Origin of the sequence: Klebsiella sp. Q2, from assembly GCF_009900705.1 — a bacterium.
GTDB lineage: Bacteria > Pseudomonadota > Gammaproteobacteria > Enterobacterales > Enterobacteriaceae > Klebsiella > Klebsiella quasipneumoniae.
Map to the genome: position 1 here is coordinate 109547 of NZ_JAAABE010000002.1, position 112712 is coordinate 222258.

A 112712-nucleotide genomic window follows, 5' to 3' on the forward strand; every position below is an offset into this window, starting at 1 on the left:
TGCCGCTTCCCCAGCGCGCCGAACAGAACATGACGCAGGATACAGCCTGGCAGACGACGCAGACGGCAGTCGGTCCATTGATAATCACGCCGATCACCACGGACCTGAAAGCGACCTGGACGCTGCAGTGGATATTCACGCTCGCGCAGGCCGAGAGGTTTAAGTCGTGGCTTCGCTCGCCGACGTACTGCGACCGCGGGCGTAACTGGTTCCAGATGCCGATCGACCTGGGTGATACGCAGGGAGTTCAGCAGCAGACGCTGCATTTCGTCGATATGCCGGTGCAGACCAGCAAAAACGGCAACATTGTCACCTGGACCGCAACGGTTATCAGCAACGGGCTCGAGGACATTACCGAGGACTACGACGACTGGATTGTTGAGGCGCAGCCGGGCTACGGCTATTGGCTGGATTACCTGATCACCGAAGTGATGCCGAGGGCTGACTGATGCCAACATTACGAGAATGGAAAGAGCGGCGGCCGGCAAGCGATATCAAACAGACGGTGGAGTTTTATCATCCGGCTTTCGGCTATTACCGGGTGGTCAATAACCTGTTTCGCCCGGCGACGTTTGGCGGAAACTCATTCGAGCCTGCGCGGTTCAGCGTGACCGAGCCGGCGCAGGACGGAACGGCGGTCATATCCATGACGATCACTTTTGTCGCCGCGACGGAACATGTCCGGCAGACACTGAAAAGCTGGCGCGGGGCCGCGCGCATGAAGCCGATTAAGTGCCTGTATCAGCAGTGGAACGCGATCGGCGATGCATCATCCCTGAAAGACTGGACGCTTTACGTGAACGACATTTCCGCCGATGCCAGCAACGTCACCGTGACCGCTGGCAAGACTAACCCGCTGACGCTGGCCAACTCCATCATTTACACCACGAAAGACTATCCCGGGCTAATCACCGTATGACACAGAGCGACTTTATCGGGCTTGTTAACGGCAAGCCCTGGGCTAACCGCGCCTGCAGTTTTGAGCAGATGGACTGCTGGGGCCTGGTGGTTCTCTATTACCGGAATGTGCTCGGCCTGGAGCTACATCACATCGCTGGCTACGAATCGGGCGCAGAGTTCATCACCTGCTACGAACAGGAGCGCACCCACTGGCGGCGTGTGCCGGTGGCCGCCACCGGATGCATCGCCGTTTTTTACCGCGGCGAAGTGCCGGCGCATATCGGTGTGATGATCAGCCCGGTTAAGTGCCTGCATGCCCGCGGCGAATTCGGTTTCGTGCGCTGCGACAGCCCGCTGGCATTACTGAAGGTTTACAGCAAAGTGGAGTACATGGTGCATGGTGCGATATGAGTTACAGAGGCTGCCCGGAGCGCCGCTGCAGCGGGGGACGGTAGATGCAGGCACCACACTGGTGAGCCTGCTGGATTCTCTTCAGCTGCACCGTGATGTTGTCGTGAAACTGAATGGCCGCGCGCTGCCGGACGATTACGATATCAGCCGGCCACTGCGATCTGGTGACGTCGTGGCTGTTTTCGACCAGCCAGAGGGCGGGGTAGGCAAACTCATCACCACGATATTGCGTCCGGTCACGAAAATCCTCTCCGGCGCGCTGAAGGTGTTCGGCCTGTCAAATAAGCCCAGCGCCTCAGTATCGGTGGCGACAGGCGAATCCCCCAACAACGACTTAACCGGCCAGACGAACCGCGCGCGACTCTACAAGGGGCGCCCGAATATTTACGGCCAGTGCCGCGTCTTTCCTGACCTGATTCAGGAAGCACTGTTCGAGTTCGTCGACAACAACAAACAGCTTACTGAATGGTTTGAGGTCGGTTACGGCCGGTACACCATATCGTCGATCCGATACTCGGAATCGAATCTCGGCAGCCTAGCGGGAGCAAGTTCTGCGATTTATAACCCGGGAGACGTGATCGGCACGATTGAAGTCGGGTATCAGTTCGATGACGTCGATAACGAGACTGTGCCAGGCCTGAATGAAAGCCAGGACTTCCCGGCCCAGACAGCGACCACGACGGCGCCGACATCGGTGGCGATCGAGAGTAATCAGCTCAAAGCCATTGTGCTGTCGAACGATGATAACTTTGCATATTTCGCCGCACTGGCGGTGCCACACCCCGTGTCATTCGTCATTAATGCTACCTGGAACGACGGCGGCACAAGCGTCACACGCAACGTCACCGGCGCCGGGAACATCATCTCCTCTGAGAGCTTTATCGGAGACGACACGCTGTCGTACACGACGTTCTATATCGGCGAGCTTTCGGGAGAAATTACGTCTCTGCCGGGCAATGCGGTTATCAACGCGACGCTGTTCACGCTGAATGACCAGACCCCTCTGGTTATCGGACCGTCAGTGTCGCCGATCGTCTCCACTCAGGTCTGGGTGCATGTGCTGGTTCAGCTCGGCGCGACGGCCGGCACAACGCAATACCGGATCAAGTTCTGGCAGGTCGATGACGATAACAATCAGGTACCGGGGACATCCGAGCAGCACGATTATTTCTTCGATAACGACTTCCAGGTGACGACCCGGTATTTCCGCACAACGCATAAGTTCGTTCCGGCAGCCGGGGCAGGGCGCTATGCGGTGACCATCGAGCGCCTCGACAACAGCAATGACGCTAACGTCGTGACGCTGATGGCGATCCATGCGGTTAACGTGCGCGAAAACGTTGTCTATCCGGAAGACACGATTGCCCGCATCACGATTAAGGGGTCGAATGACAGCAACAGCAACCGTGAGCAGAAGTACAATATGCTGGCGCAGCGGCATACCATCAGCTACGACCGGACAACCGGCGCAGTTGATTACACGCTGCGGCCGAGTCGTTCTTTTGCTGACGCTATCCTGCATGAGTGGGTTGTCGTAGGTCAGCAGGACGTGGCCAGTATTGACGTCGCAGCTCTGTATGCCATTGCCGATTCTCTGCCGGATGCCCAGCTTGGGTATTTCGATTACACCTTCTCGGATGAGAAACAGCCTCTCGGTGAGCGAATAGCGACGATCGCCAATGTGGCCCGCGTTGACGGCAATAACATCGGCGATGTGCTGACATTCTGGCGTGATGAGAAAGTGACAAATCCGGATGCGGTTTTTGCGCGCTCAAACATGTTCTGGGACGAGTACAAGGTCGCCTGGCAAATGTCTCTCCCTGGTGGTTACGATGGCGTGGCGCTGGACTACGTCGACCCGCTGACGAACAAGAAGGCGTACATCTATCTGCAGATCGACAGCAGCGGCATCACTGAGGTTGAGGATGCCACTGTTAACGCGATGCAGATCAGCCTGGACGGCTGCCGAAACGCCACCCAGGCAACCGATCGGGCCTGGCTTGAGGCGAGAAAAATTCTCTACTCACGCCTGACTATGACGGTGAAAGTGCTGGAGTCGACGCAGGTGGTGCGCGGTACGGTGGTTCAGTGTCCGGACATGTATGACAACGCGCAGCAGACTGGATACATCACCGGGCGTTCCGGGGATGTGTTCTCGACGTCAGAGCGTCTCGACTTCTCACTCGGTGATATGTGGGTGGTGATGACCGACAGTCTCGGGAATTACCGCGGGCGCTGGCGGGCCTATCCGGTAAGCGGCAAGCCAAAAGCATTTCAGGCTGCAGCCGATACCTTCGATTTGAACATTTATGACCGCAATACGGTGCAAAACCCCAGCCGGTATTTCATCGCTACCGACTCGGAACTGAACTCCACAATCTGGCGCGTCGATAGCGCAAAACCAAACGGTGACGATACTCAAACCCTCTCACTCACTGAGTATTCAGACTCGATTTATCCGTAACACACAGCAGTAATTACCAACCTTCGCGCACACCATCAGATTAGCTCTGAGGGCTTCGTGCGCCTTGTATAGGGCGACATGCACAATGGCAGAAGTACCGTTACCAACTCCCACAGATAACGCTGTTCCGAGCACGGATATCCGGGACGCAGTTTATGCTGGCGCCATGCTGGATAAGGTTGTCACCAGTACCGACCTGACATACACCGATCGCCTGGGGGGCGAGCACTACACCGTAGACGGAATGAAGGCGGAAGGGGATAAAGTTGTCGAAGAGACGCGGAAGAACCTGATCCCTCTCAGCCGTCAGTATATGACCCTCGCGGAAGCTCAGTCCGATATCGCGAATATACCGTCAGGTTCAGCCACCTATGTACGTAGCACTGACGGTAGCTCTCTTGCAGATGAGTACATCAATAATGCGGGTACGTTACAGCCTACCGGGCGAAAAATGCCGTCTTACGATTCCATAAAGAATCTTATAGGGTTAAACGAAAACACAAGATTTATCTTTCCGGAAGACGGAGAGTATGAATTCGGCATCCCATTTGATGTGCTTTTGGAGGACGCAGAGCACAATATCATTTACACGTTAAATGGTAATAAGGTTAAATTTTATGGTGATGCTGAGTTCGATTCAGTTGAAACAGGTGTCATAACCGTAAATGGTGTGCCAGTTGACATAAGCGGAATCCTATCACCAGATGAAAAAGATAACCTTGTGACATTTAGTGATATGACTAAATTTAGCTCCGATGATGATAATGGTGAATTTGAGTTCGGGTTTGGTTTTGACGTTATCCTTGAGGACATGAATGGTAACCTGATTTATGGCATAAAGGGAACAGAAGTAAGATGGTTTACATCGGCGCGATTCCCGGCTGTTAAATGTGATTCCTTAATGGTGGCAGGTGTTAACGTTGACCCTAATGGCATTCCGACGGCTAGTGAAAGAGTTGCTCTTAATGCGTATTCAGAGTCAACGGTAATAAAAGACCCTGATGAGTTTGCATTTAATCCGAAAGTTGTTTTAGTGGACTCCGAAAACAACATTTTAATTGACTACGAAGAATATAATCAGAAAAAGCCTTTATGGGATGAAGCATATACCAAGTCTCAGGAAATAGTGCCGCAAAAGACTAACCCATTGTGTCCATGGTCTGAGCCTGATTCTAATGGGAAGTATCAGGTATCTGTCATGGATATTTCCACTAACCAGCAGATACAGGTAACGAGCGGGACGAGCAATGAAACCAACCCTCGCCCTGACGTTCTGGATCGTATCGTGTGGCAATCAGACCGTGCCGATCCTCCCCCGGGCGGCCTGTTTTACGCACAGCTACCAGACTTTACTCCGCATGCTTATATTGCGCGCAAAAAAATCGTTGGGTGGGGTCACAGTTTCATCAATAACGGTGCGTTTCTCAACCGGTTACGTGCGCTTACGGGACTTCCAACGTACAACTTTGGCCTAAGCGGACAGACAAGCGATGCGATTGCGGCTCGTCAGGGTGGTGTTCCGGCTCATTACGCCCCCGTCGGTGGATCGATACCGGCAAGTGGCGCAGTGACACTTACCCCAGCTGTCCCTGGGCCATGCCGCTCACTGGCTGCGCCAGTTGCTTTAAAGTGCAATCTTGCGGGAGTTGACGGGACTTTTACCTGGGATGGAACGAGTGCTGTTTTCACCCGTGAAACAGCAGGAGAGGCTGTTCCTGTATCGGTGCAAGTGCCTTTATTTGTGTACCCGATAACAACCGTTAATGTCAGTGGCAGTATCGCATCAGGAACCCAGTTTGACTTGCATGATGAGTGTATAAATATTTTCTGGATTGGGCGTAATAACTTAAGCGAAACAGATTTAATTATGCAAAATCTTGTTTCAATGGTTGAGTATGTTAAGCCTATTGGTGAGAAGATAGCTATTCTTGCGGAGTTTAACTCATCAAGTGAGCCAACTGGTTCTACCGGCTACAATCAAATGATGGAATTGAATAGCCGTTATCAGGATAAATACCCTGATTTATATTGCGGTATAAATGGTGTTGATGTACGACAAAATTTCATTAATAACGCTAACCCTAATTCTCCGGATGATATGTCAGATGTGGAAGCTGGATTAACACCACGATCACTGCGATATGACAACCTTCATCCTTCACAACAAATAACTGGCAATGGTGGCTCTCTGACGCCAGAGTTTGCGCTCGACTATGGTGCAAACGTAAATGCTAATTTCGTTAAACAATTTCTTATTAATAAAGGTTGGTTATAATGGCCGCACGCATCGAGCAATATACAAACGTAGTAATTGATACTGGTGTAAAAAACTACCGTGATGTTTCTATCAATACAGGCACAAAGGCGTTGTTTGATGTTTCAAGCGCATGGGCCGGAGGAGCTAAAAATATCTCCGCGGGTGCACAGATTAAGAGCCTTAGCTATGAGGACTCAGTTGCTTCATTTACGAAAGCCCACAATTACGCTAACGGCGGAATGGTTTTTACTGGCGTTAACGGCGATATGTTTACCCTCCCGGACGCTATAGCACCGCAGCCGTCAGATACTCACTGGCTCGTAACGGTATGGATGAAGATGTCCAACCGCGGAGCTGGTACAGCAGCTAGCGGCAATAACCAAACGCTGAGCTTCTCCACTACTGCGCTGAACGATGCGACTCAGGCAATGCTGGCGCTGGTATGTACTCCTGCATCGGGCGCGGCTCCGACGTCTATCTCTGTCTTTGCCCGCGGTAAAAACTACAGCGGCCTGGCCTCTGCGCTGGCGTCCATTTATGACAACGCGCTTCACCAGGTTGCTTTTGAGCTGCAGTTGAGTAGCGATGGCACCCAACAGCAGCTGAAGGTTTATGTTGATGGCGTGGCAGTATATACGTCGGGCTATGCGGCTGTGGCCACAACCGTACCGGCGGCGCCAACGCAAAAATATATCGGCACCTCTGCATCGTTCCCGCTTGCCTGGGCTGGTAATTTCTATCGCGCCCGCAAAGATGACCCGACGGCGACCACGCAGACCGTTGCACAAATTCTCGCGGCAGACTCTTCTTCGATCGGTTCCCGCTTCTCATAAGTCGATTCCTGTTGAGGTGATTGATAGGGATTACCAGCATTGATCTGCTGGCCCATAAAAACTACTGTATATAAAAACAGTATTTATCGGAGGGCAGATCATGCTTCAAAAACAGCCGATCTATGAGGCTACAGGCATAAGTCAGTATGCGATGTTCGTCAATACTCAGCGAGGAGTTGCCGTAGTTGAGCGCTCCTCAGTGCCTTTAGCTACAGCCGTTTTGCTCATCTCCTATTTTGGGGTGCAGCAATTTGCCAGATTTTTGGGAGGATCACTCATTACGGAAGATGGTGATGCGATCGAAGGGGACGCGCTCTCTGATGTCGAGTTGATAGGTGTGGTAACGCATATCATCAGTAAGCCTGGCTTTGATGATTGCCCGGTGATGTGATGTTTGCTCTGGTTGATGTGAACAGCTTCTATGCGAGCTGCGAAACCATTTTCAGGCCTGACCTTCAAGGTCGGCCGGTTGTCGTGTTGTCGAATAATGACGGATGCATCATTGCGAGATCTACCGAAGCCAAGAAGCTTGGAATCAAGATGGGAGACCCGTATTTCAAGTGCAAAGACTACTTTCGGCAGCAGGGCGTCGTCTGCTTCAGCTCCAATTACGAGCTCTATGCTGACATGAGTAACCGGGTCATGACGACACTTGAAGAAATGTGTCCCCGCGTAGAAATTTACAGTATCGATGAAGCCTTTTGCGACCTCACTGGTGTGCGAAATTGTCGTGTACTGGAAGAATTCGGACGAGAGTTGAAAGATACCGTTTACCGCAACACCAGACTTCCTGTCGGTGTGGGGATCGCCCAAACAAAGACATTGGCAAAGCTCGCCAATCATGCGGCGAAGACATGGAAAGCCACTGGTGGGGTTGTCGACCTGTCGAATGTTGAACGTCAGCGTAAATTGATGGCTTTGCTTCCGGTGGATGAGGTCTGGGGTGTAGGGCGCCGTATCAGTAAAAAACTGGAGGCTATGGGGATAAAAACTGTGCTGCAGTTGGCGGATACCGATATCCGTTTTATCCGGAAGCATTTTAATGTGGTTCTGGAGCGAACCGTGCGGGAGCTACGCGGGGAACCCTGTCTAGGTCTGGAGGAGTTCGCGCCGGTAAAGCAGGAGATTGTCTGTAGTCGCAGCTTTGGGCAGCGGATTTCCACCTACGAAGAGATGCGCCAGGCGATATGTCTTTACGCATCCAGAGCAGCGGAGAAACTCCGTGGTGAACATCAGTACTGCCGCTTTATCTCTGCGTTCGTCAAAACCAGCCCCTTTGCTCTGAATGAACCCTATTACGGGAACAGCACATCGGTAAAGCTGCTAACACCTACCCAGGACAGCCGGGACATCATCACCGCGGCGACGAAATGTCTCGATGCAATCTGGCGAGTCGGGCATCGCTACCAGAAAGCAGGAGTAATGCTGGGAGATTTCTACAGCCAGGGCGTAGCGCAGCTCAACCTCTTCGACGACAACGCGCCACGGAAGAACAGTGAAAAGCTCATGGAAGTTCTCGATCATCTCAATGCGAAAGACGGACGGGGAACTCTGTATTTTGCAGGGCAGGGAATCCAGATCGCCTGGCAGATGAAGCGGGAAATGCTATCGCCTAGATACACGACAAGGTATACGGACCTTCTTAAGGTGCGATAGAATTGCTCGAATGCAACGACGTGCATATATGTGCGAATTAACCACATTACTTTGTGCATTTTATCAAGTTTGTATCTTGATTTTTTGATACTATTAAATTCAATTTTATTATGACTTTTATAACGGTGGAGCTTAGATGGCAGGATATCTTGATAGCATTGCTCATCCTTGGACAATTCACGACATTCAGAGGGCAATAATGTCTGATTTCACAACAGCACAAAAATCGATTGATCATACCGATGGCGGAAAACTGTGGAGGAGTATTAAAGAACTTGATGATGCGATTTGGGTATTCACTAAAAGCACTTCTGACTTATTAGACAAAATTAATGAATTTGGTGAAAAAAGTAAGAGTGTAGAGTTCTGGCATCGTTCAAATGAAAACAATTCAGAAGAATATGTTCGTGAAGTGAAACGGTATCTATATTATTGCACTTCTTCTTTAATGACTGTTGTTGATATCGCTAGATCTCTCAATAAGAAATGGCCACTGGAAGCCATTGTTGAACATCGTAATAAATTTTTTTCTACGCCAGGGTTGCACGATTTTTTACAGAAATTACGTAACTTTAGTTCTCATTGGCGTATGGCTCAGGCCAATTGGGTAATTAAAAGTGATTTTCAAAGCAAAACAATGGTTGCCAGGTTTGTAGTGAGCAAAGAGGAGTTACTTGAATGGGGTGACTGGGGGGTTAAAGCTAAAAAATTCATAGAGGATGAAGGGGATTTTATTGATTTATATAAAGTATTTTCCGAATACAAGAAGCAGGTTCTGCAGTACTATGAATGGCAGAAAGGGGCTTTAATTGATGTTTATTCTCCTATATTGCAACCATTCTTTAATTACAAAAAAATGCATGATGGGTTACATCAGAAAATGATGTGGAATATGATTATGTCAAGTATTCCTGCTGGGTTGAATCCTTATCAATATTTACCTAGATATCTTTCAAATTCTCAGGTTGAGTATATTTTGTCTTTTGAGAACCATAGTGAGCAACAGGTTGATGCTTTAATAAAAATTTTAGGCATGGAAGATTTTTGTGATTCTCATCTCAAGGCTAAGGTTATGAAAGCTTTCAATGTATCACAAAAAAATATTGATTAGCATTCGAAATAATTATTTGGTTGGTTATGATTTAGTTAACTAAACACGGGATCTAATAAAATAAATGATGATGTGGTGAGGTAACTGAGGTATGCGATTTATCTTTTTATTATGAATAGTTAAATTTGATTAACTCCACTCCCTGATTCTTAACATTACCCACGGCGCGTGTCACGGCGTGCGAGATAAACTTGTCGGCGTGCACAGCCCCGTCGACTACTATCTCTTCAGCTTCCTTCCCGCCTATATCCTGGCGCATCCATTCGCGCGCCGCCTCCGGTGACAAAACCAGTGGCCGGCGGTCGTGAATGTCGACCAGTCCCTGATCGGCCGCAGCGGTCACTATCAAAAACCCTTCGGCTTCGTCTCCGCGCTCGAAAGGGACACTGCCGATAGCCGCCATGAAGATTGGCTGGCCATCGGCGCGATGAATAAAGTAGGATTGCTTCTTGTCTCCTTCGCGCTTCCATTCAAACCATCCATCGGCAAAGCAGATCGCTCGCCCGTGCTGCCACAGGGGTTTAAACATTCTGCTGCTGGCTGCGGTCTCAACCCGGGCATTAATCAGCGGTGGTTTATCCCACCACCCTGGTGCGTAACCCCAGTGAACTGGATCGAGGTGCAGCAGTTCGTCGCGTTCGCTCAGGAGCAAAACCTTTGTCCCTGGCGCCACGTTGTACCGGCCAATTGGTTCTGGGTCATAAGCAATGTCGCGCTCGGCTTCTTCAGCCAAATAAGCCAGGTACTCTTCACGGGTTTGGGCTTGTGCAAAACGTCCACACATAGAAACCTCCAGTCAGTAAGACTAAAAGTATAGACGTCGCAGGTGAGCGCTCAACGAATGGGTGATCTTATGGAAGGGCGTTATCATGAAAGAGTGGTGCGCACCGTAACTACAACAAGTATGTCCGCGGTTATGGTGCGATACCTTGCGGATTGAGTAAACGGCCAGTCTTCATTTCTGGATAGCTACTCGCAAAAATAGAAAGAGGATCATTTAAGGGCGACCATTCTGAACAATGTGTACTTATATGTGTCCTTTTTTGAATGATCGCCTATTATCATAACCATTAACCATCTGTATTTATTGATTAAATACTTAAGGCTAAAATACTTTCTTATATGGCTTAACAGAGACCTGGCGGTAGACGCCAGCTGCAATGTACGGATCGTCATTGGCCCAGGCCTGAGCCGCTTCCAGCGATTCAAACTCAGCGATTACCGTTGAGCCGCTGAATCCGGCTGCGCCCGGTTCGTTGCTGTCAACGGCCGGCATTGGTCCGGCGGTAAGCAACCGACCTTCATCATGTAAAAGTTGTAGACGCGCAAGATGCGCGGGGCGAACCGAGAGCCGCTTTTCCAGAGAATCGGCGATATCTTCAGCGTAGATAACGTAAAGCACGGCAAAGCTCCTTATCAATAAACAGGCGAATTACGTTAAGTTAAACGACGATGGACTGCAATGCAAAGATGCGCCCCGGCGCCGAATGCCCTGCCGACGCGGCTTTTTTCCGCAAATGGTGGCAAAAATTGACTCAGGTTAAGACGGCTTATTGAATATGATTGCTATTTGCATTTAAAATCGGAGCATCATTTTTCAACAGAAACGACTATGAGCGCAATGACCCTTGATTTACCTCGCCGCTTCCCGTGGCCAACGCTGCTGTCCGTGGCTATCCACGGTGCCGTTGTGGCGGGGTTGCTTTATACCTCGGTACATCAGGTTATTGAACAGCCTTCCCCGACGCAGCCGATAGAGATCACCATGGTGGCGCCGGCCGATCTTGAGCCGCCCCCGGCGGCGCAACCCGTCGTGCAGCCCGTTGTTGAACCCGAACCAGAGCCGGAACCTGAGGTGGTCCCTGAGCCGCCGAAAGAGGCGCCGGTGGTGATCCATAAACCAGAACCTAAGCCGAAGCCCAAACCTAAACCGAAGCCCAAGCCGGAGAAAAAGGTTGAGCAGCCTAAGCGGGACGTCAAGCCGGCAGCGGAGCCGCGTCCGGCTTCACCGTTTGAAAACAACAATACGACGCCAGCGCGCACCGCGCCGAGCACCTCCACCGCAGCGGCCAAACCCACCGTCACTGCCCCGAGCGGCCCGCGGGCCATCAGCCGTGTCCAGCCGACCTATCCGGCGCGCGCTCAGGCGCTGCGCATTGAAGGGACGGTGCGGGTGAAGTTTGACGTTACGCCAGATGGCCGAATTGATAATTTGCAGATCCTCTCCGCCCAGCCGGCGAATATGTTCGAGCGCGAGGTGAAAAGCGCGATGCGCAGATGGCGTTACGAGCAGGCAAGACCGGGAACCGGCGTGACGATGACCATTAAATTCCGCCTCAACGGCGTCGAGATTAACTGATAATGCAGGGCGGCGGACCGGTGAGGTCCGCCGTAAACCTTGTCTAACGCGTTTTTTCCATCAGGACATCGTCCAGCGCCTGCTGGACTGTCACCAGGTGCTGGCCACCGAACAATATCGCCCGGTTCAGCAGGGTATAAAGCTGGTAAATCGGCTGACGCTCGAGAAAACCAGCCGGTAGCGGCGAGACGGACTGATAGCCGTCATAGATCTGCGGGGGTTGTTCCGGGTGCATCGGCAGTATTGCTAAATCACACTCGCGGTCGCCCCAGTAGCAGGCCGGGTCGAAGATGTAGGGGCCATCCGGCCCTAAGGCGCAGTTGCCGGACCACAGGTCCCCGTGCAGCAGCGAAGGTTGCGGCTGATGGTTGGCCAGCCGCTGCTGTACCACATCGACTAAGGTATCGATATCGCCAAAGTGCAACCCTTTCTCCGCCGCCAGCTCCAGCTGCCAGCCGATACGCTGCTCGGCAAAAAACACCGACCAGCGACGCTGCCAGGCGTTGGGCTGCGGCGTGGTGGAAAGATCGTTATCAAAATCCAGACCGAACTGCGGCTGATCGCTCCACCGATGCAGGTGGGCTAACTGCTGGCCAAGCAGGAAAGCGTTATGCGCATCCAGCGGACGGGGAGGGAGGTATTCCATGACCACGAAGCTGTAGTCGCGATCGCTGCCGACGGCAAAGACCTGCGGTACGCGAACGGTTTTGCTTCGCGACAGCAGCTCCAGCTGATCGGCCTCGGCGGTGAAGATAGGCAGGAGTTCCCGTTCGTCGCATTTCACGAAGTAATCTTTGCCGCCGAAGCGCAAATGCCAGGCGGAATGGATCTCTCCGCCGGGCAGCTCGGTTTTCAGTTCGATTTCAGCGTCTTCGGTATGCCAATCGCGTAAAAGAGTACTGATTGCTTGCCACATGCTGTCTCTCCCCATGTTTTCCACCATATCATAAGGTTAGCGCATTACTACCGGGTAAACCTGGAACTGACGCACAACTGACGCTTTCCGTTGCGCTAAACGCATTTATTGAGCTTTTAACCACTCGGCGAATGTGCTGACGGCGATTTCTGCCGGACGGCCAAGGGCCGATTCCGCCAGGCCGGCGCTGAGAGCTTTCACTTCCTCGGCTGTTTGGGCGCTCAGCAGGCCAAAGGTATTGGTGCCCAGCTCATGGGGCGTGCCCTCTTCATCATTGAGCGTTAGTACAAACCCGGCACGGGTAAAATGGTTGCTGACCTCATTGATCTCCGTTAGCACCTGCTCATGGAAGGTTACGCTGACGACCCAGGCGGTAATTTCATTGCTCATCTCGACACCCCGTTGTTATGTATGGCCTTTCCAGCATAGACCATCCTGCAAATCTCGCGGCTCCCCTCCGCCGGCGCGGAGGGGCAGGGGAAATCAACGTCCGCAGAGATAATCGTAGATTTTTTGCGTATTGGCCTGCGAACAGAGGCGGGTACCCTGGTTGATGGTCGCGGCACTACCGGCGGCGACGCCAAAGCGTACCATGTCTTCGAGGCTGGCGTTTTCCGCCAGACGCAAGGTCATGGCGCCCACCATGCTGTCGCCGGCGCCGACGGTGCTCTGGCTTTTCATTGGCGGCGGCACCACCTGAACGCTGCCGCTGGCGTCAACCCCTAACGCCCCCTGCGGACCGAGGGAGACCACCACCCGGCGCACTTTACCGGACTGGATCAACGACTGAGCGGCAAGGCGGACGTCATCAGGCTGGCTCAGATCGCGCTGCACGAGGGCGCTGAGCTCTTTCTGGTTTGGCTTCACTAATTCAATATTGCCGACGTCCAGCGCGGCGGCCAGCGCATCGCCGGAGCTGTCGATAATGCAACGCAGGCCTTGCTGTTGCGCATTTTTAACCAGCTGCATCAGATTTTCGACGCTGATACCTGGCGGCAGGCTGCCGCTGATCACCAGCAGTGAGCCGGGGTCGATGGTCAGGACTTTTTCTTCCAGGCGGCGGAATTCATCGTCTGTCAGCGCGGCGCCGGGCATCACAAAGCGATACTGTTCGCCGCTGGCGGCCACGTGAACGTGCAGGTTCTGTCGCGTCCAGTCGCGGGTTTCGACGGTCTCGATCGGCACCTGCTCATCGGCCAGCAGGGCGGCAAGGTGCTCGCCGGTGGCGCCGCCAATCGGGAAAATGGCGGTGGCTTTGCCGCCGAGAAAGGTCACGGCGCGGGCGACGTTGATCCCGCCGCCGCCGGGTTCAAATACCGGCGCGCTGCAGCGGAGTTTCCCTTCCGGGTAGATCTGCGGGGTCTGGGTGGCGCTATCCAGCGAGGGGGCCAGCGTGAGCGTATAAATTTTGGTCATTCCTTCTCCTCCTTAATACGGCGACTGTGCTTTATTTAAGCATGGCACGATGATTCAGGGAGGGAAAGTGCTGTCCCTGAGAGATTTGCAAAGAAGCCTGTATTTTCATTATGAAATAAAGATTGTTTCCGGAGCTGTCTTATTCAAAAAACGAAAGAGTAAGTGATTGCTATGTTATTCGTGCTTTTTTATAATTTGCTACCTTTCTTAGGACCTGCACTCCGCGATCCTCGCGAAAGTTTCCGGGACCCACAGGTCTCTTTTATGTTGTACGGACGCTAAATTCAATGAGCCGGCATGGTTAGGCCTGTTCATCATTTGTACTGTCCTAAAAAAATGTATTTTAGAGAGTTATAATGAAGCTTTTAAAGACAGTACCCGCAGCGGTCATGCTGGCGGGGGGGCTTTTTGCGTCTGTTGGCGCAATGGCCGATGATTCTGTATTTACCGTCATGGATGACCCTTCCGCTGCCAAAAAACCGTTCGAAGGGGTGGTCAACGCAGGTTACCTGGCGCAGTCCGGCAACACCAAGAACTCCTCAATGACGGCTGATTCCACCCTGACCTGGTATGGCAACACCACCGCCTGGTCCCTGTGGGGCAACGCCAGCAACACCTCGTCCAACGATGAGCGCTCCTCAGAGAAATATGCAGTCGGTGGTCGTAGTCGCTATAACCTGACCGATATGAACTACGTCTTTGGGCAGGGCAGTTGGCTAACCGACCGTTATAACGGCTATCAGCAGCGCGATGTCCTGACGGCGGGCTATGGTCGTCAAATCCTCAACGGACCGGTGCACAGCCTGCGGTTTGAATTTGGTCCTGGCGTCCGCTATGACGAATACACCGACGGGGATACCGACACTCAACCGCTGGGCTACGCCTCCGGAACCTGGGCCTGGCAGATGACCGATAACGCCAAATTTACCCAAGGGGTATCGGTATTTGGCGCCGAGGACACCACGGTCAACTCAGAGAGTGCGTTAAACGTGGCGATTAACGCCCACTTTGCGTTGAAAGTGGCGTACAACGTCACCTGGAACTCGGAGCCGCCGGCGTCTGCGCCGGAGCATACCGATCGCCGGACCTCGCTCTCCCTCGGGTATAAAATGTAATATTTTCAGGCCGGGTTTCCCGGCCTGATCGTTTTAGATTTAGCAATAAGTGACATTATTTTTTCTGGCAATTCGTTTTAGTTTTTATAAAAAGAAACTGGCCTCCATTTTTTCTCCATTATTCTCCATTTGCTGACAAATATTCATTCTATTTGACACGAAAAGCTAAATATTCGACGGACAAATATGTGATCTGGATCTATACTAACAGCCACTGACCGAATGGAGACATTGTTCGGTCCGTCTTCCGTAATAAGAGAATAAACATCATGAAAAAAAGCCAATTTACCATCGCAGCCCTGGCGCTGTGCGTGCTTTCCTTTGGCGCATCGGCCGCCACGCCAGTTCCGCCGTCGGGTAACCAGGACCATACGCAGGTAGGTATCGCCAAAGCTACCGACGTTGAGGCCGGATCGAATATTGCCCCCGGTTCCCGTAGCACCGGACAATCCATGAGCGATGCCTTTAATGTGCATACGCTGGTGGCAGGCGAGTGGTCTTAATATCGCAGGCTACTGCTTCACGGGCAGTCTATTAAGCCGGGTAAAGTGGTACCGGTTTAACGACCCGCGCTAAACATCACGCAGGCAATATCAACGCGTCTCTTTTAGTTTGTCCGCATAATATCGTCCGGCTTCGCTGGTGATTATTATCGCCCCTTCCTGGCGGATATTCTGCTTTTATCCGCGCCGCTCTTGTTTTCTCCGCATTCCGCCATCATTTATGCTATTGCGGCTTTAATCACGTACCAATGATGTGTAAACTACTCCCCGGTGTTATCAGCAGGCGGCAGCAGGCGGGAACGATCGCTCCGGTCGTGCTCCTCTTTTCGCAGAGTGAAGCGGGAACTGCGCCTTAACCTGGTGATAATTATGATTATATTGTTTTGTATGTGCTCTTTCGTGTGGGGCACCACTGCAAATAAGGACATAAAATGCCTGTAATTACGCTTCCTGATGGCAGCCAACGCCATTTTGATCACGCCGTCAGCCCGATGGACGTCGCGCTGGATATCGGCCCAGGCCTGGCGAAAGCCACCATCGCCGGGCGGGTAAACGGTGAACTGGTAGACGCCTGCGACCCGATCGAAACCGATTCCACCCTCTCTATTATCACGGCTAAAGATGAAGAAGGGCTGGAGATCATTCGTCACTCCTGCGCGCACCTGTTAGGCCATGCTATCAAACAGCTGTGGCCCAACACCAAAATGGCTATCGGTCCGGTTGTTGATAATGGCTTCTACTATGACGTAGACCTCGACCACACCCTGACTCAGGAAGATATCGACGCGCTCGAAAAACGTATGCATGAGCTCGCCGAGAAAAACTACGATGTCATCAAGAAGAAAGTGAGCTGGCACGAAGCGCGTGAAACCTTCGTGAAGCGCGGCGAAAGCTATAAAGTTTCTATTCTTGACGAAAACATTGCTCATGATGACAAGCCTGGCCTGTATCATCATGAAGAATATATCGATATGTGCCGCGGTCCGCACGTGCCGAACATGCGCTTCTGCCATCACTTCAAGCTGATGAAAACCGCCGGTGCCTACTGGCGCGGCGACAGCAACAACAAGATGCTGCAGCGTATCTACGGTACCGCGTGGGCCGATAAAAAAGCGCTGAATGCTTATCTGCAGCGTCTGGAAGAAGCCGCGAAGCGCGACCACCGTAAAATCGGTAAGCAGCTCGACCTGTATCACATGCAGGAAGAAGCGCCGGGCATGGTCTTCTGGCACAACGACGGCTGGACTATCTTCCGTGAACTGGAAACCTTTGTCCGTTCGAAACTGAAAGAGTATCAGTACCAGGAAGTCAAAGGGCCGTTCATGATGGACCGCGTGCTGTGGGAAAAAACCGGCCACTGGGACAACTACAAAGATGCGATGTTCACCACCTCTTCTGAGAACCGTGAATACTGCATTAAGCCGATGAACTGTCCGGGCCACGTGCAGATCTTCAACCAGGGGCTGAAATCCTACCGTGACCTGCCGCTGCGTATGGCGGAGTTCGGTAGCTGCCACCGCAACGAGCCGTCAGGTGCCCTGCACGGTCTGATGCGCGTTCGTGGCTTTACCCAGGATGATGCGCATATCTTCTGTACTGAAGATCAGGTTCGCGATGAAGTGAACGCCTGTATTCGTATGGTCTACGATATGTACAGCACCTTTGGCTTCGAGAAGATCGTTGTCAAACTGTCGACTCGCCCGGAAAAACGTATCGGCAGCGACGAGACCTGGGATCGCGCGGAAGCGGATCTGGCGGTGGCGCTGGAAGAAAATAATATCCCATTTGAATATCAACTGGGTGAAGGGGCGTTCTACGGCCCGAAAATTGAATTTACCCTGTATGACTGCCTCGATCGTGCATGGCAGTGCGGTACGGTACAGCTGGACTTCTCTCTGCCGCAGCGTTTAAGCGCCTCCTATGTGGGCGAAAACAACGAGCGTCAGGTGCCGGTCATGATCCACCGTGCGATTCTCGGTTCTCTGGAGCGCTTCATTGGCATCCTGACCGAAGAGTTCGCTGGCTTCTTCCCAACCTGGATTGCGCCAGTGCAGGTGGTGGTCATGAATATCACCGATTCTCAGGCTGAATACGTTAACGAATTGACGCGTAAACTACAAAATGCGGGCATTCGTGTAAAAGCAGACTTGAGAAATGAGAAGATTGGCTTTAAAATCCGCGAGCACACTTTACGTCGTGTCCCGTATATGTTGGTCTGTGGCGACAAAGAAGTCGAAGCCGGCAAAGTGGCCGTGCGCACCCGTCGCGGGAAAGACCTCGGCAGCATGGACGTAAATGAAGTGATCGAGAAGCTGCAACAAGAGATTCGCAGCCGCAGTCTTCAACAACTGGAGGAATAAGGTATTAAAGGCGGAAAACGAGTTCAAACGGCACGTCCGAATCGTATCAATGGCGAGATTCGCGCCCAGGAAGTTCGCTTAACAGGTCTGGAAGGTGAGCAGCTGGGTATTGTGAGTCTGAGAGAAGCTATCGAAAAGGCTGAAGAGGCTGGAGTAGATTTAGTTGAAATCAGCCCTAACGCCGAGCCGCCAGTTTGTCGTATCATGGACTACGGCAAGTTCCTTTATGAAAAGAGTAAGTCTTCTAAGGAACAGAAGAAGAAGCAGAAAGTTATCCAGGTTAAGGAAATTAAATTCCGCCCTGGTACTGATGAAGGTGACTATCAGGTAAAACTCCGCAGCCTGATTCGCTTTCTCGAAGATGGCGATAAGGCCAAGATCACGCTGCGTTTCCGCGGTCGTGAGATGGCCCACCAGCAGATCGGTATGGAAGTGCTTAACCGCGTGAAAGACGATCTGGTTGAACTGGCAGTAGTCGAATCCTTCCCAACGAAGATCGAAGGCCGCCAGATGATCATGGTGCTCGCTCCTAAGAAGAAACAGTAAGGCCATCAAGAAACATTTCCGGTGGGCTTCGGCTCACTGGTTTTGTTCGCCTTTGTTTCGTTTATTAACAATGCGAAGTGGAAGTTATTAAAATGCCAAAAATTAAGACCGTACGCGGTGCTGCTAAGCGCTTCAAAAAAACCGGTAAAGGTGGTTTTAAGCACAAGCACGCTAACCTGCGTCACATTCTGACTAAAAAAGCTACCAAGCGTAAACGTCACCTGCGTCCGAAAGCCATGGTTTCCAAAGGCGATCTGGGCCTGGTTATCGCGTGCCTGCCGTACGCATAAGTCGTTAACGTTTAACTTTTTTAACTTAGAATAGATACAGGAGAGCACACATGGCTCGCGTAAAACGTGGTGTAATTGCACGTGCACGTCACAAGAAAATTTTGAAACAAGCTAAAGGCTACTACGGTGCGCGTTCTCGCGTATACCGCGTTGCCTTCCAGGCTGTTATCAAAGCTGGTCAGTACGCTTACCGTGACCGTCGTCAACGTAAACGTCAGTTCCGTCAACTGTGGATTGCACGTATCAACGCAGCAGCACGTCAGAACGGTATTTCTTACAGCAAATTCATCAATGGCCTGAAAAAAGCCTCTGTTGAAATCGACCGTAAGATCCTGGCTGACATCGCCGTATTCGACAAAGTAGCGTTCACCGCTCTGGTCGAAAAAGCGAAAGCAGCTCTGGCATAAGCCAGTTGAAAGAGGGAGCTTGTCTCCCTCTTTTCGTTTCAACACCATCAATACATTGACTTTTATCGGCGCAGGCTTTTCAATACAGGTCTGACGTTTCTTACCAGACAAGGTAATGCAAGCATGAATGCTGCTATTTTCCGCTTCTTTTTTTACTTTAGCACCTGAACTCAGGAGGCTAGCGCGTGAAAGAAGAAACGGAAAACAGCGCCAGAAAGCCTCCCCTGTGGAGGCTTTTTTCGTATATGGATTCGGAATATTAATTTCACTATAACCGGTGTCTGCACCGACATAATGAGGAAAACCATGTCACATCTCGCAGAGCTGGTTGCCAGTGCCAAGGCAGCCATTAACGAGGCATCAGATGTTGCTGCGCTGGACAACGTCCGCGTGGAATACCTGGGTAAGAAAGGGCATCTGACCCTGCAAATGACCACCCTGCGTGAGTTGCCGCCGGAAGAGCGTCCGGCAGCCGGTGCGGTCATCAACGAAGCGAAAGAGCAGGTACAGCAGGCGCTGAATGCGCGCAAAGCCGAACTGGAAGGGGCGGCGCTGAATGCTCGTCTGGCTGCAGAGACCATCGACGTCTCGCTGCCGGGTCGCCGCATTGAAAATGGCGGCTTGCATCCGGTCACCCGCACCATCGACCGTATTGAAAGTTTCTTCGGTGAGCTCGGCTTTACCGTGGCGACGGGCCCGGAAATCGAAGACGATTACCACAACTTCGATGCGCTGAATATCCCGGGTCACCATCCGGCGCGCGCTGACCACGACACTTTCTGGTTCGATGCCACTCGCCTGCTGCGCACCCAGACCTCCGGCGTGCAGATCCGCACCATGGAAAACCAGCAGCCGCCGATCCGTATTATCGCGCCGGGACGTGTCTATCGTAACGACTACGATCAGACCCACACCCCGATGTTCCACCAGATGGAAGGTCTGATCGTTGATAAAAACATCAGCTTCACCAACCTGAAAGGAACCCTGCACGATTTCCTGAACAACTTCTTTGAAGAAGATCTGCAGGTACGCTTCCGTCCGTCTTACTTCCCCTTCACCGAACCGTCCGCGGAAGTCGACGTGATGGGTAAAAACGGCAAATGGCTGGAAGTGCTGGGCTGCGGGATGGTGCACCCGAACGTGCTGCGCAACGTGGGTATCGATCCGGAAGTGTATTCCGGCTTCGCCTTTGGCATGGGCATGGAGCGTCTGACCATGCTGCGCTATGGCGTCACCGATCTGCGCGCGTTCTTCGAAAACGATCTGCGTTTCCTCAAACAGTTTAAATAAGGGCAGGACAGAACAATGAAATTCAGTGAACTGTGGTTACGCGAGTGGGTTAACCCGGCGATCGACAGCGAAGCGCTTTCCGATCAGATCACCATGGCGGGCCTTGAAGTGGACGGCGTTGAGCCGGTTGCCGGCAGCTTCAACGGCGTCGTTGTTGGTGAAGTCGTGGAGTGCGGTCAGCACCCGAACGCTGACAAACTGCGCGTCACTAAAGTCAACGTCGGCGGCGAACGCCTACTGGACATCGTCTGCGGCGCGCCAAACTGCCGTCAGGGGCTGAAAGTCGCCGTGGCGACCATCGGCGCCGTGCTGCCGGGCGATTTTAAAATCAAGGCTGCGAAGCTGCGCGGCGAACCGTCAGAGGGGATGCTGTGCTCCTTCTCCGAGCTGGGCATTTCCGACGATCATAGCGGAATTATCGAGCTGCCGGCGGATGCGCCGATCGGTACCGATATTCGCGAATACCTTAAGCTAGACGATAACACCATCGAGATCAGCGTCACCCCGAACCGCGCCGACTGCCTGGGCATCATCGGCGTCGCGCGCGACGTGGCCGTGCTGAACAAGGCGCCGCTGAACGCGCCGGAAATCACCCCGGTTGCCGCCACCATTGACGATGTGCTGCCGATTCAGGTTGACGCCCCGCAGGCGTGCCCGCGCTATCTGGGCCGCGTGGTGAAAGGCATCAACGTCAAAGCGCCGACGCCGCTGTGGATGAAAGAGAAACTGCGCCGCTGCGGGATCCGCTCCATCGACGCGGTGGTTGACGTGACCAACTATGTGCTGCTTGAGCTGGGCCAGCCGATGCACGCCTTTGACCGCGACCGTATCGAAGGCGGGATCGTGGTGCGCATGGCGAAAGAGGGCGAAACCCTGGCCCTGCTTGATGGCTCCGAAGCGAAGCTCGACAGCGATACCCTGGTCATTGCTGACCACAACAAAGCGCTGGCAATGGGCGGGATCTTCGGCGGGGAGCACTCCGGCGTTAACGACGAAACCCAGAACGTGCTGCTGGAGTGTGCCTTCTTCAGCCCGCTGTCTATCACCGGCCGCGCGCGCCGTCACGGCCTGCACACCGATGCCTCTCATCGCTATGAGCGCGGCGTCGATCCGGCCCTGCAGTATAAAGCGCTGGAGCGCGCCACGCGTCTGCTGATCGACCTCTGCGGCGGCGAAGCCGGCCCGGTGATCGACGTGACCAACGAAGAGACTCTGCCAAAACGCGCCACCATCACTCTGCGTCGTAGCAAACTGGATCGCCTGATTGGCCACCATATCGACGACGCGCAGGTCACCGACATTCTGCAGCGCCTCGGCTGCGAAGTGACGGTGGGCGAAGGCGAATGGCAGGCGGTGGCCCCGAGCTGGCGTTTCGACATGGAGATCGAAGAGGATCTGATCGAGGAAGTGGCTCGCGTTTATGGCTACAACAACATTCCTGATGAGCCGGTGCAGGCGGGTCTGATCATGGGTACCCACCGTGAAGCCGACCTGTCGCTGAAGCGCGTGAAAACGCTGCTGAATGACAAAGGCTATCAGGAAGTGATCACCTACAGCTTCGTCGACCCGAAAGTCCAGCAGCTGATCCACGCCGGTGAAGAGGCGCTGATCCTGCCAAGCCCGATCTCCAGCGAAATGTCGGCGATGCGCCTGTCGCTGTGGACTGGCCTGCTGGGGACCGTGGTCTACAACCAGAACCGTCAGCAGAGCCGGGTACGCATCTTTGAGAGTGGTCTGCGCTTTGTGCCGGACACCAATGCGCCGCTGGGCATTCGTCAGGATGTGATGCTGGCCGGGGCCATCTGCGGCAACCGCTACGAAGAGCACTGGACACTGGCGAAAGAGACGGTCGATTTCTATGATCTGAAAGGCGATCTGGAAGCCGTTCTGGATTTAACCGGAAAATTAGCGGATATCGAATTCCGTGCTGAAGCGACCACCGCGCTGCATCCGGGGCAATCCGCAGCGATTTATCTTAAAGGTGAACGCATTGGTTTCATTGGGGTTGTTCATCCTGAGCTGGAACGTAAACTGGATCTGAACGGTCGCACTCTGGTGTTTGAACTGGAGTGGAACAAGCTCGCAGACCGCGTGGTGCCTCAGGCGCGCGATATTTCCCGCTTCCCGGCGAACCGTCGCGACATCGCGGTGCTGGTCGCGGAAAACGTGGCTGCCGCCGATGTTTTAGCCGAATGTAAGAAAGTTGGCGTAAATCAGGTAGTTGGCGTAAACTTATTTGACGTGTACCGTGGTAAAGGTGTGGCGGAAGGGTATAAGAGCCTTGCGATTAGCCTGATCCTGCAGGATACCAACCGTACACTCGAAGAAGAGGAGATTGCCGCTACCGTTGCCAGATGTGTAGAGGCATTAAAAGAGCGATTCCAGGCATCATTGAGGGATTGAACCTATGGCGCTTACAAAAGCTGAAATGTCAGAATATCTGTTTGATAAGCTTGGGCTTAGCAAGCGGGATGCCAAAGAACTGGTCGAGTTGTTTTTCGAAGAGATCCGTCGTGCTCTGGAAAACGGAGAACAGGTCAAACTCTCCGGGTTCGGCAACTTCGATTTGCGGGATAAAAACCAACGCCCGGGACGTAACCCGAAGACGGGGGAGGATATTCCCATTACAGCCCGGCGCGTGGTGACCTTCAGACCCGGTCAGAAGCTGAAAAGCCGTGTCGAAAACGCGTCGCCTAAAGACAAATAATCTGAACTAATTAAAAAGGCCGCATTGCGGCCTTTTTCTTTTCTGTCGACTCTTACGCTTTAACGGCAGTGAGCATGATCTCCACCAGGATTTCTGGTCGCGCCATCTCCGCCTGCACGGCCGCTCGCGCCGGGCTATGGCCGTCCGGCATCCACTCCACCCACGCCTCATTGAACGCAGCAAAGTCACGTTCGATATTTTTCAGCCAGATCTGCGCGGAGAGAATGTGCCGCTTATCGCTCCCGGCCTCCGCCAGCAGGGCGTCGATCTTCTCCAGCACTTCGCGGGTCTGCAAGGTGATCTCCTCCTCGTTGCTTTTCGGCGTCTGTCCGGAGAGGAACAGCAGATTGCCATACTCAACGCTGGCGGAAAGACGAGGTTGTGGATGATTGCGAATAATTGTCATGCGGTTTGTTTCCATGTGAGACCTTCTAAAGAAATGTCTGGCATCTGATTGTCGATTAACGCGCCCAGCACCACCGCGCTGCCGGCGGCGAGGGTAAAGCCGAGGCTTCCCTGGCCGAGGTTCATCCACAGGTTGGGGTAGCCGGCGCGCCCCAGCATCGGCGGGCCTGCTGGTGTTGAGGGGCGCATGCCGGTCCAGACTTCGGCCTCGTCCAGCCCCTCCAGTTCAGGAAAGCTGCGGGCGACAATGTTCTTCAGCGCCTGGATGCGGCTTTCGCGCAGTTCGTCGCCGTCGTAGCCGATGTCCACCATCGCTGCGATGCGCAACTGCTGGCCAAGGCGGGCATAGACAATTTTGTGCCCATAGTCGGTAACGCTGATGTCCGGCGCAATGCCCGTCTGTTGGGGATAGGGAAGGGTCAGGCTATACCCCTTCAGGGCGCAGAGCGGCACGCGAACGCCCAGATGTCCCAGCAGCGGGCCGCTGCCGTTTCCGGCGGCGACGACATACTCATCGCCGGTGATGCTCCCGCGGCTGGTCTCCAGGGCGCTGACGCGTCCGCCGCGCTTAGTGAGCTGCAGCACCTCACAGTGGGTCAGCAGGCTGAAGCGGCTGCTGGCGGTGAGCTTGTCGAGCAGCGCAAGGCAAAACTGATGGCAATCCGCCGTTTCATCCCCCGGCGAATAAATGCCGCCCTGTAGCGAAGGGCTGATATGTTTTAGCGCCGGCTCCAGCCGCAGGCAGGCTTCAGCATTCAGCACCTGCTGATATTGAGGATCTATCCCTCTTGCCGCTTTAGTAAAATCGTATTCCCGGCGATGGATAATTAATTTTCCGCTGCGTCGCCAGTGAAAATCGGCAAGCCTATCCTCTTCCCGCCACGACTGCATAACCTGCCGGCTGAGCAGCGACAGACGCAATATATGGTCGCCGTTTATTTTATTGGTCTGGCTATTACAGGCGCGCAGGAACTGCAGCAGCCAGCGCCACTGCTGAAAAGAGATATTGAGACGCATATTGAGCGGCGAATCGGCTTTACCCATCCATTTCATCCCCTGCAGGGGAACGCCGCTGTCGGCAAGGGGGGCGACGTAGCGGTAACTTAATTGTCCGCCGTTGGCAAAACTGGTGGCGCTGGCCGGTTCGCCATTGCGCTCCAGTAATTGCACCTGATGGCCGCGCTTAATCAGTTCCCAGGCCGTGGCCAGACCGACCACGCCGCCGCCGATAATGACAATGCGTTTGTTCATAACCCGATATATCCACCGCTGATCAATTTATCGGGTTATGTCAAAGCATTTACCCCAGCGGCGCAATTGACTTTTTATGGTCAGGGTATAACCGCAGGTTAATCTCCTTGAGCTGCTGGCGCAGGCGCTGGCAGAGAAAATCGACGAACTTTTGCGCCATCGGGCTCAGGGAAACGTCGGCCCGCCGTAACAGGCAGAGGTTAATCGCGATCGGCGGCGTAATGGGATGGATCATCTCGGGAGAAAGGTTGTGCTGGGCGGAAAAGATATCGGTAATGCTGCAGCCCATGCCGCGCTTCACGAACTCGGTGGCCATATAGTAGGTCTGGACGTTTAGCCGGGTAGTGGAAAAGTCGCGACGGGTGGCGATGGCGGCGGAGAGCGAGTGCGGCCCCGGCGAGATCCACCGCTGCTGGTCGATCTCGCTGATGTCCACCGCACCCTGACGATAATGACGGTCGATATACACCAGCGGCACTTCGGCAATCAGGGTGGTAAGGATCTCTCCCTGCTGCACCGGCTGCAGCGTCAGCGCTAAATCTATCTCGCGTAAATCCAGTTTTCTAACCAGCGTCTCGGTGTGTTCTGTGGTGAGCGTCATTACCAGGTTGCTGTTTTGTTGATAAAAATCGGTCACCAGCTCCGGTACCAGGCTTAACCCCAGGCTTGGCAGGCAGCCTAAGGTGATTTTGGCACGCGGATCGCGGGCCAGGTTATCGGCCAGCAGGCGCAGGTTATCGAGGTCCTGATAAATAGTCTGCGCTTTTTCGAAAAGTGTGATCGCCTCGCTGGTCGGCAGCAGCTTGCCGCGCACCCGCTGAAAGAGGGTAAAGCCCAGCTTCAGCTCGGCGCTTTTTAACGCTTTGCTGGCCGCTGGCTGGGAGATATTGAGCGATTCCGCTGCCCGCGACAGAGAGCCGCAGGTCATGACGGCATAGAAGATTTCCAGATGACGCAGTTTCATGAACAGTTAACTCAGGGTTATAGCCTACCGATAAAAAGTCATTTTCTACTAACACTAAGTTAACATAAATTTAATCACCAATCAGCGCATTGGTTACATATTGTGCTGCTGGCCCCGCCTGATGGCGGAATAAAACGCTCTCAGAATCGTTTCCTTTGTACCCCACCAGACCCTCAGGCCGCGGCCAATAATGAAAAAGAGGGAGGATATTTTCTGAGCAGGCCCCAATACACCACCTGACCTTTACGGTCGGATTGATTGGCATCAAGGAGTGTTATGAGTGACTCAACGCTCGCAGGCAATACGCCTGTCAGACGAAATATCACGCGAAAAAACGTTATTACCGGTCTGTTATTGCTGCTGTTCGTGTTGATTGCGCTGTGGTGCCACGGTCGACCGGGCAGCGAGCTTGGCCTGCTGGGATTTACGCCGCTGGTGGCGTTAGCGATATTATCGCTGATCGGCGTCGATATTGTGCTGGCGGTCATCTCCTCGATTATTATCGCCATGATCATGACCTCAACCGGTCTGCCGGAAATGGGCGTGATGTTGGCGAAATCCACCGGGTCATTTATTGCCACCGTCGGGCTTATCATTATGCTCGGCGCCGGCGTGGGGGAGGTAGCCACCCGCACCGGCGCGGCGGTTGAGCTGGTGAAATTCGTGGTCCACCGTATTGGGCTGTCGAGCCAGACGCGGGTCAAGTTCGGCATTGTGGTGTCATCGATTTTAATTTGCGGTTCGCTGGGCACCATGGCCGGTGGCAACGCGATTATTGTCGCAGTGATTATCCCCGTAGCGGCGGCGGTACGCTTAACGCCGCCGACGGTGGCCGCGCTGATGATGACCGCCGGTTCCGTTGGACTCTTTACCGGGCCTTTCACCCCCAGCACCGTGACGATCCTCAGCCTTGGCGGACTGAGCTATCCGGATTATCTGCTGTATGTCGGCCTGCCGATGAGCGCCGTCACCCTGTTAGCCGGCTGGATCATGGCGGGACGGATCCAGAAGATGACCGAAGGCAAACTGTGCTATGAGGTCGATCTCTCGGAAAAGCCGCAAGAGGAACTTAACGCCGCGCAGCAGCGCCGGCGTAAATTAAGCGCGCTGGCTTTCGCCGCGACCATCATCGTGATGGCGGTAGTTGGAGTGGTGATTAAAGCCGGCTTTAGCTTTGCAATTATCGTCATGCTGCTGGTGGCGCTGATGACCGGGCTGGTGGGCGGCCTGCGGCCGACGCAGATCCTGCAGGCCCTCTATCACGGCTGCGGTCGTCTGGTGTGGATGTTTATTCTCTACTGGCTGTACAACCCGATCCTTGAGCTGATGGATGGCCTGCACGCCTATCAGGGGCTGCTGGAGTATACCCAGCCGTTGCTGGAGGGGATCTCCCCGGCCTGGCTGTGCTTTAGCATCTTCGCGTTCAATATTATCGGCCATGTGCCTGGCGCGGCGGTGGCCCAGATGACCTTTACTCATAAAATCTTTGGCCCAATGCTGATGGCCGCCGGCGTGCCGCCGCAGGGGACCACCGCGGTGCTGCTGGCCTCGTCTCAGGTGGACTGGTTCGGGCCGTTCCCCTCATCGGACATGTTCGGCCAGATGGGGCTGGCGCAGTCTACTCATCTGAAATACATGCTCTATAACGGCTGGGCAATCGTGGTGGCGAACATCATTCTCTTCGCGCTGCTGTTTCAGATCCTGGTGTAAAGCGGGATGGTCGACGCGGGGGAGCCTCCTCCGCGTCGACGTTTGGCTGTGAGGTTTTCCTTTTCTCACCGCGACAGCCACCGTAAAATCAGCCTCTTGTTCCCAGTGCGTAATGGAATCTATGCTGACTCTCGCCCATCTCCAACAGCGCCGCAGCCGGCGTTGGCTCTTTGGTTTAACGCTGTTGCTGCTGGTCACCCTGCTGATCAGTCTGTGCGCGGGGGATCAATGGATCCCGCCCGGTGAGTGGTTCAGCGCCAAGGGGCATCTGTTTATCTGGCAGATCCGCCTGCCGCGGACCCTGGCGGTGCTGCTGGTGGGGGCGGCGCTGGCGCTCTCCGGGGCGATAATGCAGGCGCTGTTTGAAAATCCGCTGGCGGAACCGGGTCTGCTGGGCGTCTCCAACGGCGCGGGCGTCGGGCTGATTGCCGCCGTCCTGTTGGGCAAAGGCCTGTTACCAGGCTGGGCGCTTGGGCTGTGCGCGATCCTTGGCGCGCTGCTGATCACCTTTATTCTGCTGCGTTTCGCCCGCCGCCATCTTTCCACCAGCCGTCTGCTGCTGGCGGGGGTGGCGCTGGGCATCATCTGCAGCGCCCTGATGACCTGGGCGGTGTACTTCTCCACCTCTTTTGACCTGCGGCAGCTGATGTACTGGATGATGGGCGGGTTTGGCGGCGTCGACTGGCAGCAGCTGTGGCTGATGATAGCCCTCCTGCCGGTGCTCTGCTGGGTCTGTCTGCAGTCACAACCCCTGAATTTACTGGCGCTGGGCGAAGTCTCCGCCCGTCAGCTCGGGCTGCCGCTGTGGCTGTGGCGCAAGCTGCTGGTGGTGGCGACCGGCTGGATGGTCGGCGTGAGCGTGGCGCTGGCGGGGGCGATTGGCTTTATCGGCCTGGTGATCCCGCACATTCTGCGGCTGTGCGGCTTGAGCGATCACCGGGTGTTGCTCCCGGCCTGCATGCTGGCGGGGGCAAGCGCTTTGCTGGGGGCGGATATTATCGCCCGGCTGGCGCTTTCCGCCGCTGAGCTGCCGATTGGCGTGGTGACGGCGACGCTGGGCGCGCCGGTCTTTATCTGGTTGCTGCTGCGCTCGCGGTGACGGGGATAGCGCGACGCCGTCTGCAGGGACGGCGCCGGCTCGGGCTTACCAGCCTTTGATCGCGTCGCCTTTGTAGACTTCCTTCGCTTTTTCCGCGACTTCACTGGTCTGGAAGGCGGCTTTCAGTTCCTGAATTTTCTTGCTGTCCTTGTTATCCTCGCGGGCGACGATCGCATTCACGTAAGGGGAATCCGGTCCCTCCATGAACAGGCCGTCGCGGGCGGCAGACAGGCCGGCCTGGGCGGAGAAGTTGGTGTTAATGATTGACAGGCTGACGTTCGGGTCATCCAGAGTACGAGTCAGCTGCGGGGTATCCACCTCCACAATTTTCAGCTGTTTTGGGTTGTCGATGATATCCAGCGTGGTGGGTAAATAGCCGACGCCCGGTTTCAGCTTGAGCAGTCCCTGCGCCTGCAGCAGCAGCAGGCTGCGGCCCAGGGTGGTGGTTTCATTAGAGATGGTCACTGTCGCCCCCTCAGGGAGCTCGCTGATATTTTTGATACGATGTGAATAGGCGGCGATAGGGAAGACAAAGGTTTTACCCACCACCGCGAATTTATAGCCGCGCTCCTTCGACTGCGCCTCAAGGTAAGGCAGGGTCTGGAAGGCGTTGGCATCCACATCTTTGTTGTTCAGCGCTTCGTTAGGCAGCACGTAATCATTGAAGGAGACCACTTCGACGTCGAGGTGATATTTATCCTTCGCTACCTGCTCCACTACTTTCCAGATGGCTTCGTCCGGCCCGGTATTGATAGCGACTTTCACTTTATTATCTTCATCCGGAGAGCAGGCGCTCAGCAGGGCGACAGAGGCGGCGATTAACGCCAGGCTAAACAACTTCTTCATCAATAAAACTCTCTTAAATTAACAAGTAACAAAACCATATTACATTCATGGAACACTGTACACGGAAATGGTTGCCTGCCCAATTGAGAGGATTTCATGTTGCCGACGGGCAGCGAAGCGCTGTTACATCATGCGACAACTCGCGGGGATTGGCAGTAGAATGGCGGGCGCTGAATCCGCTACAGTAGATAGGGATCACCTTCACCGGAAACCGGTTTATCCATTGAGGACAGGCTATGCAACATGACATTCTGAATACCGAAGTGACGACCATTGATGGCGAGAAAACCACCCTGGCATCCTTTGCCGGCAAGGTACTGCTGATCGTCAATGTGGCCTCCAAATGCGGCCTGACGCCGCAGTACGAGCAACTGGAGGACCTGCAAAAGCAGTTTGCCGGCGAGGGCTTCAGCGTCCTGGGCTTCCCCTGCAACCAGTTCCTCGGCCAGGAGCCGGGCAGTGAAGAAGAGATTAAGACCTTCTGCAGCACCACCTACGGCGTCACCTTCCCGCTGTTCAGCAAGATTGACGTCAACGGCGAACATCGCGCGCCGCTCTATCAAAAGCTGGTTGCCGCCGCGCCGAAGGCGGTGGCCCCGGAAGGCAGCGGTTTTTATGAGCGAATGGCCAGCAAGGGCCGGGCGCCGCTGTACGTGGACGACATTCTGTGGAATTTCGAAAAATTCCTCGTCGATCGCCAGGGCAACGTCATTCAGCGCTTCTCTCCGGACATGACGCCGGACGATCCGCAGCTGGTGGCGGCGATTAAAGGAGCGCTGGCGAAATAATGTCGTTTCTGATGCAGCTACAGGATGTAGAAGCGGCGGGGCGTTTGGCCCCGTTTTCTGCGGCCTTTCGCGCCGGGGAGATCGTCCACCTGGTGGGGCCTAACGGCGCAGGGAAGAGCACGCTGCTGGCCCGCATGGCGGGACTGTCCGACGGCCCCGGTACGATTCATTTTAACGGACGACGGCTTGACGAGTGGCCGGCGACGGAGCTGGCGCGCCGTCGCGGATATCTGTGTCAACACCAGACCCCGCCGTTCGCCATGCCGGTGTGGCACTACCTGGCGCTGCATATGCAGCAGCAGGGTGATAGCGCCCGTCTGAGCGATATCGCGGCCCGGCTTGGTCTGGACAATAAGCTGGGCCGTCCGGTCAATCAGCTGTCGGGCGGCGAGTGGCAGCGCGTGCGGCTGGCGGCAGTGATCCTGCAGATCGATCCCTTAAGCAATCCCATGGGTCAACTGCTGCTGCTGGATGAGCCGATGAACAGTCTGGATGTGGCCCAGCAGGCGGCGCTGGATCGGCTGTTACGCGAGCTAAGCACGGCGGGAATTGCGGTGGTGATGAGCAGTCACGATCTCAACCACACTTTGCGCCATGCCGGACAGAGCTGGCTGCTCTGCCAGGGGGAAGCCATCGCCTGCGGGGAGACCGCCGAGGTGCTGAATGAGGAAAATTTAACCGCCGCCTATGCGATCCCGTTCCAGCGCGTGGAGGTGGCCGGTCATATTATGCTCATCGCGTCACAGTAGCACGCAGTTATCTTGTCACTATATTGATAAACAAGCTAAATTATTGCGATAAAGAGACTAGGGACAGAGGGATCATCTGAAATGCGCTTCTGGTTCATGTTGGCGGCGGCGTTAATTTTAGCCGGCTGCAGCAGCCATCGGGCACCGCCGCCGAATCCTCGGCTGGCTGACTCCATTACGGTGGTGGCGAATCTGAACGAGCAGCTGCGCAGCTGGCGCGGCGCACCGTATCGCTACGGCGGCATGACGCCGCGCGGCGTCGACTGCTCCGGCTTTGTGGTGCGCACGTTTCGCGATAAATTTGCCCTCCAGCTGCCGCGCGAAACCCGCGAGCAGGCGGAAATCGGTACCCGGATTGATAAGCGCGATCTGCTGCCTGGCGATCTGGTGTTCTTCAAAACCGGCTCAGGCGAAAGCGGCCTGCACGTCGGCATCTACGATACCGATAACCAGTTTATACATGCCTCCACCAGTCAGGGCGTCACCCGTTCCTCGCTGGATAACGTCTACTGGAACAAAAAGTTCTGGCAGGCGCGGCGTATCTGACGTCATTCAGCGGCCTGAGGGAAGCGAGCGCTTCCCTTTTTTATGCCGATAACCCTGCACTCCGCCCGTGTTAATCCGCTGTTCCAGGCACTACACTGGAGAGAGGAGGAACCATGACCCTTTCTTTTACCACCCACTGGCGGGATGAACTGCCGGACTTTTGCACTTCCCTGTCACCAACGCCGCTGGATAACGCCCGACTCATCTGGCGCAACGCCCCGCTGGCGCAACAGCTGGGCGTCCCTGACGCGCTGTTTGCGCCTGAAAGCGGGGCCGGCGTCTGGGGCGGGGAAGCGCTGCTCCCGGGCATGTCCCCGCTGGCGCAGGTATACAGCGGCCATCAGTTTGGCGCCTGGGCCGGCCAGCTGGGCGACGGCCGCGGGATCCTGCTCGGCGAGCAGCAGCTGGCGGATGGCCGTCGTTACGACTGGCATCTGAAAGGCGCCGGCCTGACCCCCTATTCGCGGATGGGAGACGGCCGCGCCGTGCTGCGCTCGACGATCCGGGAGAGTCTGGCGTCAGAGGCGATGCACGCCCTGGGGATCCCGACGACGCGCGCCCTGGCGATGGTGACCAGCGATACGCCGGTCTACCGCGAGCGCGTGGAGCCTGGCGCGATGCTGATGCGCGTGGCCGAGAGCCATGTCCGCTTTGGCCATTTCGAACATTTTTACTATCGTCGCGAGCCGCAGAAGGTCCAGCAGCTGGCCGACTATGTCATTCGCCACCACTGGCCGCAACTGCAGGATGAGGCGGACAAGTACCTGTTATGGTTCCGTGACGTTGTCACGCGTACCGCGCAGACCATCGCCAGCTGGCAAACCGTGGGCTTTGCCCATGGGGTGATGAATACCGACAACATGTCGATTCTCGGTTTGACCATCGACTACGGCCCGTATGGCTTCCTTGACGATTTTCAGCCGGACTTCATCTGCAACCACTCCGACTATCAGGGGCGCTACAGTTTTGAAAACCAGCCGGCGGTGGGGCTGTGGAATCTGCAGCGTCTGGCCCAGTCGCTGTCGCCGTTTATCAGCGCCGAAGCGCTGAATGCGACGCTGGATGAGTATCAGCACGCCTTGCTGACCGCCTATGGCCAGCGGATGCGCGACAAGCTTGGCCTGTTCAGCCAGCAGAAAGGGGATAACGACCTGCTCGACGGTCTGTTTGCCCTGATGATCCGCGAAAGAAGCGACTATACCCGAACGTTCCGCCTGCTGAGCCACAGCGAACAGCTCAGCGCCGCCTCGCCGCTGCGCGACGAGTTTATCGACCGTGCAGCTTTCGACAGCTGGTTCGCCGGATATCGCGCGCGGCTGCGTGATGAACAGGTGGGGGATGCCCAGCGCCAGCAGCGGATGCAGGGGGTCAACCCGGCGCTGGTATTACGTAACTGGCTGGCGCAGCGGGCGATCGAGCAGGCTGAGGCTGGCGATATGGGGGAGCTGGAGCGTCTGCATGCCGCGCTGGCCGATCCCTTCACCGATCGCGAGGACGACTACGTCCGCCGGCCGCCGGACTGGGGGAAACGTCTGGAAGTCAGCTGCTCGAGCTAACTCGCCTCGCCCCGCGCACCGCGGGGCGACTATTTGGTCAGGATCAACTTCCCGGCGTGGGTCTGGCGCAGCAGATAGCGCTGGCCGCCATGCTCAATGACTACCCGTCCTTCGCTGCCTAACAGAACCCGACTGCTGATCTGTCTGTCCGTCGCCACGGGATAGGGGGCATTGTCTTTTGGTTTTTCAGCTGTGGCAGTGTTATCCATACGCGTCATAGCTCTCAAAATAAAAATCAAAGCAACAATGATAATCATTATCAATAATGTTGTTTTTGACGGCAAGCGTTATTTATCGTGTTACCGAATTTGGTAGGGAATGTCAGAAGGGGTTCGCCCACCGCATGCGCGGCGGGCGGAGCGGTCACAGACGGGTGGCCGTGGCGGCCGCCAGCTCACTCAATAAACGTTCGCTGTCTTCCCAGCTCAGGCAGGGATCGGTGATCGACTGGCCCCAGGCCAGCGGCTGGCCGGGAACCACTTTCTGGGTCCCTTCCTGCAGGAAGCTCTCCGCCATAATGCCGGCGATGGCGGTAGAGCCCGCGCGAATTTGCTGACAGATATCGGCGCACACCTCCAGCTGACGGCGATGCTGCTTCTGGCAGTTGCCATGGCTGAAGTCGACCACCAGCTGCTCCGGCAGATCGAATTCCCGCAGCGCCTCGCCGGCGGCGGCGATGTCCTCGGCGTGATAGTTCGGCCGTTTGCCGCCGCGCATAATGATATGCCCGAACGGGTTGCCGCTGGTCTGGTAAATCGTCATCTGCCCCTGCTTGTCCGGGGAGAGGAACATATGGCTGGCGCGGGAGGCGCGGATGGCGTCCACGGCGATGCGCGTATTGCCGTCGGTGCCGTTTTTAAACCCGACCGGGCAGGAGAGCGCCGAAGCCATTTCACGGTGGATCTGACTTTCAGTGGTGCGCGCCCCGATGGCTCCCCAGCTGATGAGATCGGCGATAAACTGACCGGTCACCATATCGAGAAACTCGGTGGCCGTCGGCACCCCCAGCTCATTGACCTGCAGCAGCAGGCGCCGTGCCAGCTCAATCCCGTGGTTGACCCGGTAGCTGCCGTTGAGATCCGGATCGGAGATTAAGCCTTTCCAGCCCACCACAGTACGGGGTTTTTCAAAGTAGGTGCGCATCACGATCTCCAGCTGCGGCTGGTAGCGCTCGCGCATGGTCTGCAGGCGGCGGGCATACTCCATCGCCGCGTCGGTGTCGTGAATGGAGCAGGGGCCGATAATCACCAGCAGGCGGCGGTCTTCGCCGTTGAGGATTTTTTCAATTCGGCGACGGGAGGCCGAGACGTGGGCGGCCACGTCGGCCGTAACGGGATGGCGCTGGGCCAGCTCCGCGGGCGTTACCAGGCTTTCAATGCGCGCGGTACGCAATTCGTCTGTTTTATTCATTGGGGTCTCAAAAATCTGTTTCTTCGCCAGCGAAAATGCCGGGAAGTGATGCGCATCACGATAAACCAATCCCTGCTTATTGCAAGAGCAGGGCATGATCCTGTATAGGCCACGGGTGATAGCATAAACAAATTTTTAATAATGTACTAGTGTATTAGTACATCCTGCGATTCAGCCCCATGATGTCCATGATTTTTGTCGCTATTTCCTCAACGGAATAGTTGGTGCTGTTCAGGCAGGGGATTTTATTCTTGCGATACAGCGCCTCCACTTCGGTCACTTCCATCCGACACTGGCGCAGCGAGGCGTAGCGGCTGTTCTCCCGGCGCTCCTCGCGGATCGCCGCCAGACGTTCCGGATTGATGGTCAGGCCGAACATCTTATGCTGCAGGGGTTTCAGCGAGGCCGGCAGAACCAGATTGTCCATATCGTCGGCGATAAACGGATAGTTGGCGGCGCGAATGCCGTACTGCATGGCGAGGTACAGACTGGTGGGCGTCTTGCCGCAGCGCGACACGCCGAGGAGGATCACCTGCGCCTGGTCAAGGTTGCGCAGCGAGATGCCATCGTCATGGGCGAGGGTGTAATCGATGGCGGCGATACGCGCATCGTATTTGATCAGGTTCCCGGGGTTCAGGCCGTGGGTGCGGTGCGCCACCGGGGTCGGGTCGAGGTTGAGCTCCTGCTGCAGCGGGGCCACCAGCGCCTGAACGATATCCTGACAAAAGCCCTCGCTTTGCAGAATGATATCGCGGATCTCCGGAATGACGATGGAATAGAACACCAGCGGGCGGATGCCCGTTTGCTGATAAATCGCGTCAATCTGCTCTTTCACCGCCCGCGCACGGCTGATATTTTCCACAAACGGCAGGGTCACGCTGCTGATGGCGACCGGGAATTGCGACATGACGGCATGTCCCAGCACCTCCGCCGTAATGGCGGTACCGTCAGAAATATAAAATACGTGGCGATCTACAGCACTTTCCATTTTGACCATCCGGTATAATGAGTTTAATTGCCTGAAAGCGGATATTAAATTTAAGCATATCCCTGTTTGATTTGTCTCTTGTTAAAATTGAAACACTATTTTTGTTTTTTATGAAAAGGGTGGTTCATTTTCTTTTTTTTGCCGTTATTTCCAGCGTTTCTCGTCATAATTCCTAAAAATCATCAAGTTATCTATATCAGAGGAACAGTCCGAAAAAAGAAAAAATAATTTGCTTGAACGATTCACCGTTTTTTTCAGCACCATAAATATGTCAGGATAATCTTGCAGTCGATCGTGAAATTTTTTTCACTGGTATTAAATCACAAAAGGATTGTCTCGATGTCCAACAATGGCTCGTCACCGCTGGTGCTTTGGTATAACCAACTCGGCATGAATGATGTAGACAGAGTTGGGGGCAAAAATGCCTCCCTTGGTGAAATGATTACGAATCTGTCCGGTATGGGTGTTTCCGTACCTAACGGGTTTGCCACCACCGCTGATGCTTTCAACCAGTTCCTGGACCAAAGCGGTGTTAACCAGCGCATCTATGCGCTGCTGGATGAAACCGACATTGACGACGTTTCCGCATTAGCGAAAGCGGGCGCGCAGATCCGACAGTGGATCATCGATACCCCCTTCCAGAGCGAACTGGAAAACGCGATTCGCGATGCTTATGACCTGCTGTCCGCCGATGACGCCGAGGCCTCATTCGCCGTGCGCTCTTCCGCCACCGCGGAAGATATGCCGGACGCCTCCTTCGCCGGGCAGCAAGAGACATTCCTCAACGTGCAGGGCTTTGACGCCGTGCTCGTTGCCGTGAAGCACGTATTTGCTTCACTGTTTAACGATCGCGCGATCTCCTATCGCGTGCATCAGGGTTACGATCATCGCGGCGTGGCGCTCTCCGCCGGGGTGCAGAGGATGGTCCGCTCCGATCTGGCCTCCTCCGGCGTCATGTTCTCCATCGATACCGAATCCGGCTTTGACCAGGTGGTGTTTATCACCTCGGCGTGGGGTCTGGGCGAGATGGTGGTGCAGGGCGCGGTGAACCCGGACGAATTCTACGTCCACAAACCGACGCTGGCCGCTGGCCGCCCGGCGATCGTGCGCCGCACCATGGGCTCGAAAAAGATCCGCATGGTTTACGCGCCGACCCAGGAGCACGGCAAGCAGGTGCGTATCGAAGATGTGCCGCAGGCGCAGCGCGATATCTTCTCGTTAACCAACGAGGAGGTGCAGGAGCTGGCGAAGCAGGCGGTGCAGATCGAGAAGCACTACGGCCGTCCGATGGATATCGAGTGGGCGAAAGATGGCCACACCGGTAAGCTGTTTATCGTCCAGGCGCGTCCGGAAACCGTGCGTTCCCGCGGCCAGGTGATGGAGCGTTATACCCTCCACGCTCAGGGGCAGATCATCGCCGAAGGGCGCGCCATCGGCCATCGCATTGGCGCCGGTCCGGTGAAGGTGATCCACGATATCAGCGAGATGAACCGCATTGAGCCGGGCGACGTGCTGGTTACCGATATGACCGACCCGGACTGGGAACCGATCATGAAGAAAGCCTCGGCGATCGTCACCAACCGCGGCGGCCGTACCTGCCACGCGGCGATCATCGCCCGTGAGCTGGGTATTCCGGCGGTGGTCGGCTGCGGCGATGCCACCGATCGCATTCAGGAAAACCAGAACGTGACCGTCTCCTGCGCCGAAGGCGATACCGGCTATGTCTACGCCGAGCTGCTCGACTTCAGCGTCAAGAGCTCCAGCGTCGGCGACATGCCGGATCTGCCGCTGAAGGTGATGATGAACGTTGGCAACCCAGATCGCGCCTTCGACTTCGCCTGCCTGCCGAACGAAGGCGTGGGTCTGGCGCGGCTGGAGTTTATCATCAACCGCATGATTGGCGTGCACCCGCGCGCGCTGCTGGAGTTTGACGACCAGGAGCCGGGCCTGCAGAACGAAATCCGCGAGCTGATGAAAGGCTACGATTCGCCGAGAGAGTTCTACGTTGGCCGCCTGACCGAAGGGATCGCCACCCTCGGTGCCGCTTTCTATCCGAAACGGGTGATCGTGCGTCTGTCGGACTTCAAGTCGAACGAATACGCCAACCTGGTAGGCGGCGAGCGCTATGAGCCGGAAGAAGAGAACCCGATGCTCGGCTTCCGCGGTGCCGGACGCTACGTTTCCGAAAGCTTCCGCGACTGCTTCGCGCTGGAATGTGAAGCCATGAAGCGCGTGCGTAACGACATGGGGCTGACCAACGTTGAAGTGATGGTGCCGTTCGTCCGTACCGTTGCCCAGGCGAAAGCGGTGGTCGAAGAGCTGGAGCGTCAGGGGCTGAAGCGCGGCGAGAACGGGCTGAAGATCATCATGATGTGCGAGATCCCGTCGAACGCATTGCTGGCGGAGCAGTTCCTCGAATACTTCGACGGCTTCTCCATCGGTTCGAACGACATGACCCAGCTGGCGCTCGGTCTGGACCGCGACTCCGGCGTGGTCTCTGAGCTGTTTGATGAACGCAACGACGCGGTGAAAGCCCTGCTGTCGATGGCGATCCGCGCCGCGAAGCAGCAGGGTAAATACGTCGGCATCTGCGGCCAGGGGCCGTCTGACCATGAAGATTTTGCCGCCTGGCTGATGGAGGAGGGGATCGATAGCCTGTCCCTCAACCCGGACACCGTGGTGCAAACCTGGTTAGGTCTGGCGGAACTGAATAAATAAGTTCGCCCTGACAACACCGATCCCCGGCAGCGATGCCGGGGATTTTTTTTGCCTGTGTCAGAGCGCCAGGCGACGTGAGCGCAGGACAAAAAAAAGCCCATCGTGGGAGATGGGCAAAGACTACACACAGCAATTCGTTGTTTCACTCAGGGGATTTCCATGCTTATAAATCAAGGTGTTGATTTATAACCGTGAGCTAATAGTAGGCAGCGGGGCCTTTGCCGTCGATCAGATTCCTCTCAATAGTTAAATTGTTGTGAAGGTCCGGAAGGTGAAACGCGGGTGAGGGGCTTACAAGTCTGGCGTTGAGCCGGCGATCAATAAATTTTGCTTAACAATTGTGCAGGCGGGGAAACAGGCGGGTCTCCCCGCCTGACAATGCCTTACTTGCGCCCGGCCTCCAGCTCGCTGAGCTCTTCGAGCACGACGTCGGGATCTTTCGGCGGCGGCGGCACTTCGTGCACCCAGGCGTCATACAGGCGCCAGGAGACGGCCAGCAGCACCGGACCGATAAACAGACCGATCATGCCGAAGGCGATCAGGCCGCCAATGACGCCGGTAAGAATGAGGATCATCGGCAGGTCGGCGCCCATGCGGATAAGCACCGGGCGGATAACGTTGTCCATGGTGCCGACCACGCAGCTCCACACCAGCAGCACGGTGCCCCAGGTGGTGTCCCCGCTCCAGTAAAGCCAGATAATCGACGGCACCAGAACCAGCAAAGGCCCGAGCTGGACCAGACAGGTAAAGATCATCACCACGGTCAGCAGAGCGGCGTAGGGCACGCCGGAGATGGCAAGGCCGATACCGCCCAGCACCGCCTGAGTGAGGGCTGTCACCACCACGCCCAGCGCCACGGCGCGCACGGCCTGGCCGGCCAGCAGCACGGCGGCGTCACCGCGTTTAGCCGCCAGGCGCGTGGCGAAATAGCGGAAACCGTAGGCCACCTGCTCACCGCGCCAGTAGAGCAACGCGCTGAACAGCAGCATCAAACCGCAGTAGACCAGAAGCTTGCCGATGTGCGCCGCCTGACCGACAAACCAGCTGGTAGTGGTGCCAATATAGGGGCGAACCTTGGCCATAATCGCCGAGCCGCCCATATCCAGCAGGCCATGCCAGGCGGAGTAGAGCTTATCGCCCACCAGCGGCACGCTGTTGAGCCAGGCGAAATCCGGCAGCGTCACATTTCCGCTGCTGATGAGTTTGATCAGCGGAACGCTGTTATCCACCAGGCTGTTGACCAGCAGAGCGATAGGAATAACGAATAGCAAAAACAGCAGCAGGGTCATCGCCAGCACCGCCAGCATCCGTTTGCCGAACAGCACACGCTGCAGACGCAGCAGCACCGGCCAGGTGGCGATCACCACGGTGCCGGCCCAGGCGAAGGACAGAATAAACGGCTGCACAACCCACAGGCAGGATATGATAATCAGGGCCAGGAACAGCACCGACAGCAGTATTTGCGGTATGTCCCGAGGCTGATGGGGGTTAATCATAGATAAATTTTACCTTTCCAGTCGCGCCAAAAAGCTGGCGCCGCGTAAATCCATGTACTGATAATAATATCAATAATTTTGCCGGGCTGATTTTGCACAGAAAACACGTGGGCGCATATGAAAAAAATGTGATAAAAAGTTGAATGCGCTACGCAAACGTTTAGTTAGCACCAACACAATATTTTCAAACACAACATAGTCAGGCAGGGTCAAGTGTGATGATCCCACAAATTTCTCAGGCGCCAGGGGTAGTTCAGCTGGTGCTGAATTTTTTGCAGGTACTGGAGCAACAGGGTTTTACCGGCGATACCGCCACCAGCTATGCCGACAGGCTGACGATGGCCACCGACAACAGCGTCTATCAGCTGCTGCCGGATGCGGTCCTTTTTCCACGTTCCACGGCAGACGTCGCGCTACTGGCGCGCGTCGCCGCCGAACCACGCTTTAAATCGCTGATCTTCACCCCGCGCGGCGGCGGCACCGGCACTAACGGCCAGGCGCTGAACGGCGGAATTATCGTCGATATGTCCCGCTATATGAACCGCATTATCGAAATCAACCCCGAAGAGGGTTGGGTGCGCGTTGAAGCCGGAGTCATCAAAGATCAGCTGAATCAGTTTCTCAAGCCCTATGGCTATTTCTTTTCCCCGGAGCTCTCCACCAGCAACCGCGCTACCCTGGGCGGGATGATTAACACCGACGCGTCCGGACAGGGATCGCTGGTGTACGGTAAGACGTCGGATCACGTGCTTGGGCTGCGGGCGGTGCTGATGGGCGGTGATATCCTCGATACCCAGGCGGTGCCGGTGGCGCTGGCGGAGACGCTGGGCAATACGCCCTCGACGATCGGCCGGATCTACAACACGGTCTACCAGCGCTGCAAGGCGCAGCGCGAGCTGATCATGGATAAGTTTCCCAAACTCAACCGCTTCCTCACCGGATACGATCTGCGCCACGTCTTTAACGATGAGATGAGCGAGTTCGACCTGACCCGAATTTTAACCGGTTCGGAAGGGACGCTGGCGTTTATCACCGAAGCGCGGCTGGATATTACCCGCCTGCCGAAGGTGCGCCGGCTGGTCAACGTCAAATATGACTCCTTTGACTCTGCGCTGCGTAATGCACCCTTTATGGTGGAAGCCAAGGCCCTGTCGGTGGAGACCGTCGACTCTAAGGTCCTCAATCTGGCGCGCGAGGATATCGTCTGGCACTCGGTGAACGAACTGATCACCGACGTACCGGATAAAGAGATGCTCGGGCTGAATATCGTCGAATTCGCCGGGGATGACGCGGCGCTGATTGACCAGCAGGTCACCACCCTGTGCCAGCGGCTGGACGAGCTGATGGCCCGCAGCGAGGCGGGAGTCATCGGCTGGCAGGTTTGTCACGATCTTGATGGCGTGGAGCGCATCTATGCCATGCGCAAGAAGGCGGTAGGCCTGTTGGGTAATGCTAAAGGTGCCGCCAAGCCGATCCCCTTTGCCGAGGATACCTGTGTCCCGCCCGAACACCTGGCGGATTATATCGTCGAGTTCCGCGCGCTGCTCGACAGCCACGGCCTGAGCTACGGCATGTTTGGCCACGTCGACGCCGGGGTGCTGCATGTGCGCCCGGCGCTGGACATGTGCGATCCGCAGCAGGAGGTGCTGATGAAGCAGATCTCCGACGATGTGGTGGCGCTGACGGCGAAGTATGGCGGCCTGCTGTGGGGGGAACATGGCAAAGGTTTCCGCGCAGAGTACAGCCCGGCCTTCTTTGGCGAGGCGCTGTACGGCGAACTTAGGAAGATCAAAGCGGTCTTCGATCCCGATAACCGCCTGAACCCAGGGAAAATCTGTCCTCCGGAAGGAGTCGACGCGCCGATGATGAAAGTCGACGCGGTGAAGCGTGGCACCTGGGATCGGCAGATCCCCATCGCGGTGCGCAGCAGTTGGCGCGGGGCGATGGAGTGTAATGGCAACGGGTTGTGCTTCAACTTTGACGTAAAAAGTCCGATGTGTCCGTCGATGAAAGTCAGCAACCAGCGCATCCACTCGCCGAAAGGGCGGGCGACGCTGGTCCGCGAATGGCTGCGCCTGCTGGCGGATCGCGGCGTCGATCCCAATCAGCTGGAGAAGGCGCTGCCGGAGCAGGGCGTTAGCCTGCGCTCGCTGGTGGCGCGCACCCGTAACAGCTGGCATGCGCGCAAAGGGGAATATGACTTCTCGCACGAGGTCAAAGAGGCGATGTCCGGCTGTCTGGCCTGCAAAGCCTGTTCGACCCAGTGCCCGATCAAAATCGATGTCCCGGAGTTCCGCTCGCGCTTCCTGCAGCTGTATCACAGCCGCTATCTGCGTCCGGTGCGGGATCATCTGGTGGCGTCGGTGGAGTCCTATGCGCCGCTGATGGCCCAGGCGCCGAAGACCTTTAACTTCTTCATTAACCAGCCGTGGCTGAAAAAGCTGTCGGAGAAGCATATCGGGATGGTCGATCTGCCGCTGCTCTCGGCGCCGTCGCTGAAGCAGCAGATGGCCGGCCACCGCTCCGCCAATATGACCCTTGAGCAGCTCGAAGCGCTGAGCGACGAGCAGAAGGCGAAGATGGTGCTGGTGGTGCAGGATCCCTTCACCAGCTATTACGACGCTCAGGTGGTGGCTGACTTTATCCGTCTGGTCGAGGCCTTAGGCTATCAGCCGGTGCTCCTGCCGTTCTCGCCGAACGGCAAGGCGCAGCATATTAAAGGATTCCTGACCCGCTTCGCGCGCACCGCGCAGAAAACGGCAGACTTCCTTAACCGCGTGGCGCAGCTGGGGATGCCGCTGGTCGGCGTCGATCCGGCGCTGGTGCTTTGCTACCGCGATGAATATAAGCAAACGCTCGGCGACAAGCGCGGCGATTTCCAGGTCATGCTGGTGCATGAGTGGTTGCCGAAGGCCCTGCCGACCGACGCCCGTCCCGATCTCGGCGGCGAGCCCTGGTACCTGTTCGGTCATTGTACGGAAGTGACCGCGCTGCCGGCGGCGACAAAGCAGTGGGCAGAGATTTTTGCCCACTTCGGCGCGAAGCTGGAAAACGTCAGCGTTGGGTGCTGCGGGATGGCAGGCACCTATGGTCATGAAGTGAAAAACCATGCCAACTCGCTGGCCATTTACGCGCTCTCCTGGCAGCAGGCGATGCAGCGGCTGCCGCGTAACCGCTGTCTGGTGACGGGCTACTCCTGCCGCAGCCAGGTGAAGCGCATTGAAGGCAGCGGCGTTCGCCACCCGCTGCAGGCGTTACTGGAGATAATCGGATGATTTGGAAACGTCAGACCACGCTGGAGCAGCTTAACCGGCTCGGTGAGGGAAACATGGTAGGGCTGTTGGATATTCGCTTTGAGACGTTTACCGACGATACGCTGGAGGCCACCATGCCGGTGGATGGCCGCACCCAGCAGCCGTTTGGTCTGCTGCACGGCGGGGCGTCGGTGGTGCTGGCGGAGACGCTGGGGTCGGTGGCGGGTTATCTGTGCAGCGAAGGCGAACAGAAGGTGGTGGGGCTGGAGGTTAACGCCAACCACATCCGTTCAGCGCGTGGGGGCCGGGTGCGGGGCGTGTGCAAAGCGCTGCACGTCGGGACTCGCCATCAGGTCTGGCAAATTGAAATCTTCGACGAACAGTCGCGATTGTGCTGTTCATCGCGGCTAACCACCGCGGTAATATAAACCGTAAGGGGGAGGCGAATAGCCTCCCTTTTTTCAAGGTAATAAGCGGCAAAGGGCCTGGCAGCGCGAGAGATGGCGTGAGAACACTACCGCGCAGCGGCAAGAAATTATCTAATAAATAGATTATTACCGATCCAATCTCGTTATATATGCTACTCTTTTCAATACGAAATGCATAAAGGTAACAAGAGGACGGTTAACCATGGGTATTCTTTCCTGGATCATTTTTGGACTTATTGCCGGTATTTTAGCCAAGTGGATTATGCCGGGGAAAGACGGCGGCGGGTTTATTGTAACCATTATTCTGGGGATCATCGGCGCCGTGGTCGGCGGCTGGATCAGTACCTTCTTTGGTTTTGGCAAAGTCGACGGGTTTAATTTCGGCAGCTTCGTGGTGGCGGTAATCGGTGCGCTGGTTGTGCTGTTTATCTACCGTAAAGTGCGCAGCTAATTCTCTGCATTCTGTTTTATTCAAGTTAACAAAAGCTGCCGCGATAAGCGGCAGCTTTTTTATTATCGCAGGACTCAGGCAGCGTGCCCACGCCAGGGCTACTGCCCGTCGGCATCCTCCGCAACCGGCACCACCTCCACGTGAACTTCGTAGTGCTTCGCCTGACCAGTTGGGATCAGGGCGGTTAGTTTGTTAATGGTTTCCGCCGGCGTATCGGTCGCGACCGTTGCTGAAAACAGCACCGGCTTGCGCGGCGGAAACGGTGGCGGGAACGGCGGCAGGGGACCATGACCCATCTCCAGCGGAGGACGGCCGCCGTTGTCGACAGCGGGCGTCGGAGCGTCGGTTTTATCAGCCGCAAAAGCGCTGGCGGCGGCCACGGCAGCAATAGAGAACAGCGCAAAGAGAGCTTTTTTCATCTGGTTTTCCTCGATAAGCAAGTGCATAAAGAGTAGAGGGCGGCGGCAGGCGGGACAATGCCGTGCGGCGCGAATCCTCTGAATCTCCTTTATTCCTCGCGAATGTGAAGGTCAGATGAGAGCGGGTGTCATTGTGTTCGGGAGCCTCTTAATTCAGCAGCACGCTCATAATCAGCAGCACGGCCATGCACATCGACATAATACTGATATCAACAATCATTCTTTACGACAAAAGCTCCAGCAAACGGGTACGGCGGCCAGGTCACAGCACGTATTATAGTGGTTAAAGATTGTACCCTGCATGCATTCCCTGGACAAACGATTATTAGCCTGGCGTTGCCTGAACTGCCGCGCCTGACCATGGCGTCATGATGATACCCCGAACCGCACCTTGCGCTTAGCGGAGCAACATGAGGATAGCTCATGTTGCAATGAATTTAAGTCGCTTTCCCTCCATCACCGACTCTGGCAAAAATAGACCCATTAACGAATCAACAACATTTACCGGTTGAAGCGCGCCAGGTCTGACTCTGCGTCGCCAGTGGAGAGTACTCCGCTTATTCCGCTTTATGCCCGACACCAGGATGGACAATCGCCATGAATAACGAATTTACCTATACGATTAAGCGCAGCCGGTTTGATGAAAATTATAACCCTGCGGAAAATACGCGTATTACCACCAATTTTGCCAATTTGGCGAGAGGGGAGAGCCGTCAGGACAATCTGCGCAATACGTTAATCATGATGAATAACCGGTTTAATACCCTGGCGCACTGGGATAATCCCTACAACGATCGCTATGCGGTGGAACTGGATATTATTTCTGTCGAGATGAATATTGCTGATGCCGCCAGTTTTCCGGTGATAGAGATCCTGCAAACGCATATTGTCGATAAAAAAACCGGTGAGCGCCATGCCGGTATCGTCGGCAATAACTTCTCTTCCTGGGTACGGGATTATGATTTTAGCGTGCTGCTGCTGGAGCATAATAAAGACCAGAGCCGCTTCAGCGTGCCCGAAAACTTTGGCGAGCTGCACGGCAATATCTTTAAGGATTTCGTGCAATCCAGCGCCTATAAGACCAGTTTCAGCAAGGCGCCGGTGATTTGTCTGAGCGTATCCAGCAAAGATGTTTATCGTCGCACCGGTAACGAACATCCGGTTCTCGGCATTGAATATGCCCAGGAAGGCGTCTCGCTGACCGAGCGCTATTTCAGCAAAATGGGGCTGCAGGTGCGCTATTTTATGCCGAAACACAGCGTCGCGCCGTTGGCCTTCTATTTTTCCGGCGATCTGCTCAGCGATTACACCAGCCTGGAGCTGATCGCGACCATCAGCACGATGGAGACGTTTCAAAAAATATATCGTCCGGAGATTTACAACGCGAATTCCGCGGCGGGGCAATACTATCAGCCCAATCTCAATCACCTGGATCATTCCGTCACCAAAATTGTGTATGACCGGGAAGAGCGCAGCCTGTTGGCGATAGAGCAGGGTAAATTTACACAACAACATTTTATCGACCCGCACAAGACGTTGCTTGAGCAATGGTCTGCTAACTTCGCGCGTTGCTAAACCAATATAAAAGGCTACTTATTATGAAAACATGGCTTCCGACCTCCACCGCTGGCAGTTTACCGAAACCTTCCTGGCTGGCGCAGCCAGAGACCCTGTGGTCGCCCTGGAAACTGTCCAGCGAAGAATTACTGGCCGGCAAGCGCGACGCCCTGCGTTTGTCCCTCGACGACCAGCTGCGGGCCGGGATCGATATTGTCAGCGACGGCGAGCAAACGCGGCAGCACTTTGTCACCACCTTTATTGAACACCTCAGCGGCGTTGATTTTGCCAAACGCGAGATCGTGAAAATTCGTAACCGCTATGAGGCCAGTGTTCCAACCGTGGTGGGCGCCGTAGAGCGCCAGAAACCGGTCTTCGTTGAGGACGCGCGCTATCTGCGTCAGCTCACCAGTCAGCCGATTAAATGGGCGCTGCCGGGCCCAATGACCATGATCGATACGCTGTATGACAATCACTATAAAAGTCGGGAAAAGCTGGCCTGGGAGTTCGCCAAAATCCTCAATCAGGAAGCGAAAGAGTTAGAGGCCGCCGGGGTCGATATTATTCAGTTCGATGAGCCGGCCTTCAACGTCTTCTTCGATGAGGTGAACGACTGGGGGATCGCCGCGCTGGAACGAGCCACTGAAGGGCTGAAGTGCGAGACGGCGGTGCATATCTGCTACGGCTACGGCATCAAGGCCAATACCGACTGGAAAAAAACGCTGGGCTCAGAGTGGCGTCAGTATGAGGAGGCCTTCCCGCAGCTGCAGAAATCGTCCCTCGATATTATCTCTCTCGAGTGCCACAACTCGCGGGTGCCGATGGATCTGCTGGAGTTGATCCGCGGTAAAAAGGTGATGGTCGGGGCGATCGATGTCGCCAGCCATGCGATTGAAACTCCGGAAGAGGTGGCTGCTACCCTGCGCAAGGCGCTGGCGTTCGTCGATGCCGACAAGCTCTACCCCTCCACCAACTGCGGTATGGCGCCGCTGCCGCGCCAGGTCGCGACCGGCAAACTGCACGCCTTAAGCGCCGGTGCCGAGATCGTTCGCCGCGAGCTGGCGGTAAAATAAGGCGGACTGGCTTTCGTGCGCTTCTCCCGGTTAACCTCCTGAGCGGGCCGTTACCCGCTCAGCGTCAGGTTGCCGCCAGCGGGCGGCAGATCGCCCGCAGGGCCACGGCACTGCACAACGGAAACAGCGCCAGCAGAAGCCAGGGATAGACCGCCTGCGGCGAGGGGGTGAGCGCCTGGTCAAGCAAATGGCCGAGCAGAAAATTCCCGGCTAACACCGCGCACCCACCCGCAGTGGCAAGCGCCCCGTAGTGGGCGCCCAGCGTCGACTCCTCGGCAAACAGCGGGATGAGATCCTTGGCTGAGGGCACCAGCAGTATCTGGCCGAGGGTGAGCAGCGTGACAAAGCAGGCCGACGGCAATAATCGCAGCCAGCCGGCGGCGGGCGGCGAGGCGGCGAATAACGCCACGCTGACGAAGGAAGCCGACAGTAGCAGAAAGCCCACCGGCAGGATGCGCACGGCGCCAATACGTCGTGCGAAGCGGGCGAGAGGAAGCTGCAGGGTGATAATCAACAGCGAGGCCAGCATAAAAAGCGGCGCCAGATCCTGCTCACGGCCGCCTGCGCGTTGGATCTCCACCGGCAGGGCGAGGTACAGCTGGTTGTAGCTCAACAGCCATGAACTGTAGGCGAGAATAAACGCGACAAAGCGCGGCTGGCGCAAAGGGGTCCACCACGGAACCCGGCTGCGCGTTTGTGTCCGCTGCCCGTCGGTGGGCAGACAGAAAAAGAGCACCAGCAGCGCCAGAAGAAATAGCCCCGCACCGGCGAGGGCGATATGCCGAAAGCCGATCCCGCTCAGTAACCCTCCGGCCACCGGGCCGATAACCGCCCCCAGCTCACCGCACACCGCAAACAGCGCAAACCACTCGGCGCGGCTGCGTTTTCCGTTGGCCTGGCTGTGGGTACCGGTCCGCGCCAGCAGGGCCTCGATCGACGGGGAGAACAGCGCCCCGCCGACGCCCGTCAGGCAGGCGCCGAGGATAATCGGCTCCAGCGTTGTGCCGCACGCCAGCAGCAGATAGCCGGCGACGCGAACCACGCAGCCGGCGAGGATGATCGCCTTAGCGCCGTAGCGGTCGGCCAGCGTCCCGCCGATGATAAACATACCCTGCTGAGAGAAGGTGCGCAGCCCGAGGATCAGGCCGATAAGCCCGCCGGAAAGCAGCATCTCGTCGCGCAGGAAGAGGGCAAGGAAAGGGACGACCGCATAAAAGCCAATATTAAAAACGAACTGGCTTCCCAGTAAAACGGGAGGCCAGAGGGTCGCGGCAGGGCGCAGGGGGAAGAGAGGCATACTCGCCCAACCTAAACGATGAAATGAATGTGCTTTTTACCGTGGTACGGGGAGATCTCGATTTTGGTTTTCACCCGGAAAACGTCCCACAGCAGCGCTTCGGACAAAATCTCCTCCGGCGTCCCGTTGGCGAGGATCTGCCCCTGCTGCATCACGATCAGCGAATCGCAGAACATCGCGGCATGGTTAAGATCGTGAATGGCCACAATGCTGGTCACCGGCAGCTCGCTGATCAACTGCATCAGCTGCATCTGATGGTGAATATCCAGATGGTTGGTAGGTTCATCCAGCAGGATCTCACTCGGGTTCTGCGCCAGCGCGCGGGCGATATGCACCCGCTGCCGCTCGCCGCCGGAGAGGCTCAGCCACCCCTGGTCGCTTTTCTCCAGCATCGCCACCCGCTGCAGCGCGGCGGTGACCGCCTCGTCATCCTGAGCGCTCCAGTTGGAGAACGGCGAGTGGTGCGGAATACGTCCCAGCCGCACGACGTCGCGCACCCGCATATTGGCCTCGGTCATGCCGTGTTGCTCGACGAACGCCACCCGGCGGGCGAGCTGCTTTTTCGCCATCCGGGCGATGTCGTGGCCGTCGAGGGTGACGCGACCCGCATCCGGGCGGCGCAGGCCCGCCAGAACCCGCAGCAGCGAGGATTTGCCGCAGCCGTTGGGGCCCAGCAGACCCACCGTTTCGCCGCGCGACACCCGCAGCGAGACATTATTGACGATGACCTTTTTGCCTGCCTTCCAGGTGATATTTTCAGCGCAAATACTCATCACTTATTCCTTGAGCGGTAGATAATCACGGCAAAGAAAGGCACCCCAACCAGGGCGGTCACCACTCCGACCGGCAGACTCTGCGGGGCAATCAGCAGGCGCGAGGCAATGTCCGCCAGCACCATCAGGATCGCCCCCGCCAGCGCGCTGGCGATCAGCAACGTCCGGTGCAGCGGGCCAAAGAAGAAGCGCATCACGTGCGGCACCACCAGGCCGACAAAGCCGATCGAGCCGGCCATGCTGACGATGGTGGCAGTGATCACCGCCGCGGTGGTGAAGAGGATCAGGCGCACGCGCGGCACGGCAATGCCCAGCGAAGCGGCGGCATCGTCGCCGAAGGTGAACGCGTCCAGTGCCCGGGCATACCACAGGCAGACCGCCAGGCCCGCGAGGACCACCACCAGAACCAGCTGGAATTCGGGCCAGCGGACGCCGCTGAAGCTGCCCAGCAGCCAGAACATCACATCGCGCGCCTGCTGCGCGCTGGCGGAGGTGCTGATGGTGTAGGCCGTGAGGGCGTTAAATAACTGCGAGGCGGCGACGCCCGCCAGAATGGTGCGCTCATTGCCGCCGCGCGCGCCGTTGGTCAGAAAGGCAACAAAGGCGAAGGCGGCGAAGGCTCCGGCAAACGCCCCGACGGAGAGGGAGATCGCCCCGGCGCCAAGGCCCAGCACCACAATCGATACCGCGCCGGTGGAGGCCCCGGCGGAGACGCCGAGGACGTAAGGTTCCGCGAGGGCGTTCTTGAGCAGGCTTTGCAGCACGGCGCCGCAGATAGCGAGGCCGGCGCCGCAGCAGGCGGCGACCAGCGCGCGGCTGAGGCGGAAATCCCAGATAACGCTCTCGGAGATACGATTGAGAGGCACCGCGGTTAAGCCGGTTTTATTGCTGATAGCGTAAAAGACGTTCTGCAGCGGGATGGGCAGTTCGCCGACGCTGACGCCCACCGCAATCACCAGCGCCAGCACGCACACGGCGACGACACACCAGCCGGTGAGCAGCATGCTGCGGCGCGTCTGCAGTACGGCGGCGCTCATCAGTTAAGCCCCATTTTTCTCAGCTGTTCGCCCACCTGCTCCGCGCCGTAAAGGGTGCGGATGGTCGGATTCATCGCCTGGCCGTCCATCACCACGATATGGCCTTTTTTCACCGCCTCCAGCTGGCTGACGGCGGGATCGCTTTTGAGGAATTTAATCTTCTCCTCGGCCTTATCCAGCGCCCAGCGGTTACGATCCAGGCTCGAGACCACGATCACATCCGGGTTGGCGGCAATGATGCTCTCCCAGCTCACCGTGGGCCACTCGGTCTCGGAGGTTATCGCATTATGACCGCCCAGCACGTTGGCGATAAAGCCGGAGGCGCTGTTTTTACCGCCGACATAGGCATCGGCCGATGGCGAGGCGCTGGAGAACCAGAAGACGAAGGAGAGATCTTTTTTGCTTTTACCGAACTCCTGACGCAGGTCGGCTTCACGTTTTTTGAAATCGGCGATCAGCGCCTGGCCACGATCTTCGACGTTGAAAATGCGGGCGAAATCGCTAATTTCCTGATACAGCCAGGTCATGTCCCACAGCTTCTGCCGGCTGCCGTACATATCGCCGGTAGCCTTTTTGGTGGCGCACATCCCCGGCGACACGTAGCTGTTCACGCCAACGGTGGCAAGATCTTCACGCCTGGCGACTTTGCTTTCCGGCCCCAGCAGCAGCGGCAACTGGGCGGGAACGAAATCGGGATTTTGCGCCAGCACGGATTCCAGACTCGGGATTTCCACCGTCAGGGTTTTAATCTTCGCGTTTTGCTCAGCCAGCTGCGGTAATACCGTAGTCGGCCAGAAGGCGCTGGCCACCACCTGCTTTTGCAGCCCAAGCAGCAGCAGGATTTCGACCGTATTTTGCCCCAGCGCGACCACGCGCTCCGGCGGCCGGGTAAAGGTCTCCTGATAGCCACAGTTTTCAATCGTCAGGGGGTAGGTTGTTGCCAGCCCGGAACTGACGGCGGTGAACATCAAGCCTAACGCGCAGAGGACCTTCTTCATTAAACGCTATCCTTGTAAACAGGCGAGTAAATGACCAGTAAATGGGAGTAATGCAAATGAAACTCATTATTGGGGCGGGGTTTTATACAATGCCGTATTTACAGTGTCAATGAGTGACTATTTCAGCAGGGAAGGGATTACCCGCGAGGCGGGTGGGTCAGCGCGCCAGAGGGCCGCGAATATACGTCTGCAACCCCTCGGCGAGGAAATTAAATACCCGCTTACAGGCGGGGCTATGGCGCAGGTCCTCATGCATCACCAGCCAGGTATCGAGATACAGAGAAAAGTCGGCCGCCAGCACTCGCTGCAGGGGAATAATGCCGTCGGCGAGGGGCGCCTGGCAGATGCCGATCCCTGCCCCGGCGCGGATCAGGTTCAGCTGGGCGAGGTCGCTATCGGTGCGCATTGCGAAGGCCTCGCGCTGAAAACGGGGATAGCGCGCAAGAGCCCGGCGAACGAGGGGCGTGGCGCTGTCGAAACCAATCAGCGCGTGGCCGTCAAGCTCCTCAGGCGTAGCGGGCCGACCCTGGCGGGTCAGATAGGCATCGGTAGCATGCAGCCCAAGCTCGATCCTGCCGAGACGCCGCGCGATAAGCTGCTCCTGCTGCGGAGCGACCATCCGCACCGCGATATCCGCCTCCCGGTGAAGCAGATCCTGAAATCGATTGGAGAGCATCAGTTCGATGACGATACTCGGGCACGCTTGCCTGAGCCGGGCAATCAGCGGCGGCAGCACCTCGGCGCCGACCACCTCGCTGGCGGCCACCCGCACCACGCCACGCAGATCGGTGCTGTCGCGACTAAAGTTAGCCGCCGTGCGTTCCAGCGCCCGGGCGGTGTTGGCCATTGTCTCGGCGTGCGCCTGCAGCGCCAGCGCCGCGTCGGTCGCCAGCAGGCCGGTTTGCGAGCGGGTAAATAAGGCCTGGCCGAGGGCGGCCTCCAGGCCGGCGATATGGCGACCCGCCGTCGGCTGAGTGATGTTCAGGGTGCGCGATGCGCCCGATAAAGAGCCTTCCTGCAGGACGGCGAGAAAGGTTCGGTACCACTCCCAGGGAATAGAGGTATTCATACAAAAATGTATAGCCGCTCGATGATGGTATGCAATTTCATTTGATATGAGCCGCAGGTAGGCTGTCAAGCATCCATTAGCGAACGGGGAAAGACGATGAACAGCAGCGGCAAAGTCCTGATTTTGGGAGCAAGCGGGGGCATAGGCGGGGAAGTGGCGCGTCGGCTGGCGGCGGACAACTGGCAGGTTCGGGCGCTGAAGCGCGGCGCCCAGCTTCGTGCGCCCGAAGAGGGCATGCAGTGGATTGCCGGGGACGCGCTGGATGCCGGGCAGGTGGCGGCGGCGGCTGCCGGTTGCGACGTGATCGTCCATGCGGTCAATCCGCCGGGCTACCGGCACTGGCGGCAGCAGGTACTACCTATGCTGCGCAACACCCTGCAGGCCGCCGCCCAGCAGCGGGCGTTAGTTGTCCTGCCCGGCACGGTTTACAACTATGGATCGGATGCCTTTCCGCTGATTGCTGAAGCGGCCGCGCAACGGCCGGTGACCCGCAAAGGCGCCATTCGGGTGGAAATGGAGCAGGCGCTGGAGGATTACGTACAGCGCGGCGGCAGGGCGTTGATTGTCCGGGCGGGCGATTATTTTGGTCCGCGCGCCGGAAATAACTGGTTTTCCCAGGGGCTGGTCAAGCCAGGTCAGCTTCCCCGGACTATCAGCCTACCAGGGGCGATCGGCGTGGGGCATCAGTGGGCATGGCTGCCCGACGTTGCCGCCACCATCGCCGCGCTGCTGGCCCGCAGGCATGAGCTTGAGCCGTTTGCCCGCTTTCATATGCAGGGTCACTGGGACCCGGACGGCAGCGAAATGAGCCAGGCGATCCAGCGGGTGGTCGCCCTCTATGGCGGCAGGGTGGTAGTGAAGTCATTTCCCTGGTGGCTGGTGAAGCTGGCGGCGCCCTTCAACGCCACCCTGCGCGAAATGGTCGAGATGCACTATCTCTGGCGTCTACCGGTACGCCTGCGCAACGATAAGCTGGTGGCTTTTTTAGGCGCGGAGCCGCATACCCCGCTCGATCGCGCCGTACATCTGACGCTGCAAGGCCTGGGCTGTCTGCCCGCCGGCGCGATTAACCATGAGGCGCGTGAGGCATAACGCGGCGAGAGAGGTGAGCAGGGTGGGGCGTTATTGTGACCAAATCATAATAACGTCACTCGTTGTCAAACGATAGCGATCGCATTAAGCTAAATGGATGACGAAAAATACCCCCACCCCAGCAAGCCGTGGCCCCGTTGACCACAGCGTTCGGGACCAGATTCTTGACGCGGCCATGGCGCACTTCAGTCGCTATGGCTATGAAAAGACCACGGTCACCGATCTCGCCAAAGCAATAGGCTTTTCCAAAGCCTATATCTACAAGTTTTTTGACTCCAAGCAGGCGATTGGCGAGGCAATCTGCGCCAGCCGGCTGGAGAAGATCATGGTGGCCGTCAGCGAGGCCATCGCCGATGCACCCTCCGCCAGCGAGAAGCTGCGCCGCCTGTTCCGGGCGCTGACCGAGGCCGGCAGTGAACTGTTTTTCGAGGATCGCAAACTGTACGATATCGCCGCCGTCGCGGCGCGCGATAAATGGCCCTCAACGGAGCAGTATGCCGGTCATCTGCAGCAGCTGATTGGTCAAATCCTGGTCGAAGGCCGCCAGGCGGGTGAGTTCGAGCGCAAAACCCCGCTGGATGAGGCGACCCTGGCGGTCTATATGGTGATGTGTCCTTTCATCAACCCGGTGCAGCTGCAATACAATCTCGACACCGCGCCCACCGCGGCGGTGCTGCTTGCCTCCCTGATCCTGAGAAGTCTCTCCCCCTGATTTGTGACCATTGACTTTATTGGTCACTAGTCTGAGAATGCAGTCACCAACCGGTCTTTTCATTAAGGTGACCCATGCTCAGGCCCAACGCCGTCCATCTTGCCGTCTGCCTCCTGCCGCTGGCCCTCGCGGGCTGCGGCGAACCTGCCGATCATGACGATCCCCGCACCCGGCCGCCGCTGGTGAGGGTGGCGACCGTCGAGCGCGCGGAGGCCAGCTCGCGGGCCTTTACCGGCGTGGTGGTCGCTCGTACCCAAAGCGATCTCGGCTTCCGGGTATCGGGAAAAATCCTTGCCCGGCTGGTTGAGACCGGGCAGAGCGTCCGGCGCGGTCAACTGCTGCTGCGCCTGGATCCGGCTGATCTAACCTTGCAGGCGCAGTCCCAACAGCGGGCGGTCGACGCCGCGCGGGCGCGAGCCAAAAAAGCGGCCAACGATCTGGCCCGCTATCGCGGCCTGGTGGCCAGCGGCGCCGTCTCGGCGGCGGAGTTCGACCAGATCAACGCGACGGCAGAGGCGGCGAGAGCCGATCTCAGCGCGGCCCAGGCGCAGGCAAACGTGGCGCAAAACGCCACCGACTATGCCGGACTGCTGGCGGATGCCGACGGCGTGGTGGTGGAAACGCTCGCCGAGCCGGGACAGGTGGTCAGCGCCGGGCAGGTGGTGATCCGCCTGGCGCGGGCAGGGCAGCGCGAAGCGCGGGTGCAGCTTCCGGAGACGCTGCGCCCAGCGGTCGGCAGCGAGGCGCTGGCGACACGCTATGGCAGCGAATCTCAGCCGGTCACCGCGACCCTGCGGCTGCTTTCGGACGCGGCTGACGCCGCCACCCGCACCTTTGAAGCGCGCTATGTGCTGAACGGCGCGCTGGCGAATGCGCCGCTGGGGTCAACCGTGACCCTGCGTATCAGCAGCGACCAGGGGCCAGGCGAGGTGCTGGAGGTGCCCCTGGCGTCGGTCTACGATCCGGGCAACGGCCCTGGCGTCTGGCGCATTGCATCGCGCCCGGCCACCGTCTCCTGGCAACCGGTGACGGTGATCGGCCTGAATGATGAAACGGCGCGGGTGACCGGCCCGCTGAAGCCCGGGGAGCCCATCGTCGCCCTGGGCGCCCATCTTCTGCACCAGGGCGAGACGGTGCGGCTGGCGGAACGACGCGAGCATGATGCCGACGGGAGTCAGCCATGAGCGGCGGGCGTTTTAATCTCTCCGCGCTGGCCGTCCGCGAGCGGTCGGTAACCCTGTTTTTAATTATCCTTATCTCGGTCGCCGGGCTGGTGGCCTTCTTCGGGCTCGGGCGGGCGGAAGATCCGCCCTTCACGGTCAAGCAAATGACGGTCATCACCGTCTGGCCGGGCGCCACCGCGCAGGAGATGCAGGATCAGGTCGCCGAGCCGCTGGAAAAACGGCTCCAGGAGCTGAAGTGGTACGATCGCACCGAGACCTATACCCGTCCCGGGATGGCGTTAATCACCTTATCGCTGCAGGATCAGACGCCGCCTTCCGAGGTGCCGGAGCAGTTTTATCAGGCGCGCAAAAAGCTCGGGGATGAGGCGAAAAACCTGCCTGCCGGCGTCTCCGGCCCGATGATGAATGACGAATTCGCCGATGTCACCTTTGCCCTCTTTGCCCTGAAAGCGCGGGGAGAGCCGCCGCGGCAGCTGGTGCGTGACGCCGAAGCCCTGCGTCAGCAGCTGCTGCATGTACCTGGGGTAAAAAAAGTGAATATTCTCGGCGAACAGGCGGAGCGCATTTATCTCTCCTTTTCTCATGACCGTCTCGCCACCCTGGGGCTCTCGCCGGAGGCGATTTTTGCCGCGCTGAACAATCAGAATGTGCTGACCGCCGCCGGGGCCATTGAGACCCGTGGCGGGCAGATCTTTATCCGCCTCGACGGGGCGTTCGACCGCCTGCAGCAGATCCGCGACACGCCGATTATTGCCGGGGGCAGAACGCTGAAACTCGCCGATGTCGCCACGGTTGAGCGGGGGTATGAAGATCCTGCTACCTTCCTGATCCGCAATCAGGGCGAACCGGCGCTGCTGCTGGGGGTGGTGATGCGCGAGGGCTGGAATGGTCTGGCGCTGGGGAAAGCGCTGGACGCCGAAACGGACAGCATCAATCAGAGCCTGCCGCTCGGCATGTCGTTGGCCAAAGTGACCGATCAGTCGGTGAATATCAGCGCGGCGGTCGATGAGTTCATGATCAAATTTTTTGTCGCTCTGTTGGTGGTGATGGCGGTGTGCTTTGTCAGCATGGGCTGGCGCGTGGGGGTGGTGGTCGCGGCGGCGGTGCCGCTCACCCTGGCCGTGGTGTTCGTGGTGATGGCCGCCACCGGTAAAAACTTTGACCGCATCACCCTCGGCTCGCTGATCCTCGCCCTGGGGCTGCTGGTGGATGATGCCATTATCGCCATTGAAATGATGGTGGTCAAAATGGAGGAGGGGTATGACCGCCTCAAAGCCTCCGCCTATGCCTGGAGCCACACCGCGGCGCCCATGCTGGCCGGCACCCTGGTGACGGCCGTGGGTTTTATGCCTAACGGGTTTGCGCAATCCACCGCCGGGGAGTATGCCAGCAACGTGTTCTGGATCGTCGGTATCGCGCTGATTGCCTCCTGGATCGTGGCGGTGATTTTTACCCCCTGGCTGGGCGTACACCTGTTACCGGAGAGGAAGTCCGCGGCGGCAGGCCACGCCGCGCTGTATGACACCCCGCGCTATCAGCGCTTCCGCCGGCTGCTGACCCGGGTTATCGCCGGCAAATGGCGCGTGGCCGCCGGGGTGGTGGTGCTGTTTATGGTGGCGTTACTGGGAATGAGCGTGGTGAAAAAGCAGTTTTTCCCCACCTCCGACCGCCCGGAAGTGCTGGTTGAGGTGCAGATGCCTTACGGGTCGTCGATTATCCAGACCAGCGCCGCGACGGCGAAAATTGAGCGCTGGCTGCAGCAGCAGCCGGAGGCGAAGATTGTCACCAGCTATATCGGCCAGGGCGCGCCGCGCTTTTACCTGGCGATGGCTCCGGAATTGCCCGATCCCTCATTTGCCAAGCTGGTGGTATTGACCGACGGTCCGGCCTCGCGCGAGGCGCTTAAGCTGCGGCTGCGGGAGGCGGTGGCCAATGGCCTTGCGCCGCAGGCGCGGGTGCGCGTCACGCAGTTGGTCTTTGGCCCTTATTCGCCTTATCCAGTCGCCTGGCGGGTGATGGGGCCCGATCCGCACACCCTGCGCGACATCGCCGATCGGGTGAAAGCGGTGCTGCAGGCCAGTCCGCTGATGCGCACCGTCAATAGCGACTGGGGATCGCGGGTACCGGTGATGCATTTCAGCCTCAATCAGGACCGGCTGCAGGCGAGTGGGCTCAGCTCCCAGGCCGTCGCCCAGCAGCTGCAGTTCCTGCTGTCAGGGATCCCCATTACCACCGTCCGGGAGGATATTCGCGCGGTGCAGGTCATCGGCCGCGCGGCGGGCGATATCCGTCTGGACCCGGCGAAAATCGCCGACTTCACTCTCGTAGGCAGCGGCGGGCAGCGGGTTCCTTTGTCGCAGATCGGTGAAGTCGACGTCAGGATGGAAGAACCCCTGCTCCGTCGTCGCGACCGCACGCCGACCATTACCGTCCGGGGAGATGTCGCGGATAACCTGCAGCCGCCGGATGTCTCCAGCGCGCTGATGAAGCCGCTGCAGCCCATTATCGACTCCCTGCCGCCTGGGTATCGCATCGAGACGGCGGGGTCGATCGAGGAGTCAGGCAAAGCCACCCGGGCAATGGTGCCGTTATTTCCGATCATGATCGCCCTCACGCTGCTGATCATTATCCTGCAGGTACGTTCCCTGTCGGCGATGGTCATGGTTTTCCTGACCGCGCCGCTGGGGCTGATTGGCGTGGTGCCGACGCTGCTGCTGTTCAATCAGCCGTTTGGCATCAATGCCCTTGTGGGCCTGATCGCCCTGTCAGGGATCCTGATGCGAAATACGCTGATCCTGATTGGTCAAATCCACCATAACCAGCAGGCGGGGCTCGATCCGTTCCACGCGGTGGTGGAGGCGACGGTGCAGCGAGCCCGTCCGGTTCTGCTGACCGCGCTGGCGGCGATCCTGGCGTTCATTCCGCTGACGCATTCGGTTTTCTGGGGGACGCTCGCCTATACGCTGATTGGCGGGACGCTGGGGGGAACCATCATGACCCTTATCTTCCTGCCGGCCATGTATGCGATCTGGTTCCGCATCCGCCCTGAGCGACCGGCTGACGCAGCGCAACGTCCGGCGCTGGATCCTCAGGGGTAATTCCCCCTTGCCGGACCGGGCCAGGACACGCGGTCAGGCCCGGCCCCGGGCTGCGTCAGGCAGATAAGGATACCGGGACCGCACGGCTGCGCTGTTGATCTTTTTCCAGCCGGTCGAGGCAATCGAGGCTAATGGCAGAGGGCGAGGTGGCGCCGGTGAGGGTCATGGTGACCTTCATATCCTCGGCAAATAAGCGCAGCAGATGCGCCACGCCCGCTTCGCCCGCGGCGGCGAGGGCATAAATATAGGCCCGACCAAGCAGGACTCCCTTCGCGCCGAGGGCCAGCAGGCGAATAACGTCCACGCCGGAGCGCACTCCGGAGTCGGCAAGGACCGTCAGATCGTCGCCGACCGCATCCGCCACCCGCGGCAGCGCCCGGGCGGTGGGGATGGCGCCATCGAGCTGTCTGCCGCCGTGATTGGAGACCACAATGCCATCGGCGCCCAGCCGCACGGCATTGCGCGCATCGTCGGCATCGAGGATCCCTTTAATGATCAGCTTTCCTGGCCAGCTGTCGCGGATCCACTCCAGATCGTGCCAGGCGATGGACGGGTCGAAGTTGTTGCTGATGAACCCCATATAGTCATCCATGGTCATTTTGTGGCCGGTATAGGCTTCGATGTTACCGAACGACAGGGGTCTGCCCGCCAGGCCGACGTTCATTGCCCAGCGCGGGTGGGTGCAGGCCTGAAGATACTGTCGCAAGGTGGCGTGCGGCCCGGACATTCCTGAACGGTTATCGCGATACCGTGAGCCGGGGATCGGCATATCGACAGTGAATACCAGGGTTTTCATGCCGGCAGCCCAGGCGCGTTCCAGGGCATTACGCATATAGCCGCGATCTTTCAGTACGTACAGCTGGGACCAGAGCGCGCCGCTGGCGTGGCTCGCCACCTCCTCAATGGAGCAGACCGACACGGTGGACAGAGTGTAAGGGATCCCGGCGCGGGAGGCGGCGCGGGCCGCCTGGACTTCGCCGCGGCGGGCGTACATTCCAGTGGCCCCGACCGGCCCCAGCGCCACGGGCATCGCCCATGGGGCATCAAGGATGGTGGTGGCCAGCGTCGGCTCACCCGCTCCGCACAGCACGCGCTGGCGAAGGGCTACCGAGGCGAGCTCGGCGGCATTAGCGTTCATGGTATTTTCTGCCACCGCGCCACCGTCAATATAGTCAAAAAGGAAACGTGGCAGACGGCGACGAGCGGCTTCGCGATAATCGCTGGGGGCTGAAACAATCATGATTATATCCTTATGTCTTTTAACCTAAGTGGATGTTCTGCAGGCAAAAAAACTATAGGCTTCTAAAAGGCGGTGGGGAAATGAAATATTAGCATCCAAGCCATTCCCTAATGGAATAAACTGGATTTGTCGCTTAAATGGTTATTTCTTTTTTTTGCCTTGGGCACGCGCGTTATTTTTATTTATTTCCGCAAAGCGTGAATTCGGGCCAAATAAAAGACCCGATGTGGTGCTACAGCGTTTTGCGCTATCGCCATAGCAAGGAAGCGTGGTCAGCTCGGCGCCTGCGTTTTCCGGGAGGTGTAAAGAAGGTGATTTTGAAATTGAGCAGATGCTATCTTTTGCTAGCCTTTCTGAGGAGGACAGACGGAGCGACACCATGAAAGATAAAGATGAACAAACGGCATTGATTGGCATGGCTATCGGCGCGGCGGTCATTAGCTTAGTGGCGACCCAAAAGCAGATTAATCAGGGGAGTATCGTGGATGAGCTGGTGCGGCTGGGCAGACAGAAGGGGGATGGGGTGGAGGATGAAGTTTTTGTCCAGGCCGCCCGCCTGGTGAGAAAAGGAACTTAGCCAACCGATAGCCTTCCTGGCTACCCGCTTTATCGCGGTTTATCTCCCCCCGATCGCGGCCACGTCCCCCGCCAGGCCGCGACCCCCCTGCCGAAAGCGTTGCGCCTTGACGCTTTCTGCTTACGCTTTCTCATTCCGCAGGCCAGCGCCTGTTCAGCGCGCATGGCTGCTTAGTGACGCCGTCACTTTTTTGGTTTCTACGACAAGGTTAATCAGGAAGGTGGTCTGCTGCTATCGCATAAATCGGTATTTTCGATACATCTTTGCCATTGCGTGCGGTGATAGAACGATATCAGAATTAAATATTATAAATCATATGATTAGGTCCAACTTGCGCACCCTGATAATCCCCGGGCAAGGGTCTATGCTTATAAAAAGCGCTAATTGGGGCAATACCCCTGCTGGAGAAGGGTTGAAGTGATAATCATTATCACTAACATGGCGGTATGCCTTGATGGCGCCAACCTGGAGGTCTATCGATGGAAGTACAAGCAGGAACCTTTAATCCCGCCGATTTCAGCTGGCAGGGACTGACCATGACGCCGGCCGCTGCCGCGCATATTCGCGATCTGATGCGCAAGCAACCGGATAAAAAGGGGCTACGGCTGGGTATTAAAACCAGCGGCTGCGCCGGTTTTGGCTATGTGCTCGAAATGATTGCCGAGCCGGCGCCCGACGAACTGCTCTTTGAATCTGAAGGGGCGAAGCTGTACGCGCCGCTGCAGGCGATGCCGTTCATTGACGGTACGGAGCTGGATTACGTCCGGGAAGGATTAAATGAAATCTTTAAATTTCATAACCCGAAAGCGCAGCACGAATGCGGCTGCGGCGAAAGTTTTGGGGTGCAGGCGGAGTAACTATGTCGCGTAATACTGAAGCAACAGACGATGTCAAAACCTGGACCGGCGGCCCGCTCAATTATAAAGAGGGCTTTTTCACTCGCCTGCAGACCGATGAGCTGGCCAAAGGCATTAATGAAGAAGTGGTTCGCGCCATCTCCGCCCGCCGCAATGAGCCGCAGTGGATGCTGGAGTTCCGGCTCAATGCCTACCGGGCGTGGCTGGAGATGGAAGAGCCGCACTGGCTGAAGGCGCATTACGATAAGCTGAATTATCAGGATTACAGCTACTATTCCGCCCCCTCCTGCGGCAACTGCGATGAGACCTGCGCCTCCGAGCCCGGCGCGGTGCAGCAGACCGGGGCCAACACCTTCCTGACCAGCGAGGTGGAAGAAGCCTTTAACCAGCTGGGCGTACCGGTGCGCGAAGGGCGCGAGGTGGCGGTGGACGCGATATTCGACTCGGTGTCGGTGGCGACCACCTACCGTGAAAAGCTGGCGGAGCAGGGGATCATCTTCTGCTCTTTCGGCGAGGCGATCCACGATCATCCGGAACTGGTGAAAAAGTATCTGGGTACCGTGGTGCCGGGCAATGACAACTTCTTTGCCGCGCTGAACGCCGCGGTGGCTTCGGATGGCACCTTTATCTATGTGCCGAAGGGCGTCCGCTGTCCGATGGAGCTATCGACCTATTTCCGCATCAACGCCGAAAAGACCGGCCAGTTTGAACGTACCATTCTGGTGGCCGATGAAGGCAGCTACGTCAGCTACATCGAGGGCTGCTCGGCGCCAGTGCGCGACAGCTATCAACTGCACGCCGCGGTGGTGGAGGTCATCATCCATAAAGACGCGGAAGTGAAATACTCCACGGTGCAGAACTGGTTCCCGGGGGACAACAACACCGGAGGGATCCTCAACTTTGTCACCAAGCGCGCTCTGTGCGAAGGGGAGAACAGCAAAATGTCATGGACCCAGTCGGAAACCGGCTCGGCCATCACCTGGAAATACCCCAGCTGCATCCTGCGCGGCGATAACTCGATCGGCGAATTCTTTTCGGTGGCGCTGACCAGCGGCCATCAGCAGGCGGACACCGGCACGAAAATGATCCATATCGGCAAGAACACCCGCTCGACCATCATCTCGAAAGGGATCTCCGCCGGACACAGCCAGAATAGCTATCGCGGGCTGGTCAAAATCATGCCGACCGCCACGAATGCCCGCAACTATACCCAGTGCGATTCAATGCTGATCGGCCCGGACTGTGGGGCGCATACCTTCCCCTATGTCGAATGTCGCAACAACAGCGCTCAGCTGGAACACGAAGCGACCACCTCGCGGATCGGTGAGGACCAGCTGTTCTACTGCCTGCAGCGCGGGATCAGCGAAGACGATGCCATCTCGATGATCGTCAACGGCTTCTGTAAAGACGTCTTCTCCGAACTGCCGCTGGAGTTCGCCGTAGAGGCGCAAAAATTGCTGGCCATTAGCCTTGAGCATAGCGTCGGCTGATAATTAAGGAAAAAAGATGTTAAGTATTCAAGATTTACATGTCGCCGTCGAAGATAAAGCGATCCTGCGCGGGCTGAACCTTGAGGTGCGTCCGGGGGAGGTCCACGCCATTATGGGGCCAAACGGCTCGGGGAAAAGTACGCTTTCGGCCACTCTGGCCGGGCGCGAAGATTACGAGGTCACCGGCGGCAGCGTCGAATTTAAGGGCAAAAACCTGCTGGAGCTCGCCCCGGAAGATCGCGCCGGGGAAGGCATCTTTATGGCCTTCCAGTATCCGGTGGAGATCCCCGGCGTCAGCAACCAGTTCTTCCTGCAGACTGCGCTGAATGCCGTACGGAGCTATCGCGGCCAGGAGCCGCTGGATCGCTTCGATTTCCAGGACCTGATGGAAGAGAAAATTAAGCTGCTGCAGATGCCGGAAGATCTGCTGACCCGTTCGGTGAACGTGGGTTTCTCCGGCGGCGAGAAAAAGCGCAACGACATTCTGCAGATGGCGGTGCTTGAGCCGGAGCTGTGCATTCTCGATGAATCGGATTCCGGGCTGGACATCGATGCTCTGAAAATCGTCTCCCAGGGCGTGAACGCGCTGCGCGACGGCAAACGCGCCTTCATCATCGTCACCCACTATCAGCGCATCCTTGACTATATCAAGCCGGACTATGTCCATGTGCTCTATCAGGGGCGGATTGTGAAGTCGGGGGATTTCACCCTCGTCAAACAGCTGGAGGAGCAGGGCTATGGCTGGCTTACCGAACAGCAGTAACGCGCTGCAGCAGTGGCACCATCTGTTTGAAGCGCAGGGCGACCAGCGTACGCCGGAGGCCAGCCAGCATCTGCAGCAGCTGTTGCGCCTGGGGCTGCCGACGCGCAAGCAGGAGGACTGGAAATACACCCCGCTGGACGCGCTACTTAACGGCCGCTTCGTCGCCGAGGAGGGGGCGTCGCTCAGCGCCGAACAGCGTGACGCGCTGGCGCTGCCGCTGGACGCCTGGCGTCTGGTGTTTATCGACGGCCGCTATCATCCTGAGCTGAGCGACGATCTCGCCGCCAGCGGCGTGGAGGTTAGCGTTGATAACCAGCGCCAGCATCTGCCGGATGCCCTGCAGCCGGAAGTGTTTCTCCATCTGACCGAAAGCCTGGCGCAGTCGGTGACCCGCCTTCGCGTGCCGCGCAACCGTCGCCTGGATAAGCCGCTGCTGCTGATGCATATCACCCGCGGCCTGGCCGGCGATGCGCTGAATACCGCCCACTATCGTCACCATCTGACGCTGGAGAGCGGGGCGGAGGCGACGATTGTCGAGCATTACCTCAGTTTCGATGAGCAACCGCACTTCACCGGCGGGCGGCTGACCATGACGGTGGCGGACAACGCACGCCTGCAGCACATCAAGCTGGCGTTCGAGAACGCGCATAGCTACCACTTCGCCCATAACGACCTGCAGCTGGGCCGCGACGCCTCGGCCTTCAGCAGCAGTTTCCTGCTCGGCGGCCAGGTGCTGCGTCACCACACCAGCACGCGTCTGGGCGGCGAAAATAGCGACCTGCGCCTTAATTCGCTGGCGATGCCGGTAAAAAATGAGGTCTGCGACAGCCGCACCTGGCTGGATCACCAGGTGGGGTACTGCACCAGCCGCCAGCTGCACAAAACCATCGTCAGCGATAAGGGCCGGGCGGTGTTTAACGGGCTGATCAACGTCGCGCCGCACGCGCTGAAAACCGACGGGCAGATGACCAACAACAATCTGCTGCTCGGGCGGCTGGCGGAAGTCGACACCAAACCGCAGCTGGAGATTTACGCCGATGACGTGAAATGCAGCCACGGGGCGACGGTCGGGCGCATAGACGAAGAACAGCTGTTCTATCTGCGCTCGCGCGGAATTGAACATCAGGCGGCGCAGCAGATGATCCTCTACGCCTTCGCCGCCGAGCTTACCGAAGCTATCCGCAGCGACGCGCTCAGAGAGCAGGTGCTGGCGCGAATTGGAGAGCGTTTGCCGGGAGGCACAGCATGACATTTTCAGTAGAACGGGTTCGCGCCGATTTTCCGGTGCTGAGCCGGGAGGTCAACGGCCAGCCGCTGGTCTATCTTGACAGCGCCGCCAGCGCCCAGAAACCGGAGGCGGTGATCGGCGCCGAAGCGGAATTCTATCGTCACGGCTACGCGGCGGTGCATCGTGGGATCCATACCCTCAGCGCGGAAGCCACCGCGCGGATGGAAGCGGTGCGCCAGCAGGCGGCCACTTTCCTTAACGCCGGATCGGCGGAGGAGCTGGTATTCGTGCGCGGCACCACCGAGGGCATCAACCTGGTGGCCAACAGCTGGGGAAATGCCAACGTCGGCGCTGGGGATAACATCATCATCAGCGAGATGGAGCACCACGCCAACATCGTACCGTGGCAGATGCTCTGCGCCAGGGTGGGGGCTGAGCTGCGGGTGATTCCCCTCAACCCGGACGGCACCCTGCAGCTGGACGTGGTTCCCGGGCTGTTTGACCAGCGTACCCGCTTGCTGGCGATCACCGAAGTCTCCAACGTGCTGGGCACCGAAAACCCGCTGTCGGCGCTGATTGCCCTTGCGCATCAGCATGGCGCGAAAGTACTGGTGGACGGTGCTCAGGCGGTGATGCACCACCCGGTGGACGTTCAGGCGCTGGGTTGTGATTTTTATGTCTTCTCCGCCCACAAATTGTATGGTCCGACCGGGATCGGCGTGCTCTACGCCCGGGCCGAGCTGCTGCAGACCATGGCGCCTTGGGAAGGGGGCGGGTCGATGATCGCCACCGTCAGCCTGACGGAGGGCACCACCTGGAACCAGGCGCCGTGGCGCTTTGAGGCCGGCACGCCGAATACCGGCGGGATCATTGGCCTCGGCGCCGCGCTGAGCTACGTCAGCCAACTGGGACTGACGCAGATCGCCGAATACGAGCAGACGCTCATGCGCTACGCGCTGGAGGCCCTGCGCGCGGTGCCGGACCTGATCCTCTACGGTCCGGCGCAGCGCAAAGGGGTGATTGCCTTTAACCTCGGCCAGCATCACGCCTATGACGTCGGCAGCTTCCTCGATAACTACGGGATCGCCGTGCGGACCGGGCACCACTGCGCCATGCCGTTGATGGCCCGCTATCAGGTACCGGCCATGTGTCGGGCGTCGCTGGCCATGTACAATACCACGGAAGAGGTGGACCGCCTGGTGGCCGGCCTCCAGCGGATCCACAAACTATTAGGGTAAAGGACGTGACGATGACGGCATTACCGGACAAAGATAAACTGTTGCGCAATTTTAGCCGTTGCGCCAACTGGGAAGAGAAGTATCTTTATATCATTGAGCTGGGCCAGCGGCTGGCGCCGCTGAGCGACGCGGAGCACAGCCCGCAGAATATTATTCAGGGCTGTCAAAGCCAGGTATGGATCGTGATGGCGCAGGATCCTTCCGGCGTTGTCACCCTGCGCGGCGACAGCGATGCGGCGATTGTCAAAGGGCTGATTGCGGTGGTGTTTATCCTTTATGACCGGATGACCGCCCAGGACATCGTCGAGTTCGACGTCCGCCCGTGGTTTGAAAAAATGGCTCTCACCCAGCATCTTACCCCCTCCCGCTCGCAGGGCCTCGAAGCCATGATCCGCGCGATACGCGCGAAAGCCGCAAATATTAGCTAGAATAAACAGGTAGATTTCATTCTGTTACGTCCGGCAGGGCGCTGACCCTGCCGCCGTTCAGTCTCCTGGCGTTTTATCAGCGAAAGAAGGAATCTCAGTATGAAACGCAAAACGATGATCACCTTAGCCCTTCTCAGCGCCCTTGGCGCCTCCCCGGCCGCCTGGGCCGTCGACTACCCGCTGCCTCCGGCTAACAGCCGGCTGATTGGCCAGAACCAGTACTGGACGGTTCAGGAGAGCGATCGCAACCTGCAGGCGATTGCCCGCCATTTCGATACCGCGGCGATGCTGATCCTCGAAGCCAACGATACCATTGCGCCGGTGCAGCCGAAGCCCGGGACCCAGGTGCTGATCCCTTCGCAGATGCTGCTGCCTGACGCGCCGCGGGAGGGGATTGTCGTCAACCTCGCGGAGCTGCGGCTGTACTACTTCCCGCCGGGAGAGAATCAGGTCCAGGTTTATCCCCTGGGCATCGGCCAGTTAGGACTGGAAACCCCGGAGATGACCACCCGCGTCGGGCAGAAGATCCCTAACCCGACCTGGACACCCACCGCCGGCATCCGTGCGCGCTCGCTGGAGAAAGGGGTGACGCTGCCGGCGGTGGTGCCGGCCGGGCCGAATAACCCGCTGGGTCGCTATGCGCTGCGTCTGGCCTACGGTAACGGCGATTATCTCATCCACGGGACTAACGCCCCGGACAGCGTTGGGCTGCGCGTCAGCTCGGGCTGTATGCGGATGAACGCTGATGACATCAAGGCGCTGTTCAGTCAGGTGAAAACCGGGACGCCAGTGCGGATCATCAATCAGCCGGTGAAGTTTGCCGTCGAACCGGATGGTAAACGCTACGTAGAGGTCCACAGGCCGCTGTCGCAGACGGAAGGGGAAAACACCCGGACCATCGCTTACACGCTGCCAGCGGCGTTTCACGCCTTCGCAGAGGATAAAGCGGTGGATGACCAGCAGTTGAAAAAAGCGATGTCGAGAAGGGCGGGCTATCCGGTGGTGGTATCGACGGGGGCGGGGAGCGCGGCGACGTCGCTGTCGGCGCAGAACAGTTCGTCTGATAACGGCCTGCTCACCCAGTAGCCCTCAGCGCGAGGGCAAAAAAAATGGCGCACTGAGTGCGCCATTTTTATTACCAGAACTCTTACTTACGGTAAGAGTGAGCCTGGTTGTCCAGACGCTGGTTAGCGCGAGCTGCGTCGTCTTTAGCAGCCTGAACGTCGGAACGCATTGCGTTCACGTCGTTGCTCAGCTGGTCAACTTTAGCGTTCAGAGTCTGAACGTCAGAAGACAGCTGATCGATTTTAGCATTGCTGGAGCAACCAGCCAGCAGAGTAGAACCCAGGATTACCGCGCCCAGTACCAGTTTAGTACGATTCATTATTAATACCCTCTAGATTGAGTTAATCTCCATGTAGCGTTACAAGTATTACACAAACTTTTTTGGGATGAGAATATTTTTTTTACCTGAACGCACTTATTTTTGATCGTTCGCTCAAAGAAGCATCGAATTGGTCAAAATCGCTGAAAAAGGCGAGTGAAAACAGCGCGCTTCCATCGGATTCATCTTAGATAATCTCTTATTAAATAGTAAATTCCGATTTGCATTTTTAATAGGAAGAGCTAGCCGATGAATAAAAAAAAAGCGCCCCGAGAGGCGCTTTATTAAAAAAAACCAATTAACCTGTAAATTATTACAGCACGTGCACGGAAGCGGTATTAGTGGTGCCGCTCGGGACTAATGCGCCAGAGACCATCACTACCACGTCGCCTTTGCGCGCGAGGCCGCTCTTCAGCGCCAGATCTTTGCCCAGGTGATAGAAGTCATCAGTAGAGGCAATCTCTGTCACCAGCTGCGGCACAACGCCTTTGCTCAGCACCAGCTGGCGAGCGGTGGTTTCGTTGGTGGTCAGCGCCAGGATGGTGGCATCCGGGAAGTATTTGCGCACAGCGCGTGCGGATTTACCGCCCTGGGTGGCGACGACGATCAGCGGTGCTTCCAGTTTCTCAGCGGTTTCTACCGCGCCGCGGCACACCGCTTCGGTGATGCGAAGTTTACGGTTGTCGTTGTTGAAATCCAGACGGCTGGTCATGACGCGGTCGGTACGTTCGCAGATAGTCGCCATGATGGTGACCGCTTCCAGCGGGTATTTACCTTTCGCGGATTCGCCGGACAGCATCACCGCATCGGTGCCGTCGAGGATGGCGTTGGCCACATCGCCGGCTTCAGCGCGGGTCGGACGCGGGTTCTTGATCATGGAGTCCAGCATCTGGGTAGCGGTGATAACCACTTTGCGCGCGCGGATACATTTTTCGATGATCATTTTCTGCGCGAAGATAACTTCTTCAACCGGGATCTCAACGCCCATGTCGCCACGAGCAACCATGATGCCGTCAGAGGCTTCGAGGATTTCGTCGAAGTTGTTCAGGCCTTCCTGGTTTTCGATTTTGGAGATGATCTGGATGTTTTCGCCGCCGTGGGCTTTCAGGTGCTCACGGATCTCGACGACGTCGGAACGCTTACGGATGAAGGAGGCCGCGACGAAGTCCACGCCCTGTTCGCAACCGAAGATCAGATCCTGTTTGTCTTTTTCCGCCAGCGCCGGCAGGGCGATGGAGACGCCCGGCAGGTTCACGCCTTTGTTCTCGCCAAGGTCGCCGTTGTTCAGCACTTTACAGATAACTTTGTTGCCTTCGATAGCGGTCACTTCCATGCCGATCAGGCCATCGTCTACCAGAACGGTGTTGCCGACGCTCAGGTCAGAGGTGAAGCCTTCATAGGTTACCGCTACGATTTCGCTGTTGCCGATAACGGATTTATCGGTGGTGAAGGTGAAAGTCTGGCCCGCTTTCAGGGAGACGTCGTTGCCGCCTTCCAGCTTGATGGTACGAATTTCCGGTCCTTTGGTGTCCAGCAGAATAGCGGCTTTCTTACCGGTTTTGCTCATCACATTGCGCAGGTTCTGGATGCGCTGACCGTGTTCCGCATAGTCACCGTGAGAGAAGTTCAGACGCATCACGTTCATGCCGGCTTCCAGCATTTTGGTCAGCATCTCTTCAGATTCGGTTTTCGGACCGATGGTGCAAACAATTTTGGTCTTTTTCATGACAGTTTTAGTCTTTAAGTTGTGAAGGATATGGAATTCTCGCTCCGCGGGCGCACTGCCGGGGAGCCAAACCTGTATTACGAAAGTTGCTAAGCCACGCCCTAAGGATAGGTGACAACCCTGAAGCGTGCAGAAGAATGTGTGCTGGCGGTTCAGCCCATGAAATGTGGCAAGGTGTTATGCGTTTTATCATGCAGTCCAATGCGCTGAAACCATTCAAGAAAGAATCGAAGCGCATTATACGCTGCCGAAATCAAAAAGGAAAATAAAAACCTCGTTTCAAATTATGGACAAAACGCGTAACAAAACCGGCACGTTATGCATAAAACTACGCAACACAATATTTCATCAGGCGGCATGAAAAGGGGTGTAAGAAAGGGATTTTACTGACATCATGAGGCGCTAAAATACCCCATTGAGCCGTTAACGGTGGGATGATTTGCGTTGCCGGAAAAATCTATCAATAATGATTTGATTGATAATGAGAAAATGCGAGCCAGACTCAATGGGAAATAAAGCGAAAGACGACGAGCTGTACCAGGAAATGTGCCGCGTGGTGGGCAAAGTGGTGCTGGAGATGCGTGACCTTGGTCAGGAGCCAAAACACATTGTCATCGCCGGCGTGTTGCGCACCTCGCTGGCGAACAGCAAAATCCAGCGTTCACCGCTCACCGAGGAGGCGATGGCGAAGGTCATTCACGCCCTCTCCGGACACTGACGCCTTTCGCCGGCGGGTCAGGAAATCACAAAGCGGACCACCGCCCGGACGGCAATGTCGCAGTGGTGGGCCACCATCGCTTCATCGTCAATGGCGGGCAGCGGATCGTCAAGGTACAGACTGCTGAAGGTGTAGAAATTTGACACCTGATAAAAGCTGAAGCTGCTGATCAACCGGTGGACATCGCGCGCTTCCAGCCCCGCCTGAAAGACGCCCTGCTGTTGGCCGCGTTGCAAAATGTCTTCCAGAATCGACAGGGCGGTTCGATTCAGCGGCTTCAGATCCCCTGAGGTCTTCAGCCACTTGCCGCGCTGCATGTTCTCCATGCAAATCACCCGCATATAGTCCGCATGGGTGGCGTGATAGCGCACGCTCCAGCGCACCAGCCGCACCAGCGCCTCTACCGGCGGCACATTCTCCAGCCCCAACTGCTGCTCGGTTTCGCGGATCCGCGCATACACATGCTGCAGCACCTCCTGATAGAGCTGCTCTTTGCTTTTGAAGTAGTAGACCACCATGCGCTTGGTGGTCTGCGCCTCGGTGGCGATCTGCTCCATGCGGGCGCCTGACAGCCCGTGTTCGGCAAAGACGGCGATAGCGGCGCTGAAGATCCGCTCCTTCAGAGATTGTGCTTCATCATGAGCAACGACGGTCATGGCAACTCCTTTTTCTTGGGTGACAAAAAATACACATAATGATCACAATTTAGCAACCTGGTATGGCGCAAATGAACCAAATGATACATATTCAAGACTCACGTCAGCTATTGACCCGAGGACCTTATGCTGCGCTCTATCGCCACCGTTTCGATTTCCGGCACCCTGCCAGAGAAGCTGCACGCTATTGCGGCGGCGGGCTATCAGGGTGTGGAAATTTTCGAGAACGATCTGCTCTATTATACGGGGACGCCGGCGGAAATCCGCCAGCTGGCCGCCGATTTAGGGTTAAAAATCACGCTTTTTCAACCCTTTCGCGATTTTGAAGGCGCCAGCCGGGCGCAGTTTGCGGCCAATATGACCCGCGCCAGACGCAAATTTGCGCTGATGCGCGAGCTGGGCTGCGACACGCTGCTGCTGTGCAGCAATGTGCAGCCGGACTGCTCGGCGGATAGCGAACTGCAGGTGGCGGACCTGCGGGCGCTGGCCACGTTGGCGGAAGAGGAGGGGATCGTAATCGGCTATGAGGCGCTGGCCTGGGGAACCCATGTGAACCGCTGGCATCAGGCCTGGGAGCGGGTGCAGCAGGTGGACAGCCCGGCGCTGGGCCTGGTGCTCGACAGCTTCCATATCCTGGCCCGGGGCGACACCCTCGACGCGCTGCCATCGGTGCCGGTGGAGAAAATCACCTTCGTTCAGCTCGCCGATGCGCCGTATATGAAAATGGATCTCCTGGAGTGGAGTCGCCATTTCCGCTGCTTCCCCGGGCAGGGGGAGCTGCCGCTGGAGGCGTTTGCCGAGCAGATCACCCGCTGCGGCTATCGCGGTCCCTGGTCGCTGGAGATCTTTAATGACGGTTTTCGCGCCTCGCCAAACGGCGCGACGGCCAAAGATGGTTATCGTTCGCTGCTGTGGCTGGAGGAGCAGACTCGACGCCGGCTCCCGGCGTGCGATGCCGATCTGTTTTCACCGCCGCCGTTGCCGAACTATCACGGGCTGGAGTTTATTGAATTCGCCGCCAGCGTCGCCGAGGCGCAGCGCCTGGGGCAGCATCTGCAGGCTTTGGGTTTTCAGCACGAGGGAAGCCACCGCTCCAAACAGGTCACGCTGTGGCGCAACGGCGGGGCGCGGATCGTGATTAACCATCAGCCCCACAGCTGGGCCGATCACTTTTATCAACGCCATGGGGTATCGCTCTGTGCGATGGCGCTGCGGGTCGACAGCAGTGCGCCGATTGTCGCTCGCGCCCGCGCGCTGGGGTATGCCACCTGGCAGGGCGACGCCGGGCCGAACGAGACGCCGATCCCGGCGATCTGCGCCCCTGACGGCAGCCTGGTCTATCTGATCGACGCCGGAGAGGCGATCTACGAGCGCGATTTTCTCCTGCGCGACGGTTTGACGGTGCGCGAAGATTACCTCGGTATCGACCATCTGGCGCTGGGGATGGAGGCAGACAGCCGCGACAACTGGGTGATGTTCTTCCGCACGGTGTTTGGCTTTACCCTTGAACATGAGCAGATGCTGCCGGACCCCTATGGACTGGTGCGCAGTCTGGCAGTGCGCAGCCCGCAGGGCGATATCCGCCTGGCGCTGAATATCTCCCAGAGCCGGGCGACGCAGATCGCCCGATCGGTCGCCTGCTACCAGGGGGCAGGGCTGCAGCATGCCGCCTTTGCCTGCCGCGATCTGCCGGCCACCTGCGACCAGCTCGCCGCGGTTGCCGGCCATGCGCTGCCGATCCCGGCCAATTACTATGACGATCTGCTGGCGCGTTTTGGCGGCGAGTTGGACGTCGGGCAGCTCCAGCGGCGGCAGCTTCTCTACGACCGCGATCCGCAGGGCGGGGCGTTCCTGCACCTGTATACCCGGCCCTTCACCGCCGGGCGCTTCTTCTTTGAATTAACCGAACGACGGGCAGGCTACGCGCTCTATGGCGCGGCGAATGCGGCCGTCCGCCTGGCAGCGATGCAGTATTGTTAGCCTGAATCAAATGGTTCATTATGCCTGAAACACAATAACAACACCCTCTGTACCCGAGACAGGAACTGACTATGAGCTCATATAGCCCTAACCCGACGGCTGCCGCCCAGCCGGCCGTCACCGCGCGCCGCTCCCGGCGGCGCATCGGCATTCTTGCGCTGCTGGCCATCGGCACCATGATCAACTACCTCGACCGCACCGTGCTGGGGATCGCCGCCCCAAAGCTCACCGCTGAGCTGGGGATCGATCCAGCGATCATGGGGATACTTTTCTCCGCTTTCGCCTGGACCTACGCCCTGGCGCAAATCCCCGGCGGGCTGTTTCTTGACCGCTTTGGCAACAAAGTCACCTATTTTCTGTCGCTGACCCTGTGGTCGCTGTTTACCCTGTTCCACGGCATGGCGGTGGGGCTGAAAACGCTGCTGCTGTGCCGTTTCGGGCTTGGCGTCAGCGAAGCGCCGTGCTTTCCGGTCAATAGCCGGGTGGTCAGCGCCTGGTTCCCGCAGCAGGAGCGCGCGAAGGCCACGGCGGTGTACACCGTGGGGGAGTATCTTGGGCTGGCCTGCTTTGCCCCGCTGCTGTTCTGGATCATGGATGGCTTCGGCTGGCGGGTGCTGTTCGTCAGCGTCGGCGCGGTTGGCATTCTGTTTGCCCTGGTGTGGTGGCGCTGCTACCGCGAACCGCATGAAGATCCTCGTCTCAGCCAGCAGGAGCGTGAGCATATCGAAAACGGCGGCGGCCTGAGCGCCCCGACGGACCAGCAGGTGGCGTTCAGCTGGCCGCTGGTCCGCCAGCTGCTGAGCAAACGCCAGATCATCGGCGCCAGCATCGGTCAGTTTGCCGGCAATACCGTGCTGGTGTTCTTTCTCACCTGGTTCCCGACCTGGCTGGCCACCGAACGCCATATGCCGTGGCTGAAGGTTGGTTTCTTTTCCATCCTGCCGTTTGTCGCCGCCGCCGGTGGGGTGATGTTTGGCGGCTGGATCTCCGACAAGCTGCTCAAAGCCACCGGGTCGGCCAACCTGGGGCGTAAGCTGCCGATCGTCGCTGGCCTGCTGATGGCCAGCTGTATCATCTCCGCCAACTGGCTGCAGAGTGACCTGGCGGTGATCCTGGTGATGTCGTTTGCCTTTTTTGGCCAGGGGATGGTGGGCCTCGGCTGGACGCTGATCTCCGACATCGCCCCGAAGGGGCTGGGCGGACTTACCGGTGGCCTGTTCAACTTTTGCGCCAACCTCGCGGGGATCCTCACCCCGCTGGTGATCGGCTTTATCGTCGCCGGGTTCGGCAATTTCTTCTACGCGTTGATCTACATCGGCGGCGCCGCGCTGCTGGGTGTGGTGGCCTATCTGTTTATCCTCGGCGACGTCAAACGTATCGAGTTATCGCAGTAAACAAAGGAGCAAGGCATGGTGATTAGTGGGAATACGCGGCTGATAGCGCATCTTGGCTATCCGACCGCCAGTTTTAAGGCGCCGATGATCTACAACCCGTGGTTTGTCGACCAGCAGGTGGACGTGAAGGTGGTGCCGATGGGGGTCAAACCGGAGGACTATGCCGCGTTTATTCCGCCGCTGTTTACGATGACCAATATCATCGGCGCGCTGGTGACGATGCCGCATAAAATCGCCACCTGCGAGCTGGTGCAGCGCCTGAGCCCGACGGCGGCTATCGCCGGCGCCTGTAACGCCATCCGTCGCGAGGCGGACGGCAGCCTCTCCGGGGACATGTTCGATGGTGACGGCTTTGTGCTGGGCCTGCGCCGCAAAGGATTTCATCCTGAGGGGACGCGGGCGCTGGTGGTCGGCAACGGCGGAGTGGGGTCGGCTATCGCCGCCTCTCTCGCGGCGGCAGGGGTTAGCGCTCTGACCCTGTACGATACCCGACCGGAGGTGGCGCACGCTCTCGCCGGACGGCTGCATCAGCACTATCCGCAGCTCGATATCACCCTGATGCAGCGCGATCCGGCCGGACACGAGCTGGTGGTTAACGCCACGCCGCTGGGGATGAAGGTCAGCGATCCGCTGCCGCTGGACGTGGACCGTCTGGCGCCTGGCACCTGGGTGGGGGAGGTGGTGATGACCCAGGAGTATACCCCGCTGCTGAGGGCCGCCCAGGCGCGACAGTGCCCCATCCAGCGCGGGACCGACATGCTGTTTGAAATGATCCCCGCCTATCTGCGCTTTTTCGACCTGCCGGTAGCCACCCCTGAACAGCTCCGGGCGCTGGCGGAAATTCGCTACTGACGTGGCGGCAAACCGGGTAATATAGCGCTATATTATCCGGTTTATAGCGACGATCTATAATGTCCACTCCTCTCACGCTGCTGGCGGCGGGAAGCCTGAAAAGCGCTTTTCTGCCGCTGGTGGCGTACTTTCAGCAGCAGACTGGCCTGGCGGTCGATGCGCAGTTTGGCCCTGCCGGCCTGCTGCGCGAGCGGATCGAGGCCGGGACCCCGTGCGCGGTTTTTGCTTCCGCCAACGCGGCGCACCCGCAGGCGCTGCTCCAGGCGGGTCTGGCGCAGGAATGCCAGGGATTTGCCGGCAACCAGTTGATGCTGACCGCCAGGCGGTCGCCGGACAACGATGGCCTGGACTGGCTGGCGCTGCTCAGCACGCCCCGCCTGCGGCTGGCAACCTCCACGCCGGGCTGCGATCCGTCAGGAGATTATACCTGGCAGCTGTTCGCCCGAATTGAGGCGCGCTATCCAGGGTTGGGCAACGCGATGGCCGGGCGGGCGCAGCCGCTGGTCGGCGGCAGAGACTCACTGAGCGTGCCGCCGGGAGAGATAGCCGGCGCGTGGCTCATTCGCCAGAATCTGGCGGATCTGTTTATCGGCTACGCGCACTATGCCCCCGCGCTGGCCTCCTGCGACGATCTGCGTACCCTGACCATCCCGGCAGCGTGGAATATTCGCTGCGATTACCAGTTGGCGCGCCTCAGTGCCGATCCCGCCGCGCTGGCCCTGTATCGCTTTATCCTCGGCGACGTTGGCCAGGGGTATCTCCGGCAGGCGGGTTTTATGCCGTTCAGCGACGCAGAGTAAACCCCGGCGCCAGCAGAGGGGACGCGGACGCGGGATGGTAGATCAGACGTACTGGCAGGCCGTATGCTTGCCGGAGGTGCGTTTCGCTCAGCACTTCGGCAGTCTCGCCCGCCAGCCACTGGCCCTCCGGCAGAAGCAGCAGCGTATGGCTGGCCACCTGTAGCGCATGATTCGGATCATGGGTGGTGAACAGGACGGTGCGCGCCTGGCGGTGAGCGAGGTCGTCGATCAGCTGGAGCACCACCTGCTGGTTACCGAGATCCAACGCCGAGCAGGGCTCATCCAGCAGGATATTCTGACTGGCGCTGACCAGCGCGCGGGCAATCAGCACCAGCTGCTGCTGGCCGCCGGAGAGCGCGTCGAAGTCATCCCCGGCCAGGGCGGCAATCCCCAGCTGCGCCAGCGCCTGCTCAACCCGCCGGGCATCCTCCTCGTCCGGCTGGGCAAAGAGATCCACGTGCCGGGCGCGGCCCATCAGCACCACATCGCTCACTCGCCAGCGGAAAGCGGGACGAAACGACTGCGGAACCAGGGCGACGCCGCCCTCGCACTGCGCCCGGCCGCTCAGCGGTGGCAGCACGCCGGTCAGGGTATCCAGCAGAGTACTTTTTCCCCGGCCATTGGCGCCCAGCACCGCCCAGATCTCGCCGGGACGGCAGGCCAGCGTGAGCGGGGCGAAGAGCGGCTGACGGTGGCCGTAACGTAGCGCTTCCAGCGACAATGAGCGGTTCATTGGAGCGTATTCCGGCGTCGGGATTGCACCAGCAACAAGGTAAACAGCGGCGCGCCGAGCAGGACTGTGATGATCCCGATCGGGATTTCCGCCTGCGTCAGCGTGCGCGCCATATCGTCCACCACCAGCATCAGGGCGGCGCCGAGCCAGAAGGCGGCGGGCAGCAGGCGACGATGGTCGGCGCCCACCAGCAGACGGGCGAGGTGCGGGACCACCAGTCCCATCCAGGCGATGCTGCCGCTGACCGCCACTTGCGCTGCCACCAGCACCGCGCAGCAGACCAGCACGGCGCGACGCAGCGCGGCCACCGGAACGCCAAGACTGCGGGCATCGCGCTCCTCCAGCGCCAACAGATTGATTCGCCAGCGCAGCTTCCACAACACCCCGGCGGCCACCGCCATGGGCAGGATCATGAGCAGTACCTTATGCCAGCTGGCGGTTGCGAAGCTGCCGAGCAGCCAGAAGACAATGTTTGGTAACGTCTCTTCGCTGTCGGCGAGGTACTGCATCAGGCTGACCAGCGCGGCGAAGAAGCCGCTGAGGATGATCCCGGACAGAATCAGCCCCAGCGTGCTGTCCCGCCCCTGCAGGGCGGCGAGGGCGTAAATCAGCCCCAGCGCGACGAGGCCAAAGAAAAAGGTCGAGGCCATCATCAGCAGGCCGCCGACGCCCAACAGGATCGCCAGCGTGCCGCCGAAGGCGGAGCCAGAGGTCACTCCGATGATGTGCGGGTCGACCAGCGGGTTCTGGAACACGCCCTGTAAGGTAGCGCCGCACAGCCCCAGCGCGCCCCCGGCCAGCAAAGCTATGACCACGCGCGGCAGGCGAACCGACCAGACGATCTGTCCGATCACCCCTTCGCCTGGTGGGAGATGGATCAGGGTGTGGCCAACGGCGCTCAGGCTTAACGGGAACTGGCCGAAACAGAGAGAGGCGACTGCGATCGCCAGCGTCGCCAGCGCCAGGCTGCCCTGCAACAGCCAGGGACGGTGGTTAGCGGGCATCTGGCGTCCACGCTACGCGGTAAAAGCGTTGATAGTAATCCCTGGCTTTACTGTCCACATCGATGTTCTGGTAACGCGAAGGGTAGAGTTTTTTCGCCATCCACAGCTCGCCCAGCGCCAGGGCCTCCGGCATCGGGTAACCCCAGGCTTTGGCGTACTCCGGCATCAGCCACACGCGGTGATGTTTCACCGCATCGATCGCCTGCCACTGCGGGTCGTTCTCTATCTGTTTGACCACCTGCGGATAACGGTCCTGGACGAAGATCACCTGCGGGTTCCACGCCAGCACCTGCTCCAGCGACACCTGACGGGCGCCTGTTACGCTGGCGGCCGCCACGTTCAGCGCCCCGGCGTGCGCCATCATCAGACCGGTGTATTTGCCGGCGCCGTAGGTATTCAGATCGGGGTTGGCCATATACACCCGCACCCGCTGGTTCTGGGGAATATCGGCCACCGGCGCATTGGCTTGCTTACGCGCCTCAAAGGTGTAGTGAATCAGCGCCTCGGCCTCGGGCTGGCGTTCGACGACCTCGCCGATAAGGCGGATCCCCTCTACCAGTCCGGCGTTATAGGCCTGCTCCTCGTCAGCCATGGTGGGGTTCATTTTACTTTTTTCCCCAGCGGCATCCTGGCGCAGCGAAATGGCCACCACCGGGATCCCGGCCTGTTGGATCCGCGCGATCATCGCCGGCGGCGCATAGTTGGCGACGAAAACCACCTGCGGACGCAGCGCCAGCAGGCTTTCAATATTGACCTGAGTGAGATCGCCCGGGGTCGCCAGTTGCCCGATCTCGGGCATAAAGCGGGCGAACTGCGGCCCGAGCTGTTTCTTCCAGCTGCTTAAGACGCCGACGATATCCTCAGCGGCATGCAGTTGCACCAGCAGGTTGAGCGTCTGATGCTGCAGAACCACGACGCGGGTGACGTGGTCGGGGAGGGTGACCTGGCGACCCAGCTGGTCGGTGACAGTGCGGTCGGCGAAGGCCTGACCGGTGAACAGGCTGGCGCTGAGCAGCGTCAGGCCCAGCAGTAAGGGGTGTTTTGGCATGATCTGGCCCGAATGGCGTGAAAAATTCGTTGTGTATTAAATTATATAACGACGCCGGGCGCAATGGTTGATCGCGTTTACCCTCACTACGATCAAGGCATTTCGTACCACACTTCTTGATCCTCCATGCGCGCCTCTATCTGGCCCGCCACCCTCTGCAGCGTAGAGAGATGCTTTTGCGCCGCCTGCTCAATGGTCATGGCGCTGGCGATATAGACCAGGTTGAGGCAGCCGATGACCCGCTGCTGGCTGCAGACCGGCACGGCGATAGAGGCGATTTTCTCCTCCTGCCGCCAGCCGCGGAAGTTTTCTCCATAGCCGTTCTGGCGGGTGCGGGCGAGGATCGCCGCCAACCGCTCCGGCTCACGGGCCAGCTGATACTCCGCTTCCGGACGGGCGGCCAGCATGCTGACGATGGCGTCGCGCTCCGCGTCGGGAGCAAAGGCCAGCCACGTCAGACCGGAGGCGGTGAGCAGCAGCGGCAGTCGCCGTCCGACCATCGCCCGGTGAAACGACAGTCGGCTGAAGCGGTGGGTAGTCTCGCGCACCACCATGGCGTCGACGTCGAGGGTGGTGATGTCTGTCGGCCACTGTACTTCGCGCAGCAGCTCGCCGAGCAGCGGCGTGGCGAGGGCAGAAATCCAATGTTCGTCACGAAATCCGTCGCTCAGCTGGCGGACGTTAATGGTCAGGCGAAAGCTGTCATCGGAGCGGCTGCGGCGGACAAAACCCTCCTCCTGCAGCGTCTCAAGCAGCCGGCGCACGGTGGTGCGATGCAGGCCGCTAAACTCCGCCAGCAGGCCCGGCGTCGCGCCGCCGTCGAATTTATTTAACAATTTTAATAACAATAAACCCCTGCTTAATCCGCGCACCGTTTTGTACGCTGTGGACCCATCGTCATGCATCAAACCCTCCTGAAAACGCTTTATAAACAGAGCCGTGCACCTGGTGCACATTCGATGATGTTTTGATTGTAGCCGAAAACCCCCGCCCTATACTCAGCCCATTATAAAAATACGTTTACACATGATTAACAAATGGCCTGCCGGTCTGGCCGTTTCCGAGTCGTGAGGTCGCTGAGAATGACAACATCTACACCCGATATTCAACCCGCCGTGCAGCATACCGCCCAGGTCGCCATCGCCGGCGCCGGTCCGGTAGGCCTGATGATGGCCAACTACCTTGGCCAGATGGGCATCAGCGTGCTGCTGGTGGAAAAGCTCGACAAACTGATCGATTACCCGCGGGCCATCGGTATTGACGATGAATCGCTGCGGGCGATGCAGGCGGTGGGGCTGGTGGATGACGTGCTGCCGCACACCACGCCGTGGCACGCCATGCGCTTTCTGACCCCGAAGGGCCGCTGCTTTGCCGACATCCAGCCGATGACCGATGAGTTTGGCTGGTCGCGGCGCAACGCCTTTATCCAGCCGCAGGTGGATGCGGTGATGTATCACGGCCTGCAGCGTTTCCCACAGGTCCGTTGCCTCTTCTCCCGCGAGGTGGAAGCCTTTAGTCAGAACAGTGACAGTGTCACGTTAAATATCAAAGGGCCGGACGGCGAGCGGGAGACGGTGCGCGCGGACTGGCTGGTGGCCTGCGACGGCGGCGCCAGCTTTATTCGCCGTACGCTGAACGTCCCCTTTGAAGGCAAGACCGCGCCGAATCAGTGGATCGTCATCGATATTGCCAACGACCCGCTGGCCACCCCGCACGTCTATCTGTGCTGCGACCCGGTGCGGCCCTATGTTTCCGCTGCGCTGCCACACGGCGTGCGCCGCTTTGAATTTATGGTGATGCCCGGGGAAACCGAAGCCCAGCTCAGCGAGCCGCACAATATGCGCCGCCTGCTGAGCAAAGTGCTACCGGACCCGGATCGCGTCGAACTGATCCGCCAGCGGGTCTACACCCATAACGCGCGCCTTGCCGAGCGCTTTCGCATTGACCGGGTGCTGCTGGCCGGCGACGCCGCGCACATCATGCCGGTCTGGCAGGGCCAGGGATACAACAGTGGCATGCGCGACGCCTTCAACCTGGCGTGGAAGCTGGCGCTGGTGGTCAACGGCAAAGCGGGAGAGGCGCTGCTTGACAGCTACCAGCAGGAGCGTCGCGACCACGCGAAGGCGATGATTGACCTGTCGGTGACCGCCGGCCACGTGCTGGCGCCGCCGAAGCGCTGGCAGGGGGCCGTGCGCGATGGCCTCTCGTGGCTGCTGAACTACCTGCCGCCGGTGAAACGTTACTTCCTCGAAATGCGCTTTAAGCCGATGCCGCAGTATCGCGAGGGGGCGCTGCTGACCGATGGCACAGATAAATCCTCGCCGGTGGGCAAAATGTTTATTCAACCGCAGGTGACGCTGGAGAATGGCGAGAGCCTCCTGCTCGACGAGGTTATCGGGGCGAATTTCGCCATTATCGGCTGGGGCTGCAACCCGCAGTGGGGGCTCGACGCCGGGCAGATCGCTCGCTGGCGCGCGATAGGGGTGCGCTTTATTCAGGTGGTGCCGGAGGTGCAGATCCACCGCGAGCAGGATAACGCTCCGGGCACGCTGCGGGTGGGGGATAAGCAAAACCGACTGAAGAGCTGGTTTGCGCAACATCACACCGCCATCGCTGTGGTCAGGCCGGACCGCTTTGTCGCCGCCCTCGCTATCCCGCAAACCCTCGGCGCGCAGCTGACCGCCCTGGCGGAAAAAATGACCCTCGCAGCCGGGGATACCGCCCACGCTGAAGAGAAGGTGGCCTGATATGCATGCCTATCTGCACTGTCTGTCGCACACCCCGCTGGTGGGATTCGTTGACCCGGAGCAGGCGGTCCTTGATGAGGTCAACGGGGTGATTGCCGACGCCCGGCGGCGGATCGCTGAATTCGATCCCGAACTGGTGGTGCTCTTCGCCCCCGATCACTACAACGGTTTTTTCTATGACGTGATGCCGCCGTTCTGCCTCGGCGTCGGCGCCACCGCCATCGGCGACTTCGCCAGCGCCGCCGGCGACCTGCCGGTGCCCACCGAGCTGGCGGAAGCCTGCGCTCACGCCGTGCTCAACAGCGGTATCGACCTGGCGGTGTCGTACAACATGCAGGTGGACCATGGCTTCGCCCAGCCGCTGGAGTTTTTGCTGGGTGGGCTGGATCGCCTGCCGGTGCTGCCGGTGTTTATTAACGGCGTCGCCGCGCCGCTACCGGGTTTTCAACGCACCCGGCAGCTTGGCGAGGCGATGGGCCGCTTCCTCAACACCCTCAATAAGCGGGTGCTGATCCTCGGCTCTGGCGGGCTGTCGCACCAGCCGCCTGTGCCGGAGCTGGCGAAGGCCGACGCCCATCTGCGCCACCGCCTGCTCGGCAGCGGCAAACAGCTGCCGCCGGACGAACGCGAGCTGCGCCAGCAGCGGGTGATCAGCGCCGCCCGCCGGTTTACCGAGGACCCGCGCTCGCTCCATCCCCTTAATCCGGTGTGGGACAACCGCTTTATGAGCCTGCTGGAGCAGGGGCGGTTGAGCGAACTGGACGCGATCGGCAACGACGAGCTGTCGGCGATGGCCGGCAAATCGACGCACGAAATTAAGACCTGGGTGGCCGCCTTTGCCGCGCTATCCGCTTTTGGCCGCTGGCGTAGCGAAGGCCGCTATTACCGGCCGATCCCCGAGTGGATCGCCGGATTCGGCTCGCTGAGCGCCACCACCGAGATTTGATTAACCGGGAGACTAACATGAGCTATCAACCGCAAACCGAAGCCGCCACCAGCCGATTCCTCAACGTCGACGAAGGGGGCCGCACGCTGCGTATCCATATCAATGACTGCGGCGACGGGAAAGAGACCGTGGTGATGCTCCACGGCTCCGGGCCGGGGGCTACCGGCTGGGCCAACTTCAGCCGCAATATTGACCCGCTGGTCGAGGCGGGCTATCGCGTGCTGCTCCTCGACTGTCCGGGGTGGGGGAAGAGCGATTCGATCATCAACAGCGGCTCGCGTTCGGATCTCAACGCCCGCATTTTGAAAAGCGTGGTCGATCAGCTGGGGATCGATAAAGTCCATCTGCTGGGCAACTCGATGGGCGGCCACAGCGCAGTGGCCTTCACCCTGAGCTGGCCGGAGCGGGTGGCTAAGCTGGTGCTGATGGGCGGGGGGACCGGCGGCATGAGCCTGTTCACGCCGATGCCGGCGGAGGGCATCAAGCTGCTGAACGCCCTGTACCGCGAGCCGACCATTGAAAACCTGAAGAAGATGATGAGCATTTTCGTCTTTGACACCCGCGACCTCACTGACGCGCTGTTCGAGGCGCGGCTGAACAATATGCTGTCGCGCCGCGACCATCTGGACAACTTCGTCAAGAGCCTCGAAGCCAACCCGAAGCAGTTCCCTGACTTTGGCCCGCGGCTCGGCGAGATCGCTGCGCCAACTCTGATCGTCTGGGGACGCAACGACCGCTTCGTGCCGATGGACGCCGGGCTGCGCCTGCTCGCCGGGATCGCCGACTCTGAGCTGCATATTTACCGCGACTGCGGCCACTGGGCGCAGTGGGAACATGCCGACAGTTTTAATCAGCTGGTGCTCAATTTCCTCGCACGGGCTTAAGGAGTGATGATGACTTTTTCTCTTGACGCGCTGGCGCAGCAGCTGCGCGACGCCGAACGGACCGGCCAGGCGATCGCCCCGCTGCGCGATATCCTCGGCGTCGACAACGCCGACGCCGCCTACGCCATCCAGCGCCTGAACGTTCAGCACCACGTGGCCCATGGCCGGCGGGTAGTGGGCCGCAAGGTGGGCCTGACCCATCCCAAAGTGCAGCAGCAGCTGGGGGTCAACCAGCCGGATTTCGGCACCCTGTTTGCCGACATGTGCTACGGCGACAACGCCGACGTGCCGTTTGGCCGCGTGCTGCAGCCGAAGGTGGAGGCCGAGATCGCCCTGGTGCTGAAACATGATTTGCCCCATGCCGATACCACTTTTGATGAACTGTATAACGCCATCGAATGGCTGCTGCCGGCGCTGGAGGTGGTGGGCAGCCGGATTCGCGACTGGTCAATCGGCTTTGTCGACACTGTCGCCGATAACGCCTCCTGCGGCCTGTACGTCATCGGCGGCCCGGCGCAGCGCCCGGCAGGACTGGATCTGAAGCAGTGCGCCATGCGGATGACCCGCAACCAGGAGCTGGTCTCCAGCGGCCGCGGCAGCGAGTGCCTGGGGCATCCGCTGAACGCCGCGGTCTGGCTGGCGCGCAAGCTGGCGAGTCTCGGCGAACCGCTGCGGGCGGGGGATATCGTGCTGACCGGGGCGTTAGGCCCGATGGTGGCGATTAACGAGGGGGACAGCTTTGTCGCCCATATCGAAGGTATTGGCTCAGTTGCGGCACGCTTCGTCGCCGCCGGAGAAGGACATCGTGATGCGTAAACGTAAAGTCGCCATTATCGGCTCCGGGAATATCGGCACCGATTTAATGATTAAAATCCTGCGCCACGGCCAGCATCTGGAGATGGCGGTGATGGTCGGCATCGACCCGCAGTCGGATGGCCTGGCCCGCGCCCGGCGCATGGGCGTCGCGACCACCCACGAAGGGGTGGGCGGCCTGATGCAGATGGCGGAATTTGCCGACATCGATTTTGTTTTTGACGCCACCAGCGCCGGGGCGCACATCAAAAACGATGCCGCGCTGCGCGAAGCGAAGCCGGGGATCCGCGTCATCGACCTGACGCCGGCGGCGATTGGCCCATACTGCGTGCCGGTGGTCAACCTCGCGGCCAACCTCCACAAGGGCAACGTCAATATGGTGACCTGCGGCGGCCAGGCGACCATCCCGATGGTCGCCGCGGTTTCGCGGGTGGCGAAAGTGCATTATGCAGAGATCGTGGCCTCCATCGCCAGTCAATCCGCCGGGCCGGGCACGCGAGCGAATATCGACGAATTCACCGAAACCACCTCGCAGGCGATTGAAAAAGTGGGCGGCGCGGGCAAGGGCAAGGCGATTATCGTGCTCAACCCGGCGGAGCCGCCGCTAATGATGCGCGATACCGTCTACGTCCTGAGCGAGCTAGCGTCGCAGGAGGCGATTGCCGCCTCGATCGCCGAGATGGCGGCGGCGGTGCAGGCTTACGTGCCTGGCTACCGGCTGAAGCAGCAGGTGCAGTTTGAGGTTATCCCTGAGGATAAGCCGGTCAACCTCCCCGGCGTGGGCCGTTTTTCCGGCCTGAAAACCGCGGTTTACCTCGAAGTGGAAGGGGCGGCGCACTATCTGCCGGCGTACGCCGGCAACCTCGATATTATGACCTCAGCGGCGCTGGCGACGGCGGAGCAAATGGCCGGGGCAATGAACAGCGCGGCGGGAGCGACAGCATGAACGGTAAAAAACTTTATATCTCGGACGTGACGCTGCGCGATGGCATGCACGCCATTCGTCACCAGTATTCCCTGGCGCAGGTGCAGCAGATTGCCGGCGCGCTGGATAAGGCGGGGGTCGACTCCATCGAAGTGGCCCACGGCGATGGGCTGCAGGGATCCAGCTTCAACTACGGCTTTGGCGCCCACAGTGATATCGCCTGGATTGAAGCAGCGGCGGCGGTGGTCAGCCAGGCGAAAATCGCCACCTTGCTGCTGCCGGGCATCGGCACGCTGCACGACCTGAAAGCCGCGTATCAGGCCGGGGCGCGGGTGGTGCGGGTCGCCACCCACTGCAGCGAAGCGGACGTCGCGGCGCAGCATATTGCCTTTGCCCGCGAGCTGGGAATGGACACCGTCGGTTTTCTGATGATGAGCCATATGATCTCCCCGCAGGCGCTGGCGCAGCAGGCGCTGAAGATGGAATCCTATGGGGCGACCTGCATCTACGTGGTGGATTCCGGCGGGGCGATGACCATGAACGACATTCGCGACCGCTTCCGCGCGCTGAAGGCGGTGCTGAAGCCGGAGACCGCCACCGGGATGCATGCCCACCATAACCTGAGCCTCGGGGTGGCCAACTCTATCGTCGCGGTGGAAGAGGGCTGCGATCGCATAGACGCTAGCCTGGCCGGGATGGGGGCGGGGGCGGGCAATGCGCCGCTGGAGGTGTTTATTGCCGCCGCCGACAAGCTCGGCTGGCAACATGGCACCGATCTCTATGCGCTGATGAACGCCGCCGACGAGCTGGTGCGGCCGCTGCAGGACCGCCCGGTGCGCGTCGACCGCGAAACGCTGGCGCTGGGCTACGCCGGGGTCTACTCCAGCTTCCTGCGCCACAGCGAAGCGGCGGCGGCGCGCTATGGCCTCAGCGCGGTGGATATTCTCGTCGAGCTGGGCAAACGGCGGATGGTCGGCGGCCAGGAGGATATGATCGTCGACGTCGCGCTGGATCTGCTTAACCGCCAAAAATAACAACGCGCGGCTGACCACGCATCAGCCGCCCATCACCTGATCCGCTTGTCCGGCTATCGCCAAGGTACCCTATGACCAAGATAACGACCGCAAACTCCTCGCGCCTGATGGTCACCATCGGGCTCTGTTTTATGGTGGCCCTGATGGAGGGGCTGGATCTGCAGGCGGCGGGGATCGCCGCCGTCGGCATGGCGCAGGCCTTTGCGCTGGATAAAATGCAGATGGGCTGGATCTTCAGCGCCGGGATCCTCGGCTTGCTGCCCGGCGCGCTGGTGGGCGGCATGCTGGCGGACCGCCACGGGCGCAAACGCATCCTGCTGAGCTCGGTGCTGTTGTTTGGCCTGTTCTCGCTGGCCACCGCGGTGGCCTGGAGCTTCCCGACGCTGCTGCTGGCGCGCCTGCTCACCGGCGTCGGGCTGGGGGCGGCATTGCCGAACCTGATTGCCTTAACCTCGGAAGCCGCTGGCCCACGCTTTCGCGGCCGGGCGGTGAGCCTGATGTACTGCGGCGTGCCCATTGGCGCCGCGCTGGCGGCGGCGCTGGGGTTCTCTGGCCTCGCCGCGGCCTGGCAGACCATCTTCTGGATTGGCGGCGTGGTCCCGCTGCTGCTGATCCCGCTGTTGATGCGCTGGCTGCCGGAGTCGCAGGCGTTTCAGCGCGTGGAGACCAGCGTACCGCTGCGCACCCTGTTTGCCCCGGGACATGCTGCCGCCACGCTGCTGCTGTGGCTGGGCTATTTCTTCACCCTGCTGGTGGTCTATATGCTCATCAACTGGCTGCCGATGCTGCTGGTGGGCCAGGGGTTCAGCGCCAGCCAGGCGGCGGGGGTGATGTTCTCTCTGCAGATCGGCGCCGCCTGCGGCACTTTGCTGCTGGGCGCGCTGATGGATAAGCTTACTCCGCTGCGCATGTCGCTGCTGATATACAGCGGCATTCTGGCATCGCTGCTGGCGCTGGGCAGTGCGTCGACGCTGAGCGGGATGCTGCTGGCGGGGTTTGTGGCCGGGCTGTTCGCCACCGGCGGCCAGAGCGTGCTCTACGCGCTGGCGCCGCTCTTCTATCCCGCGGCGATCCGCGCTACCGGGGTCGGCACCGCCGTGGCGGTGGGCCGCCTCGGGGCGATGAGCGGCCCTTTGCTGGCCGGCAAGATGCTGGCCCTCGGCACCGGCACCGTCGGGGTGATGGCAGCCTCAGCGCCGGGCATCGTGCTGGCCGGCGTGGCGGTGTTCTGGCTGATGCATCGCCAGCAGCGCGCGGCCATGGTCTGATGCTGTCCGGCGGTCTGGCGGAAAAATGCCGGGCCGCCGCCTTGCCTCTCCGCATGTCCTGGCCTAAGGTAAGACATCATTCCCTGTCGTTTATCGTCTCTATGGCTTACCGCTCCCGCTTGCTCGACGCTATCCCTGGCATCCGCCACGCGTTTCTCGATGTCCACGAAACCGCCGCTTTTCCCTATGCCGAATTGGCCCCGGTGAAGCTGGTCCATGGCAATGAGGTGCATCACTATCAGCAGCCGCTGCCGACGCGGCCGCACGCCGACGCGGTGTTTACCGCCGTGGCCGGGCAAAAGGTGGGGGTGGTGACCGCCGACTGCCTGCCGATACTGATCGCCTCGCGCGACGGTCGCTTCGTCTGCAGCGTCCATGCCGGCTGGCAGGGGCTGGCCAGCGGCATTGTCGACAACAGTCTGGCGACTTTTCGCCAACAGGGGGTGGCGCTGACCGATCTGGTCATCGCCGTGGGGCCGCATATTCACCCTTGCTGTTACGAAGTCTCCGCCGGATTTTATCAGCAACTGCTGGACCAGCCCGGCGGTGACCGGGTGGCCCGGCACCGCCAGCGGCTGTTCCATTCCCGTTCGGCCCCGGTCAGCGATCCGCTTAAAGCCGCAGCGCGCGGCAGCGATAATCTGTGGTTTGATCTGCGCGCTTTCGCTGAAGCGATCTTCACAGAGGCGGGGGTGGCGCCGGCGAGCGTTGAATGGCTGGGGAGCTGCACCTATTGCACGCCGCAATCGCTGGGCTCCTACCGGCGCCGGACCCATTTTCCGGCGCCGAAGAGCTTTCAGTACTCGTGGATCATGCGTCAGGCCTGAGGCGCGCTGGCGTTAGATCACCCGAAAACCGTGGGTGCCGTCGCGGGCCAGCTGATCCACCAGGCCGTACTCCCACTCCAGATAGGCCTGCATGGCCTCTGCGGAATTATCGGTCCCTTCATAGGGACGGCGATAGCGGTCCCGGCGCTCGACGGCGAGGCCGTCGTCGCCATGGGCCAGCGGCAGACCGGCGGCGATCCACGCCAGCGTCCCGCCGCGCAATACCTGTACCGGCTTACCGGTTAAGGCCGCCACCTCGGGCACCGCGTAGCGGGCCAGCAGGCTGCTGCCGCAGGTCACCACGTAACGTTGCGCGGGAGGGATCGCTTCCAGGGCCTGGCGCAGCTGCGAGCGCGTCAGCCACCACGCGCCGGGGATATGGCGGGCGACAAAGTTGGCGCTGGTAGTGAAATCGAGCACCACCGTCCCGGGCTCCTCCAGCTGTTGCGCCAGCTGCGCCGGGCTTATCTCCTCCGCCGGCGGGGCGGGGGGCACTTCGGCGGCCGGCACCCCGCGCTCGCTCAGCTGGCTGGGAGACAGCGCGCTCAGCCGCGCCGTCTCCCAGCCCATCTGCGCCAGCCACGAGCCGGTCATCGCCGCCCGGACGCCATCGTCATCCAGTAACACTATCCGCGCTCCCCGCACGCTGGCGAAGTGATCGGTCTCCTGCACCAGCTGGCCGCCTGGCGCGCTCAGGCTGCCAGGATAGTGGCCCGCCGCGTACTCCTCGGGGCTGCGGACATCAAACAGGAAGGTGGTGCGGTCGCTCTGCTGCCGCCAGCGTTGTAGCGTCGCTTCATCGATGACTGCCACCCCGGCCCGTTCGGCGAGATGCGCCGCCTCGGCGGCCCGGACGCCGGAGGCGCGGGCGGAGGGGTCGTATTGCCGCTGCTGCTGGTGCGCCAGCGTCTGACCGGCCAACGTCCAGCCGATAGTGCCATTGCGCAGGGCATGGACCGGGTTCGGCACCCCGGCGTTGATCAGCGACTGGGTGCCGATGATGCTGCGGGTGCGTCCGGCGCAGTTGACGATGATCGGCGTCTGCGGGGAGGGCGTCAGGCTCTCCACCCGCAGGACCAGCTCGCCGCCGGGCACGCTGATGCTGCCGGGGATGCTCATGGTCTGGTACTCATCGAAGCGCCGGGCGTCGACGATCACCACCTCCTGTCGTCTGTCGATGAGCGCCTGAACCTCCTGGGCGCTGAGCGACGGCGTGTGACGCACGCTTTCCACCAGCTCGCCAAAAGCTTTACTGGCAGAGTTGACGTCCTGAAACAGCTCGCCGCCGCTGCGGCGCCAGCCGGCGAGACCCTCGGCCAGCAGGGCCACATCCTGATAGCCCCAGGTCCGCAGCCGTTCGACGGCGATCTCCGCCAGCCCTTCGCCGTTGTCGTAGACGGTGATCGGGGTGGTGAAGCGCGGTATCCGCCGGCGGACCTCCAGCTCCAGTTTGCTGAGCGGCAGATTGACGGCAAACAGTGGATGAGCGGTGGCGAAATCGGCCTCTTCACGGACGTCGATCAGCGCCAGTTCACGACGGTCGAGCAGCGCCTGACGGATCCCGGCGGCCTGGCGATAAGCGTAAGTGGACATAATGGTTATCCTTGGTGTTCGCGGGAGGAATCCCAGATATTGGGTAAATGGCGGTTGGAGTAGCCGGATATAAACGGTTTTTGCTGGCCTTCCGGGGTATACACTGCGCGCTTCACCGCGCCGATGTTGCCGCCGTAAACATGTATGCTGATGGAGACGCGATCCGCCAGCGCATTGCTGACGCGATGAATGTCGCCATCGTCAGCGGAGACTTTCTCCACCTGACCTGCCTGCAGAAGCGTGGCGGCGCCCAGCGCGCGCGGTATGCCATCGGCATCCAGCTTGTAGCGTTGATTTTCCTCCGCGCCGCGCAACATCCCAATGGCCCCCCACACCCGGTGGTCATGGATCGGCGTCGCCTGCCCCGGCCCCCAGACGAAGCTGACGATCGAGAAGCGCTCCCCGGAGTCGGCATGCAGCAGATACTGCTGGTAATGGTGTGGGTGCGGCAGGGTGTACTCTTCCGGCAGCCAGTCGTCGTGACGCACCAGCGCCGCCAGCCGCTGCGCCACGGCGTCAAGCAGCGGCGCGGTCGAGTGGTGTTCCCGGTGCAGACGGTCAACCTCATGAATAAAATGGCGTAATTTTTCCAGTCGTGGTGCAGTCATGTGCGCTTCCTGTCAGAGGGACTGGTCAAAACGCTAACAGAGGCGTTAATATTATTTAAATGCAATTTACGCATATATTAATATGCAAATTTCACATAAGGATCCTATGCGCATCGACGATATTGACGCTCTGCTGGCCACAGTGCAGTTTTCTTCCCTCAATCAGGCGGCGGATTATCTGGGGATCACCCAGTCGGCGATCACCCGGCGCCTGCAGCGTCTGGAGCAGGAGCTGAACGTCACGCTGTTAGCGCGTCAGACCCGCCCGCTGACCCTGACCGCCGCCGGTCAGCGGGTGTACGAGCAGTGCCTGAGCATTAAGCGCGAGACGAAAAAGCTCTACAGCCTGTTGGATCCGCAAGGCGAGCCGCGCGGCGCGCTGCGTCTCGGCGTACCGCAGAGTATCAGCGAGATCGCGCTGCCGGCGGCGCTGGCGGCGCTGAGCCAGCAGTTTTCCGCACTGTCCCCGCAGGTCACCTGCGGCTGGAGCGGAGAGCTGCAGCGCCGGCTGGAAAACGGCGAACTGGACGGGATGCTGGCGATGGGCCCCGCCCAGCAGACCCTCGCCGAGGGCTACAGCGGGCGTCTGCTGTGCCCCCTGGAGGTGGTGCCGATTGCCGCCCGGCGGCTGAATCTGCGGGCGTCGTCGCTGCGGGAGTGCGTCGAACAGGGCTGGATCCTTAACCCCGATGGCTGTGGCCTGCGCGCCGGGCTCATCCGCGAGCTGCAAAGCCAGGGCCTGCGCCTGAAGCTTAACGTCGAGAGCGCGGGCGCCCAGCTGCAGATGGCGCTGGTGGCGCAGGGACTGGGGCTGGGTCTGGTGTCGCGGGCGGCGCTGGCGGCCAGCCCGTGGCGGGACGAGATCGAGGTCGTCAACCTCAGCGATTTTCAGCCTGCGGTGTCGCTGTGGCTGATCCACGCTCAGTATCTGGCCAACCTGCAGTCGCCGCTGATCTTTTTCGCCAGCAAAGTGGTGCAGCAGCTGACAGTATCCGACTGAAAACACTACTCATTTTCTATTAATGCAAGCCTTGCATATTAAGATATGATAAAAATGCATTTTGTTCATTAACACACTCTGTATAGGGTAATGACCAGCGCCGCCGTCGCGGCCACTCCATTACCCTGACGCAAGGAGTTGTTCATGAGCATTCAGTTTCTTGGCATGATTGGCCACCGCCTCTCTTCCGAAACGATTGCCCCGGTGGGGCCGATCTTTGACCGCGACTATATTGTTCGCTTCGCGCAAACCCATGAAGCCGCCGGGTTCGATCGCCTGCTGGTGGGGCACTGGTCCGATCAACCCGACGGCTTTCTGGTAACCGCCCTGGCCGGACTGTCGACGCAGAAAATTCAGTACCTGCTGGCCCATCGCCCCGGTTTTGTCTCGCCGACCCTCGCCGCGCGCAAATTCGCCACCCTTGAGCATCTGCTGGGGGGCCGGCTGGCGGTGCATATCATCAGCGGCGGCAATGACGCCGAGCAGCGCCGGGACGGCGATTACCTCGACCACGACCAGCGCTATGCCCGCGCCGACGCCTTCCTCGACGTGGTGCGCCAGGTGTGGACCAGCGAGCAGCCTGTCGATATTCACAACGAGTTTTATCAGGCCGAACAGGCCTGGTCAGCTATTCGTCCGCTGCAAAAGCCGCATCTTCCCATCTACTTCGGCGGTTCGTCGGCAGCGGCCATCGCCGTCGCCGGCAAACACGCCGACGTCTTCGCCCTGTGGGGCGAGTCGCTGGCGCAAACCGGCGAGACCATCCAGCGCGTGCGCGCCGAAGCGGCGAAACACCAGCGTGACATCGGTTTCAGCGTCTCGTTCCGGCCGATTATCGCCGACAGCGAAGCCGAGGCCTGGGAGAAAGCCGAGCATATCCTGCATGTCGCCACCGAGCAGGCGGCGCAGCGCGGGGGCGGTTTCAAGGCCAAACCGGACAGCATCGGCGCCCAGCGGCTGCGGGCCACCGCCGCGCAGGGCAGAGTGGTGGACAAACGCCTGTGGACCGGCATCGCCCAGCTGGTGGGCGGCGGGCATAACTCTACCGCCCTGGTGGGCACCCCGGAGCAGGTGGCCGATGCGCTGCTCGATTACTACGACCTCGGGGTGCGCAACTTCCTGATCCGCGGATTCGACCCGCTGAACGATGCGGCAGACTACGGCCGGGCGCTGTTGCCGATCGCTCGTGAAAAAGCCGCGCGGCGTGCGGCGGCGGAGCGCGCATCGTGATCCATCCTGAGCGCGACGACTGGGCGCAGCAGCTGACGGCGGTACGCCAACAGATGGCGGAGCAGGCGGCCAGCCTCGACGCCAGCGGCGACTTTCCCTGGCGCAATATCGACCACCTGCGCGCGGGGGGCTGGTTAAGCCTCGCCGTGCCGCGTGCTTACGGCGGCGCGGGCGCCAGCCTGGCCCAGCTGCAGCAGGCCATCGCCGCCATCGCCTGGGGTGAGCCGGCGACGGCGCTGATCGTCTGCATGCAGTATCTGCACCATTTGCGGCTGGCGGAAAACGACGCCTGGCACGCGCCGCTGCGCCAGCAGGTTTTTCACGACGCCGTCGAACGCGGTGGCCTGATCAACAGCCTGCGCGTTGAGCCGGAGCTGGGTTCCCCGGCGCGCGGCGGCCTGCCGGACACCGTGGCGAGCCGCTGCGCGGACGGCTGGGACATCAACGGTCATAAAATCTATACCACCGGCATTGAAGGGCTACGCTGGCTGGCGGTATGGGCGAGAAGCGATGATAACCCGCCGCGGGTGGGCACCTGGCTGGTGCCTGGCGACAGCGCCGGGATTAGCGTGGTGAAAAGCTGGGATCACGCCGGGATGCGGGCCACCGGCAGCCATGAGGTGATTTTTCGCCACGTGCGGGTGGCGGCAGAGAACGCGGTGGATGTCTGGCCGGTCGATGCGCCACCCGCTGCCCAGGCGGAACCGTTGCGCCTGTTCGCCAACCGGCAGACGGCGCTGCTGGCGGCGATCTATGACAGCATCGCCCGCGCCGCTCACGACTGGCTGGTGAGGTGGCTGACGGGGCGGGTGCCTGCGGGCCTCGGCCATCCGCTTTCCCGCCTGCCGCGGGTGCAGGAGAAGGTCGGGCAGATCGCCGGGCTGCTGCTGGTGAACCGCAGCCTGCTGGAGCAGGCCGCCGCGCTGCGCTTTTCCGCCATCGAGGCCAATCTGGCGAAAGTCACCATTACCGACAACGCCATTCAGGCGGTGAATATCGCGCTCGAGTTGACCGGCAATCATGGCCTCAGCCGACAGAACCCGCTGGAACGCCACTACCGTAATGTGCTCTGCGGCCGGGTGCATACCCCGCAGAGCGACAGCGCCTGGCTGGCAGCCGGCCACTTCGTCTTTCAATCACAAGGATAATCACGATGCGTCTATCATTCTCAGGCCGGGTGGCGGCAGCGCTGATGCTGCTGGCGCTGGGCGGTTACGCGACGGCGCAGGAGCGGCTTACCCTGCGCATCGCCGATCAAAAAGGCGGCATGCGTTCGCAGCTGGAGGCGGCCAACGCCCTGCAAAACCTCCCCTACGACATTAAGTGGGCCGAATTCCCGGCCGCCGCGCCGCTGGCGGAAGCCCTTAACGCGGGCGCGGTGGACGCGGGGATCATCGGCGATGCGCCGCTGCTCTTCGCCCTGGCTAACGGCGCGCCGGTGAAAGCGATTGCCGTGGACAAAAGCAATCCGGCGGGGACCGCGGTGCTGGTTTCCCCCGGCAGCGCGATAAAAACCGCCGCCGGGTTAAAAGGCAAGCGCATTGCCACCGGCAAAGGGTCGATTGGTCATTTCGTGGCGCTGAAAGCGCTCGAGCAGGCGGGCATCTCGCCGAAGGAGGTGCAGTGGGTGTTCCTCGGCCCGGTGGACGCCAAAGTGGCACTGCTTAACGGTTCGGTGGACGCCTGGGCGACCTGGGAACCCTACACCACCCAGATGGTGAAGACCAACGAGGGGCAGATCCTGGTGAGCGGCAAAGGGCTGCTGCCGGGGAATACCTTCCTTGCGGCAACGGATTCCGCGCTTAACGATCCGCAAAAGCGCGCCGCGCTGCAGGATTATCTCCAGCGCCTGGCCGGCGCCGAGCGCTGGGCCTACGCCAATCTCGACAGCTACGGCAAAACGCTGGGGGAGATCATCCGCTTCCCGGCCGAGATCGCCCGCGCGCAGTTTGCCAACCGCCAGTCGCAGTGGCAACCGCTGGCAGAGGAAACCGTGACCCAACAGCAGGCGACGGCGGACTTTTATCTCGCCAACGGCCTGATCCGCACCCGGCTGGACGTGAAGCCGACCTTTGACCCCAGCTTTAGCGTGCCCGCCGCGCCGGTCCACGCGGAGGTGACGCCATGACCCGATCCGCTTTTTCCCGCCGCCGTTTTTTACAGCTTAGCGGCGGCCTGGCGCTGGCCGGGGTTTCTCTGCCGCTGTGGGCTCACGATATGGCGGAGATGGCCAGCGGCGATGCCCATCCGGCGCTGCGCCTGCCAGAGCCCTACAAGATCAAGCTGGCGATCAATAAAAGTGCGGTATGCCTCGCGCCGGTCGCCGTCGCCGAGCAGCAGAAGATTTTCAGTAAATATAACCTCGACGTTGAGTTTGTTAACTTCGGTAACTCCACCGATGTGCTGCTGGAGGCGATCGCCACCGGCAAGGCCGACGCCGGGGTGGGGATGGCGCTGCGCTGGCTGAAGGCGCTGGAGCAGGGCTTTGACGTCAAGCTCACCGCCGGGACCCACGGCGGCTGTCTTAACCTGCTGACGGCCAAAGACTCGCCGTTCGGCGGCCTCGAGAGCCTGAAGGGACAAACCATCGGCGTCACCGACATGGCCGGGCCGGATAAAAACTTCTTCGCCATTCTGCTTAAGCGCCACGGTATCGACCCGATCAGCGACGTGCAGTGGAAAGTCTACCCGGCGGATCTGCTCAGCGTGGCGCTGGACAAACGCGAAATCGCCGCCATCAGCGGCAGCGAGCCGTTCAGCTATCGGCTGCTGGAGACCGGCAAGTATCAGCTTGTCGCCAGCAATATGACCGGAGATTATGCCAACCTCAGCTGCTGCGTGCTGGGGGTGAGCGGGAGCCTGGCGCGGGACCATAAACCGGCCGCCGCGGCGCTCACTCAGGCGATCCTTGAAGCGCACAGCTATGCCGCAGAACACCCGGAAAGCGTGGCGCAATCCTTCCTTGCCCATGCGCTCAATACCAATGAAGCGGAGGTGAGCGGCATTCTGCACGGGCAGGGGCACGGCCACCACGCGGTGGGTGAGGCGTTCGTGAAAGAGCTGACGCAGTACGCGGTCGACCTGCAGCGGGTGCAGGTGATCAAACCGGGCACCGATCCCCATCAGTTTGCGGAGAGTATCTATGCCAACGTCTTCGCCTGAGCAGGTTCTGGCGCGCCCCACCGTCCGCGCGCCGCTGTGGGGAGAAGGGCTGCTGGCCGCCGCGCTGTGGCTGCTGGGCGGTCTGTTTACTCTGACCTGGCCCGATGCCGGGCGGCGCTGGCCGTTTAGCGAGGGCTGGGCGCTGGCGCAGTTCACCTTCGGCGGCGGCTTGCTGCTGCTGGCGCTGAGCTATCGCTACTGGCGAGCGCGCGGCGCGCGCGTGCGGCATGCCGGCAAGTGGCTGGCGCTGCTGCCGGTGCTGTTCGCTGCCTGGGAAGGGCTGACCGCCAAGAGCGGCGTGCTGCCGGTGCCGTTTTTCGCGCCTCCGCAGGCGCTGATCGAGGTGCTGCATGATGACTGGCCGCGTCTGCTCGACAGCCTGTTGCACTCCCTGGGGCTGCTGGGGCTCGGCGTGCTGCTCGGCACCAGCAGCGGGTTCATCACCGGTCTGGCCATTGGCTGGTCGCAACGGATTGGCTACTGGGTCCATCCGGTGTTACGCCTGCTGGGGCCGGTGCCGTCTACCGCGCTGCTGCCGCTGTGCCTGTTTATTTTTCCGTCAAGCTTCGGCGCCAGTGTGTTTTTGATTGCGCTGAGCACCTGGTTCCCGGTTACGGTGCTGACCTGGTCCGGGGTCATTGGCATTGACAAGGCATGGTACGACGTGGCGCGGACCCTCGGCGCCAGCCAGCGTTTCCTGATCCTGCGGGTGGCGATCCCCGCCGCGCTGCCGAACGTCTTTGTCGGCCTGTTTATGGGGCTTGGCGCGTCGTTTTCGGTGCTGATTGTGGCTGAAATGGTCGGGGTGAAGTCGGGGATCGGCTTTTACCTCCAGTGGGCCCAGGGCTGGGCGGCCTATCCCAATATGTACGCCGCGCTGCTGGTGATGGCCTTGCTGTGCTCCGGCCTGATTAGCGGATTATTTATGCTGCGCGATAAGCTGCTGAGCTGGCAGCGGGGAGGGATGCAATGGTAACCGCGACGTCAGGTTCGCAGACGATAGCGCGCGGCGCGGCGGTATCGATAAGCCATCTTCATCACGCGTTTACGCTCGGCAAACAGGCGGTGCCGGTGCTGGAGAATATCAGCCTGCAGCTGCGGCCGGGGGAAAGCGTGGCGCTGCTGGGTCCTTCCGGCTGCGGTAAATCCACCCTGCTGCGGCTGCTGGCCGGGCTGGAAGCGCCGCAGAGCGGACAGATGCAGTTCGACGGCGCGCCGCTCGGCGCTCCGGGGCCGGAGCGCATACTGGTGTTTCAGGATCCGACGCTCTATCCGTGGCTGACGGTGCGGCAGAACGTACTGCTGGGCCCGCAGGCGCAGGGCAAAAGGGGGCTGGAAGCAAAGGCCGACGCGCTGATTGACCGCATCGGGCTGCAGGCCTTCAGCGAGGCGTGGCCGCGGCAGCTGTCAGGGGGGATGGCGCAGCGCGCCGCGCTGGCGCGCGCGTTGTTGAACGAGCCGCGCCTGCTGCTGCTCGACGAACCGCTGGGCAAGCTGGACTCGCTGACCCGCATCAGTATGCAGCGGGAGCTGATCGCCCTCTGGCAGCAGCAGGGTTATACCAGCCTGCTGGTGACCCACGATATCGAAGAGGCGCTGCTGCTGTGCGAGCGGGTGCTGGTGATGTCGCCGCGTCCGGGGCGGATTATCGCCGAGTTCGCCTTGCCGCTGGCCTTTCCCCGCCATCGCGATAACCCGCAGCTGCTGCAGCATCGTCAGGATATATTGCGCATCCTCGGCCAGGAGGAGGACTGGTAAGGTGAACGCAATGCCCGGTGGCGGCTGCGCCTTACCGGGCCTACGAACTCCACAGGAAGGGGAAGGACCGCAGGCCATGCTGTTGTAGGCCGGTGCAAGCGCAGCGCCGCCCGGCAATGGGCATCCGGCGCCATGCGCCACGTTTTGCCCGGTGGCGGCTGCGCCTTACCGGGCCTACGAACTCGAGGGGAAGGTCCGTAGGCCGGTGCAAGCGCAGCGCCGCCCGGCAATCGACGTCCGGCGCCAGTGTAAGGGTTAAAAATCCATCTTCACCGTGAACTGCACCTCACGCGGATCGCCAATCTGGTTACCGAGGTTATTGGTGCCGATGGAAGAGGTGTAATAGGTCTTATCAAACAGGTTCTTCACGTTCACCTGCAGCGTCACCGGATACTGCAGCTTCATCTTATAGGCGGCGAACACGTCTGCCACCGCATAGCCCGGCAGATAATAATCCGCGCCGTTGGTGCCGGAGCGCTTGCTGACCGCATGGCCGCCGCCGCCGACCGTCAGGGTGTTGCTGTTGTAGACGTTATGAATGTCATAGGTCAGGAACAGCGAACCGGTGTGCTTCGGTACGTTCGGCAGCGGTTTCCCGGCGTAATCCGGATCTTCCAGCACTTTGGCGTCGGTATAGCCGTAGCTGGCAATCATGCTGAGGTTATCGGTAATTGACCCGGCCAGATCCACCTCCACCCCCTGGGAACGCACCTTGCCCGCGGTTTTCGCCACCGTCTCATCGCCAATACTCTCGGTGTACAGCACGTTGCGCTTATGGATATCAAACAGCGCGATATTGGCGGTAATGCCCTCCAGCAGGTCGAATTTGGCGCCCACTTCGTAGGCGGTGGACTCTTCCGGCGGCAGCTCGCCGATATAGCTGGCGATCGACGACTGCGGCATAAACGACTGGGCGACGTTGGCGAACAGGGAGACGTTCGGCGTCACCTTGTAGACCAGGCCGGCTTTCGGCGTCCATTTCTCATCGCGGCTGTCGGTATTGACGTTAAATGGTCGGCCTTTACCGGCGTACTGGGTGTAGTACTGGTAGCGCACGCCGGCGACGGCGATCCAGTTGTCGGTGAGGTACAGCGCGTCCTGCACGTATGCGGCATAGCTCTCCTGCTGGATACGCTGATCGCTGTCGGAGGCGGAGACGGTATTACAGGTGTCGAGGGTGCCGTAGACCGGATGATAGATGTTAAAGCCTTTCACGTTCTTGCAGCGCAGCATATCGGTGCGCAACAGATCGTAATTCTCATAGGCGACGCCGGTCAGCAGTTCGTTATAAAAACCGCCTACCACCACGTTGCCCTGCAGGTCAGCGCGGGTGGAGTGCATCTTCTGCGTTGAACCGTGGGTACCGTCGACCCGGCGGGTGAGGTTGCCGGTCGCCGAATCATAGGCCACCACCCGCGCCTGGTTATCGTTGTAATTATCCTGGCTGTAGCTGTAGTCGAAGCGCGCGGTCCAGGCGTCGTTAAGGCGATACTCGGCGTTAAGCTGGGCGAGGTCGGAATAGCCATCGGTAATATTAAACGCTTCATCGAAGCGGGTTTTGCGATCGACGTTCACCGCATGGCCGGTATTCAGATCGAAAATAGTGCCGCGGTCAAAAGGCGCGCTGTAGTCGCGGTGCGAATAGGACGCGGTCACCGTCGCCCGGTCGCCAAACCAGGTCAGGGAAGGGGCGATAAAGCGGCTTTTGTTTTTACCAAAGTTGCGCCAGTAATCCTCATTCTGATATTCGCCGATCAGCCGGTACGCCAGATTCGTGCCTTCGATGGGACCGGTGACGTCGACGCTGCCGGTGCCGCCGCCAAAGCTGGTGGACGTCCCGGAAACCGAACCGGAGAACTGCCGCTCCGGACGTTTGGTGATGACGTTGATCAGCCCGCCGGGGTCGAGAATACCGTACAGCGTCGAGGCGGGTCCCTTCAGGACTTCCACCCGTTCGGTGGCGGCGTTAAAGCTGCGCGGCAGCACGGTGCGCAGGCCGTTGGTCATGATCGAGCCGTCGCGGTTAGCGCCGAAGCCGCGGCGGGTAAAAGCGTCCTGGGTGCCGCCAAGGGTGTTGGTCTGCACCACGTTGGCCACGTTATACAGCGCCTCATCGAGCGAGGTGGCGTGCTGATCTTCGAGAACCCGATCGCTGACGGTATTCACCACCTGCGGAATATCCAGCAGCGGCATTGAGGTCAACGTCGCGGTAGAGGAGCTGAGCGGTTGATAGCCGCTGGTGGCGCTCTGCCGGGCGTCGTTGGCCACCACGATGATGGTCTCTTCCGCATCGTTGTTATCTTTCGCCGCGTGATTTTCCGCGGCCATTAATCCCGGTGAGGCTAAAAAAAGAAGCGAAAAAAGCGCCCGCCCTTGCAACGAGGTGAAGGCGACATGGGGTTGAGTCATTATCTTTTTCTCGTGAACGAATCTGCCTTTGCGGTCAGATAAAGCCAATAAAATCATTGCCCTGAATAATAAAAACACGTGGTTTAGCGTCTGAACGCGCCTTTATATGTGTAATTGAGAATCATTCAACCATGAAGGAATGTAGTAGTAAACGTTATGCAAGATAAAATTTCAGCGGCGAGGAACAGGACGTTTTAAACGCCTCCAGTAGGGAGCATTATGTAGTTATCTATTTGATATTATTTTATTTAAATTATTTTGCGTTGGCGCAGCCTCGCTGTAGTCAGCGTCCCCGCAGGAAGACGATGGCGACTATTGACTACTACATTCATCCCCGTCATGATCAAAAGAGAATGAGATTTATTTTTATTTGACTGCAGAATGTCCAGCCATCGCCTGGAACGCTGCGGCGCAGGAGCGAGTTATGCCACAGCGGGTGACACCTGCAGAGCAGGGGATCGTACTGGATGCCCTGTCAGCCGGCTACGGCCAGACCCTGATCGTTGACGACATCAACCTGACCATCCCCAGCGGCAAAATGACGGTGCTGGCAGGGGCGAACGGCTCCGGCAAATCAACGCTGTTGTCGACTATCGCCAGGATGCTGAAGCCGCTCGGCGGCTGCGTGCGTCTGGACGGGCAAGCCATTCATCAGATGCCGACGAAGGCCGTCTCGCGCCAGCTCGGCATCCTGCCGCAATCGCCGCTGACCCCGGAAGGGTTAACGGTTTTCGAGCTGGTCTCGCGTGGGCGCTATCCGTGGCAGGGTCTGATGCGCCAGTGGTCAGACGCCGATGAGCTGGCGGTGGAGGAGGCGCTGCGCTTAACGGGCACCCGCGAGTTCGCTCATCTGCCGGTGGACAGCCTCTCCGGCGGCCAGCGTCAGCGCTGCTGGATCGCCATGGCGCTGGCCCAGCAAACGGCCACCATTCTGCTCGATGAGCCGACCACCTGGCTCGATCTGCGCTATCAGGTCGATATCCTCGAGCTGCTCCAGACCCTGACCCGCGAACATGGCCGCACGGTGGTGACGGTGCTCCATGACCTCAACTTTGCCGTGAACTACGCCGATCTGCTGGTGTTTCTCAAACAGGGGCGCATCGCCGGTACGATTAGCGACAACGAAGTCTGTAGCCCTGAGCTGATTAAACGCGTGTTTGACGTTGACGTGCAGATGTCGATTAACCCGCAAACCGGCAAACCCTTCTTTATGCCGTTTCGCGCCCGCCAGGCGGCGGCGCAATGAGCGTGACTATCCTGCTTTCCGCGCGGCGGCGCGCCCGCCCCCGACTGGCGCTGCTCCTGCTTACGCTGCTGCTTATCGCCGGTTCGCTGGTGCATCTTGGCCTGGGCGCCCGCTGGATCGCCCCGCAGACGGTGCTGCAGGCGCTGCTGGAGTACAATCCGCGCAATTTCGAGCAGCGGATTATCGTCGAACTGCGCCTGGTGCGGCTGGCGGCGGCGCTGCTGACCGGCGCGGCGCTCGGCGTCGCCGGGCTGCTGCTGCAGACGGTGATCCGCAACCCGCTGGGCGAGCCGCATATCCTCGGCCTTAACGCCGGCGCGTCGCTGGCAGTGGTGGCGACCTCCGCGCTGGGGTTCTCTCTCGGCGCTTTCCCCGCCGCGCGGCCGCTGACCGCCGCCTGCGGCGCGGCACTGCTGTTCGGCGGGGTGATGGCGCTGGCCTCTGCCGGTCGCGGCGGAGCGACGCCGCTGCGCATCACGCTGTGCGGGGTAGCGCTGTCGGCGTTTGCGTCGGCGGTGACGGCGGCGATATTAATTCTCGATGAACAAACGCTGCTGGCGATGCGCACCTGGCTGGCGGGCGATCTGGCCGGGCTGAACTGGAGCACGCTGTGGACGGCGCTGGTCCCGGCGCTGATCGGCCTTGGCGTCGCGCTGTTCCTTGCCCCGCGCCTCAACGTGCTGGCTCTGGGGGATAAGGTGGCGCTGGGCCTCGGCGTGAACCTCGTCCAGACGCGGCTGCTGGGCCTGCTGGCGATTGCGCTGCTCTGCGGCGCGGCGGTGGCGGTGGCCGGACCGATCGGCTTCGTCGGGCTGGTGGTGCCGCACGTGGTGCGCCGTCTGGTGACGGAAGATATCCGCCTGGCGCTGCCCCTGGCGGCGCCGGTAGGGGCGCTGGTGCTGCTCCTGGCAGATATCGCCGCCCGGACGCTGGTCGCGCCGCAGGAGCTGGCCACCGGGGCGATGACCGCCCTGGTGGGCGCACCGCTGTTTATCTTTATCGCCGCGAGGTTTTTTAAATGACGCGCGCCGTTCACCGGGCCGGTTTTCGGCCGCTGCTTTTCGCTTCCCGCCAGCTGCTGCTGCGCCCGGCGGCGCTGAAAATTGCCGCCTTTATGCTGCTGATGCTGCTAGCGCTCGGGCTGTACAGCCTCAGCCGCGGCAGCTATCCGCTGCCCGCATCGACGCTGGCGCAGGCCCTGCTGGCGCCACAGGAGATGGGCGAGCAGCCGCGCTTTATTCTGTTTGATATTCGCCTGCCGCGGATCCTGATGGCGCTGCTGTGCGGGGCCATGCTGGGGCTGGCCGGCGCGGCGATGCAGAGTATCACCCGCAACGGGCTGGCCGACCCGGGGCTGATCGGCGTTAAAGAGGGGGCCAGCATCGTGGTCCTGGCGCTGGTGCTGTTTTTCCCGGCGGTAGGCCTGGTCTGGCGGCCGCTGGCGGGGATGGTCGGTGGCGTGGCGGTGGCCCTGCTGGTCCTGACGCTGGCCCGCGACTGCTCGCGGCCGCGCTTTATTTTAATTGGCATCGGCGTCTCCTGGACCCTGGCGGCGGCGGTCGGCATCTTTATGACCACCGCCGACGTACGCGACGTGCAGACGGCGATGATCTGGCTGGCGGGCAGCCTGCAGGCCGCCACCTGGCCGCTGCTGGCGGTGGCCTTTTGCTGGGCGCTGCCCGGGGCCATCATCCTGTTCTGTACCGCCCGGGCGGCGGACGCGGCGCTGCTGGGCGACCGAACCGCCATCGGCCTCGGGGTGCGTCTGCAGCAGTTGACTCTGCTGCGCTTTTTCGCCCCGGTGCTGCTGACCTCGGCCAGCGTCTCCTGCGTCGGCAGCCTGGGCTTTGTGGGCCTGATGGCGCCGCATATGGCGCGTTTCGTGCTGCGCGGCGGCCAGGTCTCGCTGCTGAGCGGCAGCGCCCTGATTGGCGCCTTGCTGGTGCTGGCGACCGATACCCTTGGCCGGTTGGCGTTTGCACCGCTGCAGATCCCGGCGGGGATTGTGATTGCCCTGGTGGGCTGCCCGTTCTTTGTTGTCTTGCTCTGGCGTCGCCGTGATGCCCTTTAATCAGGAAGGTATTATGCGTTGGTTCGTCTCATTGCTGCTGTTGCTGACGGGGGCCGTCAGCGCCGCCGACCCACAAACTCAAACTTTTACCGATGATTTAGGCCGCACGGTCACCGTCCCGCTGCATCCGCAGCGCATTGTTTCGATGCACGATCTCGATATTACTATTCCGCTGATTGAGCTCGGGGCGCCACCGATCGCCAGCCACGGCCGCACGCGCCCGGACGGCAGCCACTATCTGCGCTCCAGCGCCCAGCTCACCGGTGTCGATTTCGATAACAGCGATATCCGCTTTATTGGCACCGCCGATATCGATCTGGAAGCGGTGGCTGCCGTCAGGCCGGATCTGATCATCACCGAGCCCAGTCGCCACGTGTCCGTGGAGCAGCTGGAGAAGATTGCCCCGACGGTGAGTATCGACCATCTACAGGGCAGCGCCCCGGAGATTTACCGCAAGCTGGCCCAGCTGACCAGCACCCAGCCGCGGCTGGCGATCCTTGAGCGTCGCTATCAGGAACAAATCAAGCAGCTGAAAGCGATGGTCAACCCTTCTCAGTACACCGTCTCGGTGATCCAGGCGAACAATGGCAAGGTCACGGTGCATCATTCGTATCATGCCCTGGGCCGGGTGCTGCGCGACGCCGGGTTCCGCTTTCCGCCGCTGATTGAGCGGATCCCCGACGGCCAGCGCATTGACGTCAGCGCGGAACAGCTGCCGGAGCTGGACGCCGATTTTGTCTTCGCCACCTGGCGGTCGGATACCGGCGGTAAGCCGCAGGATGAGCTGCAGGCGATGGAAGCGGTGATGCCCGGCTGGTGCGACTTTATGCGCGCCTGTCGCACCGGGCACTATATTTTACTGCCGCGGGAGGAGGTGATCTCCAACTCCTACGCCGCGCTCTCCCTGATGGTGGCCCAGGTGCAGTCGCATATTGCCGGCAGGCCGCTCCCGGCGGAGGCCAAATGAAAAGCGCGATAAAAAAAGAGAAGGGCAAAGTCGACCTGTTCGGCGAACGCTATCGCGCCCGGGCGCACCAGCTTTCCCCCCGGCTACGGGCCGTGGTCAGCTATATCAACGACAACCGCGAGGTGGTGCTGGAGCAGACGGCGATGGAGATCGCCGCTGCGACCCAGACCTCCGACGCCACGGTGGTCCGCGCCATCCAGGCGCTGGGCTTCGCCGGGCTGCGCGAGCTTAAGCAGACCATGGAGCGCTGGTTCGGCACCTCGGTCACCTCGGCGGAAAAGATGCGCTCCACGGTCACCGCGCTCTCCAGCGACGTCAATTCCAGTATTGATTTTGTGCTGGAAGGCCATCAACGGGTTTGCGAGGTCCTGTCGCGGGCCGACAACCGCGCGGCGGTGGCTCAGGCGGTGGCATTGCTCAGCGACGCACGCCAGGTGGGGATCTTCGGTATCGGCGCCTCGGGGATCCTCGCCGAGTACACCGCCCGGCTGTTCAGCCGCATTGGCCTGCCGGCGTATGTGATGAACCGCACGGGTTTCAGCCTCGCCGAGCAGCTCATCGGCCTGCAGCGCGGCGATGTGCTGATCATGATGGGGCAAAAATCGCCCCATCGTGAGGGGATGACCACCCTGCGCGAGGCGAAGCGCTTGGGTATTCCGACCATCCTGCTGACCCAGGCGGTGGACTCGCGCTTCAGCCAGGAGGCGCAGGTGGTGATTGACGTCCCGCGCGGCGGGGACAGTAGCCGGATGCCGCTGCACGGCACGGTACTGGTGTGTCTGGAGATGATTGTTCTGTCGGTGGCCTCCACCACGCCACAAAAAACGGTGAAATCCCTGAAGCGAATCAACGACCTGCACCGGGCCATTGGTAAATCCGGCGGTAAACGCGGCAGTTGATAAGATAATTCACCAGCGGGAAGGTTTCCGGTTGCATATAAAAGTCAGTGTGTGTATTTTTATGCAAAATAAATGCATAAAAAGGAAATCTCATGGTCAAGAATTTGCTCAAAGCGTGTTTCATGATGGCCGCGCTGACGGCAGCCGGACAGGCGGCTGCGGAAACCTATACCGTCGGCTCCGGCGGCACCTACCGGCCGTTTGAATTTGAAAACAGCCAGAAACAGCTGGAAGGTTTCGACATCGACATCATTAAAGCCATCGCCAAAGCCGAAGGCTTTGACGTCAAGCTGGTCAATACCCCATGGGAAGGCATCTTCGCCACGCTGAACACCGGCGACCGCGACATCATCATCTCCGGGATCACCATCACCGATAAACGCAAACAGATGGTCGATTTCTCCGCGCCGTACTTCCCGGCTGAGCAGTCTATCGTCGTCGCCCAGGACTCGAAGGTGGATTCGCTGGCGGCCCTGAAAAACGAGAAGGTCGGGGTTGTGAACTCCAGCACCGGCGATATCGTGGTTTCTGAGGTGCTGGGCAAGAACAGCACGGCGATCAAGCGCTTCGACAATACCCCGCTGATGCTCCAGGAACTGTTCGAGGACGGCGTCAGCGCCGCGGTGGGTGACGTCGGGGTGGTGAAGTACTACATCAAACAGCACCCGGAGAAGCAGTTCAAGCTGGTGCCGGATGCCAAATTCGAACGTCAGTATTTCGGTATCGCGGTAGCGAAAGGCAACAGCGAACTACTGGGCAAAATCAACGCCGGTCTACAGAAGATCGTTGCCGACGGGACTTACGCCAAAATCTATAAAACCTGGTTCGACGACAACGTGCCGACGCTGCCAGCGCAATAAGCCACCTTTTTCAGTGACCACGGCTATCGCCCAGGCGATAGCCGTATTTTTTAGGGAAGGACTATGACGGGATTCCGTTGGGAGATCATCGAGGAGTACGGCCCGCTGTTTGTGGACGGCGCCCTGATGACGATTAAATGTACCATTATCTGCGTGATCCTCGGGACGCTGTGGGGGTTAACCCTCGGTCTCGGACGGATGGCGAAGGCCGAGCACGGGCCGTGGAAATATATTCTCCGCTACCTGGTGCAGTTTCCGGTGCGCTTTTACGTTAGCGCCTTCCGCGGTACGCCGCTGTTCGTGCAGATCATGGTGGTGCACTTTGCGCTGGTGCCGCTATTTATCAACCCGCGCGACGGCCTGCTGGTGACCAGCGGCCTGATGAGCGCCGACTTTGCCCGCGAGCTGCGCGCCAGCTACGGGGCGTTCCTCTCCTGCATCGTGGCGATCACCCTTAACGCCGGGGCCTATGTGTCGGAGATTTTCCGCGCCGGCATCCAGTCGATCGACAAAGGGCAGATGGAGGCCTCCCGCGCGCTGGGCATGCCGTGGTGGAAAACCATGCGCAAGGTTATCCTGCCCCAGGCGTTTCGCCGCATTCTGCCGCCGCTGGGCAACAACGCCATCGCCATTGTTAAGGACTCGTCGCTGGCCTCGGCAATTGGCCTGGCCGATCTGGCCTACGCCGCGCGCACCGTCTCCGGCGCCTACGCCACCTACTGGGAACCCTACCTGACCATCTCCCTGGTCTACTGGGTGATCACCTTCCTGCTGGCGCAGCTGGTTAACCGTCTGGAAAAGAGGTTTGGCAAAAGTGATTCACATTAATAACTTACATAAGCGCTTCGGCGACAGCCACGTGCTGCGCGGCATCAGCTGCGATATTAAACCGCAGGAAGTGGTGTGCATCATCGGCCCGTCCGGCTCGGGGAAAAGTACCTTCCTGCGCTGTATGAACGCCCTTGAGACGGTCAGCGAAGGCGAGGTGGTGGTCAACGGCTTTGCCGCTCACGACCGCACTACCGACCTCAACAAGATGCGCGAAAGCGTTGGCATGGTGTTCCAGCGCTTTAACCTGTTCCCGCATATGACGGTGCTGGAAAACCTGATTATGGCGCCGATGAATCTGCGCAATATGCCGCGCCAGCAGGCGGTCGACCTGGCGGAAGCCTTGCTGGCGAAGGTGGGCTTAAGCGATAAGCGCGACGCCTGGCCCTCGAGCCTGTCCGGCGGCCAGCAGCAGCGGGTAGCCATCGCCCGCGCGCTGGCGATGAAGCCGTCGATTATGCTGTTTGATGAGCCCACTTCGGCGCTGGATCCGGAGCTGGTGGGCGACGTGCTGGAGGTAATGAAAAACCTCGCCAGCGAGGGGATGACCATGGTGATCGTGACCCACGAAATGGGCTTTGCCCGCGAAGTGGCCGACCGGGTGATCTTCATCGACCAGGGCGTGATTCAGGAAGAGGGCAAGCCGGGGCAGATCTTTAGCGCACCGAGCAACCCACGCACCGCCGCGTTCCTCAGCAAGGTGCTGTAAACCGAGCGGGCTGGCGCCAGGCCAGCCCGCTGAGTGTTGTCAAATATATTGATGATGTTTTTCATCATCAGTATAAACATTGACTGAACTCATATATCCCGCGATAACCCCTTTGTTAATCTCCGGGTATCGCTTTGGGCTTCTCCAGGAATATAACGTTGGAAATCTTTTTTTAACCCACTGAAAAATAGCGACTAACTATTTTTCATACGCCAAAAATCATGGTCCGTTAATGACGGACGCGGTTTCGTATGGGTTAAAAAAGGTACGTTATGACAGTTACATGGACGGTCACGCCCGTGGGGTATCAGCACATTGCCAAACGCTGCCCCGCCTGCAATGTAAAACGCGACTTCGCACCTTCCGGCGCCATCCGGGTGAATTCGCAAAAGAAGCTGCTGGATATCTGGAGCATCTATAAATGCACGCACTGCGATTACACGTGGAATATCGCCCTGTTTTCCAGGCTGCACGTCAGCAAGATAAACCGTAAACTGCTTCAGCGCTTGATGCAGAACGATGCAGCTATGGTTCACTATTATGCCGCTGACCTCGCGACGCTGAAGCGCAACCGCGCCGAGCCGTCGGGGCAACCTGATTTTCGTATTCATGAGCAATGGTCGGTGACGCTGATGGCGTGCCCGCGGATAACGGTGCGCGTCAGAGTCAGTCGGCCATTTCGCATCAGCCTGCTATCAATACTGAAAAAGCAGCTCAAGCTGAGTACGGCTGAAATCCGGTGGTTGGTCGCGACAGGGCATATCGAGGGTATTCCACTAAAACAGCTCAAGACGAAAAAGCTGAAGGCGATGGAATATCATTTTCAGCTGGCGGCGGAAACGCTGTATGCGCGACGCCGGATTACGTTATCACTTCGCGGTAGATAACTCGTCGGGGAGAGAAGTCGTAGCGCTTTAACCGCGGTTTTTCGTTATTCTCAATGAAATCAGGACGGCGAAGTCGGCCGTCCTGAATGACGCATTACTGCCTGAAAAAGGCACTTCCTCAGCAGCCATTCAAGCTGCCGACGCATAATAAACAAACGCCAGTTTATTGCCGTCGGGATCGCGGACGTAGGCGCTGTGAAAGCCGTTGCCATATTGTGGGCGGTGACCGGGAGCGCCTTCGTCACGTCCGCCGAGTTGCAGGGCGAGGGCATGCAGTTCCGCAATATGTTCGACGGAGCGGGCGTTAAGCGCCACCATCGTTCCATTGCCCACCCCGGCAGGCTGCTGGTCAAAAGGAACGCCCACGCACAGCCCACAGGTGTGGTTGCCGTTGAAGGTGCCCCAGGACGCCCCCTGTTCGTTACGGCCGGCTTTGGGGTGCCCCAGCAATGCCATTAACGGGTCATAGAACTCGATGGCGCGTGGTAGATCGTTCGTTCCCAGCATCATGTATGAAAACATAGTGTTCTCCTGTTGTGGGCAAAAAGGTGTAAACCTTCAGGCTGGCTGAAGGAGATGTTGTTGACGGAGTTTTAACAAGCGCGAGACCAGCATGATGACGACGATTCCCGCTATCAGCGCCAGGCAGTGAAAAGGTATTCTGCCGCCAGCATGGAAGTAAACCCAGCGCGCTACTTCCACCGAGGCTGCCATAAAACTGAGCGCCACAATGTTGATGGTGGCTGAAACCGTCCCTTTCGGCAGGGAGTGGGAAAAAAGCGCAAAACGGAATAATACGGGGAACAACAGGCCTGTTCCGAGGGCATAGAGACTTGTCCCTGAAACGGACCACCACCAGGTATGGGGCCACGCAATATTTCCCACCAGTAATACCAACAACCCGGTCAGCTGTATCGGGATAGTGCGCCAGATAAAGCGGGGAGAAGTCGGATCCTTGATAAAACGGGCCACGATGATACTGGCAATAATAACGCCGCTAAAGACAGGCACCTGGGTCCAGGCATAGGCGCCGCGCGACATCCCGCCGTCATCGATCAGGATCACCGGAGAGAGTGCTACCCAGGTGATTATCGGCAGGTTACTGAATGACAACGCCAGCGCGCCAATCAGCACTACCGGCTGTTTAAAGGCGCGGACAAAATCGGAAAATACCTCTTCCGGACGAAACCCCCGGCCCTGAGGGGTGACCGTCTCTGGCATGTTAAAAATCAGTAACGCCCAGGCCAGTAAGCTCATTGCGCCGATGATCGCAAACAATAACTTCCAGTGCAGGAAATTCATCAGGCCAGCGCCCGCCAGGGGCCCGATTACCGGCGCCAGCAAAACGATGGATGTCAGCGCCGCCATAATGCGGATAGACTCTTTTTCATCAAAAGCCTCCTGGATGGAGACATAGCCGACTGTCGAAATGAAGCAGATACTGGTTCCCTGGATAAAGCGGGCGATAAGATATTGATCAATCGAAGTGACAAAGATCATGCTGAAGCAGGCCAAAGCAAAGATGATGGCTCCGGTCAGTAGTACGGGGCGGCGACCGATGCGGTCGGAGAGCGGCCCCAGCAGCCACTGTAATGCCAGCCCCCCGGCTAAATAGAGACTGACAGAAGCCGGGGCTAACGCAACATCAGCCTCAAATTCCCGGATGATGTGGATAATACCAGGTTGAATGAGATCGGTAGTCAGATAAGCAGAAAAATCATAGATAACCATCGCCAGCGGAAACAACAAGATTCTGCTAAAACGGATATGCGGTTCCAACGCTAATTTCATACGCGAAGACTCCCTGGTCGGTGACGGTTTCCCTGGTATCGGGGCCTGGTTGATGTGGATCCCTTGCGGCTGTCGTCACAGGCTGGCCGGGGAATGACAAACCGAAAGATAAAATTCGCCTGGCGACGGTCATTGGGTACGGCAACGCAACGGCATGCAGAGGGAGTGATCGAGCATGGCAGAGGGATAACGCACCGGGTGAACTGGCTGGGGGTGACGTTTCTTATGCGAGGGAGGGGGCTCGCTGCCATCGCGTGGATGTGGAGCGTTTGTCCGCAGGGGACGAGAATGAATAAAGTCGCTTGCTCCTGAGGGAAAACATTCATACCGGGAAACCTGTATCATCATGGGCAAAATAGGCGAACATTCGCCAGTGTCCGCATTCGATTTCAGCGCAGTGATAATCAGTCCGGCCAGTCATGGTCGGAAGTCTGATTATCAGATGATTAGGTTTTCCAGCATCGACGCCTCAGCTATGGGTATGAATTATTCATTAAGGAAATGATAACACCCACATTTATTATGGGAATCGCGTAGGTAAGAAAATGTGACTTTCGCCCGCTTACTGCGTGAAGCTGATCGCAACAGACCCGGCGCTGCGCTCAGCCTCGCCATGGTAGACCGCCTCAATATTATTCCCCTGCGGATCCAGCACAAAAGCGGCATAGTAACCAGGATGATAGTGTCGTTCGCCAGGCGCGCCGTTATCGCGGCCGCCATGGGTCAGCGCCGCATGGTAAAAAGCGTCCACCCTGTCACGATCTCTGGCCTGGAACGCCAGGTGGTGGCGTCCTGTCAGTTTCCCGGCAGCCTCCGGGCTGTGGCGTGAGGCCACCACCAGTTCGTCGGCCAGCAAGTAGTCATTAGCGGTGGTAATAACCGGGATCTCCAGCGCCGACAGTACGGCAGTATAGAAGTCTTTGCTTGCCTCAAAGTCTTCGACAACCAGCAGGATATGATCGATCAATCTGCCACGATGTAACGTCATGCTTTCCATGGAATTTCCTCTCGGCAGGGGGCCGGCAATGATTATAGCAGTGAGCCAGCAAGAACAGGATTCCCTCAGGTAAGGGCCATAAAAAAAGGGCTGGCGCCAGGCCAGCCCGTCAGGACTACTGCGCGGACTCCGTCGCTTCGTCCATGTCGTCTTCCTGCTCGCTGGCGAGCAGGGTTTTCTCGTTTTTGCACAGACACTGGATCAGCAGGAACAGCACGCCGCTGGCCACCAGGGTGGCGATCAGGCCATCGTAGCCGGTGATGCCGATCAGCATGCCGCTGACTACCGGCCCGGCGACGCTGCCGGCGGACCAGAAAAAGCCGAACAGGGCGTTAATCATAATCAGCTTCTGTCCGCTGAAGGTTTTCCCCGCCCGTACCAGCGACAGGGTATAAAGCGCCCCCGCCGCGGCGCCCAGCAGCAGGCAAATGGCCATCAGCTGAATGCGCGAACCGAGCATCAGCGGCAGGGCCAGCAGCGACAGGCTGAAAACCACCGCGCAGGCCAGATGCACGCGGCGAATGCCGACCCGGTCGGCCAGCCAGCCGAGCGGGGTCTGGAACATCGCATCCCCGGTAAGTACCACGGTCACCAGCAGCACCGCCATTCCTTCATTAAGCCCTTTATCCATACCGTACAGTGGCAGCAGGGCGAGGATGCTGGCGTCGAAGAAAGCGAAGCAGAAGACCCCGGAGGCCAGTACCGGCAGGAAGGCGCCGAGGCTGCGCCAGCTGGCGCGCTCCCCAAGGCTTTCGCGGGTGCCGGTGGGCAGATGGCGCAGCATCAGCAGGCAGACGGCGGTGACCGCGACGATCGCCATCAGCGCCGAGGCCTGCCAGGCGGGGCCGACGGAGATCAGCAGCGGCCCGGCCAGCTGGCAGCCGGTAAAGGCCGAGGCGTAGATACCGGTGAGGGTGGCGCGCTGGTTGCCTGCCGCGCCGCCGGTGATCCAGCTTTCACCGAGGACGATAATGACCCCGGAGGCCAGGCCGGTCAGCAGGCGCGGCAGCAGAAGCAGCGTCATATCGGTGGTCATGCATGAGGCGATGGTCGCCAGCGCCAGCAGGATCAAACTGCCGCTCAGCAGCACGCCCATCTCAACGCGCCGGCACAGCGCAGGAGAGAGGAAAGAGGAGATCATCATGCCGGCGGGCGGCAGGGCGGCCAGCAGGCCGACATACAGCGGCGCGATCTGCTGCTGCGCCAGCTCAAGACTGATTAACGGCACCGTATAGCCGGTGATAAATCCCACGAGCGACGCGGCCATGATCATCGCCAGCGTGGGAGCAAGACGATTCTGGTCTGGGTTAAACATTTTATTTCCGATGACGGAGAGGTCAGTAGTGGATCCTTCGGCAAATTGCCGTCCTGAGCTGCATAATAATTAATCGCCTGGCCGTTGTCACCGTTGAAATCACTACCAAAAAAGGGCCGCCGGGCGACGGCAGGCCTGTACGCCGCGCCGCCGCCGCATTTCGTGACGTTGTCAGCGTGTTAGCGACAGGATATAACGGAGGGAGCGGCAGCGACCCGACGCCGATGAGCGACGGGTAAAAACGCAACGCATGACCAAATTATTCAGCATTACGCTATGCAGGAAAGGAGTAATACATGGCCGTATCGCCGTC

At 59.2% G+C, this 112712-nt stretch carries 108 protein-coding genes, 1 other RNA gene, 3 pseudogenes and 1 other annotated feature (2 of these 113 running past the window's edge); of the genes and pseudogenes, 75 read left to right on the top strand and 37 right to left on the bottom strand.

The features are described 5' to 3' along the window. From GT756_RS08220 to GT756_RS08260, 9 genes are all read left to right on the top strand, one after another. Positions 1 to 449 carry the 3' portion of a hypothetical protein gene (locus tag GT756_RS08220; RefSeq protein WP_174562429.1) on the top strand. 28 nt of this gene lie to the left of the window's left edge, so 449 of the gene's 477 nt are visible here — the last part of the coding sequence; its start codon lies beyond the left edge, outside the window; it ends in the stop codon at positions 447 to 449. Next, complete coding sequence (locus GT756_RS08225; RefSeq protein WP_160124692.1) at positions 449 to 919, top strand: hypothetical protein; 471 nt, start codon at positions 449 to 451, stop codon at positions 917 to 919. Before GT756_RS08220 ends, GT756_RS08225 begins: the two co-directional genes overlap by 1 nt. Further along, on the top strand, positions 916 to 1311 hold the full coding sequence (locus tag GT756_RS08230) for an NlpC/P60 family protein (RefSeq protein WP_144232629.1): 396 nt from the start codon (positions 916 to 918) through the stop codon (positions 1309 to 1311). Before GT756_RS08225 ends, GT756_RS08230 begins: the two co-directional genes overlap by 4 nt. Next, positions 1298 to 3775, top strand: coding sequence for a MoaD/ThiS family protein (locus GT756_RS08235; protein ID WP_160124693.1), 2478 nt, complete (start codon positions 1298 to 1300; stop codon positions 3773 to 3775). Before GT756_RS08230 ends, GT756_RS08235 begins: the two co-directional genes overlap by 14 nt. Before the next feature lie 85 nt (positions 3776 to 3860). Then, entirely contained in the window at positions 3861 to 6050 is a 2190-nt protein-coding gene (locus GT756_RS26155; RefSeq protein ID WP_254067442.1) for a hypothetical protein, read from the top strand. Then, positions 6050 to 6865, top strand: a complete 816-nt coding sequence (locus GT756_RS08245) for a hypothetical protein (protein WP_160124694.1) — start codon at positions 6050 to 6052, stop codon at positions 6863 to 6865. Before GT756_RS26155 ends, GT756_RS08245 begins: the two co-directional genes overlap by 1 nt. Before the next feature lie 100 nt (positions 6866 to 6965). Continuing rightward, positions 6966 to 7256 (top strand): hypothetical protein, encoded by a 291-nt coding sequence (locus GT756_RS08250; RefSeq protein ID WP_160124695.1) that lies wholly within the window; start codon positions 6966 to 6968, stop codon positions 7254 to 7256. Then, on the top strand, positions 7256 to 8521 hold the full coding sequence (locus tag GT756_RS08255) for a Y-family DNA polymerase (protein WP_131073665.1): 1266 nt from the start codon (positions 7256 to 7258) through the stop codon (positions 8519 to 8521). Before GT756_RS08250 ends, GT756_RS08255 begins: the two co-directional genes overlap by 1 nt. A gap of 136 nt (positions 8522 to 8657) precedes the next feature. Further along, positions 8658 to 9632 (top strand): hypothetical protein, encoded by a 975-nt coding sequence (locus GT756_RS08260; RefSeq protein ID WP_160124696.1) that lies wholly within the window; start codon positions 8658 to 8660, stop codon positions 9630 to 9632. Positions 9633 to 9741: 109 nt separating this feature from the next. Here the strand turns inward: GT756_RS08260 and GT756_RS08265 are convergent, their stop codons facing one another. Together GT756_RS08265 and GT756_RS08270 are read right to left on the bottom strand one after the other, a co-directional pair. Further along, positions 9742 to 10416 (bottom strand): SOS response-associated peptidase, encoded by a 675-nt coding sequence (locus GT756_RS08265; protein WP_160124697.1) that lies wholly within the window; start codon positions 10414 to 10416, stop codon positions 9742 to 9744. A gap of 321 nt (positions 10417 to 10737) precedes the next feature. Beyond that, on the bottom strand, positions 10738 to 11034 hold the full coding sequence (locus GT756_RS08270; protein ID WP_002910042.1) for a YciI family protein: 297 nt from the start codon (positions 11032 to 11034) through the stop codon (positions 10738 to 10740). A gap of 210 nt (positions 11035 to 11244) precedes the next feature. Here GT756_RS08270 and tonB point away from each other — a divergent pair, with 210 nt between their 5' ends. Then, positions 11245 to 11991, top strand: a complete 747-nt coding sequence (gene tonB / locus GT756_RS08275) for a TonB system transport protein TonB (protein ID WP_004203153.1) — start codon at positions 11245 to 11247, stop codon at positions 11989 to 11991. A gap of 43 nt (positions 11992 to 12034) precedes the next feature. Here the strand turns inward: tonB and GT756_RS08280 are convergent, their stop codons facing one another. The 3 genes from GT756_RS08280 to pfkB all read right to left on the bottom strand — a co-directional run bounded on the left by GT756_RS08280 (position 12035) and on the right by pfkB (position 14323). Continuing rightward, positions 12035 to 12907 (bottom strand): fructosamine kinase family protein, encoded by an 873-nt coding sequence (locus GT756_RS08280; protein WP_160124698.1) that lies wholly within the window; start codon positions 12905 to 12907, stop codon positions 12035 to 12037. Between the two features lie 105 nt (positions 12908 to 13012). Beyond that, positions 13013 to 13297 (bottom strand): type V toxin-antitoxin system endoribonuclease antitoxin GhoS, encoded by a 285-nt coding sequence (gene ghoS / locus GT756_RS08285; protein WP_004203147.1) that lies wholly within the window; start codon positions 13295 to 13297, stop codon positions 13013 to 13015. Between the two features lie 93 nt (positions 13298 to 13390). Continuing rightward, a complete protein-coding gene (pfkB, locus tag GT756_RS08290; protein ID WP_004203145.1) occupies positions 13391 to 14323 on the bottom strand; it encodes a 6-phosphofructokinase II in 933 nt (310 codons plus the stop codon). A gap of 356 nt (positions 14324 to 14679) precedes the next feature. On the opposite strand from pfkB, the gene GT756_RS08295 reads away from it, so the two are divergent. The 10 genes from GT756_RS08295 to ihfA all read left to right on the top strand — a co-directional run bounded on the left by GT756_RS08295 (position 14680) and on the right by ihfA (position 23541). Then, complete coding sequence (locus tag GT756_RS08295) at positions 14680 to 15438, top strand: YdiY family protein (protein ID WP_004203142.1); 759 nt, start codon at positions 14680 to 14682, stop codon at positions 15436 to 15438. Between the two features lie 269 nt (positions 15439 to 15707). Then, positions 15708 to 15941 carry a hypothetical protein gene (locus tag GT756_RS08300; RefSeq protein ID WP_004203141.1) on the top strand — a complete coding sequence of 78 codons (234 nt, stop codon included), beginning with the start codon at positions 15708 to 15710 and terminating at the stop codon, positions 15939 to 15941. Positions 15942 to 16372: 431 nt separating this feature from the next. Then, the gene (thrS, locus tag GT756_RS08305) at positions 16373 to 18301 is read left to right on the top strand and encodes a threonine--tRNA ligase (RefSeq protein ID WP_017900777.1); all 1929 of its coding nucleotides are present in this window, start codon (positions 16373 to 16375) and stop codon (positions 18299 to 18301) included. 3 nt (positions 18302 to 18304) lie between these two features. Then, positions 18305 to 18847 carry a translation initiation factor IF-3 gene (gene infC / locus GT756_RS08310; protein WP_004189469.1) on the top strand — a complete coding sequence of 181 codons (543 nt, stop codon included), beginning with the start codon at positions 18305 to 18307 and terminating at the stop codon, positions 18845 to 18847. Positions 18848 to 18939: 92 nt separating this feature from the next. Further along, on the top strand, positions 18940 to 19137 hold the full coding sequence (gene rpmI, locus GT756_RS08315; protein ID WP_001124225.1) for a 50S ribosomal protein L35: 198 nt from the start codon (positions 18940 to 18942) through the stop codon (positions 19135 to 19137). Between the two features lie 50 nt (positions 19138 to 19187). Beyond that, positions 19188 to 19544 (top strand): 50S ribosomal protein L20, encoded by a 357-nt coding sequence (rplT, locus tag GT756_RS08320; RefSeq protein WP_000124850.1) that lies wholly within the window; start codon positions 19188 to 19190, stop codon positions 19542 to 19544. Positions 19545 to 19662: 118 nt separating this feature from the next. After that, positions 19663 to 19787: a sequence feature (Phe leader region), on the top strand. Continuing rightward, positions 19668 to 19712 (top strand): pheST operon leader peptide PheM, encoded by a 45-nt coding sequence (pheM, locus tag GT756_RS08325; RefSeq protein ID WP_001386830.1) that lies wholly within the window; start codon positions 19668 to 19670, stop codon positions 19710 to 19712. Its footprint overlaps the feature before it by 45 nt. A gap of 63 nt (positions 19788 to 19850) precedes the next feature. After that, positions 19851 to 20834, top strand: a complete 984-nt coding sequence (pheS, locus tag GT756_RS08330; RefSeq protein ID WP_002909105.1) for a phenylalanine--tRNA ligase subunit alpha — start codon at positions 19851 to 19853, stop codon at positions 20832 to 20834. 15 nt (positions 20835 to 20849) lie between these two features. Further along, entirely contained in the window at positions 20850 to 23237 is a 2388-nt protein-coding gene (pheT, locus tag GT756_RS08335) for a phenylalanine--tRNA ligase subunit beta (RefSeq protein WP_160124699.1), read from the top strand. A gap of 4 nt (positions 23238 to 23241) precedes the next feature. After that, positions 23242 to 23541, top strand: coding sequence for an integration host factor subunit alpha (gene ihfA / locus GT756_RS08340; protein ID WP_002909098.1), 300 nt, complete (start codon positions 23242 to 23244; stop codon positions 23539 to 23541). Between the two features lie 52 nt (positions 23542 to 23593). On the opposite strand, the gene GT756_RS08345 is transcribed toward ihfA, so the two are convergent. From GT756_RS08345 to GT756_RS08355, 3 genes are read right to left on the bottom strand one after another with little or no spacing between them, the layout of a single operon-like run. Continuing rightward, positions 23594 to 23947, bottom strand: coding sequence for a RidA family protein (locus GT756_RS08345; RefSeq protein ID WP_072140481.1), 354 nt, complete (start codon positions 23945 to 23947; stop codon positions 23594 to 23596). Next, positions 23944 to 25209 (bottom strand): D-amino acid dehydrogenase, encoded by a 1266-nt coding sequence (locus GT756_RS08350; RefSeq protein ID WP_367889866.1) that lies wholly within the window; start codon positions 25207 to 25209, stop codon positions 23944 to 23946. Before GT756_RS08350 ends, GT756_RS08345 begins: the two co-directional genes overlap by 4 nt. Before the next feature lie 37 nt (positions 25210 to 25246). Further along, positions 25247 to 26161 carry a LysR family transcriptional regulator gene (locus GT756_RS08355; RefSeq protein WP_004203130.1) on the bottom strand — a complete coding sequence of 305 codons (915 nt, stop codon included), beginning with the start codon at positions 26159 to 26161 and terminating at the stop codon, positions 25247 to 25249. 276 nt (positions 26162 to 26437) lie between these two features. On the opposite strand from GT756_RS08355, the gene GT756_RS08360 reads away from it, so the two are divergent. Together GT756_RS08360 and btuC are read left to right on the top strand one after the other, a co-directional pair. After that, the gene (locus GT756_RS08360; RefSeq protein ID WP_004203129.1) at positions 26438 to 27871 is read left to right on the top strand and encodes a hypothetical protein; all 1434 of its coding nucleotides are present in this window, start codon (positions 26438 to 26440) and stop codon (positions 27869 to 27871) included. Positions 27872 to 27992: 121 nt separating this feature from the next. Next, positions 27993 to 28970: a vitamin B12 ABC transporter permease BtuC gene (gene btuC, locus GT756_RS08365; protein WP_032456262.1), complete on the top strand. Its 978-nt coding sequence runs from the start codon at positions 27993 to 27995 to the stop codon at positions 28968 to 28970. A 45-nt stretch (positions 28971 to 29015) separates the two neighbouring features. On the opposite strand, the gene GT756_RS08370 is transcribed toward btuC, so the two are convergent. Next, a complete protein-coding gene (locus GT756_RS08370) occupies positions 29016 to 29816 on the bottom strand; it encodes a MetQ/NlpA family ABC transporter substrate-binding protein (RefSeq protein ID WP_004203125.1) in 801 nt (266 codons plus the stop codon). 236 nt (positions 29817 to 30052) lie between these two features. On the opposite strand from GT756_RS08370, the gene GT756_RS08375 reads away from it, so the two are divergent. From GT756_RS08375 to selO, 4 genes are all read left to right on the top strand, one after another. Then, positions 30053 to 30604, top strand: coding sequence for a glutathione peroxidase (locus GT756_RS08375; protein WP_004203124.1), 552 nt, complete (start codon positions 30053 to 30055; stop codon positions 30602 to 30604). Further along, entirely contained in the window at positions 30604 to 31353 is a 750-nt protein-coding gene (btuD, locus tag GT756_RS08380) for a vitamin B12 ABC transporter ATP-binding protein BtuD (protein WP_160124701.1), read from the top strand. The genes GT756_RS08375 and btuD overlap by 1 nt, the downstream gene beginning before the upstream one ends. An 81-nt stretch (positions 31354 to 31434) precedes the next feature. Beyond that, entirely contained in the window at positions 31435 to 31899 is a 465-nt protein-coding gene (locus GT756_RS08385) for an NlpC/P60 family protein (RefSeq protein WP_002909082.1), read from the top strand. Between the two features lie 113 nt (positions 31900 to 32012). Further along, the gene (gene selO, locus GT756_RS08390) at positions 32013 to 33455 is read left to right on the top strand and encodes a protein adenylyltransferase SelO (RefSeq protein WP_160124702.1); all 1443 of its coding nucleotides are present in this window, start codon (positions 32013 to 32015) and stop codon (positions 33453 to 33455) included. 29 nt (positions 33456 to 33484) lie between these two features. Here selO and hemP read toward each other — a convergent pair whose 3' ends face one another. The 4 genes from hemP to GT756_RS25825 form a co-directional block, all read right to left on the bottom strand. After that, on the bottom strand, positions 33485 to 33664 hold the full coding sequence (gene hemP, locus GT756_RS08395) for a hemin uptake protein HemP (protein ID WP_023290103.1): 180 nt from the start codon (positions 33662 to 33664) through the stop codon (positions 33485 to 33487). A 154-nt stretch (positions 33665 to 33818) separates the two neighbouring features. Further along, a complete protein-coding gene (gene aroH, locus GT756_RS08400; RefSeq protein WP_004203118.1) occupies positions 33819 to 34865 on the bottom strand; it encodes a 3-deoxy-7-phosphoheptulonate synthase AroH in 1047 nt (348 codons plus the stop codon). A gap of 154 nt (positions 34866 to 35019) precedes the next feature. Continuing rightward, entirely contained in the window at positions 35020 to 35853 is an 834-nt protein-coding gene (locus tag GT756_RS08405; protein ID WP_002909061.1) for a pyruvate, water dikinase regulatory protein, read from the bottom strand. 144 nt (positions 35854 to 35997) lie between these two features. Beyond that, positions 35998 to 36117: a hypothetical protein gene (locus tag GT756_RS25825; protein WP_004203117.1), complete on the bottom strand. Its 120-nt coding sequence runs from the start codon at positions 36115 to 36117 to the stop codon at positions 35998 to 36000. A 75-nt stretch (positions 36118 to 36192) separates the two neighbouring features. Between GT756_RS25825 and ppsA the strand changes: the two genes are divergently transcribed. Continuing rightward, positions 36193 to 38571, top strand: a complete 2379-nt coding sequence (ppsA, locus tag GT756_RS08410; RefSeq protein WP_004203115.1) for a phosphoenolpyruvate synthase — start codon at positions 36193 to 36195, stop codon at positions 38569 to 38571. Positions 38572 to 38656: 85 nt separating this feature from the next. Here the strand turns inward: ppsA and rprA are convergent. Both rprA and ydiK read right to left on the bottom strand, forming a co-directional pair. Next, an RNA gene (rprA, locus tag GT756_RS08415) (antisense sRNA RprA) lies at positions 38657 to 38764 on the bottom strand. 190 nt (positions 38765 to 38954) lie between these two features. Next, the gene (gene ydiK / locus GT756_RS08420) at positions 38955 to 40067 is read right to left on the bottom strand and encodes an AI-2E family transporter YdiK (RefSeq protein ID WP_004203114.1); all 1113 of its coding nucleotides are present in this window, start codon (positions 40065 to 40067) and stop codon (positions 38955 to 38957) included. A 218-nt stretch (positions 40068 to 40285) separates the two neighbouring features. Between ydiK and GT756_RS08425 the strand changes: the two genes are divergently transcribed. From GT756_RS08425 to GT756_RS08435, 3 genes are all read left to right on the top strand, one after another. After that, a complete protein-coding gene (locus GT756_RS08425; RefSeq protein ID WP_032456259.1) occupies positions 40286 to 43342 on the top strand; it encodes an FAD-binding and (Fe-S)-binding domain-containing protein in 3057 nt (1018 codons plus the stop codon). Further along, a complete protein-coding gene (gene menI / locus GT756_RS08430) occupies positions 43339 to 43749 on the top strand; it encodes a 1,4-dihydroxy-2-naphthoyl-CoA hydrolase (RefSeq protein ID WP_004203111.1) in 411 nt (136 codons plus the stop codon). Before GT756_RS08425 ends, menI begins: the two co-directional genes overlap by 4 nt. A gap of 202 nt (positions 43750 to 43951) precedes the next feature. Further along, positions 43952 to 44200, top strand: coding sequence for a GlsB/YeaQ/YmgE family stress response membrane protein (locus GT756_RS08435; RefSeq protein ID WP_004203110.1), 249 nt, complete (start codon positions 43952 to 43954; stop codon positions 44198 to 44200). Positions 44201 to 44298: 98 nt separating this feature from the next. Here GT756_RS08435 and GT756_RS08440 read toward each other — a convergent pair whose 3' ends face one another. Then, positions 44299 to 44619 carry a hypothetical protein gene (locus GT756_RS08440; RefSeq protein ID WP_049092302.1) on the bottom strand — a complete coding sequence of 107 codons (321 nt, stop codon included), beginning with the start codon at positions 44617 to 44619 and terminating at the stop codon, positions 44299 to 44301. Positions 44620 to 45216: 597 nt separating this feature from the next. Here GT756_RS08440 and GT756_RS08445 point away from each other — a divergent pair. Both GT756_RS08445 and GT756_RS08450 read left to right on the top strand, forming a co-directional pair. Then, positions 45217 to 46194, top strand: a complete 978-nt coding sequence (locus tag GT756_RS08445; protein ID WP_004203107.1) for a DUF1852 domain-containing protein — start codon at positions 45217 to 45219, stop codon at positions 46192 to 46194. A 23-nt stretch (positions 46195 to 46217) separates the two neighbouring features. Next, positions 46218 to 47249, top strand: a complete 1032-nt coding sequence (locus GT756_RS08450) for a methionine synthase (protein ID WP_004203106.1) — start codon at positions 46218 to 46220, stop codon at positions 47247 to 47249. 64 nt (positions 47250 to 47313) lie between these two features. On the opposite strand, the gene GT756_RS08455 is transcribed toward GT756_RS08450, so the two are convergent. The 5 genes from GT756_RS08455 to GT756_RS08475 all read right to left on the bottom strand — a co-directional run bounded on the left by GT756_RS08455 (position 47314) and on the right by GT756_RS08475 (position 52423). Continuing rightward, positions 47314 to 48546: an MFS transporter gene (locus GT756_RS08455; protein ID WP_160124703.1), complete on the bottom strand. Its 1233-nt coding sequence runs from the start codon at positions 48544 to 48546 to the stop codon at positions 47314 to 47316. Positions 48547 to 48557: 11 nt separating this feature from the next. Continuing rightward, complete coding sequence (locus GT756_RS08460; RefSeq protein WP_004203103.1) at positions 48558 to 49319, bottom strand: ABC transporter ATP-binding protein; 762 nt, start codon at positions 49317 to 49319, stop codon at positions 48558 to 48560. Continuing rightward, a complete protein-coding gene (locus tag GT756_RS08465) occupies positions 49319 to 50356 on the bottom strand; it encodes an iron ABC transporter permease (protein ID WP_032456256.1) in 1038 nt (345 codons plus the stop codon). The genes GT756_RS08460 and GT756_RS08465 overlap by 1 nt, the downstream gene beginning before the upstream one ends. After that, positions 50356 to 51354, bottom strand: coding sequence for an ABC transporter substrate-binding protein (locus GT756_RS08470; RefSeq protein ID WP_004203100.1), 999 nt, complete (start codon positions 51352 to 51354; stop codon positions 50356 to 50358). Before GT756_RS08470 ends, GT756_RS08465 begins: the two co-directional genes overlap by 1 nt. Before the next feature lie 157 nt (positions 51355 to 51511). Continuing rightward, the gene (locus GT756_RS08475) at positions 51512 to 52423 is read right to left on the bottom strand and encodes a LysR family transcriptional regulator (protein WP_032456255.1); all 912 of its coding nucleotides are present in this window, start codon (positions 52421 to 52423) and stop codon (positions 51512 to 51514) included. Between the two features lie 96 nt (positions 52424 to 52519). Between GT756_RS08475 and GT756_RS08480 the strand changes: the two genes are divergently transcribed. From GT756_RS08480 to GT756_RS08495, 4 genes are all read left to right on the top strand, one after another. Next, positions 52520 to 53515 carry an NAD-dependent epimerase/dehydratase family protein gene (locus GT756_RS08480; protein ID WP_064794723.1) on the top strand — a complete coding sequence of 332 codons (996 nt, stop codon included), beginning with the start codon at positions 52520 to 52522 and terminating at the stop codon, positions 53513 to 53515. A gap of 97 nt (positions 53516 to 53612) precedes the next feature. Beyond that, entirely contained in the window at positions 53613 to 54227 is a 615-nt protein-coding gene (locus GT756_RS08485; RefSeq protein WP_004203096.1) for a TetR/AcrR family transcriptional regulator, read from the top strand. Positions 54228 to 54301: 74 nt separating this feature from the next. Beyond that, a complete protein-coding gene (locus GT756_RS08490; RefSeq protein ID WP_004203094.1) occupies positions 54302 to 55411 on the top strand; it encodes an efflux RND transporter periplasmic adaptor subunit in 1110 nt (369 codons plus the stop codon). Continuing rightward, positions 55408 to 58509: an efflux RND transporter permease subunit gene (locus GT756_RS08495; protein WP_017900851.1), complete on the top strand. Its 3102-nt coding sequence runs from the start codon at positions 55408 to 55410 to the stop codon at positions 58507 to 58509. Before GT756_RS08490 ends, GT756_RS08495 begins: the two co-directional genes overlap by 4 nt. 55 nt (positions 58510 to 58564) lie before the next feature. Here GT756_RS08495 and lldD read toward each other — a convergent pair whose 3' ends face one another. Continuing rightward, the gene (lldD, locus tag GT756_RS08500) at positions 58565 to 59749 is read right to left on the bottom strand and encodes an FMN-dependent L-lactate dehydrogenase LldD (protein ID WP_017900850.1); all 1185 of its coding nucleotides are present in this window, start codon (positions 59747 to 59749) and stop codon (positions 58565 to 58567) included. A 288-nt stretch (positions 59750 to 60037) separates the two neighbouring features. Further along, positions 60038 to 60130 (bottom strand): annotated as a pseudogene (locus GT756_RS25830) (hypothetical protein); the annotation flags it as partial. Between GT756_RS25830 and GT756_RS08505 the strand changes: the two are divergent. From GT756_RS08505 to GT756_RS08540, 8 genes are all read left to right on the top strand, one after another. After that, entirely contained in the window at positions 60129 to 60326 is a 198-nt protein-coding gene (locus GT756_RS08505) for a hypothetical protein (RefSeq protein WP_004203090.1), read from the top strand. The pseudogene GT756_RS25830 and the gene GT756_RS08505 overlap by 2 nt on opposite strands. Before the next feature lie 479 nt (positions 60327 to 60805). Then, positions 60806 to 61183 (top strand): Fe-S cluster assembly scaffold SufA, encoded by a 378-nt coding sequence (sufA, locus tag GT756_RS08510; protein ID WP_160124704.1) that lies wholly within the window; start codon positions 60806 to 60808, stop codon positions 61181 to 61183. A gap of 2 nt (positions 61184 to 61185) precedes the next feature. Then, positions 61186 to 62673: a Fe-S cluster assembly protein SufB gene (gene sufB, locus GT756_RS08515; protein WP_002908877.1), complete on the top strand. Its 1488-nt coding sequence runs from the start codon at positions 61186 to 61188 to the stop codon at positions 62671 to 62673. 16 nt (positions 62674 to 62689) lie between these two features. Further along, positions 62690 to 63436 (top strand): Fe-S cluster assembly ATPase SufC, encoded by a 747-nt coding sequence (gene sufC, locus GT756_RS08520; RefSeq protein ID WP_004203085.1) that lies wholly within the window; start codon positions 62690 to 62692, stop codon positions 63434 to 63436. Further along, complete coding sequence (sufD, locus tag GT756_RS08525; protein ID WP_017900848.1) at positions 63411 to 64685, top strand: Fe-S cluster assembly protein SufD; 1275 nt, start codon at positions 63411 to 63413, stop codon at positions 64683 to 64685. The genes sufC and sufD overlap by 26 nt, the downstream gene beginning before the upstream one ends. Further along, complete coding sequence (sufS, locus tag GT756_RS08530) at positions 64682 to 65902, top strand: cysteine desulfurase SufS (protein ID WP_032456245.1); 1221 nt, start codon at positions 64682 to 64684, stop codon at positions 65900 to 65902. Before sufD ends, sufS begins: the two co-directional genes overlap by 4 nt. A gap of 11 nt (positions 65903 to 65913) precedes the next feature. Beyond that, on the top strand, positions 65914 to 66330 hold the full coding sequence (sufE, locus tag GT756_RS08535; protein ID WP_004203081.1) for a cysteine desulfuration protein SufE: 417 nt from the start codon (positions 65914 to 65916) through the stop codon (positions 66328 to 66330). Between the two features lie 99 nt (positions 66331 to 66429). Further along, positions 66430 to 67416 carry a L,D-transpeptidase family protein gene (locus GT756_RS08540; protein ID WP_160124705.1) on the top strand — a complete coding sequence of 329 codons (987 nt, stop codon included), beginning with the start codon at positions 66430 to 66432 and terminating at the stop codon, positions 67414 to 67416. A 61-nt stretch (positions 67417 to 67477) separates the two neighbouring features. Here the strand turns inward: GT756_RS08540 and GT756_RS08545 are convergent, their stop codons facing one another. Beyond that, entirely contained in the window at positions 67478 to 67714 is a 237-nt protein-coding gene (locus GT756_RS08545; protein WP_002908860.1) for a major outer membrane lipoprotein, read from the bottom strand. 313 nt (positions 67715 to 68027) lie between these two features. Continuing rightward, positions 68028 to 69440, bottom strand: a complete 1413-nt coding sequence (pykF, locus tag GT756_RS08550; RefSeq protein ID WP_004203076.1) for a pyruvate kinase PykF — start codon at positions 69438 to 69440, stop codon at positions 68028 to 68030. Between the two features lie 137 nt (positions 69441 to 69577). Here pykF and GT756_RS25835 point away from each other — a divergent pair, with 137 nt between their 5' ends. Both GT756_RS25835 and fumD read left to right on the top strand, forming a co-directional pair. After that, a complete protein-coding gene (locus GT756_RS25835) occupies positions 69578 to 69709 on the top strand; it encodes a hypothetical protein (RefSeq protein WP_004217210.1) in 132 nt (43 codons plus the stop codon). Between the two features lie 236 nt (positions 69710 to 69945). Then, positions 69946 to 70158: a fumarate hydratase FumD gene (fumD, locus tag GT756_RS08555; protein WP_004203074.1), complete on the top strand. Its 213-nt coding sequence runs from the start codon at positions 69946 to 69948 to the stop codon at positions 70156 to 70158. 17 nt (positions 70159 to 70175) lie between these two features. Here the strand turns inward: fumD and GT756_RS08560 are convergent, their stop codons facing one another. Continuing rightward, positions 70176 to 70814 (bottom strand): TetR/AcrR family transcriptional regulator, encoded by a 639-nt coding sequence (locus GT756_RS08560; protein ID WP_017900845.1) that lies wholly within the window; start codon positions 70812 to 70814, stop codon positions 70176 to 70178. Between the two features lie 126 nt (positions 70815 to 70940). Here GT756_RS08560 and GT756_RS08565 point away from each other — a divergent pair, with 126 nt between their 5' ends. The 4 genes from GT756_RS08565 to GT756_RS08580 all read left to right on the top strand — a co-directional run bounded on the left by GT756_RS08565 (position 70941) and on the right by GT756_RS08580 (position 75840). After that, a complete protein-coding gene (locus tag GT756_RS08565) occupies positions 70941 to 72794 on the top strand; it encodes a bifunctional sugar phosphate isomerase/epimerase/4-hydroxyphenylpyruvate dioxygenase family protein (protein ID WP_160124706.1) in 1854 nt (617 codons plus the stop codon). Positions 72795 to 72865: 71 nt separating this feature from the next. Beyond that, entirely contained in the window at positions 72866 to 74188 is a 1323-nt protein-coding gene (locus tag GT756_RS08570) for an MFS transporter (RefSeq protein ID WP_004203068.1), read from the top strand. A 15-nt stretch (positions 74189 to 74203) separates the two neighbouring features. Continuing rightward, the gene (locus tag GT756_RS08575) at positions 74204 to 75040 is read left to right on the top strand and encodes a shikimate dehydrogenase (RefSeq protein ID WP_032456243.1); all 837 of its coding nucleotides are present in this window, start codon (positions 74204 to 74206) and stop codon (positions 75038 to 75040) included. Positions 75041 to 75096: 56 nt separating this feature from the next. Next, entirely contained in the window at positions 75097 to 75840 is a 744-nt protein-coding gene (locus GT756_RS08580; protein WP_032431073.1) for a substrate-binding domain-containing protein, read from the top strand. Here the strand turns inward: GT756_RS08580 and GT756_RS08585 are convergent. The 4 genes from GT756_RS08585 to GT756_RS08600 all read right to left on the bottom strand — a co-directional run bounded on the left by GT756_RS08585 (position 75824) and on the right by GT756_RS08600 (position 79530). Then, positions 75824 to 76573 carry an ABC transporter ATP-binding protein gene (locus GT756_RS08585; RefSeq protein ID WP_004203063.1) on the bottom strand — a complete coding sequence of 250 codons (750 nt, stop codon included), beginning with the start codon at positions 76571 to 76573 and terminating at the stop codon, positions 75824 to 75826. The genes GT756_RS08580 and GT756_RS08585 overlap by 17 nt on opposite strands. After that, positions 76570 to 77577 (bottom strand): iron ABC transporter permease, encoded by a 1008-nt coding sequence (locus tag GT756_RS08590; RefSeq protein ID WP_160124707.1) that lies wholly within the window; start codon positions 77575 to 77577, stop codon positions 76570 to 76572. The genes GT756_RS08585 and GT756_RS08590 overlap by 4 nt, the downstream gene beginning before the upstream one ends. After that, positions 77567 to 78625 carry an ABC transporter substrate-binding protein gene (locus GT756_RS08595; RefSeq protein WP_004203060.1) on the bottom strand — a complete coding sequence of 353 codons (1059 nt, stop codon included), beginning with the start codon at positions 78623 to 78625 and terminating at the stop codon, positions 77567 to 77569. Before GT756_RS08595 ends, GT756_RS08590 begins: the two co-directional genes overlap by 11 nt. 92 nt (positions 78626 to 78717) lie before the next feature. Next, complete coding sequence (locus GT756_RS08600) at positions 78718 to 79530, bottom strand: DNA-binding transcriptional regulator (protein WP_049092554.1); 813 nt, start codon at positions 79528 to 79530, stop codon at positions 78718 to 78720. A gap of 177 nt (positions 79531 to 79707) precedes the next feature. Between GT756_RS08600 and GT756_RS08605 the strand changes: the two genes are divergently transcribed. The 8 genes from GT756_RS08605 (at position 79708) to GT756_RS08640 (ending at position 88069) form a co-directional block, all read left to right on the top strand. Beyond that, positions 79708 to 81372, top strand: coding sequence for a bifunctional 3-(3-hydroxy-phenyl)propionate/3-hydroxycinnamic acid hydroxylase (locus tag GT756_RS08605; protein WP_160124708.1), 1665 nt, complete (start codon positions 79708 to 79710; stop codon positions 81370 to 81372). A gap of 1 nt (position 81373) precedes the next feature. After that, positions 81374 to 82318: a 2,3-dihydroxyphenylpropionate/2,3-dihydroxicinnamic acid 1,2-dioxygenase gene (gene mhpB / locus GT756_RS08610; protein ID WP_017901284.1), complete on the top strand. Its 945-nt coding sequence runs from the start codon at positions 81374 to 81376 to the stop codon at positions 82316 to 82318. A 17-nt stretch (positions 82319 to 82335) separates the two neighbouring features. Then, a complete protein-coding gene (gene mhpC / locus GT756_RS08615) occupies positions 82336 to 83202 on the top strand; it encodes a 2-hydroxy-6-oxonona-2,4-dienedioate hydrolase (RefSeq protein WP_160124709.1) in 867 nt (288 codons plus the stop codon). Positions 83203 to 83211: 9 nt separating this feature from the next. Then, positions 83212 to 84018: a 2-keto-4-pentenoate hydratase gene (mhpD, locus tag GT756_RS08620; protein WP_064177697.1), complete on the top strand. Its 807-nt coding sequence runs from the start codon at positions 83212 to 83214 to the stop codon at positions 84016 to 84018. Further along, entirely contained in the window at positions 84011 to 84961 is a 951-nt protein-coding gene (gene mhpF, locus GT756_RS08625) for an acetaldehyde dehydrogenase (protein WP_064177698.1), read from the top strand. Before mhpD ends, mhpF begins: the two co-directional genes overlap by 8 nt. Further along, positions 84958 to 85974 carry a 4-hydroxy-2-oxovalerate aldolase gene (gene mhpE / locus GT756_RS08630; protein ID WP_053810242.1) on the top strand — a complete coding sequence of 339 codons (1017 nt, stop codon included), beginning with the start codon at positions 84958 to 84960 and terminating at the stop codon, positions 85972 to 85974. The genes mhpF and mhpE overlap by 4 nt, the downstream gene beginning before the upstream one ends. Before the next feature lie 71 nt (positions 85975 to 86045). Further along, positions 86046 to 87242 (top strand): 3-(3-hydroxy-phenyl)propionate transporter MhpT, encoded by a 1197-nt coding sequence (mhpT, locus tag GT756_RS08635; RefSeq protein WP_004203051.1) that lies wholly within the window; start codon positions 86046 to 86048, stop codon positions 87240 to 87242. Between the two features lie 101 nt (positions 87243 to 87343). Next, the gene (locus GT756_RS08640) at positions 87344 to 88069 is read left to right on the top strand and encodes a polyphenol oxidase family protein (protein ID WP_048326368.1); all 726 of its coding nucleotides are present in this window, start codon (positions 87344 to 87346) and stop codon (positions 88067 to 88069) included. 12 nt (positions 88070 to 88081) lie between these two features. Here the strand turns inward: GT756_RS08640 and GT756_RS08645 are convergent, their stop codons facing one another. Beyond that, positions 88082 to 89662 carry a rhodanese homology domain-containing protein gene (locus tag GT756_RS08645; protein ID WP_064177699.1) on the bottom strand — a complete coding sequence of 527 codons (1581 nt, stop codon included), beginning with the start codon at positions 89660 to 89662 and terminating at the stop codon, positions 88082 to 88084. 5 nt (positions 89663 to 89667) lie between these two features. Further along, a complete protein-coding gene (locus tag GT756_RS08650; RefSeq protein ID WP_048295026.1) occupies positions 89668 to 90270 on the bottom strand; it encodes a cysteine dioxygenase in 603 nt (200 codons plus the stop codon). A 106-nt stretch (positions 90271 to 90376) separates the two neighbouring features. On the opposite strand from GT756_RS08650, the gene GT756_RS08655 reads away from it, so the two are divergent. The 7 genes and pseudogenes from GT756_RS08655 to GT756_RS08685 all read left to right on the top strand — a co-directional run bounded on the left by GT756_RS08655 (position 90377) and on the right by GT756_RS08685 (position 97420). After that, positions 90377 to 91270 carry a LysR family transcriptional regulator gene (locus tag GT756_RS08655; RefSeq protein WP_160124710.1) on the top strand — a complete coding sequence of 298 codons (894 nt, stop codon included), beginning with the start codon at positions 90377 to 90379 and terminating at the stop codon, positions 91268 to 91270. A 144-nt stretch (positions 91271 to 91414) separates the two neighbouring features. Next, positions 91415 to 92510: pseudogene (locus tag GT756_RS08660) on the top strand (LLM class flavin-dependent oxidoreductase). Then, on the top strand, positions 92497 to 93648 hold the full coding sequence (locus tag GT756_RS08665) for an acyl-CoA dehydrogenase family protein (protein WP_049092148.1): 1152 nt from the start codon (positions 92497 to 92499) through the stop codon (positions 93646 to 93648). Before GT756_RS08660 ends, GT756_RS08665 begins: the two are co-directional and overlap by 14 nt. Positions 93649 to 93653: 5 nt before the next feature. Further along, positions 93654 to 94628: an ABC transporter substrate-binding protein gene (locus tag GT756_RS08670; RefSeq protein ID WP_048324568.1), complete on the top strand. Its 975-nt coding sequence runs from the start codon at positions 93654 to 93656 to the stop codon at positions 94626 to 94628. Further along, positions 94625 to 95662 (top strand): ABC transporter substrate-binding protein, encoded by a 1038-nt coding sequence (locus GT756_RS08675; RefSeq protein ID WP_049003477.1) that lies wholly within the window; start codon positions 94625 to 94627, stop codon positions 95660 to 95662. Before GT756_RS08670 ends, GT756_RS08675 begins: the two co-directional genes overlap by 4 nt. Beyond that, positions 95643 to 96638, top strand: a complete 996-nt coding sequence (locus tag GT756_RS08680; protein WP_053810247.1) for an ABC transporter permease — start codon at positions 95643 to 95645, stop codon at positions 96636 to 96638. The genes GT756_RS08675 and GT756_RS08680 overlap by 20 nt, the downstream gene beginning before the upstream one ends. After that, positions 96632 to 97420: an ABC transporter ATP-binding protein gene (locus GT756_RS08685; protein ID WP_017901271.1), complete on the top strand. Its 789-nt coding sequence runs from the start codon at positions 96632 to 96634 to the stop codon at positions 97418 to 97420. Before GT756_RS08680 ends, GT756_RS08685 begins: the two co-directional genes overlap by 7 nt. 255 nt (positions 97421 to 97675) lie before the next feature. Here the strand turns inward: GT756_RS08685 and GT756_RS08690 are convergent, their stop codons facing one another. Then, entirely contained in the window at positions 97676 to 99748 is a 2073-nt protein-coding gene (locus GT756_RS08690; protein ID WP_074195274.1) for a TonB-dependent siderophore receptor, read from the bottom strand. 505 nt (positions 99749 to 100253) lie between these two features. Between GT756_RS08690 and GT756_RS08695 the strand changes: the two genes are divergently transcribed. From GT756_RS08695 to GT756_RS08735, 9 genes and pseudogenes are all read left to right on the top strand, one after another. Beyond that, positions 100254 to 101075, top strand: a complete 822-nt coding sequence (locus tag GT756_RS08695; RefSeq protein WP_004203036.1) for an ABC transporter ATP-binding protein — start codon at positions 100254 to 100256, stop codon at positions 101073 to 101075. Next, entirely contained in the window at positions 101072 to 102097 is a 1026-nt protein-coding gene (locus GT756_RS08700; protein ID WP_160124712.1) for an iron ABC transporter permease, read from the top strand. The genes GT756_RS08695 and GT756_RS08700 overlap by 4 nt, the downstream gene beginning before the upstream one ends. After that, positions 102094 to 103146 (top strand): iron ABC transporter permease, encoded by a 1053-nt coding sequence (locus tag GT756_RS08705; protein ID WP_060655985.1) that lies wholly within the window; start codon positions 102094 to 102096, stop codon positions 103144 to 103146. The genes GT756_RS08700 and GT756_RS08705 overlap by 4 nt, the downstream gene beginning before the upstream one ends. Then, positions 103136 to 104113 (top strand): ABC transporter substrate-binding protein, encoded by a 978-nt coding sequence (locus GT756_RS08710; RefSeq protein ID WP_072140477.1) that lies wholly within the window; start codon positions 103136 to 103138, stop codon positions 104111 to 104113. The genes GT756_RS08705 and GT756_RS08710 overlap by 11 nt, the downstream gene beginning before the upstream one ends. Further along, positions 104079 to 105012 (top strand): annotated as a pseudogene (locus GT756_RS08715) (MurR/RpiR family transcriptional regulator). The gene GT756_RS08710 and the pseudogene GT756_RS08715 overlap by 35 nt, the downstream one beginning before the upstream one ends. Before the next feature lie 92 nt (positions 105013 to 105104). Then, positions 105105 to 105872: a basic amino acid ABC transporter substrate-binding protein gene (locus GT756_RS08720; RefSeq protein ID WP_004203029.1), complete on the top strand. Its 768-nt coding sequence runs from the start codon at positions 105105 to 105107 to the stop codon at positions 105870 to 105872. Between the two features lie 63 nt (positions 105873 to 105935). Beyond that, positions 105936 to 106700, top strand: a complete 765-nt coding sequence (locus tag GT756_RS08725; RefSeq protein WP_004151161.1) for an amino acid ABC transporter permease — start codon at positions 105936 to 105938, stop codon at positions 106698 to 106700. Further along, entirely contained in the window at positions 106687 to 107409 is a 723-nt protein-coding gene (locus GT756_RS08730) for an amino acid ABC transporter ATP-binding protein (RefSeq protein ID WP_002908374.1), read from the top strand. Before GT756_RS08725 ends, GT756_RS08730 begins: the two co-directional genes overlap by 14 nt. Before the next feature lie 299 nt (positions 107410 to 107708). Next, positions 107709 to 108296: a DUF1062 domain-containing protein gene (locus tag GT756_RS08735; protein WP_025999180.1), complete on the top strand. Its 588-nt coding sequence runs from the start codon at positions 107709 to 107711 to the stop codon at positions 108294 to 108296. A 129-nt stretch (positions 108297 to 108425) separates the two neighbouring features. Here GT756_RS08735 and GT756_RS08740 read toward each other — a convergent pair whose 3' ends face one another. From GT756_RS08740 to GT756_RS08755, 4 genes are all read right to left on the bottom strand, one after another. Continuing rightward, entirely contained in the window at positions 108426 to 108818 is a 393-nt protein-coding gene (locus GT756_RS08740) for a VOC family protein (RefSeq protein WP_023318507.1), read from the bottom strand. 36 nt (positions 108819 to 108854) lie between these two features. Further along, entirely contained in the window at positions 108855 to 110087 is a 1233-nt protein-coding gene (locus tag GT756_RS08745) for a multidrug efflux MFS transporter MdtM (RefSeq protein ID WP_065904627.1), read from the bottom strand. 562 nt (positions 110088 to 110649) lie between these two features. Continuing rightward, positions 110650 to 111084, bottom strand: coding sequence for a VOC family protein (locus GT756_RS08750; RefSeq protein ID WP_017899595.1), 435 nt, complete (start codon positions 111082 to 111084; stop codon positions 110650 to 110652). 115 nt (positions 111085 to 111199) lie between these two features. Then, on the bottom strand, positions 111200 to 112399 hold the full coding sequence (locus GT756_RS08755) for an MFS transporter (protein ID WP_004203023.1): 1200 nt from the start codon (positions 112397 to 112399) through the stop codon (positions 111200 to 111202). Between the two features lie 296 nt (positions 112400 to 112695). Here GT756_RS08755 and GT756_RS08760 point away from each other — a divergent pair, with 296 nt between their 5' ends. Then, positions 112696 to 112712, top strand: the beginning of a protein-coding gene (locus GT756_RS08760; RefSeq protein WP_004203021.1) for a M20 aminoacylase family protein. It continues 1141 nt past the right edge of the window; 17 of the gene's 1158 nt are visible here — the first part of the coding sequence; it begins with the start codon at positions 112696 to 112698; its stop codon lies beyond the right edge, outside the window.

What these genes read in the sequence shown, in the direction of transcription:
- GT756_RS08225 (WP_160124692.1), top strand. Translation starts at nt 449, where the DNA reads ATGCCAACATTACGAGAATGGAAAGAGCGGCGGCCGGCAAGCGATATC.
- GT756_RS08230 (WP_144232629.1), top strand. Translation starts at nt 916, where the DNA reads ATGACACAGAGCGACTTTATCGGGCTTGTTAACGGCAAGCCCTGGGCT.
- GT756_RS08235 (WP_160124693.1), top strand. Translation starts at nt 1,298, where the DNA reads ATGGTGCGATATGAGTTACAGAGGCTGCCCGGAGCGCCGCTGCAGCGG.
- GT756_RS26155 (WP_254067442.1), top strand. Translation starts at nt 3,861, where the DNA reads ATGGCAGAAGTACCGTTACCAACTCCCACAGATAACGCTGTTCCGAGC.
- GT756_RS08245 (WP_160124694.1), top strand. Translation starts at nt 6,050, where the DNA reads ATGGCCGCACGCATCGAGCAATATACAAACGTAGTAATTGATACTGGT.
- GT756_RS08250 (WP_160124695.1), top strand. Translation starts at nt 6,966, where the DNA reads ATGCTTCAAAAACAGCCGATCTATGAGGCTACAGGCATAAGTCAGTAT.
- GT756_RS08255 (WP_131073665.1), top strand. Translation starts at nt 7,256, where the DNA reads ATGTTTGCTCTGGTTGATGTGAACAGCTTCTATGCGAGCTGCGAAACC.
- GT756_RS08260 (WP_160124696.1), top strand. Translation starts at nt 8,658, where the DNA reads ATGGCAGGATATCTTGATAGCATTGCTCATCCTTGGACAATTCACGAC.
- GT756_RS08265 (WP_160124697.1), bottom strand. Translation starts at nt 10,416, where the DNA reads ATGTGTGGACGTTTTGCACAAGCCCAAACCCGTGAAGAGTACCTGGCT.
- tonB (WP_004203153.1), top strand. Translation starts at nt 11,245, where the DNA reads ATGAGCGCAATGACCCTTGATTTACCTCGCCGCTTCCCGTGGCCAACG.
- GT756_RS08280 (WP_160124698.1), bottom strand. Translation starts at nt 12,907, where the DNA reads ATGTGGCAAGCAATCAGTACTCTTTTACGCGATTGGCATACCGAAGAC.
- ghoS (WP_004203147.1), bottom strand. Translation starts at nt 13,297, where the DNA reads ATGAGCAATGAAATTACCGCCTGGGTCGTCAGCGTAACCTTCCATGAG.
- pfkB (WP_004203145.1), bottom strand. Translation starts at nt 14,323, where the DNA reads ATGACCAAAATTTATACGCTCACGCTGGCCCCCTCGCTGGATAGCGCC.
- GT756_RS08295 (WP_004203142.1), top strand. Translation starts at nt 14,680, where the DNA reads ATGAAGCTTTTAAAGACAGTACCCGCAGCGGTCATGCTGGCGGGGGGG.
- GT756_RS08300 (WP_004203141.1), top strand. Translation starts at nt 15,708, where the DNA reads ATGAAAAAAAGCCAATTTACCATCGCAGCCCTGGCGCTGTGCGTGCTT.
- thrS (WP_017900777.1), top strand. Translation starts at nt 16,373, where the DNA reads ATGCCTGTAATTACGCTTCCTGATGGCAGCCAACGCCATTTTGATCAC.
- rpmI (WP_001124225.1), top strand. Translation starts at nt 18,940, where the DNA reads ATGCCAAAAATTAAGACCGTACGCGGTGCTGCTAAGCGCTTCAAAAAA.
- rplT (WP_000124850.1), top strand. Translation starts at nt 19,188, where the DNA reads ATGGCTCGCGTAAAACGTGGTGTAATTGCACGTGCACGTCACAAGAAA.
- pheS (WP_002909105.1), top strand. Translation starts at nt 19,851, where the DNA reads ATGTCACATCTCGCAGAGCTGGTTGCCAGTGCCAAGGCAGCCATTAAC.
- pheT (WP_160124699.1), top strand. Translation starts at nt 20,850, where the DNA reads ATGAAATTCAGTGAACTGTGGTTACGCGAGTGGGTTAACCCGGCGATC.
- ihfA (WP_002909098.1), top strand. Translation starts at nt 23,242, where the DNA reads ATGGCGCTTACAAAAGCTGAAATGTCAGAATATCTGTTTGATAAGCTT.
- GT756_RS08345 (WP_072140481.1), bottom strand. Translation starts at nt 23,947, where the DNA reads ATGACAATTATTCGCAATCATCCACAACCTCGTCTTTCCGCCAGCGTT.
- GT756_RS08355 (WP_004203130.1), bottom strand. Translation starts at nt 26,161, where the DNA reads ATGAAACTGCGTCATCTGGAAATCTTCTATGCCGTCATGACCTGCGGC.
- GT756_RS08360 (WP_004203129.1), top strand. Translation starts at nt 26,438, where the DNA reads ATGAGTGACTCAACGCTCGCAGGCAATACGCCTGTCAGACGAAATATC.
- btuC (WP_032456262.1), top strand. Translation starts at nt 27,993, where the DNA reads ATGCTGACTCTCGCCCATCTCCAACAGCGCCGCAGCCGGCGTTGGCTC.
- GT756_RS08370 (WP_004203125.1), bottom strand. Translation starts at nt 29,816, where the DNA reads ATGAAGAAGTTGTTTAGCCTGGCGTTAATCGCCGCCTCTGTCGCCCTG.
- GT756_RS08375 (WP_004203124.1), top strand. Translation starts at nt 30,053, where the DNA reads ATGCAACATGACATTCTGAATACCGAAGTGACGACCATTGATGGCGAG.
- btuD (WP_160124701.1), top strand. Translation starts at nt 30,604, where the DNA reads ATGTCGTTTCTGATGCAGCTACAGGATGTAGAAGCGGCGGGGCGTTTG.
- GT756_RS08385 (WP_002909082.1), top strand. Translation starts at nt 31,435, where the DNA reads ATGCGCTTCTGGTTCATGTTGGCGGCGGCGTTAATTTTAGCCGGCTGC.
- selO (WP_160124702.1), top strand. Translation starts at nt 32,013, where the DNA reads ATGACCCTTTCTTTTACCACCCACTGGCGGGATGAACTGCCGGACTTT.
- hemP (WP_023290103.1), bottom strand. Translation starts at nt 33,664, where the DNA reads ATGGATAACACTGCCACAGCTGAAAAACCAAAAGACAATGCCCCCTAT.
- aroH (WP_004203118.1), bottom strand. Translation starts at nt 34,865, where the DNA reads ATGAATAAAACAGACGAATTGCGTACCGCGCGCATTGAAAGCCTGGTA.
- GT756_RS08405 (WP_002909061.1), bottom strand. Translation starts at nt 35,853, where the DNA reads ATGGAAAGTGCTGTAGATCGCCACGTATTTTATATTTCTGACGGTACC.
- GT756_RS25825 (WP_004203117.1), bottom strand. Translation starts at nt 36,117, where the DNA reads ATGGTGCTGAAAAAAACGGTGAATCGTTCAAGCAAATTATTTTTTCTT.
- ppsA (WP_004203115.1), top strand. Translation starts at nt 36,193, where the DNA reads ATGTCCAACAATGGCTCGTCACCGCTGGTGCTTTGGTATAACCAACTC.
- ydiK (WP_004203114.1), bottom strand. Translation starts at nt 40,067, where the DNA reads ATGATTAACCCCCATCAGCCTCGGGACATACCGCAAATACTGCTGTCG.
- GT756_RS08425 (WP_032456259.1), top strand. Translation starts at nt 40,286, where the DNA reads ATGATCCCACAAATTTCTCAGGCGCCAGGGGTAGTTCAGCTGGTGCTG.
- menI (WP_004203111.1), top strand. Translation starts at nt 43,339, where the DNA reads ATGATTTGGAAACGTCAGACCACGCTGGAGCAGCTTAACCGGCTCGGT.
- GT756_RS08435 (WP_004203110.1), top strand. Translation starts at nt 43,952, where the DNA reads ATGGGTATTCTTTCCTGGATCATTTTTGGACTTATTGCCGGTATTTTA.
- GT756_RS08440 (WP_049092302.1), bottom strand. Translation starts at nt 44,619, where the DNA reads ATGAAAAAAGCTCTCTTTGCGCTGTTCTCTATTGCTGCCGTGGCCGCC.
- GT756_RS08445 (WP_004203107.1), top strand. Translation starts at nt 45,217, where the DNA reads ATGAATAACGAATTTACCTATACGATTAAGCGCAGCCGGTTTGATGAA.
- GT756_RS08450 (WP_004203106.1), top strand. Translation starts at nt 46,218, where the DNA reads ATGAAAACATGGCTTCCGACCTCCACCGCTGGCAGTTTACCGAAACCT.
- GT756_RS08455 (WP_160124703.1), bottom strand. Translation starts at nt 48,546, where the DNA reads ATGCCTCTCTTCCCCCTGCGCCCTGCCGCGACCCTCTGGCCTCCCGTT.
- GT756_RS08460 (WP_004203103.1), bottom strand. Translation starts at nt 49,319, where the DNA reads ATGAGTATTTGCGCTGAAAATATCACCTGGAAGGCAGGCAAAAAGGTC.
- GT756_RS08465 (WP_032456256.1), bottom strand. Translation starts at nt 50,356, where the DNA reads ATGAGCGCCGCCGTACTGCAGACGCGCCGCAGCATGCTGCTCACCGGC.
- GT756_RS08470 (WP_004203100.1), bottom strand. Translation starts at nt 51,354, where the DNA reads ATGAAGAAGGTCCTCTGCGCGTTAGGCTTGATGTTCACCGCCGTCAGT.
- GT756_RS08475 (WP_032456255.1), bottom strand. Translation starts at nt 52,423, where the DNA reads ATGAATACCTCTATTCCCTGGGAGTGGTACCGAACCTTTCTCGCCGTC.
- GT756_RS08480 (WP_064794723.1), top strand. Translation starts at nt 52,520, where the DNA reads ATGAACAGCAGCGGCAAAGTCCTGATTTTGGGAGCAAGCGGGGGCATA.
- GT756_RS08485 (WP_004203096.1), top strand. Translation starts at nt 53,613, where the DNA reads ATGACGAAAAATACCCCCACCCCAGCAAGCCGTGGCCCCGTTGACCAC.
- GT756_RS08490 (WP_004203094.1), top strand. Translation starts at nt 54,302, where the DNA reads ATGCTCAGGCCCAACGCCGTCCATCTTGCCGTCTGCCTCCTGCCGCTG.
- GT756_RS08495 (WP_017900851.1), top strand. Translation starts at nt 55,408, where the DNA reads ATGAGCGGCGGGCGTTTTAATCTCTCCGCGCTGGCCGTCCGCGAGCGG.
- lldD (WP_017900850.1), bottom strand. Translation starts at nt 59,749, where the DNA reads ATGATTGTTTCAGCCCCCAGCGATTATCGCGAAGCCGCTCGTCGCCGT.
- GT756_RS08505 (WP_004203090.1), top strand. Translation starts at nt 60,129, where the DNA reads ATGAAAGATAAAGATGAACAAACGGCATTGATTGGCATGGCTATCGGC.
- sufA (WP_160124704.1), top strand. Translation starts at nt 60,806, where the DNA reads ATGGAAGTACAAGCAGGAACCTTTAATCCCGCCGATTTCAGCTGGCAG.
- sufB (WP_002908877.1), top strand. Translation starts at nt 61,186, where the DNA reads ATGTCGCGTAATACTGAAGCAACAGACGATGTCAAAACCTGGACCGGC.
- sufC (WP_004203085.1), top strand. Translation starts at nt 62,690, where the DNA reads ATGTTAAGTATTCAAGATTTACATGTCGCCGTCGAAGATAAAGCGATC.
- sufD (WP_017900848.1), top strand. Translation starts at nt 63,411, where the DNA reads ATGGCTGGCTTACCGAACAGCAGTAACGCGCTGCAGCAGTGGCACCAT.
- sufS (WP_032456245.1), top strand. Translation starts at nt 64,682, where the DNA reads ATGACATTTTCAGTAGAACGGGTTCGCGCCGATTTTCCGGTGCTGAGC.
- sufE (WP_004203081.1), top strand. Translation starts at nt 65,914, where the DNA reads ATGACGGCATTACCGGACAAAGATAAACTGTTGCGCAATTTTAGCCGT.
- GT756_RS08540 (WP_160124705.1), top strand. Translation starts at nt 66,430, where the DNA reads ATGAAACGCAAAACGATGATCACCTTAGCCCTTCTCAGCGCCCTTGGC.
- GT756_RS08545 (WP_002908860.1), bottom strand. Translation starts at nt 67,714, where the DNA reads ATGAATCGTACTAAACTGGTACTGGGCGCGGTAATCCTGGGTTCTACT.
- pykF (WP_004203076.1), bottom strand. Translation starts at nt 69,440, where the DNA reads ATGAAAAAGACCAAAATTGTTTGCACCATCGGTCCGAAAACCGAATCT.
- GT756_RS25835 (WP_004217210.1), top strand. Translation starts at nt 69,578, where the DNA reads ATGTGTGCTGGCGGTTCAGCCCATGAAATGTGGCAAGGTGTTATGCGT.
- fumD (WP_004203074.1), top strand. Translation starts at nt 69,946, where the DNA reads ATGGGAAATAAAGCGAAAGACGACGAGCTGTACCAGGAAATGTGCCGC.
- GT756_RS08560 (WP_017900845.1), bottom strand. Translation starts at nt 70,814, where the DNA reads ATGACCGTCGTTGCTCATGATGAAGCACAATCTCTGAAGGAGCGGATC.
- GT756_RS08565 (WP_160124706.1), top strand. Translation starts at nt 70,941, where the DNA reads ATGCTGCGCTCTATCGCCACCGTTTCGATTTCCGGCACCCTGCCAGAG.
- GT756_RS08570 (WP_004203068.1), top strand. Translation starts at nt 72,866, where the DNA reads ATGAGCTCATATAGCCCTAACCCGACGGCTGCCGCCCAGCCGGCCGTC.
- GT756_RS08575 (WP_032456243.1), top strand. Translation starts at nt 74,204, where the DNA reads ATGGTGATTAGTGGGAATACGCGGCTGATAGCGCATCTTGGCTATCCG.
- GT756_RS08585 (WP_004203063.1), bottom strand. Translation starts at nt 76,573, where the DNA reads ATGAACCGCTCATTGTCGCTGGAAGCGCTACGTTACGGCCACCGTCAG.
- GT756_RS08590 (WP_160124707.1), bottom strand. Translation starts at nt 77,577, where the DNA reads ATGCCCGCTAACCACCGTCCCTGGCTGTTGCAGGGCAGCCTGGCGCTG.
- GT756_RS08595 (WP_004203060.1), bottom strand. Translation starts at nt 78,625, where the DNA reads ATGCCAAAACACCCCTTACTGCTGGGCCTGACGCTGCTCAGCGCCAGC.
- GT756_RS08600 (WP_049092554.1), bottom strand. Translation starts at nt 79,530, where the DNA reads ATGCATGACGATGGGTCCACAGCGTACAAAACGGTGCGCGGATTAAGC.
- GT756_RS08605 (WP_160124708.1), top strand. Translation starts at nt 79,708, where the DNA reads ATGACAACATCTACACCCGATATTCAACCCGCCGTGCAGCATACCGCC.
- mhpB (WP_017901284.1), top strand. Translation starts at nt 81,374, where the DNA reads ATGCATGCCTATCTGCACTGTCTGTCGCACACCCCGCTGGTGGGATTC.
- mhpC (WP_160124709.1), top strand. Translation starts at nt 82,336, where the DNA reads ATGAGCTATCAACCGCAAACCGAAGCCGCCACCAGCCGATTCCTCAAC.
- mhpD (WP_064177697.1), top strand. Translation starts at nt 83,212, where the DNA reads ATGACTTTTTCTCTTGACGCGCTGGCGCAGCAGCTGCGCGACGCCGAA.
- mhpF (WP_064177698.1), top strand. Translation starts at nt 84,011, where the DNA reads ATGCGTAAACGTAAAGTCGCCATTATCGGCTCCGGGAATATCGGCACC.
- mhpE (WP_053810242.1), top strand. Translation starts at nt 84,958, where the DNA reads ATGAACGGTAAAAAACTTTATATCTCGGACGTGACGCTGCGCGATGGC.
- mhpT (WP_004203051.1), top strand. Translation starts at nt 86,046, where the DNA reads ATGACCAAGATAACGACCGCAAACTCCTCGCGCCTGATGGTCACCATC.
- GT756_RS08640 (WP_048326368.1), top strand. Translation starts at nt 87,344, where the DNA reads ATGGCTTACCGCTCCCGCTTGCTCGACGCTATCCCTGGCATCCGCCAC.
- GT756_RS08645 (WP_064177699.1), bottom strand. Translation starts at nt 89,662, where the DNA reads ATGTCCACTTACGCTTATCGCCAGGCCGCCGGGATCCGTCAGGCGCTG.
- GT756_RS08650 (WP_048295026.1), bottom strand. Translation starts at nt 90,270, where the DNA reads ATGACTGCACCACGACTGGAAAAATTACGCCATTTTATTCATGAGGTT.
- GT756_RS08655 (WP_160124710.1), top strand. Translation starts at nt 90,377, where the DNA reads ATGCGCATCGACGATATTGACGCTCTGCTGGCCACAGTGCAGTTTTCT.
- GT756_RS08670 (WP_048324568.1), top strand. Translation starts at nt 93,654, where the DNA reads ATGCGTCTATCATTCTCAGGCCGGGTGGCGGCAGCGCTGATGCTGCTG.
- GT756_RS08675 (WP_049003477.1), top strand. Translation starts at nt 94,625, where the DNA reads ATGACCCGATCCGCTTTTTCCCGCCGCCGTTTTTTACAGCTTAGCGGC.
- GT756_RS08680 (WP_053810247.1), top strand. Translation starts at nt 95,643, where the DNA reads ATGCCAACGTCTTCGCCTGAGCAGGTTCTGGCGCGCCCCACCGTCCGC.
- GT756_RS08685 (WP_017901271.1), top strand. Translation starts at nt 96,632, where the DNA reads ATGGTAACCGCGACGTCAGGTTCGCAGACGATAGCGCGCGGCGCGGCG.
- GT756_RS08690 (WP_074195274.1), bottom strand. Translation starts at nt 99,748, where the DNA reads ATGGCCGCGGAAAATCACGCGGCGAAAGATAACAACGATGCGGAAGAG.
- GT756_RS08695 (WP_004203036.1), top strand. Translation starts at nt 100,254, where the DNA reads ATGCCACAGCGGGTGACACCTGCAGAGCAGGGGATCGTACTGGATGCC.
- GT756_RS08700 (WP_160124712.1), top strand. Translation starts at nt 101,072, where the DNA reads ATGAGCGTGACTATCCTGCTTTCCGCGCGGCGGCGCGCCCGCCCCCGA.
- GT756_RS08705 (WP_060655985.1), top strand. Translation starts at nt 102,094, where the DNA reads ATGACGCGCGCCGTTCACCGGGCCGGTTTTCGGCCGCTGCTTTTCGCT.
- GT756_RS08710 (WP_072140477.1), top strand. Translation starts at nt 103,136, where the DNA reads ATGCCCTTTAATCAGGAAGGTATTATGCGTTGGTTCGTCTCATTGCTG.
- GT756_RS08720 (WP_004203029.1), top strand. Translation starts at nt 105,105, where the DNA reads ATGGTCAAGAATTTGCTCAAAGCGTGTTTCATGATGGCCGCGCTGACG.
- GT756_RS08725 (WP_004151161.1), top strand. Translation starts at nt 105,936, where the DNA reads ATGACGGGATTCCGTTGGGAGATCATCGAGGAGTACGGCCCGCTGTTT.
- GT756_RS08740 (WP_023318507.1), bottom strand. Translation starts at nt 108,818, where the DNA reads ATGTTTTCATACATGATGCTGGGAACGAACGATCTACCACGCGCCATC.
- GT756_RS08745 (WP_065904627.1), bottom strand. Translation starts at nt 110,087, where the DNA reads ATGAAATTAGCGTTGGAACCGCATATCCGTTTTAGCAGAATCTTGTTG.
- GT756_RS08750 (WP_017899595.1), bottom strand. Translation starts at nt 111,084, where the DNA reads ATGGAAAGCATGACGTTACATCGTGGCAGATTGATCGATCATATCCTG.
- GT756_RS08755 (WP_004203023.1), bottom strand. Translation starts at nt 112,399, where the DNA reads ATGTTTAACCCAGACCAGAATCGTCTTGCTCCCACGCTGGCGATGATC.